98 protein-coding genes and 2 tRNA genes (2 of these 100 running past the window's edge) are annotated in these 115343 nt (G+C 65.5%); 61 read left to right on the top strand and 39 right to left on the bottom strand.

Translation table 11 applies throughout. The features are described 5' to 3' along the window. A protein-coding gene (gene uvrA / locus V3328_RS17500) for an excinuclease ABC subunit UvrA (protein WP_340330988.1) crosses the window boundary here: on the bottom strand, positions 1–1549 show its 5' portion. Its footprint begins 1328 nt before the window's first position; the window shows 1549 of its 2877 coding nt (coding positions 1–1549); the start codon lies at positions 1547–1549; the stop codon falls past the left edge of the window. A 455-nt stretch (positions 1550–2004) separates the two neighbouring features. Between uvrA and V3328_RS17495 the strand changes: the two genes are divergently transcribed. The 3 genes from V3328_RS17495 to V3328_RS17485 all read left to right on the top strand — a co-directional run bounded on the left by V3328_RS17495 (position 2005) and on the right by V3328_RS17485 (position 6927). Next, the gene (locus V3328_RS17495) at positions 2005–2502 is read left to right on the top strand and encodes a single-stranded DNA-binding protein (protein ID WP_340330987.1); all 498 of its coding nucleotides are present in this window, start codon (positions 2005–2007) and stop codon (positions 2500–2502) included. A gap of 139 nt (positions 2503–2641) precedes the next feature. Beyond that, the gene (locus tag V3328_RS17490) at positions 2642–3670 is read left to right on the top strand and encodes an efflux RND transporter periplasmic adaptor subunit (RefSeq protein ID WP_340330986.1); all 1029 of its coding nucleotides are present in this window, start codon (positions 2642–2644) and stop codon (positions 3668–3670) included. A 32-nt stretch (positions 3671–3702) separates the two neighbouring features. Then, entirely contained in the window at positions 3703–6927 is a 3225-nt protein-coding gene (locus V3328_RS17485) for an efflux RND transporter permease subunit (RefSeq protein WP_340331187.1), read from the top strand. A gap of 7 nt (positions 6928–6934) precedes the next feature. Here the strand turns inward: V3328_RS17485 and V3328_RS17480 are convergent, their stop codons facing one another. From V3328_RS17480 to V3328_RS17470, 3 genes are read right to left on the bottom strand one after another with little or no spacing between them, the layout of a single operon-like run. Then, a complete protein-coding gene (locus V3328_RS17480) occupies positions 6935–7909 on the bottom strand; it encodes a cation diffusion facilitator family transporter (protein ID WP_340330985.1) in 975 nt (324 codons plus the stop codon). A 39-nt stretch (positions 7910–7948) separates the two neighbouring features. Beyond that, complete coding sequence (locus V3328_RS17475; protein WP_340330984.1) at positions 7949–8575, bottom strand: MarC family protein; 627 nt, start codon at positions 8573–8575, stop codon at positions 7949–7951. Between the two features lie 4 nt (positions 8576–8579). Then, the gene (locus V3328_RS17470) at positions 8580–9227 is read right to left on the bottom strand and encodes a LysE family translocator (protein ID WP_340330983.1); all 648 of its coding nucleotides are present in this window, start codon (positions 9225–9227) and stop codon (positions 8580–8582) included. Positions 9228–9588: 361 nt separating this feature from the next. Here V3328_RS17470 and gyrA point away from each other — a divergent pair, with 361 nt between their 5' ends. Both gyrA and V3328_RS17460 read left to right on the top strand, forming a co-directional pair. Further along, the gene (gene gyrA / locus V3328_RS17465; RefSeq protein WP_378758864.1) at positions 9589–12393 is read left to right on the top strand and encodes a DNA gyrase subunit A; all 2805 of its coding nucleotides are present in this window, start codon (positions 9589–9591) and stop codon (positions 12391–12393) included. A 147-nt stretch (positions 12394–12540) separates the two neighbouring features. Continuing rightward, entirely contained in the window at positions 12541–13155 is a 615-nt protein-coding gene (locus V3328_RS17460; RefSeq protein WP_340330981.1) for a LysE family translocator, read from the top strand. 12 nt (positions 13156–13167) lie between these two features. Here V3328_RS17460 and V3328_RS17455 read toward each other — a convergent pair whose 3' ends face one another. Beyond that, on the bottom strand, positions 13168–13455 hold the full coding sequence (locus V3328_RS17455) for a hypothetical protein (protein WP_340330980.1): 288 nt from the start codon (positions 13453–13455) through the stop codon (positions 13168–13170). Positions 13456–13628: 173 nt separating this feature from the next. Here V3328_RS17455 and coaD point away from each other — a divergent pair, with 173 nt between their 5' ends. The 7 genes from coaD to V3328_RS17420 all read left to right on the top strand — a co-directional run bounded on the left by coaD (position 13629) and on the right by V3328_RS17420 (position 19364). Then, entirely contained in the window at positions 13629–14132 is a 504-nt protein-coding gene (gene coaD, locus V3328_RS17450; RefSeq protein WP_340330979.1) for a pantetheine-phosphate adenylyltransferase, read from the top strand. Between the two features lie 66 nt (positions 14133–14198). After that, entirely contained in the window at positions 14199–14720 is a 522-nt protein-coding gene (locus tag V3328_RS17445; RefSeq protein ID WP_340331186.1) for a peptidylprolyl isomerase, read from the top strand. A gap of 41 nt (positions 14721–14761) precedes the next feature. Next, positions 14762–15235, top strand: a complete 474-nt coding sequence (locus V3328_RS17440; RefSeq protein WP_340330978.1) for a peptidylprolyl isomerase — start codon at positions 14762–14764, stop codon at positions 15233–15235. Positions 15236–15509: 274 nt separating this feature from the next. Continuing rightward, on the top strand, positions 15510–16598 hold the full coding sequence (queA, locus tag V3328_RS17435) for a tRNA preQ1(34) S-adenosylmethionine ribosyltransferase-isomerase QueA (protein WP_340330977.1): 1089 nt from the start codon (positions 15510–15512) through the stop codon (positions 16596–16598). After that, a complete protein-coding gene (tgt, locus tag V3328_RS17430) occupies positions 16595–17728 on the top strand; it encodes a tRNA guanosine(34) transglycosylase Tgt (protein ID WP_340330976.1) in 1134 nt (377 codons plus the stop codon). The genes queA and tgt overlap by 4 nt, the downstream gene beginning before the upstream one ends. A 240-nt stretch (positions 17729–17968) precedes the next feature. Next, positions 17969–18044: transfer RNA gene (locus V3328_RS17425), tRNA-Lys, on the top strand. A gap of 279 nt (positions 18045–18323) precedes the next feature. Beyond that, entirely contained in the window at positions 18324–19364 is a 1041-nt protein-coding gene (locus V3328_RS17420) for a DNA topoisomerase IB (protein WP_340330975.1), read from the top strand. Between the two features lie 50 nt (positions 19365–19414). Here the strand turns inward: V3328_RS17420 and V3328_RS17415 are convergent, their stop codons facing one another. Together V3328_RS17415 and V3328_RS17410 are read right to left on the bottom strand one after the other, a co-directional pair. After that, entirely contained in the window at positions 19415–19660 is a 246-nt protein-coding gene (locus tag V3328_RS17415; protein ID WP_340330974.1) for a hypothetical protein, read from the bottom strand. A gap of 224 nt (positions 19661–19884) precedes the next feature. Further along, positions 19885–20394 carry a superoxide dismutase family protein gene (locus V3328_RS17410; RefSeq protein WP_340330973.1) on the bottom strand — a complete coding sequence of 170 codons (510 nt, stop codon included), beginning with the start codon at positions 20392–20394 and terminating at the stop codon, positions 19885–19887. A 394-nt stretch (positions 20395–20788) separates the two neighbouring features. Between V3328_RS17410 and V3328_RS17405 the strand changes: the two genes are divergently transcribed. Then, positions 20789–20962 carry a hypothetical protein gene (locus V3328_RS17405; protein WP_340330972.1) on the top strand — a complete coding sequence of 58 codons (174 nt, stop codon included), beginning with the start codon at positions 20789–20791 and terminating at the stop codon, positions 20960–20962. 19 nt (positions 20963–20981) lie between these two features. Here the strand turns inward: V3328_RS17405 and V3328_RS17400 are convergent, their stop codons facing one another. Next, positions 20982–23504, bottom strand: a complete 2523-nt coding sequence (locus V3328_RS17400) for a vitamin K epoxide reductase family protein (RefSeq protein WP_340330971.1) — start codon at positions 23502–23504, stop codon at positions 20982–20984. 256 nt (positions 23505–23760) lie between these two features. After that, positions 23761–23931 carry a hypothetical protein gene (locus V3328_RS17395; RefSeq protein ID WP_340330970.1) on the bottom strand — a complete coding sequence of 57 codons (171 nt, stop codon included), beginning with the start codon at positions 23929–23931 and terminating at the stop codon, positions 23761–23763. Between the two features lie 243 nt (positions 23932–24174). On the opposite strand from V3328_RS17395, the gene V3328_RS17390 reads away from it, so the two are divergent. Continuing rightward, positions 24175–25026, top strand: a complete 852-nt coding sequence (locus V3328_RS17390; RefSeq protein ID WP_340330969.1) for an SDR family oxidoreductase — start codon at positions 24175–24177, stop codon at positions 25024–25026. A 41-nt stretch (positions 25027–25067) separates the two neighbouring features. Here V3328_RS17390 and V3328_RS17385 read toward each other — a convergent pair whose 3' ends face one another. Next, the gene (locus tag V3328_RS17385; protein ID WP_340330968.1) at positions 25068–25367 is read right to left on the bottom strand and encodes a hypothetical protein; all 300 of its coding nucleotides are present in this window, start codon (positions 25365–25367) and stop codon (positions 25068–25070) included. Between the two features lie 203 nt (positions 25368–25570). On the opposite strand from V3328_RS17385, the gene rpe reads away from it, so the two are divergent. The 6 genes from rpe (at position 25571) to V3328_RS17355 (ending at position 31236) form a co-directional block, all read left to right on the top strand. Continuing rightward, a complete protein-coding gene (gene rpe, locus V3328_RS17380; protein ID WP_340330967.1) occupies positions 25571–26251 on the top strand; it encodes a ribulose-phosphate 3-epimerase in 681 nt (226 codons plus the stop codon). Between the two features lie 100 nt (positions 26252–26351). After that, positions 26352–27566: an amino acid ABC transporter substrate-binding protein gene (locus V3328_RS17375; protein WP_340330966.1), complete on the top strand. Its 1215-nt coding sequence runs from the start codon at positions 26352–26354 to the stop codon at positions 27564–27566. A 115-nt stretch (positions 27567–27681) separates the two neighbouring features. Then, positions 27682–28569, top strand: a complete 888-nt coding sequence (locus V3328_RS17370) for a branched-chain amino acid ABC transporter permease (RefSeq protein WP_340330965.1) — start codon at positions 27682–27684, stop codon at positions 28567–28569. Beyond that, on the top strand, positions 28566–29621 hold the full coding sequence (locus tag V3328_RS17365) for a branched-chain amino acid ABC transporter permease (protein WP_340330964.1): 1056 nt from the start codon (positions 28566–28568) through the stop codon (positions 29619–29621). The genes V3328_RS17370 and V3328_RS17365 overlap by 4 nt, the downstream gene beginning before the upstream one ends. After that, a complete protein-coding gene (locus V3328_RS17360; protein WP_340330963.1) occupies positions 29618–30361 on the top strand; it encodes an ABC transporter ATP-binding protein in 744 nt (247 codons plus the stop codon). The genes V3328_RS17365 and V3328_RS17360 overlap by 4 nt, the downstream gene beginning before the upstream one ends. Then, positions 30361–31236 carry an ABC transporter ATP-binding protein gene (locus V3328_RS17355; RefSeq protein ID WP_340330962.1) on the top strand — a complete coding sequence of 292 codons (876 nt, stop codon included), beginning with the start codon at positions 30361–30363 and terminating at the stop codon, positions 31234–31236. Before V3328_RS17360 ends, V3328_RS17355 begins: the two co-directional genes overlap by 1 nt. A gap of 10 nt (positions 31237–31246) precedes the next feature. Here the strand turns inward: V3328_RS17355 and V3328_RS17350 are convergent, their stop codons facing one another. Further along, positions 31247–32164: a DMT family transporter gene (locus tag V3328_RS17350; protein WP_340330961.1), complete on the bottom strand. Its 918-nt coding sequence runs from the start codon at positions 32162–32164 to the stop codon at positions 31247–31249. Positions 32165–32423: 259 nt separating this feature from the next. Here V3328_RS17350 and glmU point away from each other — a divergent pair, with 259 nt between their 5' ends. From glmU to V3328_RS17335, 3 genes are all read left to right on the top strand, one after another. Further along, the gene (glmU, locus tag V3328_RS17345) at positions 32424–33764 is read left to right on the top strand and encodes a bifunctional UDP-N-acetylglucosamine diphosphorylase/glucosamine-1-phosphate N-acetyltransferase GlmU (protein WP_340330960.1); all 1341 of its coding nucleotides are present in this window, start codon (positions 32424–32426) and stop codon (positions 33762–33764) included. Positions 33765–33915: 151 nt separating this feature from the next. Further along, positions 33916–35742 (top strand): glutamine--fructose-6-phosphate transaminase (isomerizing), encoded by a 1827-nt coding sequence (glmS, locus tag V3328_RS17340; RefSeq protein ID WP_340330959.1) that lies wholly within the window; start codon positions 33916–33918, stop codon positions 35740–35742. 245 nt (positions 35743–35987) lie between these two features. After that, positions 35988–36737, top strand: a complete 750-nt coding sequence (locus V3328_RS17335) for a DUF502 domain-containing protein (RefSeq protein WP_340331185.1) — start codon at positions 35988–35990, stop codon at positions 36735–36737. A gap of 5 nt (positions 36738–36742) precedes the next feature. Here V3328_RS17335 and recG read toward each other — a convergent pair whose 3' ends face one another. Further along, the gene (recG, locus tag V3328_RS17330; RefSeq protein WP_340330958.1) at positions 36743–38851 is read right to left on the bottom strand and encodes an ATP-dependent DNA helicase RecG; all 2109 of its coding nucleotides are present in this window, start codon (positions 38849–38851) and stop codon (positions 36743–36745) included. Between recG and V3328_RS17325 the strand changes: the two genes are divergently transcribed. Together V3328_RS17325 and mfd are read left to right on the top strand one after the other, a co-directional pair. Further along, positions 38850–39314, top strand: a complete 465-nt coding sequence (locus V3328_RS17325; RefSeq protein WP_340330957.1) for an FAD assembly factor SdhE — start codon at positions 38850–38852, stop codon at positions 39312–39314. The two genes, recG and V3328_RS17325, sit on opposite strands and share 2 nt — an antisense overlap. Before the next feature lie 129 nt (positions 39315–39443). Further along, a complete protein-coding gene (mfd, locus tag V3328_RS17320; RefSeq protein WP_340331184.1) occupies positions 39444–42899 on the top strand; it encodes a transcription-repair coupling factor in 3456 nt (1151 codons plus the stop codon). A 21-nt stretch (positions 42900–42920) separates the two neighbouring features. On the opposite strand, the gene V3328_RS17315 is transcribed toward mfd, so the two are convergent. Together V3328_RS17315 and V3328_RS17310 are read right to left on the bottom strand one after the other, a co-directional pair. Then, positions 42921–43592, bottom strand: coding sequence for a DsbA family oxidoreductase (locus V3328_RS17315; RefSeq protein ID WP_340330956.1), 672 nt, complete (start codon positions 43590–43592; stop codon positions 42921–42923). A gap of 172 nt (positions 43593–43764) precedes the next feature. Continuing rightward, the gene (locus V3328_RS17310) at positions 43765–45633 is read right to left on the bottom strand and encodes an extracellular solute-binding protein (RefSeq protein WP_340330955.1); all 1869 of its coding nucleotides are present in this window, start codon (positions 45631–45633) and stop codon (positions 43765–43767) included. A gap of 282 nt (positions 45634–45915) precedes the next feature. Between V3328_RS17310 and V3328_RS17305 the strand changes: the two genes are divergently transcribed. Then, on the top strand, positions 45916–46635 hold the full coding sequence (locus tag V3328_RS17305) for an invasion associated locus B family protein (protein ID WP_340330954.1): 720 nt from the start codon (positions 45916–45918) through the stop codon (positions 46633–46635). A gap of 120 nt (positions 46636–46755) precedes the next feature. Here V3328_RS17305 and hspQ read toward each other — a convergent pair whose 3' ends face one another. Next, on the bottom strand, positions 46756–47085 hold the full coding sequence (gene hspQ, locus V3328_RS17300; protein WP_340330953.1) for a heat shock protein HspQ: 330 nt from the start codon (positions 47083–47085) through the stop codon (positions 46756–46758). Between the two features lie 110 nt (positions 47086–47195). Beyond that, positions 47196–48236 (bottom strand): HpcH/HpaI aldolase/citrate lyase family protein, encoded by a 1041-nt coding sequence (locus V3328_RS17295; RefSeq protein ID WP_340330952.1) that lies wholly within the window; start codon positions 48234–48236, stop codon positions 47196–47198. A gap of 172 nt (positions 48237–48408) precedes the next feature. On the opposite strand from V3328_RS17295, the gene V3328_RS17290 reads away from it, so the two are divergent. Both V3328_RS17290 and V3328_RS17285 read left to right on the top strand, forming a co-directional pair. Further along, positions 48409–49371, top strand: coding sequence for an AEC family transporter (locus V3328_RS17290; RefSeq protein WP_340330951.1), 963 nt, complete (start codon positions 48409–48411; stop codon positions 49369–49371). Positions 49372–49424: 53 nt separating this feature from the next. After that, entirely contained in the window at positions 49425–50564 is a 1140-nt protein-coding gene (locus tag V3328_RS17285; protein ID WP_340330950.1) for a CaiB/BaiF CoA transferase family protein, read from the top strand. Here V3328_RS17285 and V3328_RS17280 read toward each other — a convergent pair. After that, positions 50541–51770 (bottom strand): UbiH/UbiF family hydroxylase, encoded by a 1230-nt coding sequence (locus V3328_RS17280; RefSeq protein ID WP_340330949.1) that lies wholly within the window; start codon positions 51768–51770, stop codon positions 50541–50543. The genes V3328_RS17285 and V3328_RS17280 overlap by 24 nt on opposite strands. Before the next feature lie 173 nt (positions 51771–51943). On the opposite strand from V3328_RS17280, the gene V3328_RS17275 reads away from it, so the two are divergent. The 4 genes from V3328_RS17275 to V3328_RS17260 all read left to right on the top strand — a co-directional run bounded on the left by V3328_RS17275 (position 51944) and on the right by V3328_RS17260 (position 55126). Further along, on the top strand, positions 51944–52879 hold the full coding sequence (locus tag V3328_RS17275; protein WP_340330948.1) for a DUF2182 domain-containing protein: 936 nt from the start codon (positions 51944–51946) through the stop codon (positions 52877–52879). Between the two features lie 43 nt (positions 52880–52922). Next, on the top strand, positions 52923–53534 hold the full coding sequence (locus V3328_RS17270) for a DUF1326 domain-containing protein (RefSeq protein WP_340330947.1): 612 nt from the start codon (positions 52923–52925) through the stop codon (positions 53532–53534). After that, positions 53519–54253 (top strand): CDP-alcohol phosphatidyltransferase family protein, encoded by a 735-nt coding sequence (locus V3328_RS17265; RefSeq protein ID WP_340330946.1) that lies wholly within the window; start codon positions 53519–53521, stop codon positions 54251–54253. Before V3328_RS17270 ends, V3328_RS17265 begins: the two co-directional genes overlap by 16 nt. 144 nt (positions 54254–54397) lie before the next feature. Next, positions 54398–55126, top strand: coding sequence for a TerC family protein (locus V3328_RS17260; RefSeq protein ID WP_340330945.1), 729 nt, complete (start codon positions 54398–54400; stop codon positions 55124–55126). 24 nt (positions 55127–55150) lie between these two features. Here the strand turns inward: V3328_RS17260 and V3328_RS17255 are convergent, their stop codons facing one another. Further along, on the bottom strand, positions 55151–55615 hold the full coding sequence (locus V3328_RS17255; RefSeq protein ID WP_340330944.1) for an Lrp/AsnC family transcriptional regulator: 465 nt from the start codon (positions 55613–55615) through the stop codon (positions 55151–55153). 177 nt (positions 55616–55792) lie between these two features. Here V3328_RS17255 and V3328_RS17250 point away from each other — a divergent pair, with 177 nt between their 5' ends. From V3328_RS17250 to uraD, 15 genes are all read left to right on the top strand, one after another. Beyond that, the gene (locus V3328_RS17250) at positions 55793–57085 is read left to right on the top strand and encodes a cystathionine gamma-synthase family protein (protein WP_340330943.1); all 1293 of its coding nucleotides are present in this window, start codon (positions 55793–55795) and stop codon (positions 57083–57085) included. A gap of 121 nt (positions 57086–57206) precedes the next feature. Next, positions 57207–59546, top strand: a complete 2340-nt coding sequence (locus V3328_RS17245; RefSeq protein WP_340331183.1) for a transketolase — start codon at positions 57207–57209, stop codon at positions 59544–59546. 40 nt (positions 59547–59586) lie between these two features. Further along, positions 59587–60561 carry a quinone oxidoreductase family protein gene (locus V3328_RS17240; RefSeq protein WP_340330942.1) on the top strand — a complete coding sequence of 325 codons (975 nt, stop codon included), beginning with the start codon at positions 59587–59589 and terminating at the stop codon, positions 60559–60561. A gap of 233 nt (positions 60562–60794) precedes the next feature. Next, a complete protein-coding gene (locus V3328_RS17235) occupies positions 60795–65396 on the top strand; it encodes a peptidoglycan-binding domain-containing protein (protein WP_340330941.1) in 4602 nt (1533 codons plus the stop codon). A gap of 64 nt (positions 65397–65460) precedes the next feature. Continuing rightward, positions 65461–66450, top strand: a complete 990-nt coding sequence (locus V3328_RS17230; protein ID WP_340330940.1) for a hypothetical protein — start codon at positions 65461–65463, stop codon at positions 66448–66450. 108 nt (positions 66451–66558) lie between these two features. Continuing rightward, positions 66559–66918 (top strand): hydroxyisourate hydrolase, encoded by a 360-nt coding sequence (uraH, locus tag V3328_RS17225; protein WP_340330939.1) that lies wholly within the window; start codon positions 66559–66561, stop codon positions 66916–66918. Between the two features lie 3 nt (positions 66919–66921). Beyond that, positions 66922–68406 (top strand): xanthine dehydrogenase small subunit, encoded by a 1485-nt coding sequence (gene xdhA, locus V3328_RS17220; RefSeq protein ID WP_340330938.1) that lies wholly within the window; start codon positions 66922–66924, stop codon positions 68404–68406. Further along, complete coding sequence (gene xdhB, locus V3328_RS17215; RefSeq protein ID WP_340330937.1) at positions 68390–70750, top strand: xanthine dehydrogenase molybdopterin binding subunit; 2361 nt, start codon at positions 68390–68392, stop codon at positions 70748–70750. Before xdhA ends, xdhB begins: the two co-directional genes overlap by 17 nt. After that, positions 70747–71790 (top strand): xanthine dehydrogenase accessory protein XdhC, encoded by a 1044-nt coding sequence (gene xdhC, locus V3328_RS17210; protein WP_340330936.1) that lies wholly within the window; start codon positions 70747–70749, stop codon positions 71788–71790. Before xdhB ends, xdhC begins: the two co-directional genes overlap by 4 nt. Positions 71791–71930: 140 nt before the next feature. Further along, positions 71931–73493 (top strand): ABC transporter ATP-binding protein, encoded by a 1563-nt coding sequence (locus V3328_RS17205; protein WP_340330935.1) that lies wholly within the window; start codon positions 71931–71933, stop codon positions 73491–73493. Next, positions 73483–74556 carry an ABC transporter permease gene (locus V3328_RS17200; protein ID WP_340330934.1) on the top strand — a complete coding sequence of 358 codons (1074 nt, stop codon included), beginning with the start codon at positions 73483–73485 and terminating at the stop codon, positions 74554–74556. The genes V3328_RS17205 and V3328_RS17200 overlap by 11 nt, the downstream gene beginning before the upstream one ends. 10 nt (positions 74557–74566) lie before the next feature. Continuing rightward, positions 74567–75487 carry an ABC transporter permease gene (locus V3328_RS17195; RefSeq protein ID WP_340330933.1) on the top strand — a complete coding sequence of 307 codons (921 nt, stop codon included), beginning with the start codon at positions 74567–74569 and terminating at the stop codon, positions 75485–75487. A 62-nt stretch (positions 75488–75549) separates the two neighbouring features. Continuing rightward, on the top strand, positions 75550–76611 hold the full coding sequence (locus V3328_RS17190) for a BMP family ABC transporter substrate-binding protein (RefSeq protein ID WP_340330932.1): 1062 nt from the start codon (positions 75550–75552) through the stop codon (positions 76609–76611). Between the two features lie 70 nt (positions 76612–76681). After that, positions 76682–77866: a urate hydroxylase PuuD gene (locus V3328_RS17185; protein ID WP_340330931.1), complete on the top strand. Its 1185-nt coding sequence runs from the start codon at positions 76682–76684 to the stop codon at positions 77864–77866. Further along, the gene (uraD, locus tag V3328_RS17180) at positions 77863–78381 is read left to right on the top strand and encodes a 2-oxo-4-hydroxy-4-carboxy-5-ureidoimidazoline decarboxylase (protein WP_340330930.1); all 519 of its coding nucleotides are present in this window, start codon (positions 77863–77865) and stop codon (positions 78379–78381) included. Before V3328_RS17185 ends, uraD begins: the two co-directional genes overlap by 4 nt. Before the next feature lie 34 nt (positions 78382–78415). On the opposite strand, the gene V3328_RS17175 is transcribed toward uraD, so the two are convergent. After that, positions 78416–79420: a GlxA family transcriptional regulator gene (locus tag V3328_RS17175; protein WP_340330929.1), complete on the bottom strand. Its 1005-nt coding sequence runs from the start codon at positions 79418–79420 to the stop codon at positions 78416–78418. Between the two features lie 158 nt (positions 79421–79578). On the opposite strand from V3328_RS17175, the gene V3328_RS17170 reads away from it, so the two are divergent. Genes V3328_RS17170 through V3328_RS17155 form a run of 4 tightly spaced genes read left to right on the top strand, consistent with a single transcriptional unit; the run spans position 79579 to position 84722 of the window. After that, a complete protein-coding gene (locus tag V3328_RS17170) occupies positions 79579–80841 on the top strand; it encodes a sarcosine oxidase subunit beta family protein (RefSeq protein ID WP_340330928.1) in 1263 nt (420 codons plus the stop codon). Positions 80842–80852: 11 nt separating this feature from the next. Then, the gene (locus tag V3328_RS17165) at positions 80853–81140 is read left to right on the top strand and encodes a sarcosine oxidase subunit delta (RefSeq protein ID WP_340330927.1); all 288 of its coding nucleotides are present in this window, start codon (positions 80853–80855) and stop codon (positions 81138–81140) included. Beyond that, positions 81137–84136 (top strand): sarcosine oxidase subunit alpha family protein, encoded by a 3000-nt coding sequence (locus tag V3328_RS17160; protein ID WP_340330926.1) that lies wholly within the window; start codon positions 81137–81139, stop codon positions 84134–84136. Before V3328_RS17165 ends, V3328_RS17160 begins: the two co-directional genes overlap by 4 nt. Beyond that, entirely contained in the window at positions 84129–84722 is a 594-nt protein-coding gene (locus V3328_RS17155) for a sarcosine oxidase subunit gamma (protein ID WP_340330925.1), read from the top strand. Before V3328_RS17160 ends, V3328_RS17155 begins: the two co-directional genes overlap by 8 nt. Before the next feature lie 34 nt (positions 84723–84756). Here V3328_RS17155 and V3328_RS17150 read toward each other — a convergent pair whose 3' ends face one another. The 9 genes from V3328_RS17150 to V3328_RS17110 all read right to left on the bottom strand — a co-directional run bounded on the left by V3328_RS17150 (position 84757) and on the right by V3328_RS17110 (position 92000). After that, positions 84757–86685, bottom strand: a complete 1929-nt coding sequence (locus V3328_RS17150; protein WP_340330924.1) for a tetratricopeptide repeat-containing sulfotransferase family protein — start codon at positions 86683–86685, stop codon at positions 84757–84759. Positions 86686–86770: 85 nt separating this feature from the next. Continuing rightward, on the bottom strand, positions 86771–87178 hold the full coding sequence (locus V3328_RS17145) for a hypothetical protein (RefSeq protein ID WP_340330923.1): 408 nt from the start codon (positions 87176–87178) through the stop codon (positions 86771–86773). Positions 87179–87718: 540 nt separating this feature from the next. Then, entirely contained in the window at positions 87719–87913 is a 195-nt protein-coding gene (locus V3328_RS17140) for a hypothetical protein (protein WP_340330922.1), read from the bottom strand. 20 nt (positions 87914–87933) lie between these two features. Further along, positions 87934–88164 carry a hypothetical protein gene (locus tag V3328_RS17135; RefSeq protein ID WP_340330921.1) on the bottom strand — a complete coding sequence of 77 codons (231 nt, stop codon included), beginning with the start codon at positions 88162–88164 and terminating at the stop codon, positions 87934–87936. 9 nt (positions 88165–88173) lie between these two features. Then, positions 88174–88425 carry a helix-turn-helix transcriptional regulator gene (locus V3328_RS17130; RefSeq protein WP_340330920.1) on the bottom strand — a complete coding sequence of 84 codons (252 nt, stop codon included), beginning with the start codon at positions 88423–88425 and terminating at the stop codon, positions 88174–88176. A 390-nt stretch (positions 88426–88815) separates the two neighbouring features. Continuing rightward, on the bottom strand, positions 88816–89904 hold the full coding sequence (locus tag V3328_RS17125) for a phage major capsid protein (RefSeq protein ID WP_340330919.1): 1089 nt from the start codon (positions 89902–89904) through the stop codon (positions 88816–88818). Between the two features lie 5 nt (positions 89905–89909). Beyond that, a complete protein-coding gene (locus V3328_RS17120) occupies positions 89910–90716 on the bottom strand; it encodes a head maturation protease, ClpP-related (RefSeq protein WP_340330918.1) in 807 nt (268 codons plus the stop codon). Then, positions 90706–91194, bottom strand: a complete 489-nt coding sequence (locus V3328_RS17115) for a hypothetical protein (RefSeq protein WP_340330917.1) — start codon at positions 91192–91194, stop codon at positions 90706–90708. Before V3328_RS17115 ends, V3328_RS17120 begins: the two co-directional genes overlap by 11 nt. Positions 91195–91307: 113 nt before the next feature. Beyond that, entirely contained in the window at positions 91308–92000 is a 693-nt protein-coding gene (locus tag V3328_RS17110) for a hypothetical protein (protein WP_340330916.1), read from the bottom strand. A gap of 367 nt (positions 92001–92367) precedes the next feature. On the opposite strand from V3328_RS17110, the gene V3328_RS17105 reads away from it, so the two are divergent. After that, positions 92368–92610 carry a hypothetical protein gene (locus V3328_RS17105; RefSeq protein ID WP_340330915.1) on the top strand — a complete coding sequence of 81 codons (243 nt, stop codon included), beginning with the start codon at positions 92368–92370 and terminating at the stop codon, positions 92608–92610. Positions 92611–92828: 218 nt separating this feature from the next. Further along, positions 92829–93470, top strand: a complete 642-nt coding sequence (locus V3328_RS17100) for an MT-A70 family methyltransferase (RefSeq protein WP_340330914.1) — start codon at positions 92829–92831, stop codon at positions 93468–93470. On the opposite strand, the gene V3328_RS17095 is transcribed toward V3328_RS17100, so the two are convergent. From V3328_RS17095 to V3328_RS17080, 4 genes are all read right to left on the bottom strand, one after another. Then, entirely contained in the window at positions 93444–94271 is an 828-nt protein-coding gene (locus V3328_RS17095) for a BglII/BstYI family type II restriction endonuclease (RefSeq protein ID WP_340330913.1), read from the bottom strand. The two genes, V3328_RS17100 and V3328_RS17095, sit on opposite strands and share 27 nt — an antisense overlap. A gap of 667 nt (positions 94272–94938) precedes the next feature. After that, on the bottom strand, positions 94939–96384 hold the full coding sequence (locus V3328_RS17090; protein ID WP_340330912.1) for a DUF3987 domain-containing protein: 1446 nt from the start codon (positions 96382–96384) through the stop codon (positions 94939–94941). Between the two features lie 198 nt (positions 96385–96582). After that, positions 96583–97830 carry a tyrosine-type recombinase/integrase gene (locus tag V3328_RS17085; RefSeq protein WP_340330911.1) on the bottom strand — a complete coding sequence of 416 codons (1248 nt, stop codon included), beginning with the start codon at positions 97828–97830 and terminating at the stop codon, positions 96583–96585. A gap of 202 nt (positions 97831–98032) precedes the next feature. Continuing rightward, a tRNA-Ser gene (locus tag V3328_RS17080) sits at positions 98033–98122 on the bottom strand. Between the two features lie 465 nt (positions 98123–98587). On the opposite strand from V3328_RS17080, the gene V3328_RS17075 reads away from it, so the two are divergent. The 7 genes from V3328_RS17075 (at position 98588) to V3328_RS17045 (ending at position 105881) form a co-directional block, all read left to right on the top strand. After that, positions 98588–99523 carry a septal ring lytic transglycosylase RlpA family protein gene (locus tag V3328_RS17075; RefSeq protein WP_340330910.1) on the top strand — a complete coding sequence of 312 codons (936 nt, stop codon included), beginning with the start codon at positions 98588–98590 and terminating at the stop codon, positions 99521–99523. Positions 99524–99713: 190 nt separating this feature from the next. Continuing rightward, positions 99714–100883 (top strand): D-alanyl-D-alanine carboxypeptidase family protein, encoded by a 1170-nt coding sequence (locus V3328_RS17070; RefSeq protein ID WP_340330909.1) that lies wholly within the window; start codon positions 99714–99716, stop codon positions 100881–100883. A 26-nt stretch (positions 100884–100909) separates the two neighbouring features. Further along, the gene (tmk, locus tag V3328_RS17065) at positions 100910–101593 is read left to right on the top strand and encodes a dTMP kinase (RefSeq protein WP_340330908.1); all 684 of its coding nucleotides are present in this window, start codon (positions 100910–100912) and stop codon (positions 101591–101593) included. Then, positions 101590–102645: a DNA polymerase III subunit delta' gene (locus V3328_RS17060; protein WP_340330907.1), complete on the top strand. Its 1056-nt coding sequence runs from the start codon at positions 101590–101592 to the stop codon at positions 102643–102645. Before tmk ends, V3328_RS17060 begins: the two co-directional genes overlap by 4 nt. 61 nt (positions 102646–102706) lie before the next feature. Continuing rightward, complete coding sequence (metG, locus tag V3328_RS17055) at positions 102707–104266, top strand: methionine--tRNA ligase (RefSeq protein ID WP_340330906.1); 1560 nt, start codon at positions 102707–102709, stop codon at positions 104264–104266. Positions 104267–104271: 5 nt separating this feature from the next. After that, positions 104272–105069, top strand: a complete 798-nt coding sequence (locus V3328_RS17050) for a TatD family hydrolase (RefSeq protein WP_340330905.1) — start codon at positions 104272–104274, stop codon at positions 105067–105069. Then, positions 105069–105881: an MBL fold metallo-hydrolase gene (locus tag V3328_RS17045; protein WP_340330904.1), complete on the top strand. Its 813-nt coding sequence runs from the start codon at positions 105069–105071 to the stop codon at positions 105879–105881. Before V3328_RS17050 ends, V3328_RS17045 begins: the two co-directional genes overlap by 1 nt. Positions 105882–105916: 35 nt before the next feature. Here the strand turns inward: V3328_RS17045 and V3328_RS17040 are convergent, their stop codons facing one another. Further along, a complete protein-coding gene (locus V3328_RS17040) occupies positions 105917–107494 on the bottom strand; it encodes a diguanylate cyclase (RefSeq protein WP_340330903.1) in 1578 nt (525 codons plus the stop codon). A 506-nt stretch (positions 107495–108000) separates the two neighbouring features. Here V3328_RS17040 and mazG point away from each other — a divergent pair. Further along, a complete protein-coding gene (mazG, locus tag V3328_RS17035; protein WP_340330902.1) occupies positions 108001–108870 on the top strand; it encodes a nucleoside triphosphate pyrophosphohydrolase in 870 nt (289 codons plus the stop codon). Here the strand turns inward: mazG and hflX are convergent. From hflX to ntrX, 6 genes are all read right to left on the bottom strand, one after another. Continuing rightward, entirely contained in the window at positions 108827–110254 is a 1428-nt protein-coding gene (gene hflX, locus V3328_RS17030; RefSeq protein ID WP_378758865.1) for a GTPase HflX, read from the bottom strand. The two genes, mazG and hflX, sit on opposite strands and share 44 nt — an antisense overlap. Further along, complete coding sequence (gene hfq / locus V3328_RS17025) at positions 110251–110511, bottom strand: RNA chaperone Hfq (protein ID WP_340330901.1); 261 nt, start codon at positions 110509–110511, stop codon at positions 110251–110253. The genes hflX and hfq overlap by 4 nt, the downstream gene beginning before the upstream one ends. Positions 110512–110661: 150 nt before the next feature. Continuing rightward, complete coding sequence (locus V3328_RS17020; protein ID WP_340330900.1) at positions 110662–111522, bottom strand: D-amino-acid transaminase; 861 nt, start codon at positions 111520–111522, stop codon at positions 110662–110664. 80 nt (positions 111523–111602) lie between these two features. Continuing rightward, positions 111603–113054, bottom strand: coding sequence for a TrkH family potassium uptake protein (locus V3328_RS17015; protein WP_340330899.1), 1452 nt, complete (start codon positions 113052–113054; stop codon positions 111603–111605). Between the two features lie 14 nt (positions 113055–113068). Beyond that, on the bottom strand, positions 113069–114445 hold the full coding sequence (trkA, locus tag V3328_RS17010) for a Trk system potassium transporter TrkA (protein WP_340330898.1): 1377 nt from the start codon (positions 114443–114445) through the stop codon (positions 113069–113071). A gap of 99 nt (positions 114446–114544) precedes the next feature. Next, positions 114545–115343, bottom strand: partial view of a nitrogen assimilation response regulator NtrX gene (ntrX, locus tag V3328_RS17005; protein ID WP_340330897.1) — the 3' portion only. Its footprint extends 566 nt past the window's final position; the window shows 799 of its 1365 coding nt (coding positions 567–1365); its start codon lies beyond the right edge, outside the window; it ends in the stop codon at positions 114545–114547.

The raw sequence follows: 115343 nt of genomic DNA, 5'->3' as shown, positions 1-115343 counted from the left end.
AGAGCACGCCCGTCAGGCCCGAGCCGATCTGCGAGGCAAGGCGGATGCGCTGGCTCTCGCCGCCCGACAGCGTACCCGATGACCGGGACAGGGTCAGGTAGTCGAGGCCCACGTCATTGAGGAATGCCAGTCGCTCGCGGATCTCCTTGAGGATGCGGCTTGCGATCTCGTTCTGCTTTTCCGACAGGTCGCGGGGAAGGGCCTCGAACCAGCCGTTTGCCGCGCGAATTGACATGTCGCCCACTTCGCCGATGTGCCTGCCGGCGATCTTCACGGCCAGCGCCTCGGGCTTCAGCCGGAATCCGTTGCAGGCCGAGCAGGGCGTCTGGCTCATGTACCTTTCGATTTCCTCTCGCGACCAGGAGGATTCCGTTTCCTTCCAGCGCCGTTCGAGGTTCGGGATCACCCCTTCGAACGTCTTCTTCGTGTCGTAGGCGCGCAGGCCGTCGTCATAGGTGAACTTGATCGTCGCGCCGCCCGATCCGTGCAGGATCGCGTTCCGGCCGTCTTCCGGCAGTTCGTCCCACGGAGTCGTCATCTTGAATCCGTAGTGGCGTCCCAGTGCCTCCAGCGTCTGCAGGTAGTAGGGCGACGATGAGCGCGCCCATGGCGCCACCGCGCCGGCCTTGAGGGTCAATCGCGGATCGGGGATCACCATGTCGGGATCGATCCGCTTCTCCGAGCCCAGCCCGTCACAGACCGGGCAGGCGCCGTGCGGGCTGTTGAACGAAAACAGACGCGGCTCGATCTCCGTAATCGTGAACCCGGAGACCGGGCAGGCGAACTTCTCGGAGAAGATCAGTCGCTTCGGCTCACCCTTTTCGTCCTTCTCGTCGGCGAATTCCGCCACCGCCAGTCCGTCGGCGAGCTGCAGCGCCGTCTCGAAGGAATCGGCCAGCCGCGAGGCCATGTCCTCGCGCACCACCACCCGGTCGACCACCACGTCGATGTCGTGTTTGTACTTCTTGTCCAGGGCCGGAGCATCGGCGATCTCGTGGAACTCGCCATCGATCTTCACGCGCTGGAAACCGCGCTTCATCAGGTCGGCCAGTTCCTTGCGGTACTCGCCCTTGCGCCCGCGCACGATCGGCGCCAGCAGATAGAGCCGCGTGCCTTCGGGAAGCGCCAGCGTCCGGTCGACCATCTGGCTTACCGTCTGGCTCTCGATCGGCAGTCCAGTCACCGGCGAATAGGGCACGCCGACGCGGGCGAAGAGCAGGCGCAGATAGTCGTAGATCTCGGTGACGGTGCCGACCGTCGAGCGCGGGTTGCGCGACGTCGTCTTCTGCTCGATCGAGATCGCCGGGGACAGGCCCTCGATGTGATCGACGTCCGGCTTCTGCATCATCTCGAGGAACTGCCGGGCATAGGCCGACAAGCTCTCGACGTAGCGACGCTGGCCTTCCGCGTAGATCGTGTCGAAGGCGAGCGACGACTTTCCGGATCCCGATAGGCCGGTGATCACCACGAGCTCGTCGCGCGGAATGTCGACCGAGACGTTCTTGAGATTGTGCTCGCGCGCGCCGGAGACGGATATGAACTTCTGCATGGGCTTTACGGCTTCGACTGGTCCATCGTCGTGGATCCAACGGCCAGATGGTCGGACCGGTTCACGAATTCGTGGAGTTGGCGGAGATCGGCGTTGTTCCGCATGTCAATATAGGACAGGCCACCCTCCAGAAGAACCCTGGCACGACGTCGGAGGCCGCGCGATGCGGTGGCCTCGATGACAGCCGCACCGACCTCCAGGACAGGTGCCCGTGTCGGGGTCATGCGCATGGCCTGTCACCTTCGGCCGAGAATCACGCGGGATTGCACGTTGATTGAGAACATAATAGGAACATGTCGGCAAGGCCGACGTGCAGGACCTTCGGTGCCCCGCCGGGTTCGCCGGACCCCCGATGAGGTCTGTGGAAAACGCTCATCGGAAAGACGGGCGGGGCGACGGCGCTGCGTCGGGCGGATAGTGTCGCCGGCAACTGAGAGACATGGAAAGGGCAAGCGATGTCGGGAAGCGTGAACAAGGTGATCCTGGTCGGCAATCTGGGCGCGGATCCCGAGATCCGTCGGACACAGGACGGCCGCCCGATCGCCAACCTGCGGATCGCGACCTCCGAGACCTGGCGGGATCGCAACTCGGGTGAACGGCGAGAGCGCACGGAATGGCACCGGGTCGTGATCTTCAACGAGGGGCTTTGCAAGATCGCCGAGCAGTACCTGCGCAAGGGCTCCAAGGTGTACCTTGAAGGCCAGCTCCAGACCCGGAAGTGGCAGGACCAGTCCGGACAGGACCGCTACTCCACCGAGGTCGTGTTGCAGGGCTTCAATTCGGCGCTGACCATGCTCGACAGCCGTCAGGGCGAAGGAGGTGGATTTGGCGGCGGGGGCGGCGGCGGATCCGACTTCGGCTCCAGCGGCCCGATGGAGAGTGGCGGCGGCTTCGGCGGCGGCGGTGGTCGCGGCGGTGCCTCCCACGACATGGACGACGATATTCCGTTCTAGGCCGAAGCGGACTCTTGCCCGATCGGTTCGGCGGGGCTTCCTGCGGCCAGGGTCGCCATATCCGGCGCGTTGCGATTAGTCATATTCCAATTTCCGAATATATACCTATATGTCGGATGCGGAATGTGGAGAATTGCTCATGTTGCCTCGCACCCTGCCGGCCGGACTGTCGCATTTGGGGCCGGTTCTGGCGCTGACCGCCGGCCTCCTTGTGGCCACCGGACATCTGCGGGCGGCCGACGGCTTCCTGGTCGAGGAAAGCACCGTCGCCGACCACAAGGCTGTCTTCGCCTCGGTGCAGAGCGCCGACGTCGTCCCCGCACGCGCCAGGATCGGCGGCACGGTGATGGAACTGACGGCGGCGGAAGGCGACGCCGTCAAAGCGGGTGAGAGGATCGCGACCATAGTCGACGACAAGCTCGCTTTGCGCATTCAGGGGCTGGAAGCGAGCATCCGGGGGCTGCAGTCGGCAGTGAACAATGCCGAGACCGAACTGAAACGGGCAGAGGAACTCAAGAGCCGGGGCATCGTTTCCCAGGCTCGCCTTGACCAGATCCAGACCACCTACGACGTCGCGCACAACCGGCTGCAGACGGCGCAGGCCGAAAAGATGGTGGCCGAACAGCAGGTCGCGGAGGGGGCGGTCGAAGCACCCGGCGCGGGCCGCGTCCTGTCGGTGCCGGTGACGATCGGAACCGTCGTGCTGCCCGGCGAGACGATCGCCGAAATCGCATCCGATCGCTACATCCTGCGCCTCGAGGTTCCGGAACGCCACGCGCGGTACATCAAACTCGGTGACGAGGTCCTTATCGGCACGCGCGGCCTGGACGTTGCCGACGACTCCGTCGGCAAGGGCAGGATCGTCACCGTCTACCCGCGCCTCCAGAACGGCCGCGTGGTCGCAGACGCGGAAGTCTCCGGACTCGGCGACTACTTCGTCGGCGAGCGGGCGCTGGTGCGCATCGCCGCGGGCGAACGCCGGGCGATCGTCATTCCATCGGCCTATGTCTTCAAGCGATACGGGCTCGACTATGTGCGCGTCGAGGGCGAGGAGGGGACCCCTCTCGACGTGGTGGTCCAACTCGGCCAACAAGTCAGCGACGGCGAACCCAACACGGTCGAGGTGCTGGGCGGGCTCAATGCGGGCGACCGACTGGTGCGCCCGTGAATTCTGCCGACAGCCCCGATCCGCAGCCGCGCATGAAGCCCGGCCTTTCGGGAACGCTCACGCGCGCCTTCATTTCCTCGCCCCTGACGCCGCTGCTGCTGATTTCCGCGCTGGCACTCGGCCTGGTCGCACTGGTCTCCCTGCCGCGCGAGGAGGAGCCGCAGATCAGCGTGCCGCTCGTCGACCTCCACGTCTCGGCGAACGGACTCAAGGCGGAGGACGTCGTCAAACTCGTCACTGAGCCGCTCGAGACCATCGTCAAGGGCATCAACGGCGTCGAGCACGTCTACAGCCAGACGCATGACGACCAGGTGGTGGTGACGGCGCGGTTCTTCGTCGGCACCGATCCCGACGACGCCATCCTGCGGGTGCACGAGAAGGTGCGCGCCAGCATGGACCGGATACCGATAGGCATTCCGGAACCGCTGATCGTTGGACGCGGCATCGACGACGTGGCGATCTTCGTCGTCACCCTGGCGCCGAAGCCGGAGGCGGCCTCCCGATGGACCGATGCCGGGCTCCACTCGATCGCCCGCGATCTTCTGGCCGAACTGGCGAAGGTCGAGGATGTGGGAACGACCTACATCGTCGGCGGCCGCGACGAGCAGATCCGCGTCGAACCCGATCCCGAACGGCTGGCTCTCTACGGCATCACGCTCGAACAGCTGATCGGCAAGATCGCCGGCTCGAACCGGTCGTTCATGGCCGGCACGGTGCGCGACGGGAACCGAAGTCTGCCCGTTGTCGCGGGCCAGACCCTTCAGGGCATTCCTGACATAGGCCTCCTGGAAATCACCGCCCGCGACGGCCGCAGGGTCTATGTCGGCGACGTCGCCAGGGTCGTCGTCGGCGCCGCGCCGGAGGAGCATCTGGTGTGGCAGGTGTCCAGGAACGAGGACGGCGGGATCGAGCGGGTGCCGGCGGTCTCGATCGCCATTGCCAAGCGGGCCGGCGCGAACGCCGTGGTGATCGGCGAGAACCTCGTCGGTCGACTCGAACTGCTGCGCGACCGGCTGGTGCCCGAGGACCTCGACCTTCTCGTCACCCGCAACTACGGCGAGACCGCCAATGAGAAGGCGGACGAACTGCTGTTCCATCTCGGGCTCGCCACCATCTCCATCGTCTTCCTCGTCATCTTCGCCATCGGCTGGCGGGAAGGCATTGTGGTCGTCGTCGTCATTCCCACCACGATCCTGCTGACGCTCGCCGCCTCGTACGTGATGGGCTACACGATCAACAGGGTCAGCCTGTTCGCGCTGATCTTCTCGATCGGCATCCTGGTCGACGACGCCATAGTGGTGATCGAGAACATCGCCCGCCACTGGGCGATGAACGACGGACGCGACCGGCGCGAGGCGGCGATCGACGCGGTCGCCGAGGTCGGCAACCCGACCATCGTGGCGACGCTGACCGTCGTCGCCGCGCTCCTGCCGATGCTGTTCGTGTCGGGGCTGATGGGCCCCTACATGAGCCCGATCCCGGCGAACGCGTCGGCGGCGATGATCTTTTCCTTCTTCGTCGCCGTCGTGGTGACGCCATGGCTGATGGTGCGCTTCGGCGGCAGGGCCGGGCACCGGGGAGGGCACGGCGCAGCGCGGGGCGGCGTGCTTGGGCGCCTCTACACTGCAGTTGCATGGCCCATTATTCACTCGCGCGCCGGCGCGTGGGCCTTCCTGCTAATCGTCGGGATCGCCACTGTGGCGGCAACCTACCTTTTCTACGACAAGACCGTCACGGTGAAGCTGCTGCCCTTCGACAACAAGTCGGAGCTGCAGGTGGTCGTCGACCTGCCGGAGGGGTCGACCCTGGAATCGACGGACCGTGCGCTGCTGGCGGCCGCCCAACGCCTTGCCGACCTGCCGGAACTCGCGTCGATCCAATCCTATGCCGGCACGGCGGCGCCGTTCAACTTCAACGGGCTGGTGCGCCACTACTATCTGCGCGGCCTGCCCGAGCACGGCGACCTGCAGGTCAACCTGACGCCGAAGCCCGACCGCGACCGGACCAGCCACGATATTGCCCTCGACGTGCGCGCGCGGCTGGCGGATCTCGATCTGCCGGAGGGCACCAGCGTGAAGGTCGTCGAGGTGCCGCCGGGGCCGCCGGTGCTGGCGACGTTGCTGGCCGAGGTCTATGGGCCGGATGCCGAGACGCGCCGCGCCGTGGCCACCGAGATGCGCAGGATCTTCGAAGGCGTGCCCTACATCGTCGATGTCGACGACAGCTTCGGCGTGCCGGACGAACGCCTGCGGCTGCGTATCAACCAGGACAACCTCGAATATCTGGGGGTCGAGCAGAGCGACGTCTACGACGCCATCGAGGCGTATCTGAGCGGGGTCCCGGTCGGCTACTCGCACCGGGGCGGCGGCCGCTATCCCATCGAGATCGCCGTTCGCCTGCCGAAGGAGGACCTCACCGTCTCGCAGCGCACCCTGTCCACCCCGGTTCCCGCCAATGCGCTGCCGGGCAACCGCGGCATCGTAGAACTCGGAGACGTCGTCAGCGTCGAGGAAGAAACCGCGTCCCATCCGATATTCCGCCGCAACGGCCGATCGGCGGAGATGGTGCAAGCGGAACTCGCCGGCGCCTTCGAGGCGCCGATCTACGGTATGATCGCGGTCGCCGACGCCATCGACAGCCACGACTGGGGCGACGTGCCGAAACCGCAGGTGCTGCTGCACGGGCAACCGTCGGAGGAAAGTGTCGCATCCATTCTCTGGGACGGGGAGTGGGAGGTGACCTACGTGACCTTCCGCGACATGGGTGCGGCCTTCGCTGTCGCGATACTCGGTATCTATTTCCTGGTCGTGGCGCAGTTCGGCTCGTTCCTGCTGCCGCTGGTGATCCTGACGCCGATCCCGCTGACCCTGATCGGCATCGTGCTCGGGCACTGGCTCTTCAACGCGCCCTTCACCGCGACCTCGATGATCGGCTTCATCGCGCTGGCCGGCATCATCGTCCGCAACTCGATCCTGCTGGTCGACTTCATCCGGCATGCGCGGAGCCCCGACAAGTCGCTACGCCGGGTGTTGCTGGATGCAGGCGCGATCCGCTTCAAGCCGATCCTGCTGACCGCACTCGCCGCGATGATCGGCGCGGCCGTCATCCTTGCCGATCCGATCTTCCAGGGCCTGGCGATCTCGCTGCTGTTCGGCCTGGCGTCCTCGACGCTGCTGACCGTTCTGGTGATCCCGGCGATCTATATTGCGCTGAGGGACGACGGGCGCGCAGTGGACTGGACGCTACTTGAGGAATGATCAGGTCTCACTCCTTCGCCGTATCCCTCACGCCGGGATCCCGGGCGGCCTCCGCGGCAACGCTGGCGGCATGTCCCTCGGCGGACTGGATCTCGGCGAACACGCGCCGGATATCCGGAAACTCCGTCTTGATATCGATCTCGAGGGCGGAAATCACCCGTTCCACCTCGCCGGCGGGCATGTCGTCTGCAAAATCCAGGCTGATCGCCACGAGAATGTCGTTGGGGCCCATGTGCATCGTTCTGAGTTCGTTGATGCGGCGGACGCCCTTCGCAGACATCGCGATACGCCGGACACCCGCCACGAGGGGAGCCCCCGCGGCTTCACCGATAATCAATCCCTTGGTCTCGTATGCGAGAACAGCGGCGGTCGTCGCCAGGATCAGCCCGATGCCGACGGAGGCATAGCCGTCGAACTCGCGGATGCCAGTGTACTGGGCAAGCGCGATGCCGATGGCCGCGACGATGAGGCCGAGCATCGCGGCGGAGTCCTCGAACAGCACGGTGAACACGGTCGGGTCCTTCGAACGCCGCACGGCGTCGATCACGCTGCGCCGGCCCCGCGTCTTCTCGAATTCCCGGAAGGCGACCCACCAGGCGCCGGCTTCGAAGAGCATGGCGAAGCCCAGTACGACGTAGTTGACCATCGGACTGGAGATCTCGTGGGGATGGCGGATTTTCTGGATACCTTCATAAAGCGACACGCCGGCCCCGACGCCGAAGATCATGATGGCCACGACGAAGGCCCAGAAATAGACCTCGGTGCCGTAGCCGAAGGGAAAGTGCTCGTCTGCGGGCCTTTTCGATCGCTTGATGCCGACAAGCAGCAGGCCCTGGTTGCCGGTATCCACGAGTGAATGGATTGCCTCCGACAGCATGGCGGAGGACCCCGTATAGGCCGCTGCGGCAAACTTCGTGACCGCAATCAGCGCGTTGCCGGCGAGCGCCGCGTAGATGACCGTCTTTGATCCGTGGGAAGCCATAAACGATTCCAGTTCAGGAGCTTAAAGAGTGAAGTTAATCTAGGATGCCAGCGCCCTCACGCCGTCCGCCACGAATTGTACCGCAAGCGCGGCCAGGATCACCCCAAGGAGCCGCGTGACGACGGTGCGCACCGTGTTTCCGAGCAACCGGTCGATCGGCACCGCAACCAAGAGAATGGCGAGCGTAACGAAAAGGGCCGCAGCGATAACCATGACCACGAGGGCAAGTTCCACCCATCCGCCGCCGGATCGGCCCGCCAGCAGGATCACGGCCGTTATCGCCCCGGGGCCGGCCATCAGCGGCACCGCCAGCGGGACGGCGGCGATGTCTTCGTGCGGCTCGTCCTCGACCGCGCGTTCGGCCGTCGTGGATTTGCGTTTGTTGCGGTGCTCGAACACCATCTCGAAGCTGATCCAGAACAGGAGAATGCCGCCGGCGACGCGAAAGGCGGGCAGGGAGATGCCCGTCACCTCCAGCAGCCACTGTCCACCGATCGCGAAGGCGACCAGCACGCTTGCCGCGATGACGACCGCACGAAGGGCGACGACCCGCCGCTGCACGGCGGTGTGGCTGGGCGTAAGGCTCAGGAACAGCGGCGCGATGCCGATCGGATCGATGATCACGAAAAGTGTCACGAAGGCCGAGATCAGGGTTTCCGGGCTCAAGCGATCACTCCCGGTGCAGCAGCAGGCGCGCACCGAACAGTACGAGCAGTGAAGCCCCCAGGTACCTTGCCGTTCGCCGCAGGCCCGGGAGGTTCCGTAGTCTTCGCCCGACCCGATGCACCATCAAGACGAACCCGATATCGACCATCAGGAAAATGATCGTGACGGCGGCGCCCAGCATCAGGAGCTGTGCTCCGGTACCCACGGTTGCTTCCTGACGTACGAAAATTGGCAAGTAGACCGCGTACAGGATCGGGGTGCGTGGATTGAGCAGAACGAGAAGCAGGCCCCCGATCAGCCCGCCGGACAGATGGCGGGGAGCAGTGCCGGCCCGGTCCGGCAGGGCGGACGACGCGCCGTCCGGCGGCCGGTCCCGCAACAGGCCGACGGCCTGCCAGACAAGGTAGGCGAACCCGGCGACCTTGAGGGCCGAAAGCGCAGTCGGCATCGCGCCGATCAGGGCGTTGATCCCCAACGCCACGATCACCACATAAGGCACGGCACCGAGAGCCATTCCGACGGCGACCAGGAGGCCGGAGCGGCGTCCGCCGCGAAGCGTATCAGCGGCCAGCCTGACAAAGCCGGGACCGGGCTCCAGCGCAAGAAATACGGTCGCCACGACAAAGAGGCCGAGGTAGCTCGCCAGATCCATGTGTCCCGCCTCCGTGCGTTGCGCCCGGCGCAAGCTTAAGGTGTTTGGGCGGGCGGTACCAATTGCCGCGGAGGCACGAGCAGAGGCGACCGGACGGTGGATTTCGCACATTCGGCGCATTTGAACCGCAAATAAGATCGGAGCCGAACGCGCCTGTCCGATAATCGCCTGAATTTTCAGGGAATTTCGCTACTGAATGGAGACTATCCGGATTTGCCTCGACCGGGCGGAATCGGGTAGAAAAAAGGTACCTAGAAACCCGCCCCACGAGCCAGCTTTGTCCGATAACGAAACGTCCCCGACCGGCGACTCAGGGCCGCCGGCCCCGTCTGATATTCGGCCCATCTCGATAACCGACGAGATGCGGCGCAGCTATCTCGACTACGCGATGAGCGTGATCGTCAGCCGCGCGCTTCCCGACGTGCGGGACGGCCTGAAGCCCGTGCACCGGCGCATTCTCTACGCTATGCAGGAGGCGGGCTACGACTGGAACAAGCCCTACAAGAAATCCTCGCGCGTCGTCGGCGACGTCATGGGTAAGTACCACCCGCACGGCGACCAGGCGATCTATGACGCGCTGGTGCGCATGGCACAGGATTTCTCGCTGCGCCTGCCGCTGCTCGACGGGCAGGGGAACTTCGGTTCCGTCGACGGCGATCCGCCCGCGGCGATGCGCTACACGGAGGTGCGGCTCGGCAAGCCGGCGCATTCCCTTCTGGAAGACATCGACAAGGACACGGTCGACTTCCAGGACAATTACGACAACTCCGAGAGCGAGCCGACGGTCCTGCCGGCACGCTTCCCGAATCTGCTCGTCAACGGCGCCGGCGGCATCGCCGTCGGCATGGCGACCAACATACCGCCGCACAACCTCGGCGAGGTCGTCGACGCCTGCATCGCCTACATGGAAGACCCGGCGATCGACATCGAACGCCTGATGGAGATCGTGCCCGGACCCGACTTCCCCACGGGCGGCATAATCCTGGGTCGGGCCGGCACCCGCTCCGCCCATACGACCGGCCGTGGCTCGATCATCATACGCGGACGCGTCCACACCGAGACCGTGCGCAAGGAGCGCGAGGCGCTCGTCGTCACCGAGATTCCCTACCAGGTGAACAAGGCGACGATGATCGAAAAGATCGCCGAACTGGTGCGCGACAAGCGCATCGAGGGTATCGCGGACATACGCGACGAATCCGACCGCGACGGCATGCGTGTCGTCATCGAGCTGAAGCGCGACGCGATGACGGACGTCGTGCTCAACCAGCTCTACCGGTATTCCAACCTCCAGACGAGCTTCGGCGCCAACATGGTGGCGCTGAACGGCGGCAAGCCGGAACAGATGACGTTGGTCGACATGATCCGTGCGTTCATCGCGTTTCGCGAGGAGGTCGTCGGCCGTCGCACCAAGTTCCTGCTCGCCAAGGCCCGTGACCGCGCCCACGTGCTGGTGGGGCTGGCGATCGCGGTTGCCAATATCGACGAGGTCATCCATCTCATCCGCACGGCACCGGATCCCGCGACCGCCCGCGCGTCGCTGATGGCGCGCAACTGGCCGGCCAAGGACATGGGGCCGCTGATCGCGCTGATCGCCGACCCGCGTCACGGCCTGGGCGAGGACGGTACCTACAAGCTGTCAGAGGAGCAGGCACGCGCCATTCTCGACCTGCGTCTGCAGCGGCTGACCGCGCTCGGACGCGACGAGATCGCCGATGAACTGACCAAGCTCGGCGAGGCCATCGCCGACTATCTGGACATCCTGCGCTCGCGCGCCCGGATCCAGGCGATCGTCCGCGACGAACTGAACGCGGTGAAGGACGAGTTCGATACGCCGCGGCGCACCGAGATCGCCGAAGGTCTCGGCGATTTCGAGGACGAAGACCTGATCCAGCGCGAGGACATGGTCGTCACCGTCAGCCATTCCGGCTACATCAAGCGGGTGCCGCTCTCCACCTACCGGGCACAGCGGCGCGGCGGCAAGGGCCGCTCCGGGATGTCGACGAAGGACGAGGATTTCGTCACCCGGATCTTCATCGCGTCCACCCATACGCCGGTGCTGTTCTTCTCCTCGCGCGGCATGGTCTACAAGATGAAGGTCTGGCGGCTTCCGCTGGCCGCGCCGACATCGCGCGGCAAGGCGCTGGTCAACCTCCTGCCGCTGCAGCCGGGCGAATGGATCACCTCGATCATGCCGCTTCCGGAGGACGAGGACAGCTGGGCCGAACTCGACGTGATGTTCTCGACCAATCGCGGCACGGTCCGCCGCAACAAGCTCTCGGACTTCGTCCAGGTAAACCGCAACGGCAAGATCGCCATGAAGCTCGACGAGGGCGATGCGATCGTCGGCGTGGAGACATGCTCGGAGAGCGACGACGTGCTGCTGACGACGAAACTGGGGCAATGCATCCGGTTTCGTACGACGGACGTTCGCGTCTTCAAGGGTCGCGACTCAACGGGTGTTCGGGGCATCAACCTCGGTGACGACGATACAGTGATCTCAATGTCGATCCTGCGCCATTTCGATGCGACTCCGGCCGAGCGCAACGCGTATCTGAAGCAGTCTGGCGCGATACGCAGGGCGGCGACCGGGGAGGCCGCGGACGCGGTCGAGGACGCTGCGATCGACGCCGAGGACGAAGGCCTCACTGAAGAAGACGGCGCCATCGTTTCGCTGCCGCCGGAGCGTTACGCGGAAATGGGGGCGTCCGAACAGTTCGTGCTTACTCTGTCGGAAAACGGTTACGGCAAGCGTTCATCTTCCTACGAGTACCGGGTCATCGGCCGTGGCGGCAAAGGTCTCGCCGCGATGGATATCTGGGACAAGGACGACAAGGGTACGCCGTTCATCCGGGAAAAGACCGGTCCGCTGGTCGCCTCCTTCCCTGTGGAGGATCCCGACCAGATCATGCTCGTCACCAATGGCGGGCAGTTGATCCGCTGCCCGGTCCACGGCATCCGTATCGCCGGCCGCAACACCCAGGGCGTCATCGTCTTCAACACGGCTGAGGGAGAACGGGTCGTGTCCGTCCAGCGTGTCAAGGACGAAGAGGAAGGCGATGTCGTCGAGGAAGACCTCAGCGACGGCGGCGAGGATGGCGAGAGCGGCAGCGAGGATGGCGGAAGCGGCGGCGAAACCGGAGACGACTCGCCGGAGAACGACGGATAGCACCGCAACGGCGGCGCGCCGCGGCCTCTGCGTTGCGGGTCGCATCTGCGCTGCTTGAACCGGGTGAACGTGCGGCGATGCCGCACGCAGTTGCGATGCCGCGAGAATTCAGGCTTGCTTCCTGTACAGCAACAGGGAGTCTTCGCCGTGACGCTCGAAATCTACCTCGCCTTTGTCGCCGCCTGTGTCCTGATCGTCATCGTTCCTGGCCCGACGGTCACCGTGATCATCGCCAACAGCCTCTCCTATGGGACCAGGGCCGGCCTGCTCAACGTCGCCGGCACCCAGCTCGGCCTTGCCGTCATGATCGGAGTGCTGCTGGTCGGGCTCGCTTCGATCATCGAGACGATGGGCTGGTGGTTCGACTGGTTGAGGCTCGCCGGCGCGGCCTACCTGGTGTGGCTCGGCTACAAACTGATCCGATCCGGCGGCGGCCTCGATGCAGCGGAGGCGCGCCGGCCGCCGCGCGGCGGCTTCTTCCTGCAGGGCCTGCTGGTGATCTTCGCCAATCCCAAGGCGCTGCTGTTCTTCGGGGCATTCATTCCGCAGTTCGTCGATCCGCAGGGTGACTATGTGCGGCAGGTGCTGCTGCTCGGCGCCACCTTCATGGCCGTCGCGACGGTCCTGGACGGGACCTATGCCGTGCTGAGCGGCGGCGCGGGCGCCTTCCTGACGCGCCAGCGGGTGCGGCTGGTGTCGCGGGTGAGCGGTGTCTTCCTGATCGGCGGCGGCATCTGGCTGGCGATGGCGCGGGCGCGCTGAGGGCCGCAGGGATCAGTCGTCCGCCGACAGCAGGGCGATCTCCGTGGCGCGCCCGGCCCGGGTGTTGTCGTCGATGTGGATCCGCCTGACCGGACCGACCGCGGCGCCCGGGTCCTCGGTGACGAGGCAGCCGGCCGCCACGTAGGGCCAGACCGTGTCCCGGCAATCCGTCGTGGCGACTGCGGCCGACGCGCTGGCGATCTGCGTGTCGGCACCGGGATCCCGGGCGATCACCAGGGCGATCCCGGCGGCGGCCAGTGTCAGGAGAAGATACCGGACCGAACGTTCGATCGTCGTCATGACTTGCTCCCCTTGATGTGCGTGTTTGCGGGGAGCGATCGTAGGGATCCGGGCTGAATTGGCCCGGAACGGCCTGTTCAGCCTGGGTTCATCGCGACCGCCGGGCCGGCGGCCGCCGGTTTTGGCGAACGGCGTTGCTTGTGCTGCCGAACGCCACGCGGTATCCACGCGCCATGACCCGCACTGGAATCTACACCGGCAGCTTCGATCCGATCACCAACGGCCACGTCGACGTGATCGCGCGCGCCGCCCGGCTGGTCGACCGGCTGGTCGTCGCCGTCGGCGTGCATCACGGCAAGACGCCGACATTCACGCCGCAGGAACGCTGCGAACTGATCGAGCAGGAAGTCGGCGAACCGGCCCGGAAGGCCGGCGCCGAGCTGGTCGTCACGACATTCTCGGGCCTTGCCGTCGACGCGGCGCGACAGGCCGGCGCGACCGTGATCGTCCGCGGGCTTCGCGATGCCTCGGATTTCGACTATGAGGTGCAGATGGCCGGGATGAACGGCGCCATGGCGCCCGACATCGAGACCCTGTTCCTCGCCGCATCGCCCGGCTCGCGCCACATTGCCGCCAGCCTTGTGCGCCAGATCGCCGGAATGGGCGGCGACATCACGCCGTTCGTTCCGGCCCGCGTGGCCGAACTGCTCACATCAAGGCTTGCCGGCCGCGACTGATCCGGCCGCCCCGAATATTCAACAGGAGAACCGCCAGTGCGAATTCTTTTTGCTGCGCTGCTTGCCATGGCGATCGCCGCCGTCGCGCCGCACGCCAATGCCCAAGAAGCCGACCCCGAGAACACGATCCTTCTCCAGCTCGAGGACGGAACCGTCACCATCCGGCTCCGCCCAGACCTTGCGCCGGAACACGTCGAGCGCATCAAGACGCTGACGCGGGAGGGATTCTACGACGGTGTCGTCTTCCACCGCGTGATCGACGGCTTCATGGCCCAGACCGGCGACCCGACCGGCACCGGCTCCGGCGGTTCGCAGAACCCGGACCTGAAGGCCGAGTTCACCAAGACTCCGTTCGAGCGAGGCGTGCTGGGAATGGCCCGCACCCAGGACCCCGACAGCGCCAACAGCCAGTTCTTCATCATGCTGGCGCCGGCTCCCCACCTGAACGGCCAGTACACCGTGTTCGGCGAAGTCGTCGACGGCATGGAATATGTCGACGCCATCAAGAAGGGCTCGAAGGCCCAGAACGGCGCCGTCCAGGACCCCGACAAGATCATCAGCATGAAGGTCGCAGCCGACGCCGGCTGACCGCCACGACAACCCGATATCCGCAATTCAGGAGTACAGACATGAGTGAATACGCCGATCCGGAGAACACTCTGGTCATCGAGACCACGAAGGGCCCGGTGATCGTCGAGATGCGTCCCGACCTTGCTCCCGGCCACGTCGCCCGCATCAAGGAGCTGGCGCGCGAGGGATTCTACGATGGCATCGTGTTCCACCGGGTCATCGACGGCTTCATGGCCCAGACCGGCTGCCCGCACGGCACCGGTACCGGGGGGTCGGGCAAGAAGCTCAAGGCCGAATTCAACAAGGAGCCGCACAAGCGCGGCACCGCGTCGATGGCGCGCGCCGCCAACCCCGACTCCGGCGACAGCCAGTTCTTCATCTGCTTCCAGGATTCACCCTTCCTCGACGGCCAGTACACCGTCTGGGGCCAGGTGATCGAAGGCATGGAGAACGTCGACCAGATCAAGCGCGGCGAGCCGGTTCAGAATCCCGACAAGATCCAGTCGATGAAGGTCGCCGCGGACCTGAACTGAGGGTCGGGGTCGCTCGACAGGCCGGAGCCCGCTACCCTGGCCTCCGGCCCGATCTCTCCCGACGGGAGGGGTGGCGGGCTTCCGGTTGCCTTGGCCAATCGGTGCGATCGGACCTGCGGGGGGCGGCAGGCACAGCGACTGTTGCAGGCGGTCCAACTGGCCTCCACCTCCACCGGAAGACACCGGCGCGGAGCGCCGGGTGAGGGGAGAGATCCGACCGTACCCGCTTGTCCTTCCGATTGACCGCCTCATCTTCCGACCGGCATTGGCTGCCATGCGCGTCGACCTCTTCGACTTCGAACTGCCCCCAGAGCGGATCGCGCTCAGGCCCGTCGAGCCGCGTGACGCGGCGCGGTTGCTTGCCGTGCGCCCGGGCGCGCCGGCGGGACTCGAGGACAGGCTCTTCTGCGATCTGCCGGGCCTGCTCACCCCCGGTGATCTGCTGGTGTTCAACGATACCCGGGTCATTCCCGCCCGCCTCGGGGGGAGGCGCATCGGCCGCGGCGACGCGGAGCCGAAGATCGAGGCGACGCTGCATCAGCGGGTCGACCAGAGCCGCTGGAAGGCCTTCGTCAAGCCGGCGAAACGGCTGCAGTCCGGCGACGTCGTCCGTTTCGGGGGCGAAGGCCGTGTCTGCCTGCTGGGGACGCTCGATGCGGTCGTCGAGTCGAAGGGCGAGGGTGGCGAAGTCGTGCTCTCCTTCTCCTTCCACGGGCCGGTTCTGGACGAGGCCATCGGGCAGGTCGGCGAGATGCCGTTGCCGCCGTATATCGCCGCTCGCCGCCCGACCGACGAACAGGATCTGGCCGACTACCAGACGATCTACGCGAGCCGGGAAGGCGCCGTCGCCGCCCCCACGGCCGGGCTGCACTTCACGCAGCAACTGCTCGAGAGGGTGAAAGCAGCAGGCATTGGCACCGCGCTGGTGACCTTGCACGTAGGAGCCGGGACCTTCCTGCCGGTGAAGGCCGACCGCACCGAAGATCACCGCATGCATTCGGAGTACGGAATGGTGACCGAGGAGACGGCGGAGCAGATCAATGCAGCGCGCGCGGCCGGTGGGCGGATCGTCGCGGTCGGCACAACGTCGCTGCGGTTGCTGGAGAGCGCTGCGGGAACGGACGGAACGGTCGCCCCCTTCGCCGAGGCGACCGATATCTTCATCACCCCCGGCTACCGGTTTCGCGCCGTCGACATGCTGATCACCAATTTCCACCTGCCGCGCTCGACCCTGTTCATGCTCGTCTCGGCCTTTTCCGGCCTCGATACGATGAAGAGGGCCTATGCCCACGCGATCGAGGGCGGATACCGGTTCTATTCCTACGGAGACGCCTGTCTCCTGCACAAGGCCGAAGCGGCATGACCGAGACCCACGCATTCACGGTCAAGGCCCGCGACGGAGCCGCACGGATCGGCGAGCTCCGCTTCTCGCGCGGCACGGTGCGTACACCGGCCTTCATGCCGGTCGGGACTGCGGGAACGGTGAAGGCGATGTTCCCGGAGACGGTACGATCGACGGGCGCCGACATCGTGCTGGGCAACACCTACCATCTGATGCTGCGGCCCGGCGCGGAGCGCGTCGCCGAACTCGGCGGCCTGCACCGGTTCATGAACTGGCCGCTGCCGATCCTGACCGACTCCGGCGGCTTCCAGGTGATGTCGCTCGCCAGCCTGAGGAAGCTGACCGAGGACGGCGTCACCTTCCGGTCTCATCTCGACGGGTCCGAGCATCATCTGACACCCGAGCGCTCGATCGAGATCCAGCGCCTGCTGGGCGCCGATGTCACCATGCAGCTCGACGAATGCGTGGCGCTGCCGTGTCCGGACGAGGAGGCCGAGCGGGCCATGCGCCTGTCGCTGCGATGGGCCGAGCGCTCGAAGGCTGCCTTCGGAACGGATCCGGCGCGCGCCCTGTTCGGTATCGTCCAGGGCGGCACGGTGCCGTCCCTGCGGCTTGCTTCGGCGGAGGGGCTGACGGCAATCGGCTTCGACGGCTACGCGATCGGCGGGCTTGCGGTGGGCGAGCCGCAGGACGTCATGCTGAAGACGCTGGAGGAGACGGTGCCGGCCCTTCCGGAGGAGCGTCCGCGCTACCTGATGGGCGTCGGCACGCCGGAAGACATCCTGCTGTCGGTCTTGCGCGGTGTCGACATGTTCGACTGCGTCATGCCGACCCGGGCCGGCCGGCACGGGCAGGCCTACACGCGGTTTGGCAGGGTCAACCTGCGCAACGCCCGCCACGCCGCCGACCCGCGCCCGCTCGACGAGGAGAGCGAGTGTCCCGCGGCCCGGGACTATTCGCGCGCCTATCTGCATCACCTGATCAAGGCCGGCGAGATCCTCGGCGCCATGCTGCTGACCTGGATCAACGTGCACTACTACCAGACGCTGACCGCGGGTATCCGCGAGGCCATCGCCGCCGGCCGCCTGGCGGACTTCGCGGCGCAGACGCGCGCCGCCTGGGCTGCCGGCGACCTGCCGGCACGCGATTAAGGGTCCGATACCGGCGCCGGAAGACGGCGCAAGCCCCACCGCCACGACGGCGGCGCACATCGTCGCCAAATGGTGTCTCGTCCCGATTCCCATGACTCATCCCGGCATGTGCTGGCGCCAGCGCGCCGCCGGATCGACCGCGCGAGCATCCGGAACAGACGGGCCGCAGGCACTTCCCGAAATCGCCGCCGAGGCGCTTGACCTGGAGTCGGCCCCCACCTAGGTTGCCGGCGTTCGGGAGAGCCTGTAGCTCAGCTGGTAGAGCAACTGACTTTTAATCAGTAGGTCCAGGGTTCGAATCCCTGCGGGCTCACCAACAAAGCTTCCCTAAGAATCTGTAGATCGATGCTGCATATTCGGGCCGGCACTCGCTGCCGGATCACGTTCGGGTGGGCGTTCGGTGCTCTTATGGCTGCCGCTAGGTTCCCGCGACGGAACGTCGGCATCGCTGCGCGAGATGCGGCGGACGGCATCGATCCAAGTCACCCCGATCCCCGGCCCGCGGGGAACGAAAGCCTCCCGTCGCGCTTTATGTGAGGCGGTAGCCGGTATCGGAAGCCGGTCGCGGCCATACAGGGGACTTGCGGGGCAGGAAATGAAACAGGACAACTTTCGGGCCGACGCCCGACAGTTGCGGGCAGCGGGGCTGGTCCGGGTCGGCAGCGCCGATCTGCCCATTCGCCGACAGCGCCGCGGCCGCGGCTTCGTCTATCTGGACGAGAACGACCGTCGCATCAGCGATGATGACGTGCTCGACCGGATCCGCAGCCTGGCGATCCCGCCTGCGTACCGCGATGTCCGCATCGCCGCCGACGAGCGCGCGCACCTGCAGGCCGTGGGGGTCGATGACGCCGGACGCACCCAGTACCGGTACCATCCCGACTGGAGCGACGTTCGCGAAGGCGCGAAAGAACGGCGCCTCAACGCGATCGTCAGTTCAATCGGGCGGATCCGGTCGCGGATCGCGCGGGACGCCCGCAAGCCGGTCGGAACAAGGGAAAAGGCGCTTGCCGCCGTCGTCATGCTGATCGACAGGTCGCACATCCGCGTCGGCTGCGAGACCTACGTGCATTCCGGCCGAAGCCGGGGCGCCGCGACCCTGCAGAAACGCAATGTCCTGGTCGACGGCGACAACGTCGCCCTGGCATTCCGGGCAAAGGGCGGCTTGCCCTACAGCTGTTCGATGCGCGCGCCGCTTCTGGCTCGGGTCCTGTCCGAGCTGTCGGAACTGCCGGGCGGACGGGTGTTTCAGTACCGCGACCAGAGCGGTCGCCGGATTGCGGTGACGGCACCTCAGGTCAACGCCTATCTCCACGAAATCGCCGGCACGCGGATAACCGCCAAGGATTTCCGTGCGCTTGCGGCCTGCGCCGAAGCCGGGCGCAGACTTGCGGCAATCGAGCCGGCCGACCGGCCGACGAAGCGGCGCCGGCAGATCGCGGCTGTGATCGACGACGTGGCGGAGATACTGGGGAACACGCCGGCGGTGGTGCGCAAGAACTACGTGCACGCCTTGGTCCTGGAGGCGTTCGAAGACGGATCGCTCGGCAAAACGTATAGGAAGGCACGCGCCGGCCAGGGCCGCCGGCGCGACGAGGCCCTCGTTGCGGCCCTGGTCGCGGCAAAGGGCAGATGAAGGGCCGAGCCTGAGGCTGAGGGTCCCGGGCGTGCCGGCAGTCCGGCAAGCTATTCTTCCGACCGGTACAGCTCTCGCGTCTTTTCCTCCTCCCGCCCTGCTTCGGCCGGGGACCGCTGGTCCTTCCAGCGGGTATACTGCCACGCCCCGTAGGCAATCGCGGCGAACAGTATGATGACCCCGATCCCGACCACGGCCCAGGAGATCGAGCCGATGTCGGGATCCTGAGCGGTGTCGGCAGCCGGCGTCTGTGCCTGGGCCGCGGTGACGAACAGTTGGTTCAAGAGCTCTAGCACGGTTGTCTCTGCAGGCCGGTATCGCGGAGGCGCCTACCTCTTCCTGCACTCCTCGTTGGGGTTGCGACTGGGCGAACCGGATCCCGTTCCCATGCGGGCGGGATGCCGGTGCAGCGCTGCGGGACAACGGCTATCGGGTCTCCAGGTTCCCCGCCGGGAACCTGGAGGCGGTCCGAAAATGTTGCCATGCCCGGACGATGGTGCGCCGGCGGAAGAACGCCCCGCTACTGCTCGATCACCGCACAGGCGATGCGGTCGCCGGCATCCCCGGAGGGCTGGCTCTCGTAGTCGTCGCCACCGGAATGGATGATGATCGCCGTTCCGTCCTGGTCGAACAGACCGCCTTCACCGTCGTCCAGGCTGACGAGCGGGTTGAAGACCTCGAACTCCAACTCGCCGGAGTCCGGAACGTGGATGTTCGGCATGTCACCCGCGTGCGGTCCGCCCTCGACGTTGAAGCCGTGCTTTTCGGCACCGCCGGCGAAATGGTCGCCTGCCGCCTTGAAGTCGGGGGTGCAGGCGCCGGTTTCGTGGATATGGAAACCGTGCGTGCCGGCCGGAAGGCCCGCCAGCGTGGCGTGCAGAATCACGCCGTTCGGGGTTCCGGTGAGTTCCACGGTTCCGAGGTCCTTGCCGTCCGCCGAAGTCAGGTTCGCACTTGCCGCCAGGGCGCCGGAAGCGCCCAGCGAGACGGCCAGGGCGAACAGTGGAACGGCCGCATGGATGGGTTTCATGACAAACTCCTCAGAATTGTGATGCGGTGCCCTCCGGTGACGCCGTCGGCGACCCGGAAGTTCACGTCACCCGACGATGAAGCCGGTTGCCTGTCGGCCGGCAACTCATGTGCCGTGACCGACCCTCCCATGGCGAACGTGTCGCCAAAGCGATCGGTTCCTGGTTCGATGGCGATATTTGCTGAGCCGAGTGGCAAGTGACCTTCGGACGACCCGCTCGCGGCAGGCGGTTCCGCTCGATGATGCCTCGGGCGACGTCGCCGATGGGGACAAGATCACGCTGCCCCTGTGAAGGATGTCCGTGCCCCCAAAGCGAAGCGTCGAGTGTTCGGCCGGGCCCACGCCGTGGCTTTCTGACGCCGGAACGTTATGGCCGTGGTCACGTTTCGGACGCATGGGTACGAAATCAAGCAAATCGGGCCAGCCGGAAACGCAAGCCTATCCCGCCGACAAGGCACGGCAGGGCGAGATCATTCTGCGCAAGCCGTGGCAGCGGATTGTCTTCTTCGGCGGGCTCGTCGGCCTGCTGATCGTCGGACTTCTCGCCGGCTTTCTGCTCGCCCACTGAGTGGATCTTTCTGATCGCCTCAGACGATGTGGCGTGTCCAGTTGCCGTAGCGATGGCGGATCTCGCCGCGTGGCACGCCGAGGCCGATCAGGACGAGGCCGCACAGCACCCCCGACACCATCTGGGCGAGCGTCGCCCCGGCGACGAACGGCATGATCGCGAGCGCCATCCCGAGCAGCGCATTCAGGAACCGGACCGGACGCGCGACTTCGGCGAACGCGGTGACGCTGACCGTGATCACCAGCGCGCCGATGAGATGATCGGCGTTCGCCATCGTCCCGGATGCGCCAAGCGTCAGCCGCGTGAACATCAGCCACAGGCCGACCAGGATGGACACGCCGAGGGTCCAGGGAACGCTGACCCCGCCGCCGACCATCTCGCCGACGACGGCTGAGGGAGATTGGGCGAAATCGTCCTCGACCTTCTCGTCCTTGCCTTCGTCCGTGTCGCCGGTGAAGAAGATCAGCAGCACCGGGCGTCCGGCCTTATGCCGGCGCATCAGGAACTGCCCCGTCGCGACCAGTTCGTCGAGGGAGTAGGGGATCTGGATCAGCATCGCGGCCGCGGCGATCAGGCACAGCGTGCACCAGGTCCCCAGCACGATCGGCTGAATGACGATGAAGGTAATCGACACGACGCCGAGCGGCACGATCATGATGCCGAACAGCACCACCAGCCAGGGCATCGTCCGCCACCGGCGCGACGAGCCGATGATTCCGGTGAGAATCTCGAGCATGTAGGTGAGGGCGCCGATGCCCGCGTCGGGCACCGGCCAGGCTTCCGACACGCTCGACGTGATGATCTCTTCGGTGCCGTTCTTGGGATCGCCGGGACTGCCGGCGAAGAACGGCTCCCAGACCCCGTCGATGTGCCCGAGCTGATAGGCGGTCAGGTAGCGGGAAACGTACAGCCCGACGAAGGCCAGCGCGATGATCGGTACGCGCTGGAACCAGCTCGACGGCGAAAAGTCCCAGCCGGGCGGGATCGTCGGTCCCGTGGTTGCCGCAACGCGTCCGACTCCGGGCGTGGGACGGGTCACTGCGGCGAGGCCGAAGATCAGGGCGCCGACGAGGGTGTCGTTGAGGTAGGCGGCGGCATTCGGCGTCCACAGGATCAGCGGTGCGAACATCACCCATATCCCCACCGCGGCCACAAACCAGCGTACGAGTTCGAAACGCCATGACAATGCGACGAAGCTCGCCAGTATCACCAGGATGCCGGAGCCGACGTCGCTCCATGTCATCCAGCCGGATTCGTAGCCGAGCATCGGCGGGCTGGTGATGAGCCAGGCCCCCAGTCCGATGTTCAGGAACGGCGCCCAGAGGAACAGGGCATGCTCGCGGCGCTGCTTCTCTTCGGCCTCCGTGCGCAGCCCCTCTGGATCGGATGTCCGCTTGGCGGCCGCGGTCAACCATCGCGGCGGCGTCAGACCGTTAGCCTCATACCAGCCAAGCGGGTCGGCCTTGAGGTTCGCGACGATCTTCGGCAGCGTCGCACCGATCGAGTGCTTTGGCCGCCAGCCGAGCAGTTCGACGGCCAAGGTCGTGTCCAGTTCGTAGTGGTCGTCCGCCATTTCGATCATGAACGGCCGGATGAACGGCTTCTCGCCTTGGTCGAAATCGTCCGGAACGACCGGCTCGCTCTTTTCCTCAAGCCATGCGCCGGCGGCGGCTAGGGGCTTGGGGACGGATAGTGTCGTCCACTCGTCTTCGTCGTGGATCAGCTTCGCAAGCTGCGCCTGAAGCTCCTGATAGCTGGCCGCATCGGGCTCCCCGACCAGAATGGTGACGTCAGCGGGTAGGTCCTCGCGTCGATCGACGGTGCGGACGAACGCGTCGACCATGTCTTCCTTGTGGATGAAGGATTGTCCGGCCTCCAGGGAGCCCGAATAGGCGTGCGATTTGGGATCGCGCTCGTAGATCCGCCGGATCTGTTCGGCGAGTGTCGGAACCGCGGTCTGCTCGTCGTAGAGGCCGGCCAGGTGAAGCAGCACGTAGGGAATGTCTCCGTGCTCCTCGCGGATGGCGTCTTCCGCAGCAGCCTTCGACTTCGGGTAGGCCCATTTCGGCTCTATTGCCGTTTCTTCGGTAATCGGCAGGCCGGGCGCGCCTGGACGATGCACCAGCATCGTGCCCGAATAGATGAATCTGCCGACCTTGAACTCCTGGAGGGCGCGAAGCAGGTGGCGCGTGCCCTCGACATTGACGGTCTGGTAGAGCGGATTGTCTTCACCGGTGAAATCGAAATACGCCGCAAGATGGATGACGGCGGCGATCTTGTCGCCGTAGCGGCCGCGGAAATCGCGCAGCGCCAGGTCGACCGACTTTTGGGTGGAAAGGTCGACGCCGATCAGATCACAATCCGCCTCCTTGCCTTCCAGGTCGAGACCGACGAGGCGGTATTCCCCCTCAAGCGCGGCCACCAGCGCAGAGCCGATATCGCCGGCCGCCCCGGTGATCAGGACAATAGGCTTGGACGTCTGCCCTCGGGAATTCTTGCCCTTCGAGGGAGGGCGCATCCGGGAGGTGCGCGCAGGCCCCATCAGCCGGTCTTATATCCGTGCCGAGGATCGAAAAGATAAATTGATCGACGGGTGCGGAATAGATGATGCTGAGCGGCGTCCATCACGGGCTTGCCTCTTTCCTGACGCAAGGGAAGTCACGCGCCAGCAGGTTTTTGTTTCGGCGATGCGTGGGTAACACCGTTCCCTCGCGGTGGTTCCGCGGATGCCTCCGGAACCGCTGGACAACGCCGCTGGGGCGTCTTGCCCGTCAGGTCGGACCACAGTCTCATGCGCTTTACTGGCTCGCGGGTTCCTCTACCGGCTCGGCCACCGTGGACTCCTTCTCGATCATCGGCGGTACCGCCTGATCGCCGGGCCTGACCGGCTCGTAGGGCCAGAATGCGGCTACCAGGACGGTGATGAAGGCCGCAGCGATAGCCAGTCCGATCCAGTGGCGCTTTGTCATGTCACTCTTCCTTCCGGTCTCCGGCCCGCTATCGACCCGGTTCAGGATTCAGGCGCCGGCGATACAGCCCGCAGCCAGGCCTCCACCGCAACGATCTGGCGGTGTCCCGGTTCCGTTCGCCCACAGGCGCCGATGGCGGCCAGGTTCGTCTCGGTGGCCTTCCGGTTGTCCTTTTCGTCAATCGGATCTGGCCCTGGAACGGCCGGCGGAACTGCTCGTTTATCCCGCGAAGGAGATCGACCGATGAGCGCAACCCGCCAGCCACCTCAGGAGCAGGCACATCAGCCCGGCCGCGAATCCGAGATGACGCCCCGGCCGGACTACGAACCGAGATTCCCCGGCGTCGGAAAGCTGAAAGGCAAAGTAGCGCTGATCAGCGGTGGGGACAGTGGCATCGGTCGTGCGGTGGCAGTCGCCATGGCGCGCGAGGGTGCAGCGGTCGCCCTAGTGTATCTGGAAGAGCACAACGACGCGCGGGAGACGGAATGCCTGGTGGGGCGCGAAGGTGCCGATTGCCTGCGCATCGCCGGCGACATCGGCGACGAGGATTTCTGCCGCACCGCAGTCGGCATGGTAGTCGACCGGTTCGGACGGCTGGACATCCTGGTCAACAATGCGGCCGAGCAGCATGAGGTCTCGGACCTCACCGAACTGGAGAGCGCCCAGCTCCAACGCACGTTCCGCACGAACGTCTTTGGGTACTTCTATCTGACCAAGGCAGCCCTCGCCCATTTGCCGAAGGGCGGTTCGATCGTCAACACGACGTCCATTACCGCATTCCAGGGCCACGACACGCTGCTTGACTATTCGGCTACCCGCGGTGCGATCGTCGCCTTCACGCGCAGCATGGCCAGATCGCTGACTGGCCGCGGCATCCGGGTCAACGCGGTGGCCCCGGGTCCGATCTGGACGCCGCTCATCCCGGCCTCGTTCGACGCCGATCACGTCGCCGAGCACGGAGCGAGTACCCCGATGAACCGCCCCGGCCAGCCGAACGAGGTGGCGCCTTGCTACGTCTTCCTCGCCAGTGACGATGCGTCCTACATCAGCGGTCAGATCCTGCATCCGAACGGTGGACGCATCGTAGGCTCGTGAGCAGGCCGTACTGGAGATGCGTTCTACGGCCTGACGCGCGTTTAGCGCCGATGGCGCTGCGGTTCCTCCCGCAACGACTCCTCGATATAGAGCAGCCGGGCGTGGGCGTTGGCCTTCAGCCGGTTCGCCGTGCACCAGCGAGCGAAGTTCTTCGGCTCGATGACGGTGCGGACCGAATGGCGCCCTGAGGCGGTCAGCCGCTGTTCCAGCGTTTCGGCGCGAAACCGCCAACTGTCGTAGGACCGCGGCAACTGTGCCCGGTCGATCATGATCGACAGGATCCGTTCGTAGTCCCGCTTTCGATACCACGGGATACCGACCGCTTCCACGACAGCTGACATGTCTTACCGCCCCCAAGCGCCGCCAAGCGGCACTCTAGCCGCGGGCACGCCCGTTGCCACCATGCCGACGTTAACATGTGGATAACTCGGGCACGGCGCAGGCAGTTTTTCCCTCGATTCTGAACGCCAGTGACCACGGGCAATGGACGCGGCGTGCGTAAACGGGCTAGTGCCAGCGTGGAGTTCGCCCACAGGAGCGCCCGATGCCGAACCGCCTGCCGCGACCGCTTGTAGCCCCCTCGATACTGTCCGCCGACTTCGCCCGCCTGGGCGAGGAGATCGCCGCCGTCGTGGCCGCGGGAGCCGACTGGATCCACGTCGACGTCATGGACGGCCACTTCGTGCCGAACATCACGATCGGCCCGCTCGTCGTCCAGGCGATCCGCCCGACCACCGACCGGCCGCTCGACGTCCACCTCATGATCGCGCCGGTCGACGTCTATCTCCAGGCGTTTTCGGACGCCGGCGCCGACATCATCACCATCCACGCGGAGGCGGGCCCGCATCTGGACAGGTCGCTGCGCGCGATCCGGGACCTCGGCAAGAAGGCCGGCGTGTCGCTGACGCCGTCGACGCCGGAATCGGCAATCCGCTACGTCCTCGATGCCGTCGACCTGGTCCTGGTGATGACCGTCAATCCGGGATTCGGAGGCCAATCCTTTCTGCCTTCGATGCTGCCGAAGATCCGCGCGATCAGGGAGATGATCGGCGACAGGGATATCCGGCTCGAGGTCGACGGCGGGGTTTCGCCCGATACCGCGCGCGATGTCGTCGCGGCCGGGGCGGACGTGCTGGTGGCGGGTTCCGCGGTGTTCAGGGGAGAAGGCGAGACCGACTATCGCGCGAATATTGACGCGATCCTATCGGCAATTGGTCGGTCTTGAACCGACCACAAAAGAAAGTCATTGTTCTCCCAAGGCAGTCAGCCTCCAAAAGATCAGCGGCCGAAAGAGCTGCGAAGGACACCCAGGGAGAGGAACTACGATGCATTTCACGCGAACAATGTCCCTTGCCGCGTTCGGCGTTCTTGTGCTCGCCGGCAATGCGATCGCCGAAGACGTCGTAACGCTCGGGTCGGCGATATCGCTCACCGGCAACTATTCGACCAACGGCGAACATACCCAGCGCGGCTACGACCTCGCCGTTGAGAAGATCAACGAGGCCGGCGGCGTCAAGATCGGCGACAAGACCTACAGGCTCGAGGTCAAGTACTACGACGACGAGTCGACCCCGGCGCGCGGCGCCGAACTTGCCGAGCGTCTGGTCAAGCAGGACGGCATCAAGCTGATCCTGGGACCCTACGGGTCCGGACTGACCAAGGCGGTGGCGCCGATCACCGAAGAGCTCCAGGTGCCGATGGTCGAGGCGAACGGCGCATCGCGGTCGCTGTTCACCAACGGCTGGAAGTACATCTTCGCCACCCTGTCCACCTCGGAGCAGTACCTGTCCAGCGCCATCGACCTCGCCGCCCAGAACGCCGAGGCGCTCGGCAAGGAACCCGGCGACATCAAGGTCGCTGTGGTGGTCGAGAACGACCCCTTCAGCGCCGATGTCCGCGCCGGCGTCATCGAGGACATGAAGAAGTACGGGATGAAGCTGGTCATCGACGATCAGTTCCCGCGCGAAATCAACGACATGTCGGCGACTTTGACCAAGGTCAAGGCGCTGAAGCCTGACGTGCTGATCGTGTCGGGCCACTCGAAGGGCGCGACAACGGCGATCCGCCAGCTGTCCGAGCAGAAGGTCTCCGTCCCCGTCGTCGCGATGACGCACTGCGATTCAGCCGACATCATCGGCAATTTCGGCGCTGCGTCCGAGTACACGCTGTGCGCCACGCAGTGGGCGCCGACGCTGGCCTACAAGGACGACCTGTTCGGGTCGGCGGGCGATTACGCGAAGACCTTCGAGGAGAAGTACGGCTACGAGCCGCCCTACCAGGCTGCCGAATCCTCGGCTGCCGTGCAGGTCTTCGCCGATGCGCTGGAACGGGCGGGATCGACCGATCCGCAGGCCGTTCGTGACGCGCTCGCCGAAACGGACATCGAAACGTTCTACGGCAAGATCAAGTTCGACGAGACAGGCAAGAACATCGCCAAGCCGATGGCGCTCTACCAGGTGCTCGACGGGCAGTACAAGATCGTCGCGCCGGCGGACGTCGCCGAGACCAAGGCCGTCATTCCTCGTCCGGCCATGAACTGATCGCATCCCGGGCGCGGCCCCCGGGTCGGGGGGAAAACGGCCCCGGGGCCGCGCTCTTTGGACCTAAGAAGACGACTCAACTTCCAGGGCGGGGCGAACCTTGTTCGACAACATCATGATTCTGTTCCAGGCGCCGGTCATCACCGTCGACCTGGTTCTGAACGGCCTTTTGCTCGGTGCGATATTCGCGCTCGCCGCCTACGGCATGGCGCTTGTCTGGGGCGTGATGAGCATCATCAACATCGCCCAAGGCGAGTTCGTCATGCTCGGCGGATACGTGGCGGTGATGATGTACTGGAGCGGCATTCACCCGTTATTCGCCGTTCCGGTCGCCGCTCTGGTCATGTTCATCGTCGGCTGGGCGCTCTATCGAGCCGTCATTTTCCGCATCGTTGATCGGGACCTGTTCGTGTCGCTGCTGGCGACGTTCGGCCTGTCGATCCTCCTCCAGCAGCTCATGAACACGGTATTCAGCGGCAACGTCCAGATCGCGGAGGCCGGCCTTGGAACCTTCTTCCTGCTGGACGGCCTTGTGACGCTTTCGCAGATCAAGGTCGTCGCCTTCGTCCTCGCCATCGTCGTCGCGGCATGCATGGTCGTCTTCCTGAAGCGGTCGAGGACGGGGCAGGCGATCCGCGCCACCGCCCAGAACGCGCGGGCGGCACGGGTGATGGGCATCAACACCGACCGCGTCTACGCCGTCACGTACGGGCTGAACGCCGCGCTGTGCGGTGCCTGCGGCGCCCTGGTGGCGATGGCCTACAACATCCACCCCTATATCGGCCTGCCGTACACGATCCGTTCGTTCATGATCGTCGTCGTCGCCGGTCTCGGCAATTTCGTCGGCGTGATCGTCGCCGGTCTCGGCCTCGGTGCTGCGGAGAACCTGGCCGGGTTCGTGCTCGGGGCACAGTACCAGCTCGCTTTCGTCTTTCTGCTGCTGGTCGTCGTGCTGGTCTGGCGCAACTGGCGTCTGGCGGCAAAGCGGCAGTATCTGAAATGATGGCCCGCCGGCTTGTCGGCTATGCCGCGATCCTCGCGATCGGGGTATTGGCGCCGTTCCTGTTTCCGAACTACCAGTCCCAGATGGCCGAGCTCTGGCTGTTCATCGTGTTCGCCCTGACCTGGGACCTGCTCGGCGGACAGATGGGATACAATTCGTTCGGCAACGTCGTCTTCATCGGCGTCGGCATGTATGTCTGCGCGCTGACCCAGGTCGGGCTGTTCTACTCGATCGCCGACTACAATGCCGCCAAGGGCGGCGGCCAGACGGTCTTCACCTTCGACACGGTGCAGTATCTGGAAGGCTTGGCCGTCGGTCTGCCGCTCGCGGCCGTCTCCGCCGGCATCGTGGCGGCGATCCTCGGTTCGGCTGTCCTGGGGATGCGCGGGCACTACTTTGCGATCTGCACGCTCGGCCTCGGCGTCGCGGCGGGCCAGATCGCCAACGGTTGGCACTGGATCGGCGCCGGTTCGGGCATGGTCGTTCCGAACGCGCCGCCGGGGATCGGCGACGCCAGCCGGTTCTACTACTATTTCGCCTTTGTCCTGGCGGTGCTCGCCTTCATCACGGTGAGCTGGCTTTACTCGACCAGGTTCGGACTGGCGATCAACGCCATCCGCGACAACGAGGACAAGGCGGAGGCGATGGGTCTGCCGACGACGCGGATCAAGGTCACCGCCTGGGTCGTGTCGGCCCTGTTCCTGGGTGTCGCCGGAGGGATACTCGGCAACCTGAAGCGCTTCATCGACCCCATCGAGGTTGCCTTCGCCGGCGCGTCCTTCGGGGTCTGGATGGTGCTGATGGTCATCCTCGGCGGCAAGGGGACGCTGTGGGGACCGGTGATCGGGGCGATCGTCTTCCAGTTCCTCAAGGAATTCTTCTGGACCTATCTGCTGGGCTGGCAGCGCGTCGCGCTCGGCGCGATGATCGTGCTGATCGTCGTGTTCTTCCCGCAGGGGATCCTCGGCTTCCTGCGGCAGCGGTTCCCGGAGCGTTTCGGACACAGGATCGACCCGGCAATCGGGCGCCGGGCCGGGGAGGCCGCCGAATGAGCGCTCTCCTCGAAGTGAAGAACGTGTCGAAGGCCTTCGGCGGCGTCCAGGCCAACAGCGGGATCTCGCTTGAGGTCCCGGAGGGCAAGATCATCGGCCTGATCGGGCCGAACGGCTCCGGCAAGACCACCCTGTTCTCGTCGATCGTCGGATATCACCCCATCGATTCCGGCTCTATCCGCTTCGAGGGCAGCGAGATCTCGAAGATGCGGGTTCGCCAGATCGCCCGCCGGGGCCTGCTGCGGACCTTCCAGCAAACCCGCATCTACGGCGGCATGACCTGCGTGCAGAACATGCTGATCTCCACCTCGATGCGCGACCAGACGCTGGGCCGTCTGTTCGCCAGCCAGAAATCCGGTGAACACGGACGGGCCGAAGAACTCCTCGAGTTCGTCGGCCTGTACCAGAAGCGTCACCTGATGGCCGGAGACCTGTCTTTCGGCCAGCAGAAGCTGCTGGAATTCGCGATGGCGCTGATGAACGAGCCGCGCCTGCTGATGCTGGACGAGCCGACGGCGGGGATCAATCCGACACTGATCAACGGCCTGATCGACCGTCTCAAGCATGCCAATACGACCTTCGGGATCACCCTGTTCGTCATCGAGCACAACATGCGGGTCATCATGAACCTGGCCGAGCACATCTACTGCCTGGCCCACGGCGAACTGCTGGCCGATGGGAAACCCGAGGAGATTCAGAACGACCAGCGTGTTCTCGACGCCTACCTGGGAGCGCACTGATGGCGGAAGAGCAGGGCGACGCCGCCCGCAAGCGGATCAGCGGCTACGGCTTCGGCGACATCTCGACCGTCATGTCGGTCGAGGACATTCAGAGGGAAGCCGAGAAGATCGCCGCGAGGGCGCCCGGAATCGAGGCTTTGGAAGCCCTTGCGAACAGAGATTCCTTCGTCTCGGTCGACAATCTGCGCGCAGGCTACGGCCGGATGGAGATCCTGCACGATTTTTCGCTGCGTGTGGCGAAGGGGCAGTCGCTCTGCCTGATCGGACCGAACGGTGCGGGAAAGTCGACCGTGCTGCATTCCATCTTCGGTTTCACGAACATCATGGGCGGTTCGATCCACGTCGGCGGCAACGACGTCACCCGGCTCAGCTCAAACGAGAAGCTCAGGGATGCCGGGATCGCCTACGTCCTGCAGGACAACTCGGTGTTTCCCCAGATGTCGGTCGAGGAGAACCTCTGGATGGGGGGATTCCTGAAGCCGTACACGATGGAGGCGCGGGAAGCAGCCGAAAAGGTCTTCGACAAGTACTCCCGGCTCGCCGAGCGCCGCAAGCAGCCCGCCCGCGTCCTGTCCGGCGGCGAGAGACGGCTTCTGGAGATCTCCCGCGCACTCGTCATGAATCCGGACGTGCTGTTGGTCGACGAACCGTCGATCGGGCTCGAACCGCGGTTCATCGACGTGGTCTTCGAGATCCTGCACGACCTCCAGCACACCGAAGGCAAGACCATCATCATGGTCGAACAGAACGCCAAGAAGGGGCTTCAGGTCGCCGACATCGGCTACGTGCTGGTCTCCGGACAACTGGCGAAGGCCGGCTGGGGACGCGATCTCCTCGATGATCCGGAAGTCGGAAGGCTTTTCCTCGGCGGATAGCGCCAGCCGGTCAGGCCGGCCTCGCCCGTGCATGCCGGCGTCCGAACTGCGCGGTCGCCAGCACCACGCCGGCGGTGACCGTCACGAAACCGACGGCGTGATAGATGTGGAACTCCTCGCCGAGGAACAGCACCGCCATGACGACCCCGTACGCCGGAAGCATGTACAGGAACACCGAGGTGACCGACGGGCCAACGATCTTGACGCCGTACTGGTAGGACAGGAACGGCAGCAGTGACGAAAAGACCGCCAGGCTGACCATGCTGACCCATGCAGGCGCGCTCGCCGGCACATGCGCCACCGCGACGGTCTCCCATAGCATGATCGGCAGGAGCAGGATCACGCCGGTGGCGGCGATTGCGGCGAACAGCGTGCGGGTGGGGAACACGTTCAGTGCCGAACGCCGTAACAGCACCGAGTAGACAGCCCAGCAGAACGCCGCAAACATCATGCCGATGTCGCCGGGGTTGAGTTCGAAGTCGAGCAACCTCTGGAGTTGACCATGCATGACGATTATCGCCACGCCGAGAAAGGCCAGCAGCACGCCGCTCGCCTGACGGAGTGACACGCGCTGGCCCCGAAACACCACCTCCAGGATGAGCACGAACACGGGTGAAGTCGTGTAGATCAGCGTGCCGTGGGTCGCGGTGGTAAAGCGCAGCGAGACGTAGACGAGGCCGCCGCAGATGACCATGCCGAGGAAACCGAGCAGCACGATCATCTTCCACTGTGCCAGCAGCGCGACGCGATGGGTCCTGAGGCCGATCCAGGCGAAGGGCAGCAGGAATGCGCTGGCCAGACCCCATCGCCAGAAGGCGAGGGTCCACGGCTCCAGCATGTCCAGCGCCGCCCGGCCGAGCACGAGGTTGGACGAGAAGAACAGCGGCATGAAGGCAAGAATTACGTAGGCGCGCGTCTGTTCGCTCATGCCGCTTGAAGTCCTGGCGAAAACCGAGGGGAATGCCAGCAACTATAGAAGCCGCGCGTTCCCGACAAGCGCCGCGCCGGGCGGCGCGCATGTTGTCAGTGCATGGCGAACTTCGGCCAGCCGCCGAAATCCTGCCCGGATCCACCCTCACATCTGTCCCGATCTCGATCGGATTGTTATTGAAGCAACGAATCCCGCGCATGCTTGCGGTTGATGCGACCTGACCGCGAAGACGTAACGTGCCAACCGGAGCCGAACCATGTCCGACCGCCCCTGTATCCATGTCGTTCTCGCCGCGGGCGAAGGCACGAGGATGCGCTCCAAGCTGCCCAAGGTCATGCACGCCATCGCCGGCGAGCCGATGCTCGGGCACGTCTTGGCAGCGTTGGGTTCGTCCGGGGGGGGAACCGACTGTGCCGTCGTCGTCGGGCCCGGCATGGAGCAGGTCGCCCGGTTCGCGGTAGCGCAAAGACCTGACGCGTCGGTACATGTTCAGTCCGAGCGCCTGGGAACCGCACACGCGGTGCTGTCGGCGCGCGGCGCGATCTCCCCCGACCGGGACGTCATAGTTCTGTACGGCGACACGCCCCTCGTGCAGCCCGAGACGTTGGACAGCCTGCGCGGCGCGATCGGCGATGGCGCCGATCTCGCGGTCCTCGCGTTCGAGGCTGCCAACCCGGCCGGCTACGGCCGGCTTATCGTTGAAGGCGACCGGCTTCTCGCAATCCGCGAGGACCGCGACGCATCTCCTGAGGAAAAGGAGATAAGCCTCTGCAATTCCGGCGTCATCGCGTTCCGGTCGGGACTGGCCATCGACCTTCTCGACGCAATCGGCAACGACAATGCGAAAGGCGAGTACTATCTGACCGACGCCGTCGAAATCGCCGTCGCGCGGGGTCTCTCGGCGGTCGCCGTGAAGTGTCCGGAGGCGGAAGTGCAGGGGGTCAACACGCGTGCCCAGCTCGCGGCCGCGGAAGCCGCGTTGCAGGCGCGCCTGCGCCGACGCGCGATGGACGGCGGTGCAACCCTCGTCGCGCCTGAAACGGTGTTCCTGAGTTCAGACACCGTCCTCGGCCGCGACGTTGTCGTCGAACCCAATGTCTTCTTCGGCCCCGGCGTCACCATCGGCGACGACGTCGCGATCCGCGCCTTTTCCCATATCGAAGGCGCCACGATATCCGATGGGGCTACGGTCGGCCCCTACGCCCGGCTTCGGCCTGGAGCCGGTATCGGAGAGGGGGCACGGATCGGCAATTTCGTCGAGGTGAAGGCGGCCGCTGTCGAGGCCGGCGCTAAGGTCAACCACCTGAGCTATATTGGCGATGCGCGCGTCGGGGCGGGTGCCAATATCGGCGCGGGTACCATCACCTGCAACTACGACGGTACGGCCAAGCATCATACCGACATCGGGGCGGGTGCCTTCATCGGTTCCAACAGTGCGCTCGTCGCCCCGGTCAGGATCGGCGACCGTGCCTATGTCGGCTCGGGAAGTGTCATCACCAGCGACGTCGCGGCCGATGCGCTGGCCATCGCCCGTGCCCGGCAGGTCGATGTCCCGGATTGGACGCCCCGTCGCGTGCCGCGCCGGAAACCGGACTGACCCGACGAAACCGGATATCAAGCTTTGCCGCCGATGCTCGGCGATCCGTCGCGTTACAGACGGAAAGAAAGTTTGAGTTTGGCTGTCGCCGGCGAAGGGCTATCCGCTGTTGCGGGGCTTCGATGCATTTCGGCCAGGAGGCGCGCTGCGCATGTGTGGGATTGTCGGCATCATCGGCAACGAGCCGGTGGCGGAAGAGATCGTCGAGGCGCTCAAGCGGCTTGAGTATCGCGGCTACGATTCCGCCGGCGTCGCCACGCTCGAAAACGGGCATCTCGACCGTCGTCGTGCCGAAGGCAAGTTGCGCAACCTCGAGGCGCGGCTTCGTTCTGCGCCGCTGGTGGGAAAGATCGGCATCGGCCATACCCGCTGGGCGACGCACGGCGCGCCGACCGAAGGCAACGCCCATCCGCACGCCACCGAGAAGGTCGCCGTCGTCCATAACGGCATCATCGAGAACTTCCGCGCCCTGAAGAACGAGCTGGCCGGAGAAGGGGCGCGCTTTCAGACCGATACCGACACCGAGGTCGTCGCCCACCTGATCACGAGGGAACTTCTCGCCGGGCGCGATCCCGCCGAGGCGGTCCGCCTGACGCTGGAGCGGCTAGAAGGCACGTTCGCGCTCGCCATCCTGTTCGACGGCGACGAGGACCTGCTGATCGGCGCGCGGCGCGGCAGTCCGCTCGCCGTCGGGCACGGCGACGGGGAGATGTACCTCGGCTCCGACGCGACCGCGCTGGCGCCCTTCACCGACCGGGTCACCTATCTCGAGGACGGCGACTGGGTCGTCCTGACCCACGCCGGAGCGACCATATTCGATAGCCTCGGACACCAGGTGATCCGGCCGACCCAGCGGTCGCTGGCCACCGCGCTGCTGGTCGACAAGGGCAATCACCGTCACTTCATGGCAAAGGAGATCTACGAGCAGCCCGAGGTCGTCAGCCACACGCTGGCCCACTACATCGACATGTCCGAAGGGCTCGTCCGCCTTCCCGGCGATCTGCCGTTCGATCTCGCCGACCTCAAGCGGATCACGATCTGCGCCTGTGGGACGGCCTACTATGCCGGCCTCGTCGGCAAGTACTGGTTCGAGAAATACGCCCGGCTGCCGGTCGACATCGACGTCGCCTCCGAGTTCCGCTACCGGGAGGTGCCGCTGGAGCCCGGCGGGCTGGCGATCTTCATTTCCCAGTCGGGCGAGACCGCCGACACGCTCGCCTCGCTGCGCTACTGCAGTTCGGAAGGCCAGCACATCCTGTCGATCGTCAACGTCCAGGAGTCTTCGATCGCACGGGAGTCGGAGACCAGTTTCCCGACCTTGGCCGGGCCGGAGATCGGGGTCGCGTCCACCAAGGCGTTCACGTGCCAGTTGGCGGCGCTCGCCTGCCTGGCGGTCGCCGCCGGACGCCAGCGCGGCGTGCTTGCCGAAGACGACGAACGCAAGCTCGTTCAAGCCCTGATCGAGGTGCCCCGGCTGATGAGCCAGGCGCTGAAGCTGGAGCCTCGGATCGAGGCGCTCGCCAAGGAACTGTCGCGGGCGCGTGATGTGCTCTATCTCGGCCGCGGCCTGAACTTCCCGATCGCCCTGGAGGGCGCCCTCAAGCTCAAGGAGATCTCCTACATCCATGCCGAGGGCTATGCGGCCGGCGAGCTGAAGCACGGTCCGATCGCGCTGATCGACGAGGAGGTGCCGGTCATCGTGGTCGCTCCGTCCGACACCCTGTTCGAGAAGACGATTTCGAACATGCAGGAGGTCGCCGCGCGCGGCGGCCGGATCGTCCTGCTCACCGATGCCGAGGGCGCCCAGGCAGCCGGCGACCAGCCTTTCGAGACGCTGGTGCTGCCTCAGATGTACCAGTTCGTCCAGCCGCTGGTGTACGCGCTTCCGGTCCAGCTGATTGCCTATCACACCGCCGTCTTCATGGGCACCGACGTCGACCAGCCCCGCAACCTGGCCAAATCCGTGACGGTCGAGTAGGGCACGCCGATAGGGCTGAGTTGCCACGATTTGGTGCTCCCCGCCGGCGCGAAGCCGCTGTATGATGCGCGACAGCAATCGCGCAGAAGCGCGATCCGGTAGGTTCCCGACGGTTTCTGGAAGGCCCTGATTGCAGGCGCCGTTTGGGGGGAACCGCGCACGGGCTCCGACAGTTTGATATCGCGAACACGGTTGGTGTCTGCATGACGATTGGCCCGGACAGCGACGACAGCAAGCCTGGCCCGATGCTGCCGCCCGAGCGGGCCGGCAAGCGACGGGTCGGCCTCGGCATGCGGCTGAGGAACTATTTCCTCACCGGTCTCGTCATCGCGGCGCCGCTGTCCATAACCATCTACATAACCTGGACGTTCATCGGCTGGGTCGACGCTTGGGTGAAGCCGTGGATTCCCCACCGCTACAACCCCGACTACTACCTGCCGTTCACGATCCCCGGTTTCGGGCTGATCGTCGCCGTCGTCCTTCTGATCCTCCTCGGAGCGACCACGGCCAATCTGTTCGGTCGCACCGTCATCGCCTATGGCGAGATGCTGCTCGACCGCATGCCGCTGGTTCGCTCGATCTACCGCGGCCTGAAGCAGATATTCGAGACCGTCCTGTCGCAGACGAGCCAGTCGTTCCAGGACGTCGGCCTGATCGAGTATCCGCGCACCGGCCTGTGGGCGATCGTGTTCGTGGCGACGGAGACCAAGGGCGAACTGAAGACCAAGGCCGGCGGCGACGACGACGACCTGCTCAGCGTCTTCCTGCCGACGACGCCGAACCCGACATCCGGCTTCCTGCTGTTCGTGCCGCGCAAGGAGGTGATCATCCTGGACATGACCGTCGAGGATGCCGCCAAGGTGGTGATTTCGGGCGGTCTCGTCATGCCCCGGCTTCCGGAGGAGGACAGCACAGGGACACGCCCCCGTGCGGTAGCCGGCCCGGCGCCGGTCCGCAGCGTGGATGAGGACGAGCCGAAGAACGCGGCCGAGTAGGTGCGCTACCCGGCCTCGATCAGCCGCATCGCCGCATCCTTGCGGAACAGGTAGAGAAGCGTCCTCAAGGCTTTGCCCCGCTCGCCGTGCAGCCGCGGATCGCGCTCCAGCGCCAGGCGCGCGTCGTCGCGGGCCGCTTCCAGCATGTCCAGGTGAACCCCTGTGCGGACCACCCGGAATTCCGGCATGCCGCTCTGCCGCGTGCCCAGCACCTCGCCGCCGCCCCTGAGTCGCAGATCCTCTTCGGCAATCCGGAATCCGTCTTCCGTCTCGCGCATGATCTCCAGCCGCGACCGGCCCGTCTCGCCGAGCGGTCCCTTGTAGAGCAGCAGGCAGCTCGATTCCGCCTGGCCGCGGCCGACCCGTCCGCGCAGCTGGTGGAGCTGTGCCAGGCCGAAGCGCTCCGCGTGTTCGATGATCATCACGGTGGCGTCGGGCACGTCCACGCCGACCTCGATGACGGTCGTCGCGACGAGGACGCGCACCGCCCCCTCGATGAAGCGGCGCATCACCTTGTCCTTTTCCGCACCGCTCATGCGGCCGTGGATGACGGCGACCGCATCGCCGAAGGCGGGCTTCAAGGCGGCGAAGCGCTCCTCGGCCGAGATGACGTCGAGTTCCTCAGACTCCTCCACCAGCGGGCAGACCCAGTAGACCTGCGCGCCTTCGTCGACGGCCCGCCGCACCGCGGCGACCACGTCGCTCAGGCGCTCGATCGGCAGCACCCGCGTCGCGATCGGCCGGCGTCCGGCGGGCTTCTCGGTCAGCCGGGTGACGTCCATGTCGCCGAAATGGGTCAGAAGCAGCGTCCGCGGAATCGGCGTCGCGGTCATCACCAGCATGTCGACGGCCTTGCCTTTTGCGGCGAGCGACAGGCGCTGATGCACGCCGAAGCGGTGCTGCTCGTCGACGACGGCGAGACCGAGATCGGAGAAGTCGACACCGGCCTGGAACAGCGCATGGGTGCCGACGAGAATGTCTGTCGATCCGTCGGCGACACCGGCGAGGATCGGCGCCCGCTCCTTGCCCTGTTCGCGTCCGGTCAGGATCGCCACCTTCAGGCCGGCTGCCTCGGCAAGCGGCGCAATCGTGCGGAAATGCTGCCGTGCGAGAAGTTCGGTCGGCGCCATCAGCGCGGATTGCGCACCGGATTCGGCGACCGCCGCCATCGCCAGCAGGCCGACGACCGTCTTGCCGCTGCCGACGTCGCCCTGAAGCAGCCGTAGCATCCGTGTCGGATCGGCGAGATCGGACAGGATCTCGTCGACCGCCGCCATCTGCGACATGGTGAGGCTGAACGCAAGTGCGCCGACGATACGCCCGCGGATGGCGCCGTCCCCGGTCCGCGTGATGCCGCCGGCGCGCTTCAGCCGGCTGCGCACGATCGTGAGCGCCAGCTGGCCCGCCAGCAGCTCGTCATAGGCGAGCCGTTTCCAGGACGGTCCGTCCTCGGCCATCTCCGCGGGCTCGGCGGGACGATGCACCGTTTCGAGTGCGTGCTTGAACCCGGTCCAGCCGTTGCGCTTCAGCCAGTCGGGGTCCTGCCATTCGGCGACGGAGGGAACCACCTCGATGGCCGCCGCTGCCGCCTTGGCGATCGTCCTGCCCCCGAGGCCGGCGGTCTGCGCGTAGATCGGCTCCAGCAGCGGCAGCCGGGCGAACCCGTCCTGGTCGACGATGTGGTCGGGATGGACGATCTGCAACGCGCCGCCGAACTCCTCGAGACGGCCGCTGACCCAGCGCACCGCGCCGACAGGCAGCTGGCTTTCGATCCACTTCGCATTGGCGTGAAAGAATACCAGCGTGAGTTCGCCCGTCTCATCGTGGCATTGCACCCGATATGGCGCCCGCGACCGGCCGGGCGGGGAAGGGCGATGCCGGTCCACGACGACGTTCAGGGTCGCGATCGTACCCGGCACGGCACGATCGATGGTCGGCCGCTCGCGTCGATCGACGAGGCCGGCTGGCAGGTGCCACAGGAGATCGACCACCAGCGCCTCGCCGTTCTCCTCGTCTGCCCCGAGCAGGCGGGCGAAAAGTTTCGACAGGCGCGGCCCCACTCCCGGCAGGCTCGAGACGGGTGCGAACAGCGCATTGAGGTCGGAGGGCCGCATGTTGAGTCTACATCTGGCGAAATGGCGTTCGAGTGGTCATATCGTGCGTATTGGAATCCGGCCGCGCATGTCTCACTACCATCTCCGGGTGGCCGCGCCGAGACCGGCGCGCTATACCGCACGCCAAATCCGACCATGGGCACGTGAGGCAAGGTCAGTAACCGTGACGAACGCAGATGCGAACGAGCAGCCTGGGCTGGACGTCCGGCGCCGGAGGGTGGTCTTCCGGTGCTGGCACCGGGGCACCAAGGAAATGGATCTGTTGCTGGGGCGCTATGCGGATGCCCGCATCGGAACCATGAGCGATGACGAGGTCGACGCGCTCGAATTCCTCATGGATGCCCCTGATCCTGAACTCTTCGGCTGGATTGCCGGCACCAGACCGGTGCCGGCCAACTACGATATCCCGACCTTGCATGCGATCCGGAGCTTCCATCGGGACAATCCGACTTCCCGATCCTGACTGCCTCGGCAAGACGCGCGAAAGACCAGATCTCAGGCCCGCAAGACCGTGAACGTTCCATCATCCACTCGCACCCGCCAGTTTTCCCCCTCGCTTCTGGAGAGGGCCGGCCGGGTCACACTGGTACACATGCCGGACGGCTTCGACGCCGTGGTGGCCACGGATATCGCGCGTGCACGGGCGGCAGCGCCCGACGCTTCTCCTGTCGCGCTGGTGTTCGTTGCGCGCGACGCCCAGCGGCTGGCCGCGTTCATCGGTGCCGCGCAGTTCTTCGCGCCGGACATCGAGGTTCTTTCGTTTCCCGCCTGGGACTGCCTGCCCTACGACCGCGTCTCGCCCAATGGCGAGGTGGTGGCCCAGCGCCTGGCGACACTGTCGCGGCTTGCCGGCGGCGGGGACGGCATGCCGATCGTCGCGACCACGATCAATGCGATTACCCAGCGGGTCCCCCCGCGCGACTGGATAGCGGAGGCGTCCTGGTCGATCCGTCCTGGCAACCGGATCGACATGGAAGCGCTGGTGGATTGGCTGGTCCGCGATGGGTTCGAACGGACGGGCACGGTTCGTGAAACCGGCGAGTTCGCCGTGCGTGGCGGCATCCTCGACCTTTTCCCACCGGGGAGGGAGGCGCCGGTGCGCCTCGACTTCTTCGGCGACACGCTGGAGTCGATCCGCAGCTTCGATGCGGAGACGCAGCGGACGATTTCCCAGGAACGCGGCCTCTCGCTGATCCCGATGAGCGAGTTCAGCCTCGACGACGCCGCTATCCGCAGGTTCCGTACCGAATATGTCGGCCGCTTCGGAGTGCCCTCGACCGACGATCCCCTCTACGCCGCCATCAGCGAGGGACGACGACACCAGGGGATGGAACACTGGCTACCTCTGTTCCACGAGCACCTCGACACGCTGTTCGACTATGTCGGCCATGCCCCCGTCATGCTCGACGCGCTCATCGAGGAAGCGCGCGGCGAACGGATGGACCACATCACCGACTACCATGCTGCCCGCGTCGAGGCGCTGGAAAGGCCGGACGGCGAGTCGGCGCCCTACAAGCCGTTGGATCCCGGTGCGCTGTACCTCGTCGACAGCGACTGGAACGCGTTGCTGGAAGCCCGTCCGGTCGCAGCGCTCACCCCCTTTGACGTTCCCGAAACCGAGGCGACGGGACCGGTCTTCGATCTCGGCGCCCGGGAAGGGCGCAGTTTCGCGCCGGAGCGCCAGGACGCTGCCGACAGCCTCTTCGACGCAGTGGCCAGGCACGCGGCGAAACTCGCCGCCGGCGACCGGCGCGTCATCGTCGCCTCGTGGAGCGAGGGCTCGCGCGACCGGATGGGCGACATGCTCGCCGACCACGGCCTCGAAAACCTGGAAACCGGAGAAGACTGGCCGCAGATCCAGGCTCTGCCCAAGGGCAAGGTGGCGCTGACCGTGCTGGGCCTCGAACGAGGGTTCGAGGCGCCGTCCTTCGTCGTCATCGGCGAGCAGGACATCCTCGGGGACCGGTTCGTCCGGCCGAAGCGCAAGAGCCGCCGCGCCGCCGATTTTCTTACCGAACTGACCAGCCTGTCTCCCAACGACTATGTCGTTCACGTCGATCACGGCATCGGCCGGTTCGTCGGCCTCAAGACGATAACTGCGGCCGGCGCGCCGCACGACTGTCTTGAATTGCATTATCACGGCGGCGACAAGCTGTTCCTGCCGGTCGAGAACATCGAGCTCCTGTCGCGCTACGGCTCCGAGGACGCGGGCGCCCAGCTCGACCGTCTCGGCGGCCACGGCTGGCAGGCGCGCAAGGCGAAGCTCAAGGATCGCCTGCGCGAGATGGCCGGCGCGCTGATCCGCATCGCCGCGGCACGCGCCATGCGCCCCGCGCCGGTGATGACGCCGCCGGAAGGCGCGTTCGAGGAGTTCTGCGCCCGCTTTCCCTACGAGGAGACCGAGGACCAGCAGGCGGCGATCGCGGCGGTGCTCGACGACCTCGCAAGCGGCACGCCCATGGACCGCCTGATCTGCGGCGACGTCGGCTTCGGCAAGACCGAGGTGGCGATGCGCGCGGCCTTCGTCGCAGCGATGAGCGGTCGCCAGGTGGCGCTCGTCGTGCCGACCACGTTGCTTGCGCGGCAGCACTACAAGACCTTCGTCGACCGCTTCCGTGGTCTCCCGGTCCGCATTGCGCAGGCCTCGCGGCTGGTATCGAGCAAGGAACTGGCCCAGACCAAGGCCGGCCTGAAATCCGGCGACATCGATATCGTCATCGGCACGCACGCTCTGCTGGGCAAGACGGTCGCCTTCCGGGACCTTGCCCTGCTAATCGTCGACGAGGAGCAGCACTTCGGCGTCGCCCACAAGGAGCGCCTCAAGGATCTGCGCGCCGAGGTCCATGTCCTGACCCTGACAGCGACGCCGATCCCGCGCACGCTGCAACTCGCGCTGACCGGCATTCGCGAACTCTCGCTGATCGCCACGCCGCCGGTCGACCGCCTGGCGGTGCGCACCTTCGTGACGCCGTTCGATCCCGTCGTGCTCCGCGAGGCGATCCTGCGCGAGCACTATCGCGGCGGCCAGACATTCTTCGTCTGCCCCCGGATTTCCGACATCGAGGAGACCGCCGCCTTCCTGCGCGAGTCCGTACCCGAGGTGAAGGTTGCTGTCGCGCACGGCCAGATGCCGGCGACGCAGCTCGAAGACATCATGAGCGCGTTCTACGAGGGCCGCTACGATGTCCTTCTGTCGACGGCCATCGTCGAATCCGGGCTCGACGTGCCGACGGCGAACACGCTGATCGTGTACCGCGCCGACATGTTCGGGCTCTCCCAGCTCTACCAGCTGCGCGGCCGGGTGGGGCGGTCGAAACTGCGGGCCTATTCCTATTTTTCTGTGCCGCCTAAGAGAAAGCTGACGATCGGTGCGGAGAAGCGCCTCAAGGTGTTGCAATCGCTGGATACTCTGGGCGCGGGCTTCATGCTGGCGAGCCACGACCTCGACCTGCGCGGGGCCGGCAACCTGCTCGGCGAGGAGCAGTCCGGCCACATCAAGGAAGTCGGCTACGAACTGTATCAGTCGATGCTCGAGGAAGCCGTTGCCAGCCTGAAGGACGGCGCCGAGCCCGAGGACGGTCAGTGGTCGCCGCAGATCACTCTGGGCACCGCCGTGCTGATCCCCGACTACTACGTCGCCGACCTGGAACTCCGTCTGGGATTGTATCGCCGGCTGTCTCAGCTGACCGACGAACTGGAGCTCGAGGCCTTCGCGGCCGAGCTCGGCGACCGGTTCGGTCGGCTGCCGGTCGAAGCCGAGCAGTTGCTGGAGGTGGTCCGCGTCAAGATCCTGTGCCGCGAGGCCGGCATCGAACGCCTGGACGCCGGGCCGAAGGGGCTCGTCATCGCCCTGCGCGGCAACAGGTTCGCCAATCCCCAGGGACTGGTCGGCTTCGTGGCCGAGGAGGGCCATCGCGCCAAGATCCGGTCCGATCACACCATCGTGCTGATGCGCGACTGGGCAACGCCGGAGGACCGGCTGCGCGGCACGACGACGATTCTGCGCCGCATCGCCGCCCTCGTCGAGACGACGGACACGGCCGCCTGACCGGGACAGGGACTTCGGGGTTTAGGTCGGTGCGTCTGCGTCTTCCGGCTGGCGCGCCTCCGCCAGGGCCCTGTCGAACGCCTCGGCCAGGAACTCCGGCGATTGCGCCCCCATCACGCCGAAGCTGTTCAGGAAGATGAAGCAAGGCACCCCGGTCACGCCGATCTTCTGGGCCGTGCGGATCTCGCGCTCGACCAGTTCGACGTCGGCGTCGCCGGCGATCAGCTCGGCGATGAGATCGGCGTCCATGCCCTGTTCACGTGCGATCTCCACCAGCGCCTCAGGGCTCTCGACGTCACCGCCTTCCAGGAAGTACCGCTGGAACAGGCGCTCGACGACGGCGTCCTGACGATCGGCGGTCGCCGCCCAGCGGATCAGCCGGTGCGAATTGATGGTGTTCGGCGTCCGCGCGATTTTCTCGAAGGCGAAGGGAATGTCTTCCTCGGCGCCGGCCGCCCGGATGTTCGCGTAGATCTGCTGGGCCCGCTCCGGGCCGCCGAACTTGCGCTCCAGGTACTCCTTGCGGTCCACACCGCCCGAGGGGATCGTCGCGTCGAGCTGGTAGGGGCGCCAGCGCACGTCCACCCGTATGTCGGGCCGCAGCGCCATCGCCTTTTCCAGGCGGCGCTTGCCGATATAGCACCAGGGGCAGATCGTGTCGGAGATCACGTCTAGCTGGATCGGCTGGGACATGCTGTCCTCCGTCTTGTGGCACGTTGCCCGGGCCCGGACCATCAGCGGCGGAGAGGGCGGTTCCCGGGTAACTTGTGCGCGCGGTTGTAGGCGGCAAGACGGCATCGCGCAAATCACGCCGCCGGCACCTCCGGACAGAGCGGCGGCGGCCGGACGTCCGCATTGACCTGGATCAGCGCGCCGCCGGTTCCGCCTGTTCGGCGGCACCCGCGGGTTGTTCCGCCCCTTTGCTCCACAGGGTATCGATCTCGAAGCCGTAGAGCGACGTCGTCTCCGGGCGCCCGATCCGCGCCCAGCGGGCGACCCACTGGCCGGGCAGGTGATAGAGCGGCACGACGTAGATCCCCGACATCAGCAGCCGGTCGAGCGCCCGCACGGCGTTGATGAAGTCGGCATTCTCGTCCGCCGCCAGCAGCGCTTCGATCATCGCGTCGATCCCCGGGTTGTCCGCCCCCATGTAGTTGCGGGTGCCGTCGGTGCGTGCCGCCTCGCTGCCCCAGTAGAACTTCTGCTCGTTGCCCGGCGACAGCGAGGAGAACCAGAAATACGGCATCATGTCGAAGTCGTATGTTTGCCGCCGCCGCTCGAACTGGGCGCTGTCGACCTGGCGCACCGACGCCCTGATTCCCGCCCGCTGCAGGAACCGGACATAGGACAGCGCGAGCCTCTCCTGGTCCGGCGTCCCGACCAGAATCTCGAATGTCAGCGGCTTGCCGCTGGCCTTGTCGGTCATGACGCCGTTGACGAGCCCGTACCCGGCAGCGTCGAGCAGCTCGATGGCGCGGCGCAGCGAGGCGCGGTCGCGGCCGGAACCATCCGATTGCGGCACCGCATAGGTGCCGTCCATCACGTCCGGCCTGACGAGGTCCGCCCACGGCGCCAGCAGCTCGCGCTCCTGCGCGCTCGCCGGCCGGCCATGCGAGGACAGCACCGATTCGCCGAAATAGCTCTGCGTGCGCTCGTAGAGGTCGCGATACAGCGTCTTGTTGATCCAGGCCCCGTCGAACAGGATCACCAGCGCCTCGCGGACCCGGATATCCGAGAAGACCGGCCTGCGGGTGTTGAAGACGAGCGCCGACATGCCGCGCGGCACGCCGGAATCGACTTCCTCGAGAATGACCTCTCCGGCATTGGCGGCGGGAAAGTTGTACTCGGTCGCCCACCGTGTCGGGTCCTCTTCCACCCGCACGTCGACCAGCCCTTTCTTGAAGGCCTCGAACAACGCGTTGTCGTTGCGATAGTACTCGAACTTGATCGTGTCGAAGTTGTAGCGTCCCCGGTTCACCGGCAGATCGCGCCCCCAATAGTCCGGATTGCGGCGGTAGGTGATGCTCTTGCCGATCTCCACCCGGTCGGCGACATACGGTCCGCTCCCCAGCGGACGCCGGCTGCCGTCGTGCTGGAAGTCGTCGGCGTCATAGTGGTGCGGCGAGACGATCGGCATCAGGCCCATGATGAGAGGCATTTCCCGGTCCGCCGGCTGCTTGAACGTGAAGCGCACCGATCGGTCGTCCAGCAGTTCGGCCTTCTCCACCTGATTGTAGTAGGTCCGGTAGTTCGGCCGTCCCTTGGTCCTCAACAGCTCCCAGGAGAACAGCACGTGTTCGGGCAGGACCGGCGTTCCGTCCGAATAGGTCGCCCGCGGGTTTATCCGGAACGTCACCGAGCTGCGGTCGTCGGGAACGTCGACCGACTCCGCCAGCAGGCCGTAGAGCGTGAAAGGTTCGTCCAGGCCTCGGGTCATGAGGGATTCGAAGACGTATTCCCTGAGGCCCTTCGCCGCGACCCCCTGGACGATGAACGGGTTCAGGCTGTCGAACGAGCCGACGACGCCCAGGGTCAGGGCGCCGCCCTTCGGCGCATCCGGGTTCACATACGGGAAGTGCGGTACGTCGGGTCCGAACTTCGGCTCGCCGTGCATCGCGATCGCATGCGACGGTTCGGCCGCCCCCGGCATCGCTGTCATCGCAGCCGCGGCGGTCAGAAGTGCGGCGGAAATGACCGCCCGCTTGCAGTGGCGGACGATGCGTCGGCAGATCATGCGCGTATCGGTCGGTCCGTATTCGAATCGTGGAGCGGCACACTATCACACGTCGGTTCGGTCGGACCGCGGCAACGCCGCAAACATTCTGCATCCGGCTGGAAATCTGCTTCAATCCGCGCTATGCGGTGGCAGCGGCGTCACGGCGACGTAATGCCATGACATGCTGTCGCCGCAATTCACCGCGAGCTAGCGCCCCAAGTTTCGCCGCGCCTGCGTCATGTAAGAGCAGCGGATCGTGTCGCGCCGCGAGGGATATCGAGAGGATTTCAAGGAGCACCTATGTTGCCCGAGACCACCAATCTGAAGCGTCGCAAGTCCCGCCTGATGAGCGTCATCGCGGCCGGCGCGATGGCGCTGTCCTATATGGCCGCTCCGGCCGCTGCGCAGGACACCAACACACAGGCGCCGGCCCCGGCGCCGACCGGCCAGATGCCGACCGGCGATCCGAAGCTCGGCAGCTGGATCAAGCTGTGCGCTCCCGACCAAGCCAACGAGGGCAAGGATGTCTGCCTCGTCACCCAGGAAGTGCGCACCGATACGGGCGAATTCCTCGCTTCCCTGTCGGTTCAGGAGACCCTGAATGCCGACGGCAAGCGCGTCGTCCGCGCCGCGGTTCCTCTCGGCACCCTCATCCAGCCGGGCATCCGCGTGCAGATCGACGAAGGCAAGCAGGTCGCCGGCAAGTACGTCATCTGCCTGCCCAACGCCTGCTATGCCGAAATGGAAATCGATGACAGCTTCGTCGACGGCATGAAGAAGGGCACCAATCTCGTCGTGCTGGTGATCAACAATCAGGGCAAGGCGGTCGGGATCGGACTGACCCTGATCGGCTTCACGAAGGCCTGGGAAGGTGAGCCGGTGCCGATGGAGGAGCTCGCACAGCAGCGCCAGAAGCTCCAGGAAGAGCTCCAGAAGCGCGCCGAGGAAGCCCGCAAGAAGCTCCTCGACGGACAACAGGGCGGCGAGCAGCCGGCCGCCGGTCAGAGCCAGTCGCAATAGTACGGCCCCACCTGGTCAAAACGAAAAGCGCGCCCCGAAGGCGCGCTTTTTTTTATCACCTTTTTCCGCCTGATTCCCGTCACCCCGTACGGGGTGCCCGGCATGCCATTCGTCGACCGGCTAGTGGCAGCGCTCTTCGCGGCTCTGATAAACGCCGTCCTCGATCCGGTCGAAGATTTCGGCGACCTGCGGATGGCGTACCGGCTCACCGGACTCGTCCGGCAGCAGGTTCTGTTCGGACACGTAGGCTATGTACTCGGTCTCGCTGTTCTCGGCGAACAGATGATAGAACGGCTGGTCCCTTTTGGGCCGCACGTCCTCGGGGATCGCCTCCCACCACTCCTCGGTGTTCGAGAAGGTCGGATCGACGTCGAAGACCACGCCGCGGAACGGATAGATCCGGTGGCGGACGACCTGGCCGATCTGGTACTTGGCTGTTCTCGATATCATCGTTTTCTTCGCGTCTTCCCGGGCCCGGCGGTCGTCGTCGCCGGTATCGTCCGTCTACATATTCGCCGCAAAATTGTCGGCTTCGCCCATATGCCTGTCAAGGGAGGGGCTCACAAGTCATAACGTGAGGCAAGATCGGGATCTTTTCGGGCGACCAGGCGGGCGAGGTCGACGATGACCTTGGCCTGTTTCCATGTCGCATCGTCCTGCATCTTGCCGTCGATCATGACGGCGCCGGTGCCGTCGGGCATCGCATCGAGGATCCGCACCGCCATTTTCACTTCCTCCGGATCGGGGCTGAAGACCCTCTTGGCGATGTCGATCTGGTTCGGATGCAACGACCACGCCCCGGCGCAGCCCATCAGGAAGGCATTGCGGAACTGCTGCTCGCAGGCATCGGCGTCGGAAAAGTCCCCGAAGGGGCCGTAGAACGCCTTGATGCCGTTCGCCGCGCACGCGTCCACCATCCGCGCGATCGTGTAGTGCCAGAGATCCTGCTGGACCGCTGTCCGCACCGTGCCCTCGGCGGGGTCGGGGAGGACCGCGTAGCCCGGATGACCGCCGCCGACGCGGGTCGTCTTCATGGCGCGGGACGCGGCGAGATCGGCCGGCCCCAGACTCATTCCGTGCATGCGCGGGCTCGCCGAAGCGATGGCCTCGACATTGTTTACTCCCTCGGCCGTCTCGAGGATCGCGTGGATCAGGATCGGCTTCGTCAGGCCGTGCCGCGCCTCCAGCTGGGCCAGAAGCTGATCGAGATAGTGGATGTCCCAGACGCCTTCGACCTTGGGCAGCATGATGACATCGAGCTTGTCGCCGACCGCCTCGACGATCTGGACCACGTCATCGAGCATCCAGGGACTGTTAAGGGCGTTGATGCGCGTCCACAGGCCGGTGTCCCCGAAGTCGTTGGCGCGCGCCAGTTCGATAAAGCCCGACCGCGCCGCCTCCTTGGACTCCGCGGGGATCGCGTCTTCCAGGTTTCCCAGCAGGATGTCGACCTGACTGATCAGGTCCGGCACCTTCGCCCGGACCTTTTCCAGGTGCGGCGGCACGAAATGGATCATGCGCTCGGCTTTGACCGGCAGTTCGCGAAGCGGCTCGGGTGCGCCGATCGCGAGAGGACGGTAATGGTTGCGCGGTAGTTTCATTCGTATCCTTCCTGCTGGACCGGCCGCCAAGATGTAGCGCGGCGCACCGCAATGCAACCGGGACCTTCGCAATGCAGCAATTCACCGTATACGTTAATCTCGTTGACCGGCCGGAGGCATTGGCGTTAGGCGGACACGCAGGTGGCCCGATCCGCTGCGGGGAAGTCGCGTCTTGACCCAGGTGCTCTCGCTGGCATTGCCGTTCTTCGGCCTGATCTTCCTCGGATTCCTTGGCGGAAAGATCGTCAAACTGCCCGCCGAAGGGCTCGGGTGGCTCAATATATTCATCGTCTATTTCGCCCTGCCGGCGCTGTTCTTCCAGCTCCTGTCGGAGACCCCGTTCGAGCAGCTTGCGCAGTGGTCGTTCGTATTGACCACGACGTTTTCGACCTACTGCATATTCTCGCTGGCATTTCTGATCGGCTACCTCGTGACGAGGGGAAATGTTCAGGAATCGACGATCCAGGCGCTGGTCGGCAGTTACTCGAATATCGGATACATGGGGCCGGGACTGACCCTTGCGGCACTTGGGCCCGCCGCGACAGTCCCTACGGCGCTGATCTTCTGCTTCGACAACACGATGCTGTTCACTCTGGTTCCGTTGTTGATGGCGCTCGGGCGCCGCGACCACGTCAGCGGATTGTCGATGGCGCTGGGAATAGCGCGCCGGGTGCTGCTCCATCCGTTCATCCTGGCGACGATCGCCGGTGTGCTCGCTGCATATTTCCGTTTCGAGCCTCCGCAGGCGATCGACCGGATACTCACCTATCTGAGTTCGGCGGCGGCGCCCTGCGCACTGTTCGCGATGGGAGTGACGGTGGCCCTGCGGCCGGTCACGCGGATCCCCTGGGAACTGCCTTTCCTGGCGTTCTGCAAGCTGGTCCTGCACCCCGCCCTGGTGCTGGTGCTGCTGAGCTTCATGGGCAATTTCGAACCGGTCTGGGTCGCGACCGCGGTGCTCATGTCGGCGCTGCCGCCGGCGCTCAATGTCTTCGTCCTGGCACAGCAATATCAGGTCTATGTGGAACGCGCCTCGAGCAGTATCCTGTTGGGCACCATCATCTCGGTATTTACCCTGACGACCGTGCTTTACCTCGTTTCCAACGATATGCTGCCGACAGATCTTTTCCCGTAAGGTCCGGCGGGGGATTGGCTCGACACGTCACAACGGGCAACGGAGAAAAATCGGTGCAGCCCCTTTCCGGCATCAAGGTCCTCGATTTCACGACGCTGCTGCCGGGTCCGCTCGCCGGCCTCGTGCTCAGCGAGGCGGGCGCCGAGGTGACAAAGGTCGAACGCCCGGAAGGCGAGGAAATCCGGAAGTACCTGCCGCGATGGGGCGCCGAGTCGATTCAGTTCAACCTCCTCAACAGCGGCAAGAAGAGCATCACCGCCGACCTCAAATCGGACGCCGACCGCGACCGCATCAAAAGCCTGATCGCCGGAACGGACATCCTGATCGAACAGTTCCGTCCCGGTGTGATGGCCCGGTTCGGCCTGGGCTACGACGCGGTGAAGCAGATCAGGCCCGACATCGTCTATTGCTCGATCACCGGCTATGGCCAGTTCGGACCCAAGGCGGCAATCGCGGGCCACGACCTGAACTACATTTCGGAGACGGGCCTGCTGTCGCTGTCCTTCGGCAACGCGGACAGGACCGTCGTGCCGCCCGCCCTGATCGCCGACATCGGCGGCGGCACCATGCCGGCGGTGATCAACATCCTGCTGGCGCTGCTTCGCCGCAACGCCTCGGGCGAGGGCGCCTACATCGATATTGCCATGTCGGACGCCATGTTCACCTATGCGTGGTGGGCGTTCGGTCTCGGCAAGGCGCTGGGCGAGTGGCCTGGCAACGGCGACCACATGCTGAGCGGGGGATCGCCGCGCTACCAGATCTTCCCGACCCGGGACGGCCGGTTCGTCGCCGTCGCCGCCCTCGAGCAGAAATTCTGGGACAACCTCTGCGAACTCGTGGGCCTCGAGGAGCGCCTGCGCGACGACCAGGCCGATCCGGCCGCGACCATCGGCGCGCTCAGGGCGATCATCGGCAACCGTACGGCGGAGGAATGGCGGGCGGTGTTCGAGGGCAAGGACTGTGCGGCCAATGTCGTGCGGACCCTCGAGGAAGCCTCCACCGATCCACATTTCATCGAGCGCGGCCTCTTCGACTATTCGATCGAGAACGACGCGGGAGCCCGGGCGCCCGCGCTGGTCGTTCCGGTCGCCCCGCAGTTCCGTTCGGACAAATCGACACCGCGCCGCGCGCCCGGTCTGGGCACCGGCAACGGTCCTGACCCGGCCGCGTCAGGTTCCTCGCAGGAGCGCTGACTCCTGCCGGCGCATCAGCCGCGGCAGCCGATAGCCCGGAGAGACGCCTTCGCGCATGGCGATGCGGCGCAGCGGCCCGATCGAGCCGAGCGCCGACAGGCCGGCGGCCCGCATCATCTGGGCGGGCAGGAGATCGGCCAGCAGCGTCCGGTTGAGCAGGTCGATCGCTCCGGCGCGGGAGACGACGTCGATCCGGCGGGCCCGGTCGTAGTCGCCGCAGCAGCGCTTGCCGCCGGGATCTTCCCCGGCATGCACGGCGTCGGCGGCGATCTCGGCGATCGATGCGGCGTCGCGCAGCCCGAGGTTCAGCCCCTGCGCACCGATCGGCGGCACCACGTGGCCGGCCTCGCCGACCAGTGCGACGCGTTTGGCGGCGAAGCGCCGCGCCACCAGTCCCGACAGCGGGTAGAGCCCGCGCGGCCCGGTGATGCGCACCTTGCCGAGGATCCGGTGCGACAGCCGCATGATCTCCTCGGCCAGCGCCTCGTCGTCGAAGGTCGACAGGGCATCGGCCATCTTCGGCGTTTCCACCCAGACGAGGCTCGAGCGGTTGCCCGGCAGCGGCACCAGCGTGAAGGGGCCGCTCGGCCGGTGGAACTCGGTCGACACATTGCCGTGCGGCCGCTCGTGCTCGAGATCCAGCACGATCGCCGCCTGGTCGTACGACCAGTCGTCGACGCCGATCCCTGCGGCTGCCCGGCACATCGAATTGCGCCCGTCCGCCGCCACGAGCAGCGGTGCCGACACACTCTCCCCGGTCGTGAGCGTGACGGTCGCCGCATCCTCGTCCAGGTCGACATGCCCGATCGACGCCGCGATCGTCCGCGCCCCCGCGGTCTCGCCGATCCGCTGCCGCAGCGCGGCGACGAGCTCGGCATTGGGAATGTTCCAGCCGAAGGCGGGTTCGCCGATCTCGCCGGCCGCGAACTCGACGCTCGGCGACCGGAACAGCCGGCCCGTGTCGTCGATGATCCGCATGCGTTCCAGCGGTGCGGAGGCATGGCCGCAGATCCCCCAGACGCCGAGCTCTTCGAGCATCGTGACCGAGGCCACCATCAGGGCCGACGTGCGCCGGTCCTGCGAGGGATCTCGCGCCGGATCGACCACGGTGACGGAGAGGCCGGCATGGGCGAGCGCCAGCCCGGCGGAGAGCCCGGCGGGCCCGCCGCCGGCAACGATGACATCGCTCGAAGTGTGGGTCGCCATTCGGATTCCTCTTCGTCCTCAGCACATAGCGCGCCGGCCCGTCCGCGTCACGGCGCGCGTTGCCGCTGCCGCTCCGGCCGGTAACTCTGGCGATCATCAATCATTGCATTCCACGCGGCGCCATGATTGAGGTTTGATCAATTCCAACAGCCAGACCCGGCGAGGAACGAGCGTTGACGGCCGATTCCGGCAATCTGCGGCATTTGACGGGCCCGGCGGCCGCGCTGGCGGCCGCCAGCGCCAACCCGCGCCGCATCGCCTGGATCGTGCTTGCCTCGATGGTCGTCGTCGCCTGGCTCTACCTCGCCGTCCTGTCGACGGCGGCCGGCCTCGGCGGCACCTTCGGCGCGCTCGGTCCGGGCATGTCGGTCCTCGACCGGCTGCTGTCGCTGTCGGATGCCGGCAGCGCCGCCTTCGCGATACTTGCCTCCAACGGCTGGCTGGCGACGCTGATCGCCGTCTGCGCGACGTCGCCTGCCGACTGGAGCGCCGGCGACGCGGCCCTGCATGCCTCGATGTGGCTGACCATGGGCGTCGCCATGATGCTGCCGACGGCCGCCCCGATGCTGCGCACCTACGCGGAGATCGCCGACACCGCCGCCGCCAAGGGCCGCCGGATCGTCTCGCCGCTGGTGCTGGCCGCCGGCTACCTCACGGTCTGGTCGGCCTTCGCCCTGGCCGCGACCCTGCTGGAATGGACATTCGGCGTGACGGGGGCGTTGTCGGGCAACGGCGCCATGCTGACCGGCGGCCTGGCCGTCGCGGTGCTTCTGGTGGCCGGAATGTACCAGTTCACGCGCCAGAAGGCGGCCTGCCTCGTCAAGTGCGCCCACCCGTTTCCCTTCCTGTTCGCCAACTGGACGGAACACGTCCGCGGCGTCTATGCCATCGGCATCCGGCAGGGACTTTACTGTCTGGCCTGCTGCTGGGCGCTGATGCTGGTGATGTTCGCCGTCGGCGTCATGAACATCGTCTGGATCGCGCTGCTGGCCGCGGTGATGACCGCCGAGAAGCTGATCGGTCGGCGCTGGTTCAGCCATCTCGTCGGTGTCGTGCTGCTGGTCTGGGCGGCGGTTGTGGCACTGGGCCTTCCCGGCGGGATCGTCTAGGCCCGCCGAACGAAAACGAACGAAATGCCTCAAGGAGTGTGACGTGTACGAAAACTGGTCGATCAACGGCGAACTGGCGCTCAGCTGCAACTGCACGGTCTTCTGTCCGTGCGTCCTGTCGCTGGGCCAGCATCCGCCCACCGAGGGCTACTGCCAGACCTGGCTCGGCGTCAGGATCGACGAGGGCAGCTACGGCGACGTCGACCTGTCCGGCCTCAACGTCGCGGTGATCATCGAGATTCCGGGCCTGATGTCGCGCGGCAACTGGACGGCGGCCCTGATCGTCGACGAGAAGGCCGGGATCCAGGCGGTGCGCGCGCTTACCCGGATCTTCTCCGGCCGGGCCAAGGGAACGACCGGGCTGCTGTCGATCCTGGTCGGCCGATTCCTCGGTGTGCAGCAGGCGCCTGTGAGCTATACGGTCGAGGGCAATACGCGTATCGTCAAGGTACCGAAGCTGATAGACGGCGCGATAACGCCGGTACCGGGAAACGGCAAGGGCGGGGAGGTCGTGATCACCAACAGCCAGTACTGGATCGCCCCCGATATCACGGTCTGCAAGTCCGACCGGAGCCGGATGCGCGGTTTCGGCCGGAACTGGGATTTTTCCGGCAGGAGCGCGGAGCTGTGCCGGATAGAATGGCGGGGACCCTGAACCACGCGATGAGCGACGCGGCGAAGCACGAGCAGAGATTGGCGGCAGCAGCGGTCCACACGCTGACCGCGAGCGGCGTCGTCTGGGCCTTCCTGGCGCTGATCGCCGCGGTCCGGGCCGACTGGCCGATGATGTTCGCGTGGCTGGGCGTCGCCCTCATCGTCGACGGCGTCGACGGTCCGCTGGCCCGCAAGGTCGGCATCGCACGGGTGCTGCCGGGCTGGAACGGCGAGATCCTCGATCTCGTCGTCGACTATCTGACCTATGCCTTCATCCCTGCCTACGCGGCCCTGTCGGCCGGACTGTTTCCGGACAATTTCGGCCTCGTCGGCGCGGCCATCATCTGCCTGTCCTCGGCCGGGTTCTTCGCCAAGCGCGACCAGAAGAGCGCCGACAACTATTTCATCGGGTTCCCGGCCGTCTGGAACCTCGTCCTTTTCTACTGGATGGTGTTTGACTCGGGTCCCGAGCTGGTGATGGCCTCGACAGTCGCGCTGGGTCTGCTGACGTTCTTCCCGATCCTGTTCATCCATCCCGTGCGGGTGTCGAGATTCCGCAACATTTCGCTGGCGGTCACGGCGATCTCCTTCGTGCTGGCGCTGATCACCGTGGTCCAGGACCTTGCCCCGCCGGAATGGGTCAGGATCGGCCTTGCCGCCGCGCTCGTCTATCTGCTCGGCGTCAGCCTTTGGCGAACGCTGCTCGGTGCGGCGAAGTAGGCGCCTCTCCGCGGCTGGAAATTTCTCGGACCCGGCGGGCCGCCACTGAACGAAGGGCGGTCTGCTCGCGTTGACTTGCCCGACGCTCCCGCGTCTCCGATATCTGTAGTGCTTCCACCCTGACTTCCCGCTTCGGAGTTGACGATGCTCGACCTTCTCGCCGACCCCAATGCCTGGGCCGCGCTTGCGACGCTGACCGCGATGGAGATCGTCCTCGGGATCGACAACGTGGTGTTCATCTCGATACTCGTCAGCAAGCTTCCCGAGGAACGCGCAAAGATCGCCCGGCAGCTCGGTCTGGCGCTGGCGCTGATCTTCCGCATCGCCTTCCTGTTCACCCTGACCTGGCTGATGGGTCTCACCTCCACCCTGTTCACTGTCCTCGGCGAACCGGTGAACTGGCGGGACATAATCCTGTTTGCGGGGGGACTTTTCCTGCTGGTGAAGGGGACGATGGAGATCCACTCCGGCATCGAGGGTGAAGAGCACAAATCCGGGGCCGCCGCCAACGCCGCATTCGCCATCATCGTCGGTCAGATCATCGTCATCGACCTGGTCTTCTCGGTCGATTCCATCGTCACCGCCATCGGCATGGCCGAGCATATCGAGATCATGGTGGTCGCCGTGGTCATTGCGGTCGCGGTGATGTATCTGGCCTCGGGCCCGGTCAGCGAGTTCATCAAGCATCATCCGACCACGAAGATGCTGGCGCTGTCCTTCCTGCTGCTGATTGGCGTAGCGCTGATCGCCGACGGAATGGGCTTCCATATTCCGCGCGGCTACATCTACTTCGCCATGGCGTTTTCCGCGGGCGTCGAACTGATCAACGTGCTCGCCCGGCTGAATCGGGAGGGGCGCAAACACGCCCCCTGACGTCAAATGTCCGTCTGGGCATCCTCAGTCCGAAATCGGGGGCAGCACCGGCGTCTTCTTCGTGACGCCAAGGGCAAAGCTCGACTCGATCGAGGCGACGCAGCCCAGTCGCGTCAGCTTCGACTTCAGGAAGCGCTCGTATGCGTCCAGGCTTTCGACCGCGACACGCAACAGGTAGTCGCGCGATCCCGTCATCAGGAAGCAGTCGAGCACCTCGTCCCATTTCTGCACGGCGGCGTCGAACTCGGCCAACGCCTCCTCGGACTGGCGGGTGAGCCGGATCGAGGCGAAAACGTTGATCGGCAGGCCGTAGGCCTCCTGGTCGACGATCGCGGTAAAGCCGCGAATGACGCCGTCGTCCTCCAGCTTCTTGAGACGGCGCAGGCAAGGGGAGGGCGATAGCCCCACCTTCTCGGCCAGCGCCTGATTGGTCATGCGGCCGTCGGCCTGCAGTTCCCGGAGTATCTTCCGGTCGATGCGATCGATCATGTTCTGTGGATTTTCCCCGTCGGCACGCAATAATCTGCCAATTATGCACAGCGCGCGAGGCAACTTAGCAATTTACCGCCGAAGCGCATCTACAATATTCGCTCAGGTCTGCAATATGTGCCCGGGAGACGATGAACCGCCGCCGGCCACGATCCGGACGGCCCGGGAGACGCTGAGATGAAGAGCAAGGGCTATCACCACGACCATATCGGTGGGCGGAGGCTGCACGGCGACACGTTGATGTTGAGCTACGGGTTCGATCCCGGACTGTCCGAAGGAGCGATCAAGCCGCCGGTGTTCCTGACCTCGACATTCGCCTATCCGACCGCCGAGGACGGTCGCAGGTTGTTCGACGAGACGTCCGGGCGCAGCGATGCGACCGCGCCGGGTGGACCGGGCCTTCTCTACTCGCGGTTCAACAACCCGAACGTCCAGATCGTCGAGGAACGCCTGTCGGTGCTGGAAGGCGCGGAAACCTGCGCGCTGTTCTCCTCGGGCATGGCGGCGATTTCCACCACGCTGCTGGCGGCGACCCTGCCGGGCGATGTGGTCCTGCACTCCAACCCGCTCTACGGCGGCACCGATGCTCTCATCCGCAATGTCCTGCGACCGCGAGGGGTGGAGTCGGTCGGTTTTCTCGATGGCGTTTCGGAGAGTGCGATACGTGAGGCCGCCGAGGCCGCGATGGCTCTCGGTCGGGTCGCCGTCATATTCGCGGAGACGCCGTCCAACCCGACCAACACGCTGGTCGACATAGCGGCGCTCGGCCGGATTGCAGGCGAGATCGAGGCGGAGCAGGGGCACCGCCCCCTGGTGGTGGTCGACAACACGTTCCTCGGCCCGCTGTTCCAGAAGCCGCTCGAGCTTGGCGCCGACATCGTCGTCTATTCCATTACAAAGTATGTCGCCGGCCACAGCGATCTCGTCGCCGGCGCCGCACTCGGATCGAAATCGGCCATGCAGGCGGTCAAGGTTCTCCGCCCGTTGCTCGGGCCGTCGCTGGATCCCCATTCGGCCTGGATGATCGGCAGATCGCTGGAGACGCTGCACCTGCGCATGGAACGCGCCTTCCAGTCCGCCGAGCGGATCGCCCGTTGGCTCGACGAGCGCCCCGAAGTGACGGGTGTCTGTCATCCGGCCCTGCTGCCGCAGGACGCTCCGGCCCGGGCGGTATACGAGCGCCAGTGCACGGCCGGCGGTGCCACCTTCTCGTTCACCGTCGCCGGCGGCGAACCGGCGGCCTTCGCCACGCTCGACGCGTTCCGGATCATCAAGCAGGCCGTCAGCCTCGGCGGGTCGGAATCGCTCGCCTGCCATCCCGGCACGACCGTCCATTCAAGCCTGTCGAAAACGGAGCGCGAAGCGCTCGGCGTCAGCGGCGGGCTCATCCGGCTGTCGATCGGGCTGGAGCATCCCGACGACCTGATCGCCGACCTTGAACAGGCGCTTGCCGCCGGCGGCGCCACCTAGTCGCGGCGCACGGCTGCCGCCAATCAACAGGCAACAGGGGGCTCACGTGGCCGCATCTCCAGATCTGCGCAAGACCGAAGCACCGGGCGCTTTCGAGCGGCTCGACATAGCCACGCTGGAAATGCTGGAGCGCAAGATCCTCTGGCTGTCCTCGTGGATCATTCACAACGCCAACCACATCCGGACGAATGTCGACGGACTGAAGGTCGGCGGCCACCAGGCATCGTCGGCGTCGCTGTCGACGGTCATGGCGGCGCTGTTCTTCAGGGTGCTCCGGCCGCAGGATCGGGTCGCGGTGAAGCCGCACGCGAGCCCCGCCTTCCATGCGATCCAGTACCTCTTCGGCAACCAGACGGTGGAGAAGCTGCAGGACTTCCGCGGCTTCGGCGGAGCCCAGTCCTACCCCTCCCGTACCAAGGACGCCGACGACGTCGACTTCTCCACCGGTTCGGTCGGACTGGGCGTCGCTGTGACCGCCTTTGCTAGCCTCGCGCAGGACTATGTGCGTGCCCGCGGCTGGATGAAGGATTGGCCCGAAGGGCGGATGGTTGCATTGCTCGGCGACGCCGAACTCGACGAAGGCAACATCTTCGAGTGCCTGCTCGAAGGCTGGAAGCACGATCTCAGGAATTGCTGGTGGGTCATCGACTACAACCGGCAGAGCCTCGATTCCGTCGTCTCAGACGCCCTGTTCCAGAAGCACGCCGACGTGTTCCGGGCGCTGGGCTGGGAGGTCGTGACGATCAAATACGGCAAGCTCCTGGAGGAGGCGTTCGCCAGGCCCGGCGGCAACGCCCTGCGGCGCTGGATCGACGAGTGCCCGAACGCGCTCTACTCGGCGCTGGTCTTTCAAGGCGGTTCCGCGTTCCGCAACCAGGTCGAGGCGGACCTGTCCGACGAGCCCGATGCCCTGACGATCGTCGAGTCTCTCGACGACGACGCCCTGCACAGACTGATGACCAATCTCGGCGGCCATTGCATGGAGAGTGTCGTCGAGGCCTTCGAAACCGCGCCCGACGGCAAGCCTGTCTGCTTCATTGCCTACACCATCAAGGGCCACGGCCTGCCGTTCCAGGGTCACAAGGACAACCATGCCGGCCTGATGACTCGCGAGCAGATGGACGTTTTCCGCAAGGCCAACGACATCGCTCCCGGCGACGAGTGGGAGCGCACCGCCGGCCTCGGCATCGGGGAGGGCGAACTGGAGGATCTGCTCGCTGCCGTCCCGTTCAATGCGAAGGGCCCGCGCCGCCTCCACGCCGAGCAAATCGATGTGCCGGCGCTCCCGGAAATTTCCATACGCGGCGCGATGTCCACGCAGGAAGGCTTCGGCAAGATCCTCGATGCGATCGCCAGGACGAAGACCGAGCTTGCCGATCGCATCGTCACGACCTCGCCGGACGTCACCGTCTCCACCAACCTCGGGCCCTGGGTGAACCGGCGTGCGATCTTCGCGCGCGAGCCGCGGGCCGACGTCTTCCAGGAACGCAAGCTCATGTCCGCCCAGCGCTGGGACATGAGTCCGACCGGCCAGCACATCGAGCTCGGCATCGCCGAGAACAACCTGTTCCTCAACCTCGGCGCGCTCGGGCTGACGCACACCCTGTTCGGCGAGCGCCTGCTGCCGATCGGCACCCTCTACGATCCTTTCATCGCGCGCGGCCTCGATGCCCTGAACTACGCCTGCTACCAGGACGCCCGCTTCATCCTTGCGGCCACCCCGTCGGGCATCTCGCTGGCGCCCGAGGGCGGCGCCCATCAATCGATCGGCTCGCCGCTGATCGGCATGGCCCAGGACGGGCTTGCCTATTTCGAGCCGGCCTATGTCGACGAACTCGCCGTCATCATGGAATGGGCCTTCGAGTACATCCAGCGCGAGGCGAAGGCGGGCAAGGGCGACTGGCTGCACGAGCGCGAGGGCGGATCGGTCTATCTGCGCCTGTCGACCCGGCCGATCGATCAGCCGCTGCGCGAGATGGACGAGGGGCTGCGCGAGGGGATCATCCAGGGCGGCTACTGGATGCGGGAGCCGGCCGTGGGCGCGCAGTTGGCGATCGCCTATACCGGCACCGTCGCTCCCGAGGCCCAGTCGGCGCTCGGCCAGCTTCTCGAGCTCTCGCCCGGCGCCGGGCTGATGGCGATCACCTCCGCGGATCGCCTGAACGCCGGCTGGCAGGCCGCTCGGAAGGCTCGCCAGATCGGTGCGGCCGCCAAGACCTCGCATGTCGAAACGCTGCTGGCGCCGCTGTCGCGCGACGCCCGCATCGTGACCGTCCTCGACGGACATCCCGCAACGCTTGCCTGGATCGGCTCCGTGCGGGGCCACCGCGTCGAGGCGCTGGGGGTCGAGCATTTCGGCCAGACAGGAACGATTCCGGACCTGTACCGCCAGTACCGGATAGACCAGGCAGCCATCGTCGAGGCCGGCCTGTCGACACTTCCGAAAGGGCGTCGACGCTGATACGGTGCCGGCCGAAAAATCCGAACAGGGGAGACAGGTCATGGTGAAGGCGATCAGGGTCGACGACTGGGGCGGTCCGGAGGTGCTCAAGTGGGTCGACGTCGATCAGCCGGAGCCGGGGCCGGGCGAGGCGCTGATCCGCCACAGGGCGGTCGGGCTGAACTTCATCGACGTCTACTTCCGCACCGGGCTCTACAAGACGCCCAGCATGCCGTTCATCCCGGGCAACGAGGGCTCCGGCGACGTGATCGCGGTCGGTGACGGCGTCACCGATCTCGCCCCCGGCGACCGCGTCGCCTATGCGGCGACCCCCGGCTCCTATTCCGAGGAGCGCGTCATCGCCGCCGACCGGCTGGTCAAGATCCCCGACGGCATCAGCTACGAGACCGCCGCGGCGATGATGCTGAAGGGCATGACCGCCCAGTACCTGCTGCGCCGTACCTACAAGGTGCAGCCCGGCGACACGATCCTGTTCCATGCCGCCGCCGGCGGCGTCGGGCTGATCGCCTGCCAGTGGGCGAAGCACCTCGGCGCCACGGTGATCGGTACCGTGGGGTCGGAGGAGAAGGCTGAGCTCGCCCGGGCCCATGGCGCCACCCACACGATCAACTACCGGACCGAGGACTTCGTGGCCCGGACCCGCGAGCTGACCGGCGGCGAGGGCGTGCCGGTGGTCTACGATTCGGTCGGCAAGGACACCTATCCCGGCTCGCTCGACTGCCTCAGGCCGCTCGGAGTGTGGGCGCTGTTCGGCCAGTCCTCCGGCGTCGTCCCCCCGATGGACCTCGGCATCCTCAGCCAGAAGGGCTCGCTCTACGTCACCCGGCCCACGCTGTTCACCTACGTCGCCAGGCGCGACGATCTCGTGGCGACCGCCAACGAGCTGTTCGACGTGGTGAAATCCGGCGCCGTGACGATCGAGATCAACCAGACCTATCCGCTCGAGAACGCCGAGCAGGCGCACCGCGATCTGGAAGGCCGCAAGACCACCGGCGCGACGATCATGACACTCTAGCAGGCTGCCCGGCGGCGCCCGGTTGCGCCGCCGTTTCGCCGTGGTCGAACTTTCGACACCTTTGCTGCGTTGTCTCATTGCTGCCGGCAGGCGGAGCCGTGTCGGTACGCCGCGTCGTGGCGTGCCGGACGGGTTCTTTGATACAGCCTCCGCTTGGCTTATAGTCGGTACTGTCCGGGGGCTCGGACAATAATCGGGAGAGATCGGGACCGACGGTTCCGTTCGGAGGATTCATGGCCCCCAGGATCGGCATTTCCATCCACACCTTCATTCGCGTCGCACTCGCCTCTGCCGCCCTCATGCCGGGGTTGCTGGCATCCGCCGCGATCGCCCAGGACGGCGCACTGTCGACGGGCGATGCGCTGACGACGCAATTCTCCGGCTTCGCCAGCACCTCCGATGCCGATCCGCTCCCCGATCCCGACGGCGTCACGGTGCGGGCGCTGCGCCTCGGCAACCCGGGCTTTGCCGCCGACGGCTCGATCTGGCCCGACGTGCCGGAAGGACTGGCGCTGACGGCCCGCCAGACCGGCCAGGTGTTCGCCACCACCTTCGACGACCAGTCCCCCGCCGACGCCTACGTCGCGGCCACCTCCGCCTTCGGGCTCTACCGCAGCGGCGACGGCTGGGCGCCCGGCATGTGGGGCGAGGGCGGCGGTCCCGGCACCATCTGGAAGCTGGAAGCCGCCAACGGCTACAGCCCGGTTCCCTTCGCCAACGTCACGGGCGACGGCACCGACAACGGAGGTGCCGGACTCGGCGGCCTGACCTTCGACCCGTGGAACCGGCAACTCTTCGCCGCCGACCTGGAAAGCGGCCTGATCCACCGGATCGACCTTGCGACCGGCGAGACCGTCCAGACCTTCGATCACGGCCTCGACGGCCGCTCCTACTTCCTCGACGTGCCGTCCGGCCAGTACCTCGTCCTCGACGTCATTCCCGACGTGCCCGGCGAACCCCGCTACCAGGACTGCACCGATGCCTCCGGCGCCGCCGCACCGTTCTGGCGGACGCCGGAATGCTGGAACTACGCCGATTTCCGCCGCCGCGTCTGGGGCCTCGGCGTGCAGCGCGATCCGGTCACCGATCAGGTGCGCCTGTACTACGCGGTCTGGGGCGGCGCTGCGCTCGGTGCGGACGGATGGGAGACCGCCGGCGACGACGCCGCCACCACGGTCTGGTCGGTCCGCCTCGACGGCAATGGCGGCTTCGACCTCACCGACGTGCAGCGCGAATTCGTGGTGCCGCCGCTGGTCCCGCAGACCGAAGGCGGTATCCAGGCCGAATCGCCGCCCGTCACCGACATAGCCTTCTCGTCCGACGGCGCCATGGTTCTGGCCGAGCGTGGCCGGCCGGCGCCGGACCTGCAGGGTGGGCAAGGCCGGCTCGTCCAGCCCGATTCCGCCCGCGTCATGCTGTTCATCCGCAACGATGACGGGGTCTGGGAGCCGGAGGGCCGCTACGATGCGGGCTTCCCGGAGCGCGGCCCCGACAGCGCCCCCTACATCCGGGCCAACGCGGCCGGCGGCCTTGCCCTCGGCGACGGCTATACGGACGACGGTGACATCGACCCGGAAGCGCCCGATTCGACGGTTTGGATGTCCGCCGATCCCCTGTGCGCGCCGAACGGCCCCTGTATCGATCGCCAGTCGGGGCAGGCGACCGTCCAGGGTCCCCTAGGTGGCATACAGGGATCCCCGATCTCGGCCACGACGGACCTGGTGCCGCCTGCCGCGATCCAGGACTACCCTTCGGGCGGCGGACCCGTCACGCAGCCTCAGGGCCTCCTGGAGGCCTATCTCGTCCCCACGCCGGACACAGGCTCCATCATCGGCGCCATGGGCGACGTCGCCATCTACCGGGCCGAGGCACCCACCCAGATCGTCGAACTGCCGGAGGAGGTTCCACAGGAACTGATCGAGGAGTTGCCGCCGGAGGTGGTGACCCCGGACAATCCTTTGCCCGATCTGGCCGTTGCCAAGACCGGTCTGGGCCGCTGCGCGCCTGGCAGCCAGTGCGTCTACCAGATCTCCGTCACCAATCGCGGCCCGGTCGACTACAACGGTCCGATCCTGCTGACCGACACCATCGGTGCGCCCAACGTCTCGCTCGCCGGCGCCACCGGCGACCAGTGGGACTGCTTCGCCGCCGACGGCAACATCTACTGTCAGTATCCGGCCACCACCCTCGCACCGGGCGCCAGCCTCTCGTTCGCCCTTACGCTGCAGCCCGGCGCGAACCATAGCGAGCCGCGCCTGAACAACTGTGCCGCGGTCACCTGGCTGGGGCTGCAGGGACGTGACCGCATTCGCGCCGTGCAGGCCGAACTGAAGCGGCGCGGCTACGATCCGGGCTCGGTCGACGGCATCATGGGTCCGAACACGTCCAACGCCATCCGCAGCGCCGAAGCCGCGGCCGGCCTTCCCGCGACCGGTCAGATCAATCCGACCTTCATCGAGGCGCTCTACGGTCCAGGCGCCAATCAGGATGGCGACGCCAGTCCCGGCAACGACCAGGACTGCGCAATCATTCCCGTCGACGTCCCGCCGCCGTCGGGTCATCAGGTCCAGGTCTCGGGCTTCCATCGCAAGTTCGATTCACTGAACCACGACCAGACCACCAGCGCACCTGTCCAGTTCCACGACCTCGATCTGTCCTATTTCCATCGCACCTGGCAGTCGTCCCTGCACGACGTCAGCTACAGCCAGCCGATCCCGATCCACCGGGTGGCGCTGTCGCAGTTCCACCTCACCTGGGGGTCGGGCCTGCACGACGGCATCTACACGCGCCTCGTGCCGATCCACTCGGTTTCGATTTCGGGGTTCCACGACTCCTTCCAGTCGATCCAGCACGACTACTACACCTCCTCGCAGGTTCCGTTTCATCGCCCGGCACTGTCCAGTTTCCACCGGAGCTGGAACTCGCAGCGCCATGACGGCATCGTGACGCGTATCGCCCCGCTGCACTGGGTCCAGCTTTCGGCGTTCCACCGCCGTTTCGCCTCGGGCCTGCACGACAACGCCGTGACGCGGCTGCGTCCGGTCCATGGCCCGTCGCTATCGAACTTCCACAACTTCAATCAGTCGAGCCTGCATGATCCGCTGACATCGCGGGTCAGGCCGATCCACCAGCCGGCCGTATCGAACTTCCACAGCAACGGCATCTCGGCACAGCACAGCCCGGCCACGTCGCGGCCGCGACCGGATCACTTCACGAACCTGTCGAGCTTCCACCGGACGTTCGTCTCCAACCAGCACGAGCCGCTCACGACCCGCCTCAAGCCGGTGCACAATCCGTCGGTCTCGAACTTCCACAGCAACGGCAGTTCCGCGGTCCACAGCCCTCTGACGTCGCAGCCGCGCGACATCCACCTGCTGACGATGTCCAACTACCACCGGACGAATCCGTCTGCCTCGCACAATCCGGCAACGACCTCCAGCCGGCCTGTCCATGCCCCGTCGGTCTCGACCTTCCACCGAAACGGCCAGTCGCGGCTGCACAACTCGACGACCTCGCAAGCGGCGCCCGTCCATGCGCCGGCCATTTCGACGTTCCATCGCACCGGTCAGTCCGGCCTGCACAATTCGGCCTCCTCGCAGGGCCAGTCGCCGTCCCATCAGCTGGGCCTGTCGAACTTCCACCGCAGCAGTGCTTCGACCCTGCACAACAACCGGACCTCCCAGGGGACCTCTCCGTCGCACAATCCGGCGCTGTCGAACTTCCACCGCAACGGTCAGTCGGACCAGCACAGGCCGCAGACCTCGTCGGCGATGTCGCCCGGCCAGCCCATCCACAGCGACGGAGTGTCCCGGGCCGTGAAACCGGTCGTTCCGACGCTGCCGGCTCACAATCCGGCCGTATCCCGAAACGCGACCCAACCGGCCCACAATCCGGCTCGGTCCGATGCCGACAGGCAGCCGGCACACAACTCGACGATTTCCGCGCAGGTTTCACCCCCGCGGACGCCGAACCAGCCGAACGTGCCGAAACCTCCCGTGGTGCCGACGCACGACACGAATGCGTCGCGGGCGGCCACGGTACCCTCGCACAACACCAACCAGTCGCAGTCGCAGAGCAGGCCGCAGCAGCCGGCGGTTCCCACGCACAACACCAATGCGTCGCGGGCAGCCACCGTGCCGTCGCACAGCACCAGCCAATCGCAGTCGCAGAGCAGGCCGCAGCAACCGGCGGTTCCCACGCACAACACCAATGCGTCGCGGGCAGCCACCGTGCCGTCGCACAGCACCAGCCAGTCGCAGTCGCAGAGCAGGCCGCAGCAACCGGCGGTTCCCACGCACAATCCGAACGTGTCCCGAGCGGCCACGGTCCCGCGGGTGCCCGCCCACGATACGGCCCGGTCCCAGGCGGCCAACCAGCCCAGGCCGTCGGCGCCCCAGCCCGTCGCACCTAAGCCCGCCGCTCCGAAACCGGCCGCGCCCAAGCCGCCGGCCCCGGCTCCTGCGGCGCCGAAGCAACCCGCAGTGCCGTCGCACAATTCCAGTGTCTCCCAGGCGCAGGATCAGCAGAAGCAGATGCAGCAGCAGCTTCTCAAGCAGCAGCAACAGCAACAGCAGCAAATGCAGCAGCAGTTGCAGAAGCAGCAGCAACAGCAGCAGCAACAGCAGCAGCAATTGCTGCAGCAGCGGCAACAGCAGATCCAGCAGCAACAGCAGCAGCAACAAAAGGCGCTACAGCAGCGTCAGCAACAGATTCAGCAGATGCAGCAGCAACAACAGGCGCAGCCGAAGTCCAACAGCAATGCTCATGATCCCAACGTGTCGCGCGTCCAGCAGATGCAGAAGCAACTCCAGCAGCAGAAGGGCGGCAACCGGTAAGGCGTGGCCGATCGGGTCGGCCGCTCGCGCGGCACTGGCATCCCTGTCGATGGTTTGCGCCGGCATGGCAGGGGCCGGACAGGCCGTTGCGGAGCCCCAGCCCGGCGAGCCGGGATACGGCGTCACGTTCAACCAGCAGATCATCGACCGGCTGCAAGGCGCGCCGGCCTTCAATATCGACGATCCTCTGGAGACCTTCCGCCACGTGTTCGCCGCCGTGCCCGGGGAGGCGACCGTCTATCCGACCGAGAACTACTACTATTTCTCGTTCGTCTGGAGCGGCATCGAGTTTGCCGGCAACATCCGCCTGGACGTGGCGGACCGTGACGACGGCGTCCTGCACTTTGCCTATTTTTCGAAGAACGAGCCCTGGAACGTCGAAATCCTGACCAATTACAAGCCGCTGACCGAGAGCGACGGCGTCACGGTCGAGAAGGCCGGCGATCTGGCCTACGACGTCACCTTCGAAGGCAAGACCGTCCATTTCAGGCTCAACGACATGAGCGGCATCGAACCGCCGGAAGGTCTGGTCGCAGACGGCGACACCTACCTGGGACCGGCCTTCGATGAATCCGGGCTGTCCTTCTTCGTGCTGTTCAACGAGGACAGGAAGGACTTCATGTTCGTTTTGAACGAAACCGGCTACCTGAACGACTTCCTGCTGCCGTACCACGACGACCATCCGGCGCTGACCGTCGGGGCCCGCACCGGTTTTGCCTTCTATGAGGATCGTTTTGCTCCGCGCAAGGTCTTGGTCGGCGTCTACGGTGGCAGCGTGTCGGCCAACACCTATTTCGACGGACCGTTCGACCAGTTGCCCGACAACTTCATTCCCGGGGAGGAACTGCGCGACGCGATCCTGGCGAAATACCCTGAACTGGACGGGCAGATCGACAGGCTCGGCCATTTCCGTGCTCAGGAAGGCCGCTTCCTCGTCAATCCCTACATCAATTACGACTATCCCGGGCAGTTGGAGCAGTTTCTGCGGTGTGGAGATTCCGCATTGGACGAGGCGAAATTCTACGCATGCCTGGCCCCGGGGGACGGTCAGTAAATTTTATCCATTTGGTCAAAGACAACGCGTTGCGCCGGCGCATTTCGCACTGCATGATGGATGGGCATGCGCATTTGTTGCGCATGGACGTGGCCGCGACGGGTAGGTATGGGCCGACTGACGACGCATGTTCTCGATACCAGTTCCGGGCGGCCGGCGGGCGGCCTAAAGGTCGAATTGTTCAGGGATCCGGTTTCGTCGCCGATCGGTGACCCCGTCGCGTCAGTCTCTACCAATTCCGATGGAAGGCTGGCCGGCCCGTTGCTGGATGGCGACGCCTTCCAGCCAGGTACCTACGAGCTCAGGTTTCACGTCGCCGCCTACTTCCGCGAACGTGGCGTCGAGCTACCGGAACCGGCTTTCCTGGACGTGGTGCCGATACGCTTCGGCATAGCGGACCCGGGTGCCCATTATCACGTTCCCCTTCTGATTTCCCCTTACGGGTATTCGACCTACAGGGGCAGCTAACAGATGAAGGCCGAACGCGACTCGATCACCATCATCCGGCGCGGCGAGGCTGTGGAAATCGACCGGTTCGCTCCGACCGAGACGCTGCTCGACTATCTGCGCCTGCGCGAGCGCAGCATCGGTACGAAGGAGGGCTGCGCCGAGGGGGACTGCGGGGCCTGCACCGTCGCCATCGGACGCCCCGACGGGGAGGGCGGCGTCGCCTACCGTCCCGTCAACGCCTGCATCCACCTACTCGGCATGGCCGACGGCGCGGAGGTGGTCACCGTCGAGGATCTCGCCAGGGGCGGCACCCTGCATCCGGTCCAGCGTGCCTTCGTCGACCATCACGCGAGCCAGTGCGGCTTCTGCACGCCGGGCTTCGTGATGGCGCTGTTTGCGCTTCACCACCGCCCGGACCCTGGTCCGATCGACCGGAACGATGTCAACGACGCCATTGCCGGAAACCTCTGCCGGTGCACGGGCTACAAGCCGATCGTTGCGGCAGCGCTCGACGCTTGCGCCGAGCCGCAACCCGACGGCTTCGGCGAATCGGCGACGACGTTGACAGGCATCGGGGAAGGGCAGCCGGTGTTCGTCGGCAACGAACGCAGCTTCTTTGCCGCGCCAGCCGCTATCGACGAGCTGGCCGCGCTCTGCATGCTCCATCCCGGCGCGACCATCGTGGCCGGCGCGACCGATGTCGGCCTGTGGATCACCAAGCAGATGCGGCCGATCGAGCAGGTCATCCATGTCGGGCGGGTGCGTGGTCTGGCCGATGTCGAGGATCGGTCGGATTCGATCGAAATCGGTGCCGCGGCGACCTATCAGGATGCCTGGGGGGCGCTGTCCGCCATCGACCCGGATTTCGCCGAGGTCCTGCGGCGGCTTGGTTCGCCGCAGGTGCGCGCCGTCGGAACGGTCGGCGGCAACATCGCCAACGGCTCGCCGATCGGCGACATGCCGCCGCTCCTGATCGCGCTTGGATCCGGGATCACGCTGCGCCGCGGCGCCGAAACCCGCACGATGCCGCTGGAGGACTTCTATATCGACTACGGCCGGCAGGACCGGCTGCCCGGCGAGTTTCTGGTCTCGGTGCGCGTGCCGAAGCCGGCGGGTACGGCGGCCTTCCGCGCCTACAAGATTTCCAAGCGCTTCGACCAGGACATTTCCGCCGTCCTGGCTGCGATCGCCATCGACCTGGAAGGCCGGCGGATCGCATCGGCCCGCATCGCCTTCGGCGGCATGGCCGGGATCCCGAAGCGGGCACGACGGGTCGAATCCGCGCTCGCCGGCATTTTGCTGGACGACAGCTCCCGTTCGAGTGCGGCCCTCGACCTGCTCGGCGACGACTTCAGCCCGCTGAGCGACCATCGGGCGAGCGCCGGCTATCGCCTGCGGGTCGCGCGCGGACTTCTCATGAAGGCGCTGACCGAGATTGCCGGGACGCCGAGCGCCCATACGAGAGTGGTCGGGCTCAGGGAGGTCGCCGATGTCGCAGGCGCCTGAGCTGATCGTCGATCCGCACGTCAATGCCACGGGCGAACTGCGTTCGGTCCACAAACCGGTGCCGCACGACAGCGCCGAACGGCACGTCGCCGGCACCGCGCTCTACGTCGACGACGTCTTCGAACCCGCCGGCTGCCTGCACGTCGCCGTCGGCGGATCGCCTTCGGCCGCCGGCCGGATCGCCCGGCTCGACCTGGAGCGGGTCCGCGCCGCGCCCGGCGTGGTGGCGGTCGCGACCGCAGCCGACATTCCCGGCCACAACGACATCAGCCCGATCGGCGCCGGCGACGATCCGATCCTCGCCGGCGACGAAGTCGTGTTCCACGGCCAGCCGCTGTTCATCGTCATCGCCCGCGACCGCCTGTCGGCCAGGCGCGCGGTCGGGCTGGCGGCGATCGAGATCGAGGAGACCGCCCCGCTGCTCACCGCCGAAGCGGCGGCCGACGCGAACGCGATGGTGTCGCCGGATTTCGATATCGTCCGCGGCGACGCCGCAGCCGGGATCGCCGCTGCGCCGAGGCGCCTGTCGGGCAAGCTGATGATCGGTGGCCAGGAACACTTCTACCTGGAAGGCCAGGCCGCGCTCGCCGTCCCGGAAGAGGGCGGCGACATGTACGTCCTCACGTCGACGCAACATCCAAGCGAGGTGCAGAAAGCCGTGGCGGAGATGCTACGGCAGCCTCTTAGCACCGTGACGGCAGAGGTACGACGCATGGGTGGCGGATTCGGTGGCAAGGAATCGCAGGCCGGCCAGTGGGCCGTGCTGGCAGCCCTCGGCGCCCGTATCACCGGAAAACCCTGCAAACTCCGCCTCGATCGCGACGACGACATGATCATGACCGGAAAACGGCATGATTTCGCGACGTTCTGGAAAGTCGGCTTCGACGACGAGGGAACTCTCCTGGCACTCGAGCTCGATTTCCTGGCACGCTGCGGCCACTCTGCAGACCTGTCGGTCGGGGTGGTGGACCGGACCGTATTCCATGCCGATAATGCCTATTATCTCAAGGACATAGCTGCGCGGTCCCGGCGATTGCGCACGAATACGGTATCGAATACCGCCTTTCGCGGCTTCGGCGGCCCGCAGGGCATCCTCGCCATCGAGCACGTCATCGACCAGGTCGCTCATGCCCTCGGACAGGATCCCTTCGACGTCCGCATGCGCAATCTCTACGGCCCCGGCCGCGATGTTACGCCCTATGGCATGGAGGTCTTCGACAACATCGCTCCGGAGGTGATGGCGAGTGTCGCCGAACGCTCCGGCTATCGCGCCCGGCGGCAGGAGATTGCGCGGTTCAACAACGAAAACGCCTTTCTGAAAAAGGGGATAGCGATCACGCCGGTGAAGTTCGGCATTTCCTTCACGACGACCCACCTGAACCAGGCCGGGGCGCTCGTGCATGTCTATTCGGATGGCTCGATCCATCTCAATCACGGCGGCACCGAGATGGGGCAGGGCCTCTACGTCAAGGTCGCCCAGGTCGTCGCCGACGAGTTCGGCGTCGACGTCGCCTACGTCAAGATCACCGCCACCACGACCGCCAAGGTCCCCAACACCTCGCCGACGGCGGCATCTTCCGGGACCGATCTCAACGCCATGGCCGCCCGCTTAGCCGCCGCTCAGATCCGGACCCGGCTCACGGCCTTCGCCGCGGAAATCCTTGAAGGACCTCCGGAAGACGTGCGGTTCCGCGACAATCACGTCATTCTCGGCAACCGCTCGATGCCCTTTGCCGAACTCGTCAACAAGGCCTACTACGCCCGCATTTCTCTTTCTTCGACAGGGTTCTACAAGACGCCGAAGATCCATTGGGACCGCGAAACGGCGCGTGGCAGGCCGTTCTTCTACTTCGCCTACGGCGCGGCCTGCTCCGAGGTGACGATCGATACGCTGACCGGCGAGTTGCGCGTCGATCGGGTCGATATCGTCCATGACGTCGGCAAATCTCTCAATCCGGCAATCGATATCGGCCAGATCGAGGGCGGTTTCGTCCAGGGCATGGGATGGCTCACGACGGAGGAACTCGTCTGGGACGAACGGGGCCGACTGCGCACGCATGCGCCATCGACCTACAAGATCCCCACATCCTCCGACGTTCCTGCCGAATTCCACGTCCACCTGTTCGACTGCGAGAACCGGGAAGGCGCAATCTATGGTTCGAAGGCGGTCGGGGAGCCGCCGCTGATGCTTGCGATCTCTGTCCATTCGGCGATCTTCGACGCAATCGCCGGCATGGCGCGGCCGGAGGCGCCGATACCCTTGCGTGCGCCCGCCACGCCCGAGGCAATCCTGAACGCAATCGACGCCGTACGGGGGGACGCCGTGCAGGAGGCGTACAGATGAGCGATATCTGGACCCGCCTTAGCAGGATCGTGCGCATTCAGGGGCGCGGCGCGCTTGTCACGGTCCTCGACATCCGCGGATCGGCGCCGCGTGAGGCCGGGGCACGAATGATAGTCGCCCCCGATGGATCGTTCAGCGGTACGGTGGGCGGCGGACAGCTGGAGTGGGAGGCAATCCAGCTTGCCGCCGGGCGACTGCGGGTCGGCTCGTCCCAAATGTGCGTTTCCGACTTTGCCCTCGGGCCGGATCTCGGCCAGTGCTGCGGCGGTCGTGTCACGATCGCGACCGAACTCTTCGTCGACCGGGATCTCGGCGAGATAGAACGCCTTGCGGGTCTGGAAGCCAGCGGCGGGTTCACCTGCGAAGCACGCTACATACCTGACCGGCCACACGCCGAGCGCCGGATCCTGGGCAATTCAGGCGAGGCAGCTGATACCGCGCAACCCGGAGTCAGGGTACTCACCCGCGTCGAACGCTTCGAGGATACGCGATACCCGGTCGTGCTGTTCGGCGCGGGGCATGTGGGCCGAGCGCTGGTTCTCGCCCTTGCGCCGCTGCCGTTCCGCGTCACCTGGGTGGACGGCCGGCCGGACGGGTTTCCGAAGGCGATGCCCCGGAATGTGACCCCGGTCCGGGCCGCCCGCCCCGCCCAGCTCGTAGGCGAGGCGGCATCCGGAAGCCTCGTCATCATCATGACGCACAGCCATCCGCTCGACCTGGAACTGACCCGCGCCGCTCTTGCGCGTAACGATTTGCCTTACGTCGGTGTGATCGGAAGCGAGACCAAACGGGCGAGGTTCCTCAGTCGGCTCCGAGACTCCGGAATCGGCAGCAGCGCGCTGGCCAGGCTCCGCTGTCCGATCGGCATCGACGGTATCGACGACAAGGCGCCGCCGGTGATCGCCGCTTCTGTGGCCGCCGAATTGTTGCTGGTTTCTCAGGCAGCGCGAGGGGACAGCGGCGACGCAGCCGAGGGATTTCCACAGGAAGGAACGAGAAGGGAAGAGAATAAATTATTACAGAGAGGCAGGTTATCGTAATTTCCTGAGGTAATGATCCAAATGCAGCTTCCCATGCGGCGCGAAGCTTGCAGGCGATCTGACCTGACAGTGTGAGAGGGGGGCGCGGTGACTGCTGGCACCGGGCGCGAGCAGGGCAGGCCGAGAGGAGGGGCCGGACCATGACCGGCACGACCAAGAACGGGGCACACGACGTTCCGCTGCTCGAAGCTCGCGGGATTACCAAGCAGTTCGGCACCGTCACCGCCAACGACACGGTCGATCTCGTCGTCAGGGAAGGCGAGATCCATGCTCTGCTGGGCGAGAACGGCGCCGGCAAGTCGACACTGGTCAAGATTCTCTACGGCATCCTCGAACCCAATGCAGGCAACGTGCTGTGGCGCGGAGAGGCCATCCGGCTACGTGCGCCGGCCGATGCGCAGGCGCTCGGTATAGGCATGGTTTTCCAGCACTTTTCGCTGTTCGAGGCATTGACCGTTGCCGAAAACATCACGCTCGCCCTGCCCAGGGACACCTCCACCCGGGAGGTTGCGCGCAAGGTCCGCGCGATCTCTGCCGAGTACGGCCTGCCCCTCGATCCGGACCGCCACGTCTACCGGCTGTCCGTCGGAGAGCGCCAGCGCATCGAGATCGTGCGCTGCCTGATGCAGAATCCGCGGCTGATCATCATGGACGAGCCAACCGCCGTGCTGACGCCGCAGGAAGCCGACAAGCTGTTCGAGACATTGATCCGCCTCGCCGGCGAGGGCTGTTCCATCCTCTACATCAGCCATCGGCTCGAGGAGGTGAAGCGGATCTGCTCGACCGCCACCGTCCTGAGACGCGGCAAGGTGGTCGCTGCCTGCGATCCTCGCAAGGAGACCGCCGCGTCCCTTGCCCGGATGATGGTCGGTGCGGATATCGACGACGTGAAGCCCCCCGGAGAACATGCGTTCGGACCGGTACGGTTGAGCGTTGCCGGACTTTCGACGACCCCCGAGGATCCGCTGGGAACGGCGCTTCACGACATCTCCTTCGAAGTCAGGGGCGGCGAAGTGCTGGGGATCGCCGGCGTCGCCGGAAATGGCCAGGAGGAGCTTTTCGAGGCTCTGTCCGGTATCGTCCCCGTTCGCCGTCCCGAAACGATGGCGATAGACGGCAAGCCGGTGGGCCGGGCAGGCATCAACGCCCGGCGCAGGATGGGCGCCGCATTCGCGCCGGAGGAGCGTATCGGCGAGGCGGCCGTCGCCCGCTTCAAGCTCAGCGAGAACATCCTGCTATCCGGCCACGAGACCGAGGGTGTCGTCTCCGGCGGCTTCATCAATGCGCGTGGGGCGCGCACCCTGGCAACCGAAGTGATCGAGCGCTTCGACGTCAGGGTCGGCGGACCGGACCCGGAAGCCGGAAGCCTTTCGGGGGGCAATCTGCAGAAGTTCGTCGTTGGCCGCGAGATGCGCCGCGCGCCCGGCGTGGTCGTTCTGAGCCAGCCCACCTGGGGCGTCGATGCGGGCGCCGCGGCCGTCATCCGACAGGCGCTGATAGACCTCGCGGCGCAGGGCAGCGCCGTCGTCGTCATCTCCCAGGACCTCGACGAGATTTTCCAGATCGCCGACTCGATCGCGGCGATTTCGCATGGCCGGTTGTCCGCCGTCTACCCGGCAAACGAGATGGACATGGAGAAGGCCGGTCTGCTGATGGGCGGCGTCCACGCTTCGGAAACCGGGGAGGCCGTGGATGCGGCTTGAGCTGGAGCGGCGGGGCGAACAGTCACGCGTGATGACGGTGTTGTCGCCCGTCATTGCGATCGGCCTGACCCTAGTCGCCGGCGCGATCCTGTTCCTGCTTGCCGGGATACATCCGGCCGAAGGCATCTACACCTATTTCATCTCGCCGGTCACCACGGCCTATTCGGCCCAGGAAGTGCTGGTGAAGGCCTCGCCGCTGATCCTGATCGCTCTCGGGTTGTCGCTGTGCTTCCAGGCGAATGTCTGGAACATCGGCGCGGAAGGACAGTACACCCTCGGCGCGATCCTCGGGGGCTGGCTGGCCCTTGCATTCGGCAATTTCAGCTCGCCCCTGGTCCTTCCGGCGGTGCTGGTCGCAGGCATTGCGGGCGGCCTGCTGTGGGCGGCAATCCCGGCGCTGCTGAAGACCGTCTTCCGCACCAACGAGATCCTGACGAGCCTCATGCTCACCTACGTCGCGCTGCTCCTCCTGGACTACCTCGTGCGCGGACCGCTGCGCGATCCGGCAGGATTCAATTTTCCGGAAAGCGCCCTGTTCGGTCCATCTGCGGTGTTGCCGACCCTGGCGTCGGGTGGTCGGCTGCACCTTGGCGTGCTGTTTGCCTTCGGACTGGCGATCATCATGGCCTTCGCCATGCCGACGACGCTGAAGGGCTTCCAGATCCGGACAATCGGACAGGCGCCGAAGGCGGCGCGGTTTGCCGGCTTCGGGACCAACGGCATGATCCTGTTCGTGTTCCTCGTCAGCGGCGGGCTGGCGGGTCTTGCGGGTATCTCCGAGGTGTCGGGAACGATCGGACAGCTGCTCCCGGTCATTTCGCCAGGCTACGGCTTCACGGCGATCATCGTGGCGTTTCTCGGACGCCTCAATCCGATCGGGATCGTGTTTGCCGGACTGATCATGTCGATCTCCTTCATCGGCGGGGAGGCCGCCCAGATCAGGCTGGGCCTGCCGATCGACGTCGCGAAGGTGTTCCAGGGCTTCCTGCTGTTCTTCATCCTCGCTTGCGACACCCTGATCTACTACCGGCTGCGGCTGTTGAAGCCGCGCGCGGCGACCTGAGGGCGGCGTCGTGGGCTGGTTGGAACCTCTTCTGCTGACGATCATCACGGCGTCGACGCCGCTGCTGCTTGCAGCAATAGGCGAACTGGTTGCCGAACGCTCCGGCGTCCTCAACCTCGGCGTCGAGGGAATGATGATCATGGGCGCGGTCTGCGCCTTCGCCGTCGCCGTTCAGACCGACAACGGATTCCTGGGCGTCATCGCCGGCGCCCTCGCGGGGGCGGGGCTGTCGCTCATTTTCGCGGTGCTCACGGTTTCGATGGCGACGAACCAGGTCGCCACGGGCCTGGCGCTGACACTGTTCGGCATCGGCGTTTCCGGCGTGATCGGCGACGGCTATGTCGGCGTCGATCGCTCGCCGCTGCCTCGGCTCGACGTCCCGGGCCTCACCGACCTGCCGTTCATCGGACCGGTGCTGTTCGGCCAGGACGCGCTGGTCTACCTCTCTTTCGCCCTGGTGATCGGCGTCACCTGGTTCCTGCGCCGGTCCCGGGCCGGGCTCACCCTGCGGGCGGTCGGCGACAACCATCATTCGGCCCACTCGCTGGGCCTGCCCGTGGTACGCGCACGGTATCTGGCGATCCTGTTCGGCGGCGCCTGCGCGGGATTGGGAGGGGCCTATCTGTCGCTGTCCTACACGCCGTTCTGGGTGGAGGAAATGACCGCCGGTCGCGGCTGGATCGCCCTGGCGCTGGTGGTCTTTGCCTCCTGGATCCCCTGGCGTGCGATCGTTGGTGCCTACCTGTTCGGGACGATAACGATCCTGCAGTTCCACGCACAGGGGGCCGGAATCGGCATACCTTCGCAGTTGATGTCGTCTCTCCCGTACCTTGCAACGATCCTCGTGCTGGTGATCATCTCGTATGAACGTACGCGCGCACGCGCCAACACCCCGCTCTGCCTGGGCATTCCGTTCGTAGCCGACCGCTAGGGGGGCCGCGGAGACAGAAACCCGATGTCAGAACCAACAATTTCAACCAGAGGAGCTGTCAGATGAAGAAACTACTCGTCGCAGCGGCCGTGCTCTCCTTGGGGCTGGCCACTGCAAATGCCCAGGAACAGGTCAAGGCGGCCTGGGTCTATGTCGGGCCGATCGGCGATTTCGGATGGTCGTACCAGCACAATCAGGGCCGCCTCGCCGTGGAGGAAGCTCTTGGGGACAAGGTCAAGACCAGCTACGTCGAGAACGTTTCGGAAGGCCCCGATGCGGAGCGCGTCATCCGGCAGCTTGCCGCCGACGGCAACGACATCATCTTCACCACCTCGTTCGGCTTCATGAATCCGACGGCGAAGGTCGCCGCCATGTTCCCCGACAAGAAGTTCGAGCACGCGACGGGCTACAAGCGTTCGGACAACCTCGGCACGTACTCGGCACGCTTCTATGAAGGCCGGTACGTGATAGGCAAGATCGCCGGACGCGTCTCGGAAAACGGCATCATCGGCTATATCGGCTCGTTCCCGATTCCCGAGGTCGTGCGCGGCATCAATGCCTTCAAGCTTGGCCTGGAGTCGGTTCGGCCGAGCGCTCAGATCAAGGTGATCTGGGTCAACTCGTGGTTCGATCCCGGCAAGGAAGCCGACGCCGCGAAGGCGCTGATCGACCAGGGCGTCGACATACTCGTCCAGCACACCGACTCGCCCGCCGCCATGCAGGTCGCCGAGCAGCGCGGAATCCACGCCTTCGGGCAGGCCTCGGACATGATCCAGTTCGGTCCCACGGCGCAGTTGACGGCAATTGTCGACGACTGGTCCGTCTACTACACCAACAGGGTCAAGGCGGTGCTCGACGACACCTGGGCAGCCGACGACACATGGGGCGGCTTCTCGGCGGAGATGGTCAAGATGGCTCCGTACACGAACATGCCGGACGACGTTGCCGCGGAGGCGCGGGAGACCGAGGAAGCCATCCGCTCGGGCGAGTTGAATCCCTTCGCCGGACCGATCTACAAGCAGAACGGCGACCTCGCGGTGGCGGAAGGCGAAGCCCTGACCGACGAGCAGCTTCTCGGCATGAACTGGTACGTGAAGGGTATCGAGGACAAGCTCCCGGAGTAACCCGCAAGGGTCTCGCTGTCTCAGGGCGCCGGCAGATCCCGGTCTCCGGCGCCCGCCGGGCGGGTGCGCGATGCTGACGTTCCTCACCGACTGGCTGAACCTGCTGCTGCGATGGACCCATTTCATCCTCGGCGTGGGATGGATCGGCGCGTCGTTCTATTTCGTCTGGCTCGATCTCAGCCTGCGCCGCCGAGAAAAGATGAATCCCGGGGTCTACGGCACCTCATGGCTCGTCCACGGCGGCGGCTTCTACCATGTCGAGAAATACACCGTGGCCCCGGAAAGGCTGCCCGAGGACCTGCACTGGTTCGTCTGGGAAGCCTACCTGACCTGGTTGAGCGGCTTCGCACTGCTGATCGTCCAGTATTACTTCCACGCCAGCATCTACATGATCGACCCGCAGGTCATGGCGCTCCGGCCGTGGGAGGCGATCGGGATCTCGGTCGTCAGTCTCGCCGCCGGCTGGATCGTATATGACGTCCTCTGCCGCTCGCCCATCGGCGCCAAGCCGGCGCTGCTTGGTGCAGCGGTGTTCGTCGAGATCTGCGCCGGCGCCTGGCTCTTCAGTCACGTGTTCAGCGGACGTGCCGCACTGATACATGTCGGCGCCCTGGTCGGCACGATCATGGCCGCCAACGTCTTCATGGTGATCATACCGAACCAGCGGAGGATGACCGCGGCGCTGATGGAGGGCAGGGCGCCGGACCCGAAGCTCGGCCAGGTCGGCAAGCAGCGCTCAACCCACAACAACTACCTCACGCTGCCGGTGCTGCTGATGATGATCAGCGGTCACTACCCGATGCTCTACACGCATCCCCACACCTGGCTGGTCGTCGCCTTGATCCTGGTGATGGGCGCGATGGTCCGCCATTTCATCAACCGCGCGGATGCCGGCGACGCGTCTCAGAGCTATTCCTGGAGCCTGCTCGTTGCCGCCTTCGCACTGGTGGGGGCAATCTACTACACCGAGCCGGAGGACCGGCGACTGGCCTCAGTGCCCGTTCCTTCGGATTCCGAGGTCCTGTCGATCCTAGATCGGCACTGCACCATGTGCCATTCGCAGCGCCCGAGCCACGAGGGGTTCGAGGAGCCACCGGCCGACGTCGTCCTCACCTCGCTCCCGGACCTGCGGCGGTTCGGGCCGCGCGTGGAAGTTCAGGCCGTCCGCAGCGAGGCAATGCCGCTCGGCAACGAAACCGGGATGACCGACGAGGAACGCGCCCGACTCGGCGCCTGGATCGGAGCGCACGAATGACCGGTGGGCGAATGACGATGGCCGAAGTGAACGCGATGACGTCGCCGCAGTTCGCCGACACGTTTTGCGGGGTGGCGGAACGCTCGCGATGGGTCGCGGAGGCGGCGGCGGCGGACCGACCGTACGGCAGCCGCGCCGACATGGTTGCCGCTTTCGCCGATGCCGTCCGGCACGCCGACCGCACGAAACGGCTGGAGTTGCTGAACGCCCACCCGGACCTCGCCGGCCGTGCCGCTATTGCCGGCGATATCGGTCCGGATTCCCGCACGGAACAGGCGCGAGCAGGCCTCGATCGGTTGACGCCGGAAGAGTTCCGCCGGTTCACCGACCTCAACGCCCGCTATCGTCGGCAGAACGGCTTTCCCTTCATTCTCGCCGTCAGCGGTGCCACGAAGCACGACATTCTCGATGCGTTTGAGGGCCGGATCGGGAATGACGCCGAGGCCGAGTTCGAAACGGCGATCGATCAGGTCTGCAGGATCATCGGGTTCCGGCTGGAAGCTCGCGTCGAGTGACGCTCGGAACCATCGGTTGGACCGGACCCGTCGTCTATTTTTCCACCCGCTCGCCTGCCATCACCGCGATCCGTCTGGTGGTCGAGGGGGTTTGCCCGAACGCCTGTCGATAGCACTGCGAGAAATAGGAACTGGAGGTGAAGCCCGTCGCGACCGCGACATCGAGGACCGGCACGTTGGTGTGCAGCAGCAGGTCGCGTGAGCGCTCGAGCCGCAGCCGCATGTAGTAGCGCGCGGGCGTGACCTGCAGGTAGCGCTGGAACAGCCGTTCGAGCTGGCGCGCCGACAGGCCGGTTCGATAGGCGATCGTGGCGGTGGCAAGCGGCGCCTCGAGATGGCTCGACATGATGTCGATTGCTCGGCGCAGCTTGCCCGGCAGCGGATGCAGGAACGTCTGTGCGCCGAAGCGCTGCTCCTCGTCGGCGGGACGGATCCGGTCGTGCTGGAGCTGATTGGCGATCGCCGACGCCAGTTCGAGGCCGTGATCGCCGGTGATGATCTTCAGCATCAGGTCGACGGACGCCGCACCGCCCGAGGTCGTGTAGCGGTCACGGTCGATTTCGTAGACCTTCGCGGTGCAGTCGATGCCCGGGAACATCTCCATGAACGCGGGCCGGTTTTCCCAGTGCACGGTGCAGCGGTAGCCGTCCAGCAGCCCCGCGCTGGCCAGCAAGAAGGTCCCGGTCGAAAGGGCACCAAGACCCACTCCGGAGCGCGAGATGCGCTGGATGGCGGCGTGATACGCCGAAAGCGGCTCCGGCATCGGAGTGAGGCCGGCGCAGACGAAGAAGATGTCGGCCGACTCGGCGAGTTCGTAGCGGCCGTCGCTTTCGATGGTGATGCCGTTGCTGGCGCGAACCGGGCCGCCGTCGATGGACAGAAGCTGCCATCGGTAGACGGTCCTGCCCAGCAGGCGATTGGCGACCCGCAGCGTGTCGATCGCAGCGACTTCACTCATCAGCGAGAACCGGTCGATCATGCCGAAGGCGAAGGTGCGGGGACAGTCTTCGGAATCTTGGACCACAGGTCGCTCCGGCATCGACAGATATTCCCGATAGTCGTCCGCCGCCCGCCTTGCAAGTACGTCCGCGTCGCGTGGAAGCCTGCCCACTGTCGGAATTCCGATGACCCGCGGATGCAACTCCTGTCATCAGTTTGAAATCCGGCGCCGGGGCGCCGATTGCGATGGGATAGGCCGTGGCCGAGTATTCAGTCTTTTCCCTGATTGGCAACGCACTGACCGGAAATCGCCGTTGGAAGCCGGCATGGCGCGCTGCCGCACCGAAGCCGACGTATGACGTCATCATCGTGGGCGGTGGAGGGCACGGCCTTGCGACGGCCTACTATCTCGCCAAGGAACATGGCATCCACAATGTCGCCGTGCTCGAGCGCGGCTATGTCGGCGGCGGAAACGTCGGTCGCAACACCACGATCGTGCGTTCCAACTACATGCTGCCCGGCAATGCGCCGTTCTACGAATGGTCGGTCAAGCTGTGGGAAGGGCTGTCGGCCGACCTGAACTACAACGTGATGTTCTCGCAGCGCGGCGTGTTGAATCTTGCCCACTCGCCCGCGCAGATGGATGCCTATGCCCGGCGTGGCAATGCGATGCGCCTGTTCGGGATCGATGCCGAACTGCTCGACCGCGCCCAGGTGGCGAAGTTCGTCCCGTCCCTCGATGTGTCCCCCGATGCGCGCTTCCCTGTGGCAGGGGGCCTTCTGCAGCGGCGCGGCGGCACCGCGCGCCACGATGCCGTGGCTTGGGGCTATGCGCGCGGAGCAGATCGGCGCGGCGTGGATATCGTCGAGAACTGCGAGGTGCTTGGCTTCCTGCGCGACGCCTCGGGCAGGATCGTCGGCGTCGAAACGACGCGCGGCGAGATCCGTGCCGGCAAGGTCGGCGTCGCCGTGGCGGGCTCGACCGGCGAGGTCATGCGAAGGGCCGGCATCGAGCGCCTGCCGATCGAGAGCCACGTCCTGCAGGCCTTCGTGTCCGAGCCGCTCAAACCGGTGCTCGATACGGTCGTCACCTTCGGCGCCGGCCATCTCTACGTGTCCCAGTCCGACAAGGGCGGACTCGTCTTCGGCGGCGACATCGACGGCTACAATTCCTACGCCCAGCGCGGCAACCTCCCGGTGGTGGAGGACGTGGCAAGCCTGCTCCTGACCATGTTCCCCGCCTACGGGCGCCTGAAACTGCTGCGGAGCTGGGGCGGCATCATGGACATGTCGATGGACGGCAGTCCGATCATAACCACGGGACCGTTGCCCGGCCTCTATCTGAATGCGGGCTGGTGCTACGGCGGCTTCAAGGCGACGCCCGCGTCGGGCTGGTGCTTTGCGTGGACGATCGCCAACGACCGGCCGCACGATCTGAACGCCGCGTATTCGCTCGACCGGTTTCACCGGGGCAGGGTGATAGACGAGCGCGGCGCCGGCCCCGTCCCCTGGCATCACTGAGGAACTGAAGCATGCATATCGTCTGTCCCTTTTGTGGCGAACGGTCGGTCGCCGAGTTTTCCTACGAGGGCGACGCGACCGTCGAACGACCGGCGCTCGACGCTTCGACCGAGGACTGGTGTGCTGCGGTCTATGACCGGGTGAACCCGCGCGGGCCGCATGCGGAATACTGGCAGCATTCCTTCGGCTGCCGTGCGTGGCTCAGGGTCGAGCGCGATACGCTGACGCATAGGATCTCCGGCGTGAGGCTCGCCGGGCGGCATGCGGGGACCGCGGGACCGGCGGGACAGGGCGCATGAGCGGGTACCGTCTCGGCTCCGGCGGCGCGCTCGTCGATCGCGATGTGCCGTTGAGCTTCACCTTCGACGGCAAGAGCCTGCGCGGCTATTCGGGCGACACCGTCGCCTCGGCACTGCTCGCTTCGGGCATCCGGGTCGTCGGCCGCAGTTTCAAGTATCACCGGCCTCGCGGGATCTTCAGTTGCGGACCCGAGGAGCCGAACGCGCTTCTGACGATCGGGGAGGGCGGACGCGCGGAACCGAACGCCCGTGCCACCACCGCCGAACTGCACGACCGGCTAGTCGCCGTCAGCCAGAACCGCTGGCCGAGCCTCGATTTCGACGTGATGGCCGTCAACGGGATGTTGTCGCCCGTCTTCACGGCCGGCTTCTACTACAAGACCTTCATGGGGCCGACGCGCGGTGCCTGGCACGTCTACGAGCACTTCATCCGGCGTGCTGCGGGCATGGGCGCTGCAAGCGGCAAGCCCGACCCGGATCGCTACGAGAAGTCGCACATGTTTTGCGACGTGCTGGTCGTCGGTGCCGGCGCTGCCGGCCTGTCCGCCGCACTCGCCGCGGCGCGGTCGGGGGCGCGGGTGGTGCTGATGGACGAAAATGCCCATCCCGGCGGCTGGCTCCAGGCGACCACCGGGAGGATCAATGGCTTGCCTGCCTTGGAGTGGGCACGGGCCACCGTCGCCGCCCTCCGGGCTTTTCCCAACGCCGTCGTCATGTCCCGCACGACGGTCTACGGCTACTACGACCAGAACCAGCTCGGCGCCGTCGAGCGCGTCACCGATCATCTCTCCGAAAAGCCTGCACACCTTCCCAGGCATCGGCACTGGACGATCCGGGCGACCGAAGTCGTGCTGGCGACGGGGGCGATCGAACAGCCGGTCCTGGTCGACGGCAACGATGTCCCGGGTGTCATGCTGGCCGGCGCGGTCAGCCGGTACGCCGTGGGCTACGGCGTGGCGGCCGGCAGACGACCGGTCTTCTTCGGCGGAAACGATGGGGTATGGGAGGCAGCGCTCGCCTGTGCCGACGCCGGCATCGCCGTGGCCGCCGTGGTCGATCCACGCGCGCAACCGCCGCACGATCTCGCAGCGGCCTGCGAGGCCGCGGGCATAACGGCGCGTGCGGGCTCCGCCGTCGTCAGGATCGCGGGATCGAAGGCCGTCTCTGCCGTCGAGATCGCGAAAGTGGATGCAGGCGGCCGGATCACCGGACAGACCGAAACGCTCGCCGCCGACATCTGCGCCACCAGCGCCGGCTGGATGCCGGCGGTGCATCTTCACAGCCAGGCAGGCTCGCGGCCCGTATTCGACGATGAGCGGGGAATTTTCCTGCCCGGGGAGCCGCGGGAGCGCTGGCGGTCGGCTGGGGCATGTCAGGGAATATTCGGACTGGCCGCCTGTCTCGCCGACGGTGAAAGCGCCGGTCTGGCCGCGGCAGAGGCGGCGGGCTTCACCGGCGAGAAGGCGCAGGTTCCGGCGACCGACGACAGCCGGGAGCCCGCCCAGCCGTTGCACCTGCGCGCCGTGGACAGCCCCCGCGGCGACAAGGCCAAGATCTTCATCGACCAGCAGCACGACGTGACCGCCGGCGACGTCATCCTTGCCCATCGGGAGGGCTTCCGTTCCGTCGAGCATCTCAAGCGCTACACGACGCTCGGCATGGCGACCGACCAGGGAAAGACGTCGAACGTCGCGGGCCTGTCGATGATGGCCGCACTGCGCGGCGACAGCATCGCGGCAGTGGGCACCACGACGTTTCGGGCTCCCTATACGCCCGTTGCCCTCGGTGCGCTCGGCGGCCGTGAAGCGGGACGGCACATCCGTCCGCTGCGCAGGACGCCGATGCATGACTGGCACGTCGGAAACAGGGCGGAGATGATGCCGGCGGGCGCGTGGGAACGGCCCCGCGTCTACTATCTGCCGGGAGAGACGCTCGAGCAGGCATATGTTCGCGAAGCCCGCATGGTCCGGCAGTCGGTCGGCATCGTCGATGTCTCGACGCTCGGCAAGATCGACGTTCAGGGCCCGGATGCGGCCGCATTCCTGGACCGCGTCTACACGAACATGTTTTCGACGCTTGCCGTTGGGAAGGCGCGCTACGGGCTGATGCTGCGCGACGACGGGATGCTGTTCGACGACGGGACGAGCTGGCGCCTCTCGGAAACCCGTTACCTGATGACCACCACCACCGCCAACGCGGGTCCGGTGATGCAGTGGCTGGAGTTTCTGCTGGCCACGGAATGGCCCGACCTGAAGGTCCACCTCACCTCCGTCACCGACGTCTGGGCCGGCATGGCGCTGGCCGGCCCGAACAGCCGGAAGGTGCTCGAACGGGTGGCGGAAGGTATCGACGTCTCCGGCGAAGGCCTGCCGCATCTCGGCGTCCGCGAAGGGGTGATCGCCGGCAGACCGGGCATGGTGGCGCGCCTGTCTTTCTCGGGCGAGCTCGCCTACGAGGTCTACGTGCCGGCCCGCTTCGGCCTGGAAACCTGGGAGGCGCTGCTGGAGGCGGGCCGCGAGTTCGACATCATACCCTACGGTCTGGAAGCGCTCGGCACGCTGCGCATCGAGAAGGGTCACGTCGCCGGCGCAGAGCTCGACGGCCGGACCACCGCTGCCGATCTCGGCCTCGGCGGACTGCTGTCGAAGAAGAAGGATTTCATCGGCAAGCAGATGGTGTCCCGCGAGGGGCTCGTCGACGCAAGCCGGCTGAAGCTCGTCGGTCTGGTGTCGCGCGAAGAGCAGGGTATCCGGATCGGCTCGCAGATCGTCCGCTCATCGAGTCGCGAGAGCCCCGGTCCCAGCATCGGCCACGTGACGTCGAACGCCTACAGCCCTGCGCTCGGAAAGTACATCGCCCTGGCGCTCGTCGAGCGGGGCTCCGAAATGCATGGCCAGGCAGTCTATGCGGCCGACCCGGTCCGCGGCCGACATGTGTCCGTCGACGTCCGCGACGCACACTTCTTCGATCCGGACGGGAGCCGCATGCATGTCTGAGGTCTTTCCGCTCGCTGCCCTTGCGGTGCCCGGTACCGGAAGTGAGGTGCCGGATACCGCCCCCGTGCAGATTGCCGAAAGACGACCGGGGGCGTTCGTCGAAATACGTCTGTGGAAAGAGAGTCCGAGGCTGTCCGGGACGATTGCCGCGGCCGCGGAGTGCCAGGAATTGCCGGCGCCCGGGCGCGTCGTCACTGCACCCGGTCACATGCTCCTGTCGGCCGGACCCGCCCGGTACTTCGCCGTTGCGCAGGAAGAGGGTCTAGCCGGCCGGATCGCCGGGGTTGTCGCTCCGGGGGAGGCGGCCGTCGTCGATCTGACGCACGGCCGCGTTGGCTTGCGCATTGCCGGACCGAACGCCGAAAGGCTGCTTCAGAAAGGCCTGGCGTTCGACCTGGCATCGAAATCCTTCCCGCCGGGTTCGGCCACGACGGGTGCGATCCATCACATGGCCGTCACGGTGGTCATGATAGCGGAGGAAACGTTCGACATCTTCGCCATGTCGAGCCTGGCCGGGTCGGTCTGGGACTGGCTCACCGATTCCGCCGTCGAGTATGGCTGGCGCGTGACCCAGCCGATTCCCTGACGAAGCAGTACACCCGAGACGTCGTCGCGGGCGCCTATTCCACGCGATAGCCGAGCCGCTCGATCAGCGGCTGGAGCATCGGCACGACCGGCTCGAGATGAGGCAGGTAGTTCCGGTACCGGTAGCGGGACCGGTCGTAGAGCTTCTCGGTGACCTGTGCATAGCTCGCCGTGCGCGCGTAGCGGCGGTTGCCTTCGAACTCCAGCACGGCGGGATCGAAGGGCACGTCGACGAAGTCGAAGACCTCCCTGATCGTGGCCTCCTGATCGTCGACGATGTCTTCGTAGCGCACCGGCAGATAGTTCAGATCCATCTCGCCGCGATAGTGCTCCACCAGTTCGTGCGACAGCAGGAGGTGCTTGGCGGCGGAGTCGAGGGCGTTGGAGCAGTTTGCGCCATGCGTGAAGAAATTGGACATGGCGGACACCATGATGTCGAGCGGATGGCGGATCACGTGAAGCAGCGGGGCCTGGGGAAAGACCAGCGCGATGAGCCCTGTATGGACTTCGTTCAGCGGCATCTTGTCGGTGAAGAGCGTCGTCGACCGCTGCAACACTCCCAGTTGCTGCGCACGGGTCAGGTAGTGGTCGCGCATCGTCTCGAGCCCGTAGCGGCGGTCGCCCATCCAGAGCTCGGCAAGCGCGGCGGGGAAGGGCAGGGGCGAGTTCAGCAGCCGTTGCGAGATCGCCACGAGTTCGTGGATGAGCGGCAGTTCGTCCCCGGCCGCGATGTGGTCCGATGCCGAAAGGGTCTGCTCCAGCAGCGTCGTGCCGGACCGCGGGAACCCGAGGATGAAGATCGGCTGCCCCATATCCGTCCGCGTTTCCGCCCGCGGCAGGACGTCGAGACGTCGGCGCTCGAAGAAGGACTTCAACTGGTCCGCGTGCTCGCGAGCTTCGGCCTCCCTGTAGACGCGACCGCTCATCTCCCGGACCCGCGCCTTGGCCGCCTGAAAGTCCGTCCACGCCTCGTCGTAGCGGCCGAGCCGGTCGAGCAAGCGGCCCCGTTCGAGCCGTTCCATGGGGCGGAGCTGCGCCCTTTCCTCCCCTTCTGCGGTCTCCAGCAAGGCGAGGGCCTCGTCATAGCGTTTCTGCCGGCCCAGGACGGTCGCCCGCAACAATGTCGCTGCCGGGTCCTTGCCTGGTCTGACGCGGGCAAGTTCGTCGAGCGCTGCATGCGCGGCATCGAGTTGCCGGTCCGCCTCTTCCAGGCGAGCCAGGCCTAGCCAGGTCTTTCGGGACTTGGGCTCCAGGGCGAGCGCTTCCCGATAGGCGTCGCGGGCCTCATCGATCTTGCCCTGATTGCGCAGGTTGAGAGCGAGGTTGGAGAGGACCAGGGGGATGCGCTTGCCGGACAATTCGAGGGCGCGTCGACAATGGTACTCTCCGACGACGCCGAATTCGCGCTGCGTCATGACCATCGCCATGAGATTGTGCGCCTGCGGCCTGTCCGGCGCCAGACGCACGGCGGCACGCGCCTGCACCTCTGCAGCGTCCACGTTGCCTTGGCGAAGCTCCAGCAGGGCCAGCCTGTTCATCGCGTTCAAGGCCGTCGGCGCCGCGGCGATGATCCTGCGCAGAAGCACGCGCGTCGCTTGCGGTTTGCGCTCCGACTCTCGGATCATCGACAGGAGCCGCAACATGTCTAGCTGGCGGGGCGCGACCTTCAGCACCCGAAGGGCAAGTCGTTCGGCAGTGGCCGGGTCATTCTCCTGCCAGGCCTTTTGCGCCTTTTCGATCTGCTGGGCGAAAGCCTGCATGTTCTCGGCGTGCGCCGCGGTGTCGCTGATCCGCCCGTCGCCGATCCGCCCGTCGCCGGCCCCGTCCGAGGGGTTCCGGCCATCTGCCGGGATGTCGTTGCCGTCGCCCGGCGTGGCGGCCGATCCGATCTGCTGGTCGTAGTCGCAGCAGCAAGTGGCAGGAAGGCCGGTGCCGCACGAACAGATCTGATCGGTTGTTTCCATGATATGCCGCTCTCGCTTGCGCAAATGAAAAAGGACCGCGTCCTGAGGGGGGCGCGGCCTGGTTCGGGCCTGGGGGCTAGGTAAGTCAGGCCGCCAGCGAAACGCTCTGCTGCACGGCTGCGCTTCTGGAGGGAGCGACCCAGCGCCGCGTTGCGCCGGTATCGAGGGCGAGGCAAAGCCTCACCGCGCCGCTCATCCCGGCCCACAGCGTGGCTGGCAGCAGGGCCCAACCGGTGGTCCAGCGGATCGCGCTTCCGCCTCCTTCGATGGCATGGAAGCCGAAGACGAGGCGCGGGTCGGCAGCGTCGATCCGGCGGACGTTTCCGGTATCGTCCGTGAGCGTGAGGTGTCGGAGAACCACGCCCAGATTGCGCCGATCCGGACTTGCCCGGTGATGGTGCGGCACCCACGACGACGACAGGAGCCACGCCTCTCCGGCAGTGGCGGGCAGGATCACCTCGAACCCCTGGGCAGTAGGATTCGCGTGAAGCACCGTATGGTCCACCTCGAATGCAATGTCGGCCTCGGCTTCGCTGGATTGCGCTCCAAACGTTCAATGCCGATCCAGCATTGCGCGTCTAGAAACACCATTGGGAGACAGCGGGACTAACCGATGAAGCCCCGTTCCCCACTCCATGGAAGCTTAACGCAACGGGGATCTGGGACAACCTAAATGTTACCTAAGGTAAGGCTGACCGCGCCGCTCCGCCTTGGCACGCCCAATCGATGCGTGTCCGGCGGTCAGCCGACCCGGATTGGCGGCCGTCCGAGGCTTTCGTGCTGCAAATTCGAGCCACGGGTTGCAAACGCTGCGTTCGCTTGCGCAAACGCTTGGCGGATCCCGCCGGAGAGGAGCGCAGCCCAGCGCATCGTGCCCGCCCATAGCCTCCCGGAATAAACCGCACGCAGGTGGCGGATGGGGTGTCCATCAAACAAACGGTCTAAGCCATTGATGCAAAAAGATATTACTCTGCGCCAATGACGAGATATCCACAATGATATCCACAGTCGTCCGAATATGCGGTTGTCGTGCTCAATTGCGCCGCACGGGCCGGGCTCGATTGACCTTGAAGCACCCGCAGGATTTCGAGTTGCCGGTGCGCAGGTGATGCCCGCGCACGACCGTTTCGGCGCCGCAATCGCAGCGACACCGCCAACGGGCATTGCCACGGGCGTCGCTGCTGCCGCGTTCGACGATAACCAGCCGGCCGGTGCGCTGGCCGGTCATATCAACTAGCCGGTTTCCCATCACACCACCCCCGCGCCGGAGGGCAACGTGACCATGCTATCGCCCTCCGGCTCGACATGAACCGGCGGGGTAGAGCCGGAGCCCTCCCGCCACTCGATAGTCTCGACCGGGACGCACGCGTCGCACGGCTTGCCCGGATAGGTGATGCCAGCGGCAAGCCGCTGCCGGCGCAACTCGGCCTGTATCTCGCGCCGGCGGCGGTCGGCTAGGGTCTGAGGGTTGCGAAACATCGTGCCCCCTCAGCGCCCGACCGCCAGATTGGCAAGTTCGTCCTCGGAAGGCGCCTGCATTGAGGTCGCCGTGCGCTTAGGGCCGTCCGCGATCCACTGCCGGATATCCGCCGCGCGCCAGCGGACGGACCGCGCGCCCAGCGTCAACGGGCGCGGAAACCGTCCTGCGTCCATCTCGCGATAGATCGTGCTGCGCCCAAGCCGGACAACCTCGCGGACTTCTTTGATCGTGAGCAAGCCGTCGATCTGAGTAGTGACCATTCTGTGCCTCCTGTGTACGTGATTGAGGAAAGGAAGGGGGTGCGCGCTCCCCACGAACGCGCACCGCCCCGCTGGCCCGCTGCTAGGGCAGGGCAGTGCCATCACGGCGGGCGAGGCATCGGCGCGACGAGACACGCACCGACTGCGGAAAATGTGGCCGGGGCGTGTGCATCTCACCCCGGCCGGCTGGCCTCGCATACGGAAACGACGCCAGCGATCCCCGGCCGGCCGAAACCCTATCTTCCGGCCGGGGAATAGGCGCCCGCCGCGCGAACGCGACGGGCTCGGCTAAGCCAACGAGCACCCCACAACTGCCGGCTAGCGGAAGAAAGGAACAAAAAAGGGCGGCCCCGAAAGGCCGCCCCCGCCCGAACGTCGGGCCAGTCGCGATTACTCAGAAACGTTGCCGAAATCGCCGTAGATCAGTGCGCCCGGAAGCGAGACGCTCATCGCCAACCGCTCCTCGGCACGAACCGTGAGCATGTTCTTGATGAAATTGTCGCGATCCTCGGAGGAGACGACGACCTCGGGCAGCATCTTGTCGTACACGGTGGCTGCGCGCCTGAAGGCGCCGACGAGGAAAGCATCGACGGGCATTGCCGGGGTTGCAACAACCGGCAAGCCCCACATGCGCGGCTGCCCGGCATTGTGAGGATTCCCGAGAAGATATCGGCCCTCGGCATCCTTCAGGCCGCTGATGCGCAAAAAATCCTGAGAATTCAGAATGATGCCGCTGGCCTCCACCTCCGAGTTTGAAAGCTGGGAAATGGCCTGAAGGATGACATCCACTTCCGTGTCGCCCGACGCGCTGAACGGAGCACTGAACGCCGTCGCTACTGTCGCAAGCCCTTCAAGATGCTCACCCGTACCGTCGCCGAACAGCAGTTCTTCTTCCTCGGCGTATTCCAGCCCGTAGCGAAGCTCGCCGTTGATGACCGAAGCCAGCGCCGGAGCATCGTCATAGACCTGAACGCTTGCGGGCACCCAATGGGCGATAGTCCGAACCGGCGCCGTCACGGTCTCGAACTCGTACACGCTCTCCGGCTTCTCGGTCGTTTCCGACACGACCGCCGCGTTGTTCGTGCGCGTGGTCTGCCGGCTATAGGTCACGGCGTTGCTGGACGTCTGGCCGGGGTTCAGGAGGTCGCGGACGCGCATACGGCGGCGCGGCATCAGAACCGGGTCGGTGCGGTGATCCGGCGGGATCAGCGAGCCGCCGCTGTCGTCGGCGGTCGTGATGGCCATCTTGATCGTGCCGCGCCGTGCCGCTGCCATTGCGGCCCAATCCTCCGACCGCGACACCTGATCGCCCCAGCTACGAACGGAGCCGCCGCCCCATGGCCGGTCGGCGGTGAGCTTCTTCTCGATATCGAGATTGGCGGTCTCCAGCGCCTCGATCTTGTCGTCGAGCGAATTGAAACGCTCGGTGGTCGCCGTGCCCATGTCGGTCAGGGCGGCCATTACAGTTTCATGTTCCATTGAGATTACCTCCTCAACGAAGCCGCGACCGCCCGCGCTTTGGCGGCGATCTGTTCGGCTTCGATTTTCTGGGTCTCAGGCGAGACGGCTTTGACGGCCGCGCTCGCTGCTCGTTTGGCTCGCGAACCGGACAGCCCCACGTCGCGTAGGACTCTCTCCAACTCCCTCGGAGAGACATCGGTCAGGTTCTTCGCCTTGGATTTCGGCCCGGCCAGTGGCGGGGCCTTAACTTTGCGGTCGGCAAATCCGAGCCGGACCGCTTCTGCCGCATCCAGCCAAGTCTCTTCGGCCATCATGCGGGCGATGCTGTCTCGGGATTGCTTCGACCTGCCGGCGTAGATCGCAATCGCCGTTGTATCGAGCGCGGCGAGGATCGCCCTCGCGGCCTCCATATCCTCGGTATTACCGATGACTGCTGCCCACGCCCTATGGATCATGAGCCGGGAGCCCGTGCCCATCTCGATTTCATCGCCGGCCATCGCCAGAAGGCTCGCGGCGCTCGCCGCCAAGCCCATGACGCGGACCGTCACCCGGCCCGGATATCCGGCTAGAAGGTTGTAGATGCCGACCCCGGCGAAGTAGTCCCCGCCGCCGGAATTCACGCGGAGGGTCATGTCGCGCCCGTCGAATTCGTCCAGCACGGCCGCGATGCCCGCCTCGTCGAAGCCTTCCAGCCCGACTGGCCCGAAGGCATCCAGCGTCGCGCTATCTGCGTTCGCTCGGAGCATCGGCGCCTCGGAGGGCATCTTGAACTTGATGTTCTGGGGCCTCGCTGACGGAAGGCCGGCGAAAGGATTGGCGTCAGTCGTCATCGCGCATGGCCTCGCTATAGGGGCGCGCGCCGTCTGCGGTGACGACATGCAACCGCTCAACGTCGTCGGCCAACGCGAGCATTTGCTTGCACACCATACCGACGCGGAAGCATTTCCCGCCGGCGAGCATGGTCTCCCAAACTTTGACCGCGAGATCGTCGCTACCATCCGTGCCGGGGGTGCCGAAGCTCACGACGTCATCGGCGGCGTCGTAGAACATCCATTCATTCTCAGGGCGGGTTGCCGCGCTTCCCGCCACGACGGTAGCCATTAAGACGGCCTTGAACGGCTCCTGCCCGACCCGCGACAATCGCGCGAAAATCCAGATAGCGATAAGATCGACCGCTGACCATTTGGACTGGTCAGTCCATTCCTTGTACTCGGCGAGTTCGTGCGGCGAGACTTCGGCGAACGAACACGCGGCGGTGTCGTCGAACCGGGCCACGAGCCGGTCGGGCACCTCCGTTGTTTCAGCCATCGTTAGCTCCCTCTGGCGTATGGAAAGAAAAGCCCGCCGCATTGCTGCGACGGGCTCGTAATCGATTTCCCTAATCTTACCCCGTGGGCCGGCAAACTGGTGTACACCAACGATCAGTTAGCTGCTCTGGCCAGCCGGTGGATGCGGTTTCCGGGGGTATTCGCGAGCACGCGGTAGACGGTGCGAAGCCCAATATCGGCGTACCCTTTACCGACCTTTCCCGCGACTTGCCCGGTAGCCGAACTGTACCTTTCGCCAACCGCCCGCAGGGTCGCCGCGCCCATCACAAGCTCTTCAATCGGGCCTTTGAGCGGCCCTAGCTCTGCCTCGATTTTTGGCAAGAGCTTTTCATCGATGGCTTTTTGCTTCAGATCATCGAAAACGCTGTCCCCGTGCCATTCGCGAGGCGTCCCGTCACTGCCCACCGGGGCAAAGTCCGTATCAAACCTCTCGCCGGTTAACTGGCGGGCGCCCTTGTAAGCCGTCTCGCCCGTCTTCGGATCGATCCAGGTCTTTTGATCGACCTGAAGCAAGCCGCGCTCCCACCCACTACCGCCGAGAAGCGGTTCCGACTGTACACTCTCGTAGATGCGAAAAAGCTCGATTGCGGTTTGCAACATCAACTCGTCATCGGACGACTTGAGCGCCTTATGCAGCGGCCAGTTGGTTACCTGTGTCCGCTGGTCGCCTGCGGTTTCCGAAGCCTTCCGATACGCCCGATGATTGGCCGGCGTCGGGTTCTTCTCATAGCACTCGCGTGCCGCGATGGCGTCCGCATACGCGCAAGTCTCCTCATTCGCGGCCAAGGCCGCGTTCGCACTAGTCTCAGTTTTCAATATCGCCCCCACGGGGTTTGGTGTTGCAATTTGCCGCTTTCGCGGCGCCGGTGTCGGCATTACCGACTGGAAACCTCCAAATCCCTCGCGGATTAATGCGTCTGCCGCGCCCGGTACGGTTCGCTGTGGCTGTCCCGTGCCGTTCCGCAATCTAGAAAATAATATTAGGCAATCGGACTCTTGAAAATACCGATCCGAAAAAAAATTCCAGAAGGGGTACACAGTACCCACTATAGGGTACTGTGTACCCTAGTTGAGCGTTTGATATCCATTGCGTGGTCGACAGAACTGATTTTAAATACGCTTGAGGTATTGAAATCTAATCAGGAGTTATGCCGTGAAATCACAAGAAATGCATGAACATTTCGCCGCAGCGATTATCAATGCCTCGAATGAGGCTCTGGCGCGGGGTGCGGATCAGGAAGAAGCAATTGGCGCGGCGCTCGATATCGCGGCGACGCTAGCCACGGAGCACTTCGGGCCGGAGGTCATGGCGACCTATCACGTCCGGGCGGCTGAGGTACTGGCCCGACGCTGCGAGGCCGTTGAGGGCATCGCTCAGGAGGCGGGGGTGCGCTGATCGCAGGTTGTCCCGACCCCGTATCGGAATTTCGCGCACACGCGCGTTGCACGGGGGCGGCGGTCTAGGCGGGCAAAGCGCTGGACTTTTGAGCCACCCCCGGCCGGGGTGCCCCGAAACACATGATGCTGACGTCATACTTGGTATGGTGTCCCGACTCAGGCTCTTATAGCGTGGCAGTTGGACTGCGACTCATAGTGAATGTGAGGGGTATGAATATGGACCGCTTCGGCGAAGGGCTTTTGAGATTCGTCGACGGTCGCAAGTTTGGAACGATCCTCGCCGATCCACCGTGGCAGTTCCAAAACAAGACCGGCAAGGTGGCGCCAGAACATCGGCGCTTGTCACGCTACGCGACGATGACGCTGGAGGACATTATGGCCCTTCCCGTTGCCGACGTCGCGGCATCGCCGGCGCATCTTTATCTTTGGGTTCCAAATGCCTTGTTGCCCGAGGGAATTGCCGTGATGCAGGCTTGGGGTTTCACCTACAAATCCAACTTAGTCTGGCACAAGGTGCGCAAAGATGGCGGATCGGACGGTCGCGGGGTTGGGTTTTATTTTCGGAACGTGACTGAGTTGATCCTGTTCGGCGTTCGGGGAAAGAACGCGCGAACGCTTGAGGCCGGTCGGCGGCAGGTCAACATGATTGCGTCGCGGAAACGTGAGCACTCCCGCAAACCGGATGAGCAGTATGAGATAATAGAATCTTGCAGCCCCGGCCCGCGCTTAGAAATGTTCTCGCGGGGGGTTCGAAGGGGTTGGGAGGTTTGGGGGAACCAAGCTGACGACGCTTATCAGCCGACGTGGAGCACATACGCTTACAACTCAGCCTCAACCCGCCGAATCGCCGCCGAGTAGAGCAGCATCTTCTGGGTCGAACGGCTCAACCGGCTCACCTTCCGCGTCAACGTCGGTTTCACCGAACGTGACAATCGATGCGGGCAGGCCGATAAGCAACAGCGGGCAGGGATTGCCCACCCCCCGGTGCACCCGATCCTCTAGCTTTCTCCAGTGGGTCGTTGCCGCACCATATTTGTCCGCGACGAATACGCCGGACCAAGCCTCGGGGAAGGGTAGGGGATCGCGGTCGCGCGTCAAAAGCCGCGTAACGGTATCGCTCTGGCGCTTCGTCGGCCGTAATTCAAGCGCCGCGAGATCGTCTAGGGCCTGCAACCCCCTGTCTTGGGCAAAACGCAGCACGAAGTCGCGCATGCTATCCTGAAGGGATGTGCCGCGCGTGATAATGACCCCAACAGAAATTGCCCCTTCTGAGTGCAATCTTTTAAAGTTCTCAAGATCACGATCAAAAAATGGGTCTTTGTTGTTCCATTCAATTTCAAGCGCGATGACGCCCCGATTATCGAATGTCCTGACATGATCAATCTCATGCGAGATTGACTCACGCGTTACATCATTGATCTTCTTTTCAATTCGAAACGTGCCTTTGGGCCAACCAGCCGAAGCAAGTGCCCGCCGAAGGCGTTGCGTCCCCTTGGTCTCGCCCCCGCCGGAACCGATTACCTCTTCGATGGGCAATTTGACGTCGGCGAGCACGGTCTCTAGCTCTTTCACCGCCTCCGGAAAGTCCTCTGACAAGATCGCTTTCGCGTGCGAAAGAAATTCCACTTGGAATCCGTTCTCTTTCAGCGTCTCGAACACTGACCACGCCCCCTATCTACTCGATAGATAGCTGAGTCGTGGTATAGGCGGCGAGGGCAAAGACCGGCCCTAGTCGAATAAGCCCCACATGGACTCACTGACGGCCGCTATGCCATCTCCGGTAGCCACAGCGGGCACCCCCTCAAATGCCCGCCTGTGACTCTCTCTGTGCGTCTATCCACGTCCCCAATCGCAATAGCGATTGAGATGCGCGACAAGCTCGGCGCCCTACGCCCCCGGCCGGTCGACTAGAACCCCTCCCGGAGCAGCCTTCTCAAATGGCTCCGGCCGCGCGGTTCGCGCCGGCGGATTGATCCAGCCGGGGGGGCATCCGGCCGGAATGCGAAGTGGCCTCCCCCGTAGGCGGCCCGGCGGCCCGGCGCGGCATGTTCTTTCTGTCATATTGGTTCGCCGGCTTATAGATGGCGAAGCGCTCCGTGCAACTTACAACTTACAACCGGGTCTTAAGAACGCCACCATGCAGGGGCAAAATGTAGATTTTCAGAATCGGTTGTAACTGTTGTAAGTTCTGCATAAGCATATGTTTTAGTTAGCTTTTTCGTGGATACCGTTTACAATCCGCCGATTGTAGATACGATTGTAAATCGGTCCTCGGCGACAAAACCGGGGGACTTGTGGATTTGTAAGTCCCCCGGCCGGTTGTAAGTCACTCTAGCGCGTGCGGTGGTATCCGGCTCAGGTATCGCGCCCCGAACTTGCCGACATCGCCGGCCACTTCAATATGGCCGGTCGCCGCCAAGTCTCGCAGGATTGCGTCGCGCGCTCGTGGCTCAATCGACCGCGTGAAATCGGCTAGACGGCTGGCGCCGATGCCTTTTCCGCCCGCCTTTCGAATGTGCTTGAGGATACGCTTGACGGAGGCTTCGTGTGGGCTGTCCGCCATGTTCTCCGCAATCGCCTTGACGTAGCCCTCGATCAGCGTGCCGACCAGATCGGTCGCCCAGATGGCGTGGCGCCGCTCGATGCTCGGGGCAGGGTTGCCGGGACGTTCGACAACGGCCAGAAGCAATGCCAGTTTGATCGCGTGCTCGCGTGCCTTGCCGTAAATCTCCTGTAGCTGAGCGGCCGCCTTCTCCTGATTGTCGAAGCACTCCCGCCGGAAGTCGAGAAAGAGCCGTTTGGCCGCGTCCGACCACGGCACGACCTGCGCGTCAATCTGCGCCGTATTGGGCACGGCGCCCAGCATGTTGTTGCGCTCGTCAGCACGCTTCCCGACGTACAGCCGTTGCATTCCGTCAATCAGGTGTTGCGGTATGTCGCGCGAGGGGTCCGGCGGCTCGTCCAGCAGGATCGGCTTCCGGTCCGACAAGTCGAACACGATAAACCGGGCCAGAAGCCCGTCCGCCACCGCGCCGGTGTTCGTTACGCCCCAGAAGGCGGCTGGCGTCGTTGTGCCGTAGAGGCACAAGTTTGGATTACGGACCACGACCGCCGCTTCTCCCGCCCGCTCGGTTCCGTCCATGCTGGTCTCAGCATCCGAGAACAGCGACATGAGTGTCGTGCGGATGCGCTGGTTATTGATGCCGGCTCGATCATCGCTGATCTGCCGATAGAGACCGTGGAACTCGTCGATCATGCAAATCTGTGTCGGCTTTTCGACGAGCCCGCGCGCCAAGCCCTGCGCGCTTTCGAAGCCGTCCGCGCCCTGCACCGCGCGCCGGAGGCCGGAAGCGTCCAGAAGCCGCTTGAGTTGCTTCCGCGCGTGCCCCTTGCCGAAAGAGGAGGGCGCCAAGCCGAGGGTGAAGAAGTTCGTCCGCAGGCCGGTCGGGCTCTGGTACTGCCGGCCGATCACCGCGCCGAGCACCGGGATCGACGCGGCCAGCGCAAGCTCGCGCGACGGCTGGTCGCTCGTGCGGGCAATCCAGTCGATCAGTGCCTCCATGAACCCGCCGGGGCAGGTTGGATCGTCACCCGGCCCATAGATTGGATATGGTTGGTCGCCTTCGGCCGTATCTGCGGAGATGCCCTGCGGTTCGGCGTCTTGCGCGACACTGGAACTTTCGACGGTAGGCACCATGTTCGTATTGGTGTTTCTGTTCTCCTGTTCGCGGGTCGGCTGTGTGTCAGCCGGCCCGTTTTTTTGTGCTTCCATCACTGGAAAACTCCCATAAAAAAAGCCCCGGCCCGGTTCGGGTCGAGGCTTTGTTGAGTGATGGCCCGCGCCCCTGATGCGGGTCGCATGGCCGGTGAGTGGTGTTTCATTTCTGGCTAGTTGCCGGTGCCTTCTCTGACTGCACGGGGTGTCGCTCCCCGCTGGAGTTAGGAAATGCGCATTATTGCGCGCGGCGACTTACCGCCTCGGGGCTATCAGGATCGCGTCCAGCGGAGTGGCGCCTTCCATGAGAAGGTCCGCCCAAGCCTGCGCAAGCTCGCGCCGCCGCGCCATATGCGCCGCGCGATTGTAGGCGGCTTCAACTTTGTCCTTTGGCGAATGCGCCAACATGGCTTCGATCACGCGGTGATCTGCTGGGTAGCGCTCATTCATCACGCTTGAGAAGGTCGCGCGCCAGCCGTGCGGGACATGCTTGCTGTGATAGCCGGCCCGGTTGAGAAGGTAGCCCATAGCGTTCTCCGACATGGGCTTGTGCGAAAAGCGCGCATTCGGAAACGCGTAAGGCGACCGCCCGGACAGCGACCGCAGCGCGTCGATGGCCTCCACTGCCTGCCGGGGGAGGGGAACAAAATGATCGCGGGCCGCGTCGTCTTTGTTGGCAAGCCGCATCTTCATACGCGCCGCAGGGACGCGCCAGACGGGTTTCTCGGTGTCGAGGTCCGTCCATTCGGTCCACGGCGTCGTCGCTAGCGTGCCGGGCCGCACGGCCGTCAGGGCAAGCAGCCGGATCGCAAGCTTTGTGACGGGGTGTGCGGTCTCCTCGTCGACACGCCGGAGCATTTGCCGGGCTTCGTCCAGATCGGTGATGGCCGGTTGCCGGCCCTTACGCAGCGGTGCCAGCGCTCCCTTGACGGTGGCTGCCGGGTCATTTTCGGCCCGGCCCGTCGATATGGCATAGACGAACACCGCCGAAATTCGCTGCCGGATGCGCCGGGCCGTTTCAATAGCGGGCCGGGCTTCAATGGCTCGGATCACGGCCAGTACCGCCGGGGCATCTATATCGCGCAACGGGATTGCGCCTAGGTGCGGGAACACGTCGCGCTCCAGTGAGCCGATCACGTCCGCTGCGTGGGTCTCCGTCCAGCCGGGGCAGTTGAGGGTGTGCCACTCGCGGGCCATCGCCTCGAAGGTATTTGCCGCCGCCGTTTGTCCGGCAAGCTTGCGGAGCTTTTTGACGTCGCCGGGGTCGCGTCCGTCGCGAATTTCGCCCCGCGCCCGGTCGCGCGCCTCACGGGCGTCAGCAAGCGATACCTCGGGGTAGGGGCCAATGGAGAGGGTCCGCTCGCGAGCACCAACGCGATAGCGGAACAGCCAGAGCTTTGAGCCGTTCGGCTTGACGTGAAGGGTTAGCCCAGCCCCGTCCGCGAGTTTGAAGGCCCTGTCGGTCGGCTTGGCGTTCCTAATCTTGGCGTCCGTGAGCTTCATATTCGCCCCTCGATATCCACAAGGTTCGCGGACGATACCCACAGCGATTACCACAATCAAGCGGGGTAGAATCTCGGTTTCAGGTTGTCCGGGGTTGTCCGCCGGCATCCCGAAATCGGAATTTCACTAGTGTTTTCAATGACTATGGGTAGACAGGGAGGGGCAATCTGGGACAAACTGGAATCGCAAGGGAGGAGGTAACTGGCGGATGGGGTGGGATTCGAACCCACGAGACGGTTGCCCGCCTGCCGGTTTTCAAGACCGGTGCCTTCAACCACTCGGCCACCCATCCGACTCAAGCGCACATTCGCCGATGCCGCGCTCGGCATCAACCGGTCTTGGCTTGGGCGGAGATCCGGCAGGCAGGAATCCTTCGAATGGCGATGATCTAACTGCATGAAACAGCGTTTTGATGTGTTTTCTTCGGGATCGTGGGAGTGCCAAGGTGTCGTGTGGATTGAACGTCCCCATTTTCGTCACAATTCGGCCCCAGGAGCCGGCCACGTTGCGACTGCGCGGGACGCGTCTTAAGCGGCAGGTAACCACGCCCGGGAAGCTGGAGGCGTGCTTAACGCACGTGTAACCTGTGCAAGGCGAACGTCGCCGGTGATGGGAATAGGTTCGACTGGCCTCCGCTACGCGATCGGGAGAAACCCGACACAGGAGACGTCGACATAGGCGACCGACGGGGTGCGAAGTGATCGGACGGGGAAGCCGAGCCAATATCATCGGCGGGACCATGCAGGACGTCAGGCCCGTGCGGGAGCATTCGGCCGTGATCCGGCTCCTGATTGCCGGGACCCTTGCGGCGGCGGTCGCGCTGCCGGTCGCCGGATGCAAGACGAGCAGCTCCAACAAGTACGGGGTCACGGCCAGCCCGCGCGTCATTCCGTTCGGCCAGCCGATTCCCAGCGGGGGCGGCTATTACAAGGTCGGCAACCCCTACAAGGTGGCCGGTCGCTGGTTCCATCCGAAAGAAGACCCGGGATACGACGAAGTCGGCCTGGCCTCCTGGTACGGCTCGGATTTCCACGGCCGCCGCACCGCGAATGGCGAGATCTTCGATATGGGCGCATTGACGGCGGCCCATCCGACGCTTCCGCTGCCGACCTATGCCCGGGTGACCAATCTGGAGAACGGCCGCTCCGTCGTCGTAAGGGTCAACGACCGTGGTCCGTTCGCCTCCGACCGGGTGATAGACCTGTCGAGGCGCACTGCCGACATTCTCGACTTCAGGTCGAACGGCACGGCCGAGGTGCGCGTCCAATACGTCGGCATGGCACCGCTCGAAGGCAATGACGGCCAGTGGCTGACCACCACGGTGCGCAATGACGGCGTGCCGGTCGGCCCGGTCATGATGGCGGGCCTCACGCCGCCTCCGCCGCCGCCGCAGGAACAGCAGCACGCCGTGGCGTCCGCCGCCCGTCAGCCCGCTGCCTCGGCCAGCCCGGTGTCGATGGGATTCCAGCAGGCATCGTTCCAGGATACGGCCGGTCAACCGGCGCCCGGCTCCCTTGCCGGTCCGGTGACTGGACCGGCCCCTGAGACGGCCGGGACCGGCGGCAAGGTCACCTATCAGTGGGTTTCCGGTTTCGTCGACGCACACGGAGCCGATGCCGCCGTAGCTGCCGCGTTCCGTCTCTTCGACCATCCTTCCGGCGTGATGGCCGCAAGCGTCGGTCCTCCGCGCTAACCGCGCCATAGTGGCCGGTCCGGCGAACGGCCGGAATCTGGCCGCTTTACCAGCTAATCATGGCTTGTTATCACCACGGGGCAGGCTGGCCCCAAGTGATCACGATATGGCGTACTTTCGCGTAGACAGAGTCCGGTTCCCGCGGAATCCGGCTCGACCATTCCTTTCGTCGATTGTCCTGGCGACCGTATTGCTCGCCGCCACGATGGTCGGCGGCGTGGGCCCGGCCGGTGCGCAACCCATCGAAACGTCGGCGCAGAACGCGTTCGTCCTCGACGACACGACCGGCACGATCATCCTTGCAAAAGACGCCGACGTTCCGATCGTGCCCGGCAGCATGGCGAAGCTGATGACCCTCGAACTCGTCTTCCAGGCGATCGAGGAGGGGCGGCTGTCGCTGGACGACGAACTGCTGGTTTCGGAGTATGCGTGGCGCAAGGGCGGCGCCCCGTCGCGCACCTCCACGATGTTCGCCTCGGTGAATTCGAACGTCCGGCTCGAGGACCTCTTGCGCGGCATCATGGTCCAGAACGCCAACGACGCGTGCATTGCGATCGCCGAGGCGATGGCCGGCAGCGAGGCGGCGTTTGCCGTGATGATGAACGAACGCGGTCGCGAACTAGGCCTGCAGCAATCAAGTTTTATCAACTCGACGGGGCTTCCCGGTGCCGACGACGAGCAGACCAGGATGTCGGTTCGCGATCTCGTGACGCTGGCGCGCCACGTCATCCGGCAGTATCCGCAGCTCTATCGCTATTTCTCCGAACCGGAATTCACCTGGAACAAGATCCGGCAGCTCAACAAGAATCCGCTGATCGGGCTGTCGATCGGCGTCGATGGCATGTTTGCCGGATACGACGAGCAGGGAGGCGGCTACGGCATGGTGGCCTCGGCTGTGCAGGACGACCAGCGCATCATCGCCGCCATTCATGGACTCGCGTCGGGAAACCAGCGCGAGAACGAGATGCAGAAGCTGCTCGCCTGGGGATTCCGCTCGTTCGACAAGGTAACCCTGTTTCAGGGCGGTGAGAGTGTCGGCGAGGTCGGAGTATATGGCGGTGAGGAAGGCTGGGTGGCACTGGCAGGCCGCGATCCGATCCGGATTCTCGTTCCGAAGGGAGCGAAGTCGAAACTGCGTGCGCGGATCGTCTATGATGGGCCGCTGCGGGCGCCGGTGGAGCAGGGACAGAGTGTCGGCGTTCTCCAGGTGATGAACGATGAGGAACTGATCAGCGAGGTACCGCTCTTTGCGACGCAGTCGATCGACGTCGGGCCGCTCTACAGCCGCGCACTGGATGCCGTCTACGAGCTTATGGTTGGCCTCATCCACACCGGCGTCGACGCTGCCACCGGCAAGTAACCTCGTCGCTGGTCTGTAGACGCCCGATGGCGCTTGGCAAGTTCATCACATTCGAAGGCGGCGAGGGTACGGGCAAATCCACACAGCTGAAGCGACTTTCCGAAAGGCTTCGCAAGTCGGGCATCGACGTCGTGACCACGCGCGAGCCGGGCGGCACCCCCGGGGCCGAGATCATTCGCCGCACGATCCTTTCAGGACGCGTCGCCCGGCTCGGCCCGTTTGCCGAAGCCCTGCTGATGAACGCGGCTCGAGACGATCATCTCAACGAAGTCATCCGACCGGCGCTCGTCTCGGGAAGCTGGGTCCTGTGCGACAGGTTCGCCGATTCGACCCGCGCCTATCAGGGGACGCTCGGGGGCGTCGACTCCGCCCTCCTCAAGGCACTGGAAAAATCGGTCGTCGGTGATGACATGCCGGACCTGACCCTGATCCTGGACCTCGATCCCGAGATCGGCCTGACCCGGGCGCGCGCGGCGACGGCGGCAGAGGCCGGGGAGGGCGCCTCCGACCGATTCGAGAAGGAGGATATCGAGCAACACAGGAAGCTGCGCCAGGCATTTCTGGACATTGCTCGCGACGAACCGGACCGTTGCGTTCTGATCGACGCGAACCGGACCGTCGACGAAGTCGCCGCATCGATCTGGGAGGTCGTCACGGACAGGCTGGACGTCGCTGCGGACGAAACGAACGACAGTACGGCTGATCGATGACGACGTCGGCGATCGAGACTTTCGAACCGCCAGAAGCGGCATCCGTCCTGCTTGGACACGTCGAGGCAGAATCCGCACTGCTCAATGCCTACAGGTCCGACAGGCTCCACCACGCATGGCTCATCGAAGGTCCGGAAGGCGTCGGCAAGGCGACGCTCGCGTACCGGTTTGCGCGGTTCCTGCTTCGGCATCCGGATCCGGCGAACCCCGCGGTCGTCGAGGCGGCGGACCTGTCGGTTGCCCCGGACGACCCGGTGGCCCGGCAATTCCGGGCAAGGTCGAATCCCGACCTCGTGGTGCTTCAGCGGCCCCGGGACGAAGACGGCAAGTTCACCGCCACCGTCATCAATGTCGATGCCGTGCGAAGGATTGCCCGGTTCCTGTCCACGACATCCGCCAGCGGCGGATGGCGGGTGGTGATCGTCGACTCGGCCGACGACTTCAACCGATCGTCCGCCAACGCCCTGCTGAAGATGCTCGAGGAGCCGCCGCAGCGCAGCGTATTCCTGCTCCTGTCGAACACGCCGGGCCGGCTGCTGCCGACCATCCGCTCCAGGTGCCGGCGCCTGGTTCTGAAGCCGCTGCGCATCGACGAAATCGCGTCCACACTGCGTGCCGCAGGCCTGGGCCGGGACGATGGGGCGCGGGAGATGGCGGCGCGGCTTTCGGGGGGCAGCCTCGGCAAGGCGATCGAACTCGTCGCCGATGACGCCGTCGAGACCGTCGAGGGCCTGTTTGCGATTCTCGATCGCATGCCCGGCCACGATCCCCTCAAGGCGCAGAAGTTCGCGGAGGCGATCGGCCGCCGAGGCGCCGAGGCGCGCTATGCCCTCGCCACATCGCTGATCTACGACTGGCTGACCGGCAAGCTGAGCCGAGAGGCCCGGGCAGGGGCGGACGCGGCCGTTCTTGCGCCGTGGGCGGAGGTATGGGAGAAAGTCACGCGCGCACTGTCGGAGACCGAAAGGCTCAATCTCGACCGCACGCAAACTCTTCTGTCGGTATTCCGGATCATCTCCGCCGCAGCTTCGCAGGACGCGGCTCGCGTCTGACAGGACGCTGGCGGAAACGAACGGTCTTGCCGACGCAACGGACCCGGACCGAACGCCAGCGATGAAGCCGAAATTCTACATCACCACCGCGATTTCCTATCCGAACGGCGCGCCGCACATCGGGCACGCCTACGAGGCGATGGCCACGGATGCGATCGCGCGGTTCATGCGGCTGGACGGCAACGACGTGTTCTTCCTCACCGGCGTCGACGAGCACGGCCTGAAGATGGCCCAGACCGCGGCGCGCGAGGGTCTTACGCCGAGGGAGCTGGCCGACCGGAACACCCCGCTTTTCAGGAAGATGGTGGAACAGCTCGGTTGCTCGAACAACGATTTCATTCGCACCACCGAACCGCGCCACTACACCTCCTCGAAAGGCATCTGGGAACGGATGGCCGAGGCCGGCGATATCTACCTCGACACCTATTCCGGCTGGTATTCGGTGCGCGACGAGGCCTATTACGCCGAATCCGAGACCACCGTAAGGGACGACGGCGTGCGCGTCGGCCCCATGGGAACGCCCGTCGAGTGGACGGAGGAGAACAGCTATTTCTTCCGGCTGTCGGCCTTCCAGGACCGGCTCCTGGCGTTCTACGAGGCGCATCCCGACTTCGTCATGCCGCGCGAGCGCTACAACGAGGTGGTCAGCTTCGTGAAGGGCGGACTGCAGGACCTGTCAGTCTCCCGCACCACCTTCGACTGGGGCGTTAAGGTCCCCGGCGACGACGAGCACGTCATGTACGTGTGGGTTGACGCGCTGACCAACTACATCACCGCGGTTGGGTATCCTGACATCGACAGCGAGCCGTTCCGCAAATGGTGGCCGTGCGACCTGCATGTCATCGGCAAGGACATTGTGCGGTTCCACGCTGTCTATTGGCCGGCATTTCTGATGTCGGCCGGCATCGAGCCGCCGAAGCGGATCTTCGCGCACGGTTTCCTGTTCAACCGCGGGGAAAAGATGTCGAAATCGGTCGGAAACGTCGTCGATCCGTTCGCGCTGACGGACCACTACGGCGTCGACCAGGTGCGGTACTTCTTCCTGCGCGAAGTGCCGTTCGGCCAGGACGGCAACTACAGCCACGACGCGATCGTCCAGCGCATCAATGCCGACCTCGCCAACGACCTGGGAAATCTGGCGCAGCGGTCGCTGTCGATGGTGGCGAAGCACTGTGACGGCACTCTGCCCGAACCCCGCCAGTACTCCGCCGCCGACGTATCGATGCTGGCGGCCTGTGACGGACTGATCGGCAAGGCGCGCGAGGCGATGAAGTCGCAGCAGCTCCACGTGGTCCTGGCTGACATCTGGGCGGTGGTCGCCGATGCGAACCGCTATTTCGCCTCCGAGGAGCCGTGGGCCCTTCGCAAGTCCGATCCCGACCGGTTCGCAACCGTTCTCTACGTGACGGCCGAGGTGCTGCGTCAGATCGGGATCCTGATCCATCCGTTCACGCCCTCCGCCTCCGCCGCGCTGCTCGATCTCGTCGCGGTACCGGAGGCCAGGCGCCAATTCGCCCATCTCGGCGAGGCCGGCCGTCTTGCCGCCGGGACGGCCCTGCCGGCGCCCAGACCCGTATTCCCGCGATACGTCGAGGCCGCGGAAAGCGGGCAGGGGGACTGACCGGGATGCTGGTCGACAGCCACTGCCACCTCGATTTTCCGGACTTCGCCGAAGAACTCGACCATGTCGTCGATCGCGCGCGGGCGGCCGGGATAGGCCGCATGGTCACGATCAATACCCGCATCCGCCGGTTCGACGGGGTGCTGGCGATCGCCGAGCGCTACGACGACGTGTTCTGCTCGGCCGGCACGCATCCCCACAACGCTGCGGAGGAAGCCGACGCAACGCTCGACGATTACCTGAAGGCCGCCGAGCACCCGAAGGTGGTGGCGATCGGTGAGGCGGGGCTCGACTTCCACTACGACAATTCGCCTCGCGACCTGCAGGCCGCCGGATTCCGGATGCAGATCGAGGCGGCACGGCGCACTGGTCTGCCCCTCGTGATCCATACCCGCGAGGCGGAGGCGGAGACCGAGTCCATCCTGCGCGAGGAAATGGCGAGGGGCGGGTTCGATGCGATCCTGCATTGCTTCAGTTCGAGCGCCGGCCTCGCCCGCGCCGGTGTGGAACTCGGCCTATACGTGTCGTTCTCGGGTATCCTGACCTTCCCGCGGTCCGACGAACTGCGCACCATCGCCGCTTCGCTGCCGGCCGACCGGCTGCTCGTGGAGACCGACGCGCCATACCTTGCACCGCCGCCGCACCGTGGCCGTCGCAACGAGCCGTCCTATGTCGTGGAGACCGCCAGGGTGCTCGCCGGCGCGCGCGGCGTCACGTTCGAGGAGATTGCCCGGCAAACCTCGGAGAATTTCTTCCGCCTGTTCCGCCGGGTGCCGACCCCGGTCGAGTACGCAACTGCCTGATGGGGCTCGTCGTCACGATCCTGGGATGCGGGTCTTCCGGCGGCGTGCCGCGCGTCGCCAGCGGCTGGGGCGCCTGCGATCCGGCCAACCCGAGGAATCGCCGACGCCGCTGCTCGATCCTGGTGGAGCGGTCCGGGCCGAACGGCTCGACGACGGTGCTGGTGGACACATCGCCCGATTTGCGCGAGCAGCTGATCGGCGCAAGCGTATCCTGGCTTGACGGCGTCCTGATCTCCCACGACCACGCCGACCACACGCACGGCATCGACGATCTGCGGCCGATCGTGATCCACAATCGCCGCCGGGTCGCGGTCTACATGGAGCCCGAAGCCGGCGAGCGGCTTAAGGAGCGGTTCTCGTACTGTTTCGACGCACCGCCGGGCAGTCCGTATCCGCCGATACTCGATTCCCACGAAATGCTGCCGCCGACCCCCGTCGTCATCGACGGGGAGGGCGGCGCCATCGTCGCCGAGCCCATACCGGTGATCCACGGCCCGTCCGCGGCGCTCGGATTTCGCTTCGCGGACTTCGCCTATACGCCGGACGTCAGCGACATTCCCGAAGAGAGCATCGAGCTTCTTCAGGATCTCGACGTCTGGGTCGTCGACGCGCTGCGGGAGTCGCCGCACATCAGCCATTTCACCGTGGACGAGGCGCTGGAATGGGTGGGCCGGATCAAGCCGCGCCGCGCGATCCTGACGAATATGCATGTCGACCTGGACTACGAGGCGCTGCGCGGCCGTCTGCCTGCGAACGTGGTTCCGGCATACGACGGCATGCGGATCGAACTCTCCGATAGCGGCCAGCCGTAACGTACGCATCCCACCCGTGGGCAAGGCCGGCTGGTTTATGCGGCGCGCGTGGCACCCGGCTTCGGCTTGTAGACGGAATAGCGGTTCTTGCCGGCTTCCTTGGCGCGGTAGAGTTCGCTGTCGGCGTGCCGGAACACGTCTTCCGGGGTCGCGTCACCCTGAGGCCAGCAGGCTATCCCGATACAGCCGCCGATCTTCACGAGTTCGCCGGATTTGACCTTGATCGGCTGACGTATCTGGTCGAGGAAGATCTGAGCGATCACGACCGCACGCTTGTTGGAGGCCGCATCGCTCGACTCCGCCGGAATCAGTGCGACGAATTCGTCGCCGCCCGTCCGCCCGATCGTAACATCATGCGGCAGGCAGTTCTCCAGTCGCCGTGCAACCTCGGTCAAGACCATGTCTCCGACTACGTGCCCGTAGGTGTCGTTGACGGGCTTGAAGCCGTCCAGATCGACGGCGAGAACCGAGAACGCCGTCCTGTCTCGTTGCAGGAGTTCCATGCGCTGGGTAATCGACCTGCGGTTCGGCAGACCCGTCAACTGGTCGTGCAACGCCTGATGCTGCAGCTTCGCGGTCATTTCATTGAAGGCGACGGCGAGCTGCTGCAACTCGTACGGCGCATCGACGATTTCGACGACCCGTCCATCTTCTCCGTTGGTCATCGCGACGGCGGCATCCCGCAGTTTGCGAACGGCACGGAGGATCTTCCGCTCGATGATCAGCCAGGCGAGGAACGTGGAAATGGCGATCACCGCGCCAAAGAGCGCCAGTGTCCCGATCAGCTCCCGCTGCGCGGCACTCACTATCGAAGCGTGGGACACGGCGACGACGACGGTCGCGCGAGCCTCCGGAAGCGGAGCGATCCCGAAAATGCGCTTGACGCCGTCGATGTCCTCCATGGTCATGGAGGACGCATCACCACGTTCGATCGCCTTGGAATCGTATCGGCCGGCCGTAAACAGCGGCAGCTCGATTTCGGTCAGGTCGGTGCCGTCGGCGGAAAAACGCTCGAAGACCCGGCCATCATCGTCATACTCCATCACGACGTAGTTGGAGAACTCGGACCGCCCTTCGCTGAATACGGGCATCCAGGACAGATCGACGGATCGAACGACAAGCCACGTCGTGCCGTCATCCGCCCGGGATCCGTGTACGCCGAACAGGGTGAGGTCGCCGCCGGGGGCTTCGATCGGGCCGATGATCGAGAAACCCTGCTGCGGTGCCTGCTCGACGATCTTCTTCATCGACTCGTCGGTCAGCGGAAGTTCGCCGCTCTCGCCACAGGAAAGCTTGGCGCTGGCAATCAGCCAGACCTTGTAGCTCGTGTCGACGGATTCCACGCACTGGTCGTCGGACACCGTCTGGTTCCGGACCTGCTGGGAGTTGGCGACTAGCAGCGCCTGCGTGCTGGCTATCTGGGTTCTATGCTGCGCGGCGGCATACTTGGCCGCGGCGCGCGTCCATTGCTCGGCCTCGGCAATGGCATCCTGCTGATGGGCGTGAATGAACCGGGCAACGAGAAAACCGGCCGGCACGGCGGACAGGCCGATTATCAGCGCAAGATGCGCGCCCATGCCGAAGCGACGCAGAAAGGGATACGAGAGGCGCATTCAGGTTCCCTTGGGTACCCGTGTCCAAAGCGGAATATCCGGAGAATAGCGACCCGAAGTTAACATTCACCGGGAGGGTTCTTCAAACCTTTGTCGCCGCAAAAGCTCAAGTTCGGACGTTGAGATTGCGCTGGAGGGATTCGGCCTAAGGTGCTGCTATTCATGGCTGAAGCGCTCCCGGGATCGGAGAGTGCGGAAATCGCTGACCTGGACCACCTGCCGCAGTCGGAGCCTCAGGCCGGGCATTCGTTGCCCGTCGAGACGTTGCCGTTGCCGAGAATGCCACGCGGACCGGCGCATCGCATAGGCATTCTAGTTCCATAATATATGTTATGCGACTTTTGGATATGGACCACCCTTACCGGAGATTCGGCGACGGCGACCCGCCTGCCGCTACTCGGGGTCGGCCTGAGGCACCGTGACCGAAACGCGGGAGCGTACAGGTCGAGCACCCCGCCTGCATCTGCTAGGGTCCGATTCCCAGTCCCTTGCTCAAGGAACCGCCGATGCGCGCGTCACGCGACGTCCACACACTCCTCGAGATCATGGCGGCGTTGCGAACGCCGGTTATCGGATGCCCCTGGGATCTGGAACAGGATTTCGGCACCATCGCTCCCTACACCATCGAGGAAGCCTACGAGGTCGCCGACGCGATCGAACGCGGTGACATGCATGATCTCTGCGACGAACTCGGCGACCTGCTGCTGCAGGTGGTCTTTCACGCCAGGCTCGGCGAAGAGCAGGACGCGTTCGATTTCGGCGACGTGGTCCAGGCCATTTCCGAGAAGATGATCCGCCGGCATCCGCACGTGTTCGGGTCGGTCGACGCGACCACGCCCGAGGCAGTCAAGCGCAACTGGGACGACATCAAGGCCGAGGAGAAGGTCGCGCGGGCCGCCAGAAACGGCACGCAGCCGGAGCCCCCGTCAGTGCTCGACGACATCCCGCTCGCCCTGCCGGCGCTGCAGCGCGCAGTCAAATTGCAGAAGCGAGCGGCCCGGATCGGCTTCGACTGGGACAGCGCCGAGCAGGTCTTCGACAAGATCGATGAAGAGATCCTCGAACTGCGCACGGCGTTGTCCGGGCGCGATACCGAGGCGGTATCCGACGAGATCGGCGACCTGCTCTTCACGGTCGCCAATCTCGCGCGGCACGCAGGGGTCGATCCGGAGGCCGCGCTACGCGGGACAAACGACAAGTTCCGGCGCAGGTTCAGACATGTCGAGGATCGTGCCGCGGCCGCGGACTGTGCCTTGGAGAGCACTCCGCTCGCACAGATGGAAGCGTGGTGGAACGAGGCAAAGGCGACGGAATCCGCCGGTCCCGGCGAAACTACGCCGCTCCCGCCGACGTCGCATGAGCGAAGCGTCGATTGAAGTCGTCAAGGTACTTCAGCGGCACATCGACGTCGAACACGATGCGCCCGGTCCTCTCGTCGGCGCGCCGATCGACCACCGTGTAGCGCTCGTAGAGCAGATTCATGGCGGCCCCGTCGGCGGCATCGAGTACCACGCTGCGATGGGCGATCTCGCCCTTCAGCCGCGTCTCGATTTCCTCCAGCAGTTTATCGACGCCCTCGCCCGTGACCGCCGACACAGGGATCGGACGTTCGTCCGGATCGTGCCGACCCGCCGCAGCCAGCAGCCGGTCGCGCTCTTCGGAATCGAGCAGATCGATCTTGTTCCAGACCTCCAGCAGGAGGCGCCGGTCTTCCATGTCGATGCCGAGCGAAGAGAGAACCTCCGCCACGTCGTCCGCCTGTGCCTCGGAATCGGAGTGCGACACGTCGCGCACGTGCAGGATGAGGTCGGCCTCCAGCACTTCCTCGAGGGTCGCCCTGAACGCTGCAACCAGGTCGGTGGGAATATCCGAGATGAAACCGACCGTATCCGACAGGATAACCGTCTGCCCCGAAGGCAGCTTCAGGGCCCGCAGCGTTGGATCCAGGGTCGCAAACAGCAGATCCTCGGCGTGCACGTCGGCATTGGTCAGGCGATTGAAAAGCGTGGACTTTCCGGCATTCGTGTAGCCGACTATCGCGATCACCGCATACGGCACCTTGCGGCGCTTCTGCCTGTGCAGCGATCGCGTCCGCCGGACTGACTCCAGATCCTTCTCGATGCGCTTGATACGATCGAGAATGATACGGCGGTCCGTTTCGATCTGCGTCTCGCCCGGGCCGCCGAGGAAGCCGAAACCGCCCCGCTGCCGCTCGAGATGGGTCCACGATCGCACGAGCCGGCTCTTCTGCCAGTTCAGGTGTGCGAGTTCGACCTGAAGCGTGCCTTCCCGCGTCCGCGCGCGAGCGCCGAAGATCTCCAGGATCAGCCCGGTCCGATCGAGGACCTTCGCCTTCCAGGCTTTTTCCAGGTTTCGTTGCTGTACGGGCGTCAATGCAAAGTCGACGACCACCAGGTCGACCTCGTCGGCGCGGACGATGGCACCGATCTCCTCGACCTTTCCCGTCCCGATCAAGGTGGCCGGGCGCGGACTCTGTACCCGCACCAGCCCCTGCCCGACGATCTCCAGATCGATCGCCCGCGCCAGTCCGACGGCTTCGTCGAGTTGCGCCTCCGGCGACCTGTCAGGCGCCGGACGCGCGCTCTCCCGCTGACCGTCCCGGGATTTCCGCGCAGCGCCGTCAAGCACCGGCACGAGCACGAATGCCCGCGTCGGCGCCGCCTCGGTCAGGTGACCTTGGCCGGACGGCGCGTCGCTGGCCGGCGAGCGGCTATGCCTTGCTGGATCGGTAGGCTTCAATCAGCCTCCGCCGTTGCGCTTTCCTCGGCCGGCTCGAACAGCTGTACAGGCTGATTCGGCATGACCGTGGAGATTGCATGTTTGTAGACGAGCTGCGAATGCCCGTCGCGTCGCAACAACACACAGAAGTTGTCGAACCAGGTGACAACCCCCTGAAGTTTGACCCCGTTGACGAGGAAAATCGTGAGAGGTGTCTTGTTCTTGCGTACGTAGTTGAGGAACGTGTCCTGTAGGTTTTGATTTCGTTCCGCCGCCATGTCCTTACCTCTTGCCCCGCCGCTTGCGATTCGGCGGGTCCTTAAAGCTTCCGGCGCGAACACCGGAGAACCGGTATGCGGTTCCGCTGCAATTAGATGGCATGTCACCACGTCGGGGCAAGGCTCGATTTTGCAGTGCACCCTTGCAGATCAGGAATCCAGTTCCGCGAGCGTGTGGAATTTTTCCCGCAAGCTTGTCGCGATCGATCCCGGCCGGCCGTTCCCGATAACCGCGTCGTCTATCCTGACCACCGGCATGATGAGCTTCGTGGCGGATGTCACGAAGGCTTCCCTCGCCTCCCTCGCCTCGTCCACGGTGAACGGCCGCTCGACGAGTTTCAGCCCTTCCTTCTCGGCAAGCTCGACGACGACGGTGCGGGTGATGCCGCGCAGAATGCCGAAATCCGCCGGCCGGGTGATCAGCTGGCCGTCGCGGTCGACAATCCAGGCGTTGGTCGACGACCCCTCGGTGACGTAGCCGTCTGGATCGACGAACCAGGCCTCGTTTGCGCCGGCGTCCTCGGCCTGCTGGCGCGCAAGCACGTTGGGCAGCAGGGAGACGCTCTTGATGTCGACCCGGGGCCAGCGGTTCTCCGGAACCGTGATCACCTCGATGCCCTTCTCGCCGGACCTGCCGGCCTTGCGCGGGTCCACCGACCGTGCGGTGACGACGATGGCCGGCTCGACCTCGTCGCCGGGAAACGGATGGTCCCGCTTCGCCACGCCGCGGGTCACCTGAAGATACACAAGCCCGTTGCGCACCCGGTTCCGGCGGACCGTTTCGTGCAGGACGTGGCTCAGCGCCTTCCGCGACATCGGCTCGCGGATACGCAGTTCGCGCAGCGAGCGCTGCAGGCGCTCCATGTGGCGGCGCTCGTCGACCAGGTGCCCGCCGAACACCTCGCAAACCTCGTAGACGCCGTCGCTGAACTGGTAGCCCCGATCCTCGACGTGGACGCTTGCCTCCCCGTGAGGAACGTAGCGGCCGTTGACATAGGCAATGCGCGACATGGACTGGAATGCTCCCAAGGGCCTGCTGGATCAGGTGAAGATGATGGCAAGACGGCGCGGAAACAAGTTCGCCCGGCGCCTTATCCACGCCTGACGATGAAGACGATCAGGCCGAGAAACGCAATGACCTCCAGGCGCCCGAGGATCATTCCCATGCACAGGGCCAGCCTGGCCACCTCGCTCATCTGCGCGTAGGCCGGCCACCCGGTCGAAATCGCCCAGTCGCTCGAATAGACCGGACCGACGTTGGACAGCGCCGAAAGCGCCGCCAGCACCGCGCCCTCGTAGGGAACGCCCTCGCTCGCCAGCACGAGCGACAGGGTGATTGCCGCCAGGACGAAGGCCAGGAAGCCCACCCAGATCGCCTTCATCGTCTGGATGTCGTAGGACTGGCCGCCGAGCTTCGAGGGGCGGACGCCGTGCGGATAGACGAGCCGGTTCAGCTCGCGGCTGCCCTGTATGAACATCGCCCCTATCCGGAACAGCTTGATGCCGCCCGCCGTCGAGAAGCTGGCGGCGCCGATCGCCATCACGATCACCACGACCGCGAGCGGGAAGATCTCGAAGCTGGCGTTGCGGATCTCGAAGCCGGACGTCGTCAGCAGCGACGTCGCGGTGAACAGACCGTCCCGGAATGCCGCGCCCGCACCGCGTCCCGCCGCCTCGAAGTAGGCATACCCCGCCACGACGCCGAGGCCGACGCACAGGCCGATCGTCCAGACGCTCTCGCGCTGCGAGACCGCCCTCACCCGCCGCAGGTGCAAAAGGTCGCGATGCCAGAGCACGTTCGTCGCCCCGTAGAGCATGGCCACCATCATCACGACCACGCCGAATGTCGGCACGTATTCGGCGATATCGGCGGAGCGCGGCGAGAAACCGCCGGTGGATATCGTCGAGAAGGCAAGACACAGCGCCTCGAAGGCCTGCAGTTCGGTACTGGCGAGCAGTATGAAGGTTATTGCGGTGGCGCTCAGGTACATCGGGAAGATGTCGCGGAACACCAGCAGGAGCCGGCGCTTCTCGGGCAGCCCGCCATGCTCGATCAGCCTGGAGTGGGCTTCCGGCAGGCCGCCGACGCCCAGCGGCGCCAGCGCGAGCACGACGATCAGCAGCGTCGTCGCGCCGCCGAACCACTGCATCATGGCAAGCCACAGAACGATGCCCCGCGGCAGTTCATCGGCCGGAGGCAGCAGGCTCGCACCCGTCGTGGTCAGCCCCGAGACGGCCTCGAAATAGGCATCCACGAAGCCGAACCCATCGATCGTCATCATCAGGGGAATCGTGGTCACGGCCGGCAGCAGCAGCCAGACCAGCAGCGCCAGCAGATAGCGCTCCGCCGGTCGCAGCCGGCGTTCGCGGCCGCGAAGGCTCAGCATCATCGCGCCGGCGATGAAGATCCACAGCGCAGCGCTGATCAGGAAATCGAGCCCGACGGCCCCCTCCCCCAGTCCGATGGCGACGAGTGCGGGAAACAGCAGGGCCAGGGCGAGGGCAGCCAGGAAATAGGCAAATATGTAGAGGACAGCGATCATGCGGCCGCTGCGGCTCAGAAGAATTCGAGGCTGACCCGGAACATCTGCTCGACCTTCCGGACCTGATCGGCCATCGCCGCCATCACGATCCGGTCGTGGGGCTGAATCTGCGTGTCGCCCCGGGGAATGATCACCTTGCCGTCGCGATAGATGGCGCCGAGGCGCACCCCGTGGAACAGGTCGAGGTCGCGCAGCGGCTTGCCGAGCAGCGGCGACGTCTCCAGCGCCTCGGCCTCGATGATCTCGGCGGCTCCGTTCTGGATTGCGTGGACGCCCCGGATGCGGCCGCGTCGAACGTGCTGGAGCACCTTCGACACGGTGATCTGGCGTGGATTGACGTATGCGGTGATGCCCAGCGACCGGGTCAGGTCGGGATAGCCGCGGTTGTTGATCAGGCAGAGGCTGCGGGCGGCGCCGAGCCGCTGTCCCATCACGCAGGTCAGGATGTTGGTCTCGTCGCTGTTGGTCAGCGCCACGATCGTATCGGATTCGCCGACGTCGGCTTCGCGCAGGAGATCCTCGTCCAGGGCGCTGCCGTGCAGGATCACCGTGCGGCGAAGCTCGTCGGCAATCTCGATGGCCCGTTCGCGCGAAGCCTCGATGATCTTCACCCGGGCGCTGCGCTGGCGCGCCTCGATCTCTCGGGCGACGTAGAACCCGATGTTGCCGCCGCCCACCACGACGACCCGGTTGGCCGCCTCCTCCTCGTGGCCGAAGATGCCGAGCGTCCGGCGCACCTGGTCGCGGTCCGCGGCGAAATACGCCACATCGCCGACAATCATCGAATCGGTGCCGTCGGGCACGAAAAATCGCTCGCCGCGCTGGATGCCGATGACGATCGCCTTCAGGTCCGGGAACAGTTCCGTCAGCTGGCGCAGCGGCGTGTCGACGATCGGGCAGTTCTCGTCGCAGTAGACGCCCGCCACGACGACCCTGCCGTCGGCGAAGGTCACGGTGTCGGTCGCCCCGGGCAGCGCGAGGCGCCGCAGCACCATCTCGCCGACCTCGACCTCCGGCGAGATGATGACGTCGATCGGCAGGTGGTCGCGCGAGAACAGGTCGCGCCAGTGGGCGGCCAGATAGCTCTGCGAGCGGATTCGGGCGAGCTTGGTGGGAACGTTGAACAGGGAATGCGCGACCTGGCAGGCGATCATGTTGACCTCGTCGTGCAGGGTCACGGCGATCAGCATGTCGGCCTGCTCGGCGCCCGCCTGAGCGAGCGTGTCGGGATGGGCGCCATGGCCGACGAAGCCGCGCACGTCCAGGGTCTCGGTGATCGATTGAATGAGTTGCGGGGTCCTGTCGATGATGCTGACGTCGTTGCCCTCCGCCGCCAGCTTCTCGGCAATGCCGAAGCCCACCTGGCCCGCTCCGCAGATCACGACTTTCATCCAAAGGGTCCCCGGTTTCCGGCGCGAGCCGCTCCCGAACGCGGCCCTGCCCCACCAGGGTCCGCCGCGCGGGTCCGTTTCATAGCGCGTTTTGTGCGATCAGCCTACGCCGAGCGTCTTCAGTTTCCTGTGGAGCGCCGAGCGCTCCATGCCGACGAACTCGGCGGTCCGCGAGATATTGCCGCCGAACCGATTGATCTGGGCGATAAGGTACTCGCGCTCGAAGATCTCGCGGGCATCGCGCAGCGGCAGCGCGAGCATCTCTTCGGCGCGGCTGTTGCCCGGCGCCGGCGGCAGCGACGCACCGACCTCGGCCGGCAGCAGTTCCGCGGTGATTACCGCATCGGCGTCGCCGCCGGCCAGGATCATCAGCCGCTCGACGTTGTTGCGGAGCTGGCGGACGTTGCCCGGCCAGTCGTGCGACTGCAGAACCGCCAGGGCATCGTCGCCTATGCGGCGCTTCGGCAGGCCGGAAGACGCCGAAATCTGCGACATGAAGTGGTCGATGAGCTCGGGAATGTCGTCCCGCCGCTCCGCCAGCGCCGGAACGCGCACCGGAACCACGCTCAGGCGGTGGAACAGGTCCTCGCGGAACCGACCTTCCTGGGTTTCGCGTTCGAGATCGCGGCTGGTCGAGGAAATGATCCGCACGTCGACATACACGCGCGCCGAGCCGCCGACCCGCTGGAAGTTCTGGTCGACCAGAACGCGAAGGATGCGATTCTGCGTCTCGCGCGGCATGTCGGCCACTTCGTCGATGAACAGGGTGCCGCCGTGGGCCTCCTCGAGGGCACCGACGACCCTGCGACCCTCGGCGCTCTCGGTGCCGAACAGGGCGATCTCCATGTTCTCCGGCGTTATCGTCGCGGCGTTGATCACCAGGAACGGGCCGGACGAC

It is taken from the genome of Microbaculum marinum (assembly GCF_037855135.1).
Classification (GTDB): Bacteria; Pseudomonadota; Alphaproteobacteria; order Rhizobiales; family Tepidamorphaceae; genus Microbaculum; species Microbaculum marinum.
The sequence above is the reverse complement of the archived record's forward strand: the minus strand, read 5'-3'. Positions and strand labels throughout refer to the sequence as shown.

Coding starts and splice junctions, on each gene's coding strand:
- V3328_RS17495 (WP_340330987.1), top strand. CDS start 2,005: ATGTCGGGAAGCGTGAACAAGGTGATCCTGGTCGGCAATCTGGGCGCG.
- V3328_RS17490 (WP_340330986.1), top strand. CDS start 2,642: ATGTTGCCTCGCACCCTGCCGGCCGGACTGTCGCATTTGGGGCCGGTT.
- V3328_RS17485 (WP_340331187.1), top strand. CDS start 3,703: ATGAAGCCCGGCCTTTCGGGAACGCTCACGCGCGCCTTCATTTCCTCG.
- V3328_RS17480 (WP_340330985.1), bottom strand. CDS start 7,909: ATGGCTTCCCACGGATCAAAGACGGTCATCTACGCGGCGCTCGCCGGC.
- V3328_RS17470 (WP_340330983.1), bottom strand. CDS start 9,227: ATGGATCTGGCGAGCTACCTCGGCCTCTTTGTCGTGGCGACCGTATTT.
- gyrA (WP_378758864.1), top strand. CDS start 9,589: ATGCGGCGCAGCTATCTCGACTACGCGATGAGCGTGATCGTCAGCCGC.
- V3328_RS17455 (WP_340330980.1), bottom strand. CDS start 13,455: ATGACGACGATCGAACGTTCGGTCCGGTATCTTCTCCTGACACTGGCC.
- coaD (WP_340330979.1), top strand. CDS start 13,629: ATGACCCGCACTGGAATCTACACCGGCAGCTTCGATCCGATCACCAAC.
- V3328_RS17445 (WP_340331186.1), top strand. CDS start 14,199: ATGGCGATCGCCGCCGTCGCGCCGCACGCCAATGCCCAAGAAGCCGAC.
- V3328_RS17440 (WP_340330978.1), top strand. CDS start 14,762: ATGAGTGAATACGCCGATCCGGAGAACACTCTGGTCATCGAGACCACG.
- queA (WP_340330977.1), top strand. CDS start 15,510: ATGCGCGTCGACCTCTTCGACTTCGAACTGCCCCCAGAGCGGATCGCG.
- tgt (WP_340330976.1), top strand. CDS start 16,595: ATGACCGAGACCCACGCATTCACGGTCAAGGCCCGCGACGGAGCCGCA.
- V3328_RS17420 (WP_340330975.1), top strand. CDS start 18,324: ATGAAACAGGACAACTTTCGGGCCGACGCCCGACAGTTGCGGGCAGCG.
- V3328_RS17410 (WP_340330973.1), bottom strand. CDS start 20,394: ATGAAACCCATCCATGCGGCCGTTCCACTGTTCGCCCTGGCCGTCTCG.
- V3328_RS17405 (WP_340330972.1), top strand. CDS start 20,789: ATGGGTACGAAATCAAGCAAATCGGGCCAGCCGGAAACGCAAGCCTAT.
- V3328_RS17400 (WP_340330971.1), bottom strand. CDS start 23,504: ATGGGGCCTGCGCGCACCTCCCGGATGCGCCCTCCCTCGAAGGGCAAG.
- V3328_RS17395 (WP_340330970.1), bottom strand. CDS start 23,931: ATGACAAAGCGCCACTGGATCGGACTGGCTATCGCTGCGGCCTTCATC.
- V3328_RS17390 (WP_340330969.1), top strand. CDS start 24,175: ATGAGCGCAACCCGCCAGCCACCTCAGGAGCAGGCACATCAGCCCGGC.
- V3328_RS17385 (WP_340330968.1), bottom strand. CDS start 25,367: ATGTCAGCTGTCGTGGAAGCGGTCGGTATCCCGTGGTATCGAAAGCGG.
- rpe (WP_340330967.1), top strand. CDS start 25,571: ATGCCGAACCGCCTGCCGCGACCGCTTGTAGCCCCCTCGATACTGTCC.
- V3328_RS17375 (WP_340330966.1), top strand. CDS start 26,352: ATGCATTTCACGCGAACAATGTCCCTTGCCGCGTTCGGCGTTCTTGTG.
- V3328_RS17370 (WP_340330965.1), top strand. CDS start 27,682: ATGATTCTGTTCCAGGCGCCGGTCATCACCGTCGACCTGGTTCTGAAC.
- V3328_RS17365 (WP_340330964.1), top strand. CDS start 28,566: ATGATGGCCCGCCGGCTTGTCGGCTATGCCGCGATCCTCGCGATCGGG.
- V3328_RS17360 (WP_340330963.1), top strand. CDS start 29,618: ATGAGCGCTCTCCTCGAAGTGAAGAACGTGTCGAAGGCCTTCGGCGGC.
- V3328_RS17355 (WP_340330962.1), top strand. CDS start 30,361: ATGGCGGAAGAGCAGGGCGACGCCGCCCGCAAGCGGATCAGCGGCTAC.
- V3328_RS17350 (WP_340330961.1), bottom strand. CDS start 32,164: ATGAGCGAACAGACGCGCGCCTACGTAATTCTTGCCTTCATGCCGCTG.
- glmU (WP_340330960.1), top strand. CDS start 32,424: ATGTCCGACCGCCCCTGTATCCATGTCGTTCTCGCCGCGGGCGAAGGC.
- glmS (WP_340330959.1), top strand. CDS start 33,916: ATGTGTGGGATTGTCGGCATCATCGGCAACGAGCCGGTGGCGGAAGAG.
- V3328_RS17335 (WP_340331185.1), top strand. CDS start 35,988: ATGCTGCCGCCCGAGCGGGCCGGCAAGCGACGGGTCGGCCTCGGCATG.
- V3328_RS17325 (WP_340330957.1), top strand. CDS start 38,850: ATGTTGAGTCTACATCTGGCGAAATGGCGTTCGAGTGGTCATATCGTG.
- recG (WP_340330958.1), bottom strand. CDS start 38,851: ATGCGGCCCTCCGACCTCAATGCGCTGTTCGCACCCGTCTCGAGCCTG.
- mfd (WP_340331184.1), top strand. CDS start 39,444: ATGCCGGACGGCTTCGACGCCGTGGTGGCCACGGATATCGCGCGTGCA.
- V3328_RS17315 (WP_340330956.1), bottom strand. CDS start 43,592: ATGTCCCAGCCGATCCAGCTAGACGTGATCTCCGACACGATCTGCCCC.
- V3328_RS17310 (WP_340330955.1), bottom strand. CDS start 45,633: ATGATCTGCCGACGCATCGTCCGCCACTGCAAGCGGGCGGTCATTTCC.
- V3328_RS17305 (WP_340330954.1), top strand. CDS start 45,916: ATGTTGCCCGAGACCACCAATCTGAAGCGTCGCAAGTCCCGCCTGATG.
- hspQ (WP_340330953.1), bottom strand. CDS start 47,085: ATGATATCGAGAACAGCCAAGTACCAGATCGGCCAGGTCGTCCGCCAC.
- V3328_RS17295 (WP_340330952.1), bottom strand. CDS start 48,236: ATGAAACTACCGCGCAACCATTACCGTCCTCTCGCGATCGGCGCACCC.
- V3328_RS17280 (WP_340330949.1), bottom strand. CDS start 51,770: ATGGCGACCCACACTTCGAGCGATGTCATCGTTGCCGGCGGCGGGCCC.
- V3328_RS17265 (WP_340330946.1), top strand. CDS start 53,519: ATGGCGGGGACCCTGAACCACGCGATGAGCGACGCGGCGAAGCACGAG.
- V3328_RS17260 (WP_340330945.1), top strand. CDS start 54,398: ATGCTCGACCTTCTCGCCGACCCCAATGCCTGGGCCGCGCTTGCGACG.
- V3328_RS17255 (WP_340330944.1), bottom strand. CDS start 55,615: ATGATCGATCGCATCGACCGGAAGATACTCCGGGAACTGCAGGCCGAC.
- V3328_RS17250 (WP_340330943.1), top strand. CDS start 55,793: ATGAAGAGCAAGGGCTATCACCACGACCATATCGGTGGGCGGAGGCTG.
- V3328_RS17245 (WP_340331183.1), top strand. CDS start 57,207: ATGCTGGAGCGCAAGATCCTCTGGCTGTCCTCGTGGATCATTCACAAC.
- V3328_RS17240 (WP_340330942.1), top strand. CDS start 59,587: ATGGTGAAGGCGATCAGGGTCGACGACTGGGGCGGTCCGGAGGTGCTC.
- V3328_RS17235 (WP_340330941.1), top strand. CDS start 60,795: ATGGCCCCCAGGATCGGCATTTCCATCCACACCTTCATTCGCGTCGCA.
- V3328_RS17230 (WP_340330940.1), top strand. CDS start 65,461: ATGGCAGGGGCCGGACAGGCCGTTGCGGAGCCCCAGCCCGGCGAGCCG.
- uraH (WP_340330939.1), top strand. CDS start 66,559: ATGGGCCGACTGACGACGCATGTTCTCGATACCAGTTCCGGGCGGCCG.
- xdhA (WP_340330938.1), top strand. CDS start 66,922: ATGAAGGCCGAACGCGACTCGATCACCATCATCCGGCGCGGCGAGGCT.
- xdhB (WP_340330937.1), top strand. CDS start 68,390: ATGTCGCAGGCGCCTGAGCTGATCGTCGATCCGCACGTCAATGCCACG.
- xdhC (WP_340330936.1), top strand. CDS start 70,747: ATGAGCGATATCTGGACCCGCCTTAGCAGGATCGTGCGCATTCAGGGG.
- V3328_RS17205 (WP_340330935.1), top strand. CDS start 71,931: ATGACCGGCACGACCAAGAACGGGGCACACGACGTTCCGCTGCTCGAA.
- V3328_RS17200 (WP_340330934.1), top strand. CDS start 73,483: ATGCGGCTTGAGCTGGAGCGGCGGGGCGAACAGTCACGCGTGATGACG.
- V3328_RS17190 (WP_340330932.1), top strand. CDS start 75,550: ATGAAGAAACTACTCGTCGCAGCGGCCGTGCTCTCCTTGGGGCTGGCC.
- V3328_RS17185 (WP_340330931.1), top strand. CDS start 76,682: ATGCTGACGTTCCTCACCGACTGGCTGAACCTGCTGCTGCGATGGACC.
- uraD (WP_340330930.1), top strand. CDS start 77,863: ATGACCGGTGGGCGAATGACGATGGCCGAAGTGAACGCGATGACGTCG.
- V3328_RS17175 (WP_340330929.1), bottom strand. CDS start 79,420: ATGCCGGAGCGACCTGTGGTCCAAGATTCCGAAGACTGTCCCCGCACC.
- V3328_RS17165 (WP_340330927.1), top strand. CDS start 80,853: ATGCATATCGTCTGTCCCTTTTGTGGCGAACGGTCGGTCGCCGAGTTT.
- V3328_RS17160 (WP_340330926.1), top strand. CDS start 81,137: ATGAGCGGGTACCGTCTCGGCTCCGGCGGCGCGCTCGTCGATCGCGAT.
- V3328_RS17155 (WP_340330925.1), top strand. CDS start 84,129: ATGTCTGAGGTCTTTCCGCTCGCTGCCCTTGCGGTGCCCGGTACCGGA.
- V3328_RS17150 (WP_340330924.1), bottom strand. CDS start 86,685: ATGGAAACAACCGATCAGATCTGTTCGTGCGGCACCGGCCTTCCTGCC.
- V3328_RS17140 (WP_340330922.1), bottom strand. CDS start 87,913: ATGACCGGCCAGCGCACCGGCCGGCTGGTTATCGTCGAACGCGGCAGC.
- V3328_RS17135 (WP_340330921.1), bottom strand. CDS start 88,164: ATGTTTCGCAACCCTCAGACCCTAGCCGACCGCCGCCGGCGCGAGATA.
- V3328_RS17130 (WP_340330920.1), bottom strand. CDS start 88,425: ATGGTCACTACTCAGATCGACGGCTTGCTCACGATCAAAGAAGTCCGC.
- V3328_RS17125 (WP_340330919.1), bottom strand. CDS start 89,904: ATGGAACATGAAACTGTAATGGCCGCCCTGACCGACATGGGCACGGCG.
- V3328_RS17120 (WP_340330918.1), bottom strand. CDS start 90,716: ATGACGACTGACGCCAATCCTTTCGCCGGCCTTCCGTCAGCGAGGCCC.
- V3328_RS17115 (WP_340330917.1), bottom strand. CDS start 91,194: ATGGCTGAAACAACGGAGGTGCCCGACCGGCTCGTGGCCCGGTTCGAC.
- V3328_RS17100 (WP_340330914.1), top strand. CDS start 92,829: ATGGACCGCTTCGGCGAAGGGCTTTTGAGATTCGTCGACGGTCGCAAG.
- V3328_RS17090 (WP_340330912.1), bottom strand. CDS start 96,384: ATGGAAGCACAAAAAAACGGGCCGGCTGACACACAGCCGACCCGCGAA.
- V3328_RS17085 (WP_340330911.1), bottom strand. CDS start 97,830: ATGAAGCTCACGGACGCCAAGATTAGGAACGCCAAGCCGACCGACAGG.
- tmk (WP_340330908.1), top strand. CDS start 100,910: ATGGCGCTTGGCAAGTTCATCACATTCGAAGGCGGCGAGGGTACGGGC.
- V3328_RS17060 (WP_340330907.1), top strand. CDS start 101,590: ATGACGACGTCGGCGATCGAGACTTTCGAACCGCCAGAAGCGGCATCC.
- metG (WP_340330906.1), top strand. CDS start 102,707: ATGAAGCCGAAATTCTACATCACCACCGCGATTTCCTATCCGAACGGC.
- V3328_RS17050 (WP_340330905.1), top strand. CDS start 104,272: ATGCTGGTCGACAGCCACTGCCACCTCGATTTTCCGGACTTCGCCGAA.
- V3328_RS17045 (WP_340330904.1), top strand. CDS start 105,069: ATGGGGCTCGTCGTCACGATCCTGGGATGCGGGTCTTCCGGCGGCGTG.
- V3328_RS17040 (WP_340330903.1), bottom strand. CDS start 107,494: ATGCGCCTCTCGTATCCCTTTCTGCGTCGCTTCGGCATGGGCGCGCAT.
- mazG (WP_340330902.1), top strand. CDS start 108,001: ATGCGCGCGTCACGCGACGTCCACACACTCCTCGAGATCATGGCGGCG.
- hfq (WP_340330901.1), bottom strand. CDS start 110,511: ATGGCGGCGGAACGAAATCAAAACCTACAGGACACGTTCCTCAACTAC.
- V3328_RS17020 (WP_340330900.1), bottom strand. CDS start 111,522: ATGTCGCGCATTGCCTATGTCAACGGCCGCTACGTTCCTCACGGGGAG.
- V3328_RS17015 (WP_340330899.1), bottom strand. CDS start 113,054: ATGATCGCTGTCCTCTACATATTTGCCTATTTCCTGGCTGCCCTCGCC.
- trkA (WP_340330898.1), bottom strand. CDS start 114,445: ATGAAAGTCGTGATCTGCGGAGCGGGCCAGGTGGGCTTCGGCATTGCC.